96 protein-coding genes, 1 tRNA gene and 1 pseudogene are annotated in these 100715 nt (G+C 41.6%); 39 read left to right on the forward strand and 59 right to left on the reverse strand.

Annotated elements, in window-relative coordinates:
- The 3 genes and pseudogenes from Q0C29_RS01885 to Q0C29_RS01895 form a co-directional block, all read right to left on the reverse strand.
- A pseudogene (locus Q0C29_RS01885) lies at positions 1 to 575 on the reverse strand (AAA family ATPase); the annotation flags it as partial.
- A gap of 243 nt (positions 576 to 818) precedes the next feature.
- Positions 819 to 1862 carry an NAD(P)-dependent oxidoreductase gene (locus Q0C29_RS01890; RefSeq protein WP_291998967.1) on the reverse strand — a complete coding sequence of 348 codons (1044 nt, stop codon included), beginning with the start codon at positions 1860 to 1862 and terminating at the stop codon, positions 819 to 821.
- A 38-nt stretch (positions 1863 to 1900) separates the two neighbouring features.
- Positions 1901 to 2284 (reverse strand): hypothetical protein, encoded by a 384-nt coding sequence (locus Q0C29_RS01895; protein WP_291998968.1) that lies wholly within the window; start codon positions 2282 to 2284, stop codon positions 1901 to 1903.
- A gap of 269 nt (positions 2285 to 2553) precedes the next feature.
- On the opposite strand from Q0C29_RS01895, the gene Q0C29_RS01900 reads away from it, so the two are divergent.
- Entirely contained in the window at positions 2554 to 4251 is a 1698-nt protein-coding gene (locus tag Q0C29_RS01900) for an SLC13 family permease (RefSeq protein WP_291998969.1), read from the forward strand.
- Positions 4252 to 4394: 143 nt separating this feature from the next.
- On the opposite strand, the gene Q0C29_RS01905 is transcribed toward Q0C29_RS01900, so the two are convergent.
- A complete protein-coding gene (locus Q0C29_RS01905) occupies positions 4395 to 5084 on the reverse strand; it encodes an MBL fold metallo-hydrolase (protein ID WP_291998970.1) in 690 nt (229 codons plus the stop codon).
- A 289-nt stretch (positions 5085 to 5373) separates the two neighbouring features.
- Here Q0C29_RS01905 and Q0C29_RS01910 point away from each other — a divergent pair, with 289 nt between their 5' ends.
- Positions 5374 to 7287, forward strand: coding sequence for a beta-L-arabinofuranosidase domain-containing protein (locus Q0C29_RS01910; RefSeq protein ID WP_291998971.1), 1914 nt, complete (start codon positions 5374 to 5376; stop codon positions 7285 to 7287).
- Positions 7288 to 7415: 128 nt separating this feature from the next.
- Positions 7416 to 7943 (forward strand): 50S ribosomal protein L16, encoded by a 528-nt coding sequence (locus Q0C29_RS01915; RefSeq protein ID WP_291998972.1) that lies wholly within the window; start codon positions 7416 to 7418, stop codon positions 7941 to 7943.
- 134 nt (positions 7944 to 8077) lie between these two features.
- On the opposite strand, the gene Q0C29_RS01920 is transcribed toward Q0C29_RS01915, so the two are convergent.
- The 5 genes from Q0C29_RS01920 to Q0C29_RS01940 form a co-directional block, all read right to left on the reverse strand.
- Positions 8078 to 10090, reverse strand: coding sequence for a carboxypeptidase-like regulatory domain-containing protein (locus Q0C29_RS01920; protein ID WP_291998973.1), 2013 nt, complete (start codon positions 10088 to 10090; stop codon positions 8078 to 8080).
- A 72-nt stretch (positions 10091 to 10162) separates the two neighbouring features.
- Positions 10163 to 11167: a mevalonate kinase gene (gene mvk / locus Q0C29_RS01925; RefSeq protein WP_291998974.1), complete on the reverse strand. Its 1005-nt coding sequence runs from the start codon at positions 11165 to 11167 to the stop codon at positions 10163 to 10165.
- Complete coding sequence (locus Q0C29_RS01930) at positions 11124 to 11606, reverse strand: hypothetical protein (protein WP_291998975.1); 483 nt, start codon at positions 11604 to 11606, stop codon at positions 11124 to 11126. Before Q0C29_RS01930 ends, mvk begins: the two co-directional genes overlap by 44 nt.
- 59 nt (positions 11607 to 11665) lie before the next feature.
- Complete coding sequence (locus tag Q0C29_RS01935; protein WP_291998976.1) at positions 11666 to 13057, reverse strand: APC family permease; 1392 nt, start codon at positions 13055 to 13057, stop codon at positions 11666 to 11668.
- Between the two features lie 167 nt (positions 13058 to 13224).
- On the reverse strand, positions 13225 to 15150 hold the full coding sequence (locus Q0C29_RS01940) for a S16 family serine protease (protein ID WP_291998977.1): 1926 nt from the start codon (positions 15148 to 15150) through the stop codon (positions 13225 to 13227).
- Positions 15151 to 15486: 336 nt separating this feature from the next.
- On the opposite strand from Q0C29_RS01940, the gene Q0C29_RS01945 reads away from it, so the two are divergent.
- Both Q0C29_RS01945 and Q0C29_RS01950 read left to right on the forward strand, forming a co-directional pair.
- Positions 15487 to 15858 carry a hypothetical protein gene (locus Q0C29_RS01945; RefSeq protein ID WP_291998978.1) on the forward strand — a complete coding sequence of 124 codons (372 nt, stop codon included), beginning with the start codon at positions 15487 to 15489 and terminating at the stop codon, positions 15856 to 15858.
- Positions 15846 to 16799 (forward strand): ParA family protein, encoded by a 954-nt coding sequence (locus Q0C29_RS01950; protein WP_291998979.1) that lies wholly within the window; start codon positions 15846 to 15848, stop codon positions 16797 to 16799. Before Q0C29_RS01945 ends, Q0C29_RS01950 begins: the two co-directional genes overlap by 13 nt.
- A gap of 37 nt (positions 16800 to 16836) precedes the next feature.
- Here the strand turns inward: Q0C29_RS01950 and Q0C29_RS01955 are convergent, their stop codons facing one another.
- Positions 16837 to 17844 carry an AIR synthase family protein gene (locus Q0C29_RS01955; RefSeq protein WP_291998980.1) on the reverse strand — a complete coding sequence of 336 codons (1008 nt, stop codon included), beginning with the start codon at positions 17842 to 17844 and terminating at the stop codon, positions 16837 to 16839.
- A gap of 204 nt (positions 17845 to 18048) precedes the next feature.
- Here Q0C29_RS01955 and Q0C29_RS01960 point away from each other — a divergent pair, with 204 nt between their 5' ends.
- Positions 18049 to 18411: a DUF1641 domain-containing protein gene (locus Q0C29_RS01960; protein ID WP_291998981.1), complete on the forward strand. Its 363-nt coding sequence runs from the start codon at positions 18049 to 18051 to the stop codon at positions 18409 to 18411.
- Positions 18412 to 18480: 69 nt separating this feature from the next.
- On the opposite strand, the gene Q0C29_RS01965 is transcribed toward Q0C29_RS01960, so the two are convergent.
- Complete coding sequence (locus Q0C29_RS01965; RefSeq protein WP_291998982.1) at positions 18481 to 19362, reverse strand: UbiA family prenyltransferase; 882 nt, start codon at positions 19360 to 19362, stop codon at positions 18481 to 18483.
- Between the two features lie 350 nt (positions 19363 to 19712).
- Between Q0C29_RS01965 and Q0C29_RS01970 the strand changes: the two genes are divergently transcribed.
- On the forward strand, positions 19713 to 20051 hold the full coding sequence (locus Q0C29_RS01970) for a hypothetical protein (protein WP_291998983.1): 339 nt from the start codon (positions 19713 to 19715) through the stop codon (positions 20049 to 20051).
- Here Q0C29_RS01970 and Q0C29_RS01975 read toward each other — a convergent pair.
- Positions 20010 to 20921, reverse strand: a complete 912-nt coding sequence (locus Q0C29_RS01975) for a hypothetical protein (RefSeq protein ID WP_291998984.1) — start codon at positions 20919 to 20921, stop codon at positions 20010 to 20012. The genes Q0C29_RS01970 and Q0C29_RS01975 overlap by 42 nt on opposite strands.
- 70 nt (positions 20922 to 20991) lie before the next feature.
- Between Q0C29_RS01975 and Q0C29_RS01980 the strand changes: the two genes are divergently transcribed.
- Positions 20992 to 21741 (forward strand): RsmD family RNA methyltransferase, encoded by a 750-nt coding sequence (locus Q0C29_RS01980; RefSeq protein ID WP_291998985.1) that lies wholly within the window; start codon positions 20992 to 20994, stop codon positions 21739 to 21741.
- A 17-nt stretch (positions 21742 to 21758) separates the two neighbouring features.
- On the opposite strand, the gene Q0C29_RS01985 is transcribed toward Q0C29_RS01980, so the two are convergent.
- Positions 21759 to 22964 carry a tRNA pseudouridine(54/55) synthase Pus10 gene (locus Q0C29_RS01985; RefSeq protein WP_291998986.1) on the reverse strand — a complete coding sequence of 402 codons (1206 nt, stop codon included), beginning with the start codon at positions 22962 to 22964 and terminating at the stop codon, positions 21759 to 21761.
- A 508-nt stretch (positions 22965 to 23472) separates the two neighbouring features.
- Between Q0C29_RS01985 and Q0C29_RS01990 the strand changes: the two genes are divergently transcribed.
- On the forward strand, positions 23473 to 24207 hold the full coding sequence (locus tag Q0C29_RS01990; RefSeq protein WP_291998987.1) for an RIO1 family regulatory kinase/ATPase: 735 nt from the start codon (positions 23473 to 23475) through the stop codon (positions 24205 to 24207).
- Between the two features lie 143 nt (positions 24208 to 24350).
- Positions 24351 to 24821 (forward strand): transcription elongation factor Spt5, encoded by a 471-nt coding sequence (locus Q0C29_RS01995; protein WP_291998988.1) that lies wholly within the window; start codon positions 24351 to 24353, stop codon positions 24819 to 24821.
- A gap of 86 nt (positions 24822 to 24907) precedes the next feature.
- Here Q0C29_RS01995 and Q0C29_RS02000 read toward each other — a convergent pair whose 3' ends face one another.
- Positions 24908 to 25885, reverse strand: a complete 978-nt coding sequence (locus tag Q0C29_RS02000; RefSeq protein ID WP_291998989.1) for a dipeptidase — start codon at positions 25883 to 25885, stop codon at positions 24908 to 24910.
- A 32-nt stretch (positions 25886 to 25917) separates the two neighbouring features.
- Positions 25918 to 27036: a M42 family metallopeptidase gene (locus Q0C29_RS02005; protein WP_291998990.1), complete on the reverse strand. Its 1119-nt coding sequence runs from the start codon at positions 27034 to 27036 to the stop codon at positions 25918 to 25920.
- A gap of 386 nt (positions 27037 to 27422) precedes the next feature.
- Here Q0C29_RS02005 and Q0C29_RS02010 point away from each other — a divergent pair, with 386 nt between their 5' ends.
- From Q0C29_RS02010 to ilvA, 5 genes are all read left to right on the forward strand, one after another.
- The gene (locus tag Q0C29_RS02010; protein ID WP_291998991.1) at positions 27423 to 29720 is read left to right on the forward strand and encodes a sodium-translocating pyrophosphatase; all 2298 of its coding nucleotides are present in this window, start codon (positions 27423 to 27425) and stop codon (positions 29718 to 29720) included.
- A gap of 609 nt (positions 29721 to 30329) precedes the next feature.
- Positions 30330 to 31148, forward strand: coding sequence for a sugar phosphate isomerase/epimerase (locus Q0C29_RS02015; RefSeq protein WP_291998992.1), 819 nt, complete (start codon positions 30330 to 30332; stop codon positions 31146 to 31148).
- Between the two features lie 5 nt (positions 31149 to 31153).
- Positions 31154 to 32116, forward strand: a complete 963-nt coding sequence (locus Q0C29_RS02020; protein ID WP_291998993.1) for a Gfo/Idh/MocA family oxidoreductase — start codon at positions 31154 to 31156, stop codon at positions 32114 to 32116.
- An 80-nt stretch (positions 32117 to 32196) separates the two neighbouring features.
- Positions 32197 to 32535: a 50S ribosomal protein L29 gene (gene rpmC, locus Q0C29_RS10815; protein ID WP_367173599.1), complete on the forward strand. Its 339-nt coding sequence runs from the start codon at positions 32197 to 32199 to the stop codon at positions 32533 to 32535.
- A gap of 460 nt (positions 32536 to 32995) precedes the next feature.
- The gene (gene ilvA, locus Q0C29_RS02030) at positions 32996 to 34246 is read left to right on the forward strand and encodes a threonine ammonia-lyase (RefSeq protein WP_367173600.1); all 1251 of its coding nucleotides are present in this window, start codon (positions 32996 to 32998) and stop codon (positions 34244 to 34246) included.
- Positions 34247 to 34440: 194 nt separating this feature from the next.
- Here ilvA and Q0C29_RS02035 read toward each other — a convergent pair whose 3' ends face one another.
- The 8 genes from Q0C29_RS02035 to Q0C29_RS02070 form a co-directional block, all read right to left on the reverse strand.
- The gene (locus Q0C29_RS02035; RefSeq protein WP_291998994.1) at positions 34441 to 34833 is read right to left on the reverse strand and encodes a DUF1634 domain-containing protein; all 393 of its coding nucleotides are present in this window, start codon (positions 34831 to 34833) and stop codon (positions 34441 to 34443) included.
- Positions 34826 to 35824 carry a sulfite exporter TauE/SafE family protein gene (locus tag Q0C29_RS02040; protein ID WP_291998995.1) on the reverse strand — a complete coding sequence of 333 codons (999 nt, stop codon included), beginning with the start codon at positions 35822 to 35824 and terminating at the stop codon, positions 34826 to 34828. Before Q0C29_RS02040 ends, Q0C29_RS02035 begins: the two co-directional genes overlap by 8 nt.
- Positions 35825 to 36070: 246 nt before the next feature.
- On the reverse strand, positions 36071 to 36472 hold the full coding sequence (locus Q0C29_RS02045; protein WP_291998996.1) for a DUF1634 domain-containing protein: 402 nt from the start codon (positions 36470 to 36472) through the stop codon (positions 36071 to 36073).
- The gene (locus Q0C29_RS02050; RefSeq protein ID WP_291998997.1) at positions 36469 to 37407 is read right to left on the reverse strand and encodes a sulfite exporter TauE/SafE family protein; all 939 of its coding nucleotides are present in this window, start codon (positions 37405 to 37407) and stop codon (positions 36469 to 36471) included. Before Q0C29_RS02050 ends, Q0C29_RS02045 begins: the two co-directional genes overlap by 4 nt.
- Positions 37408 to 37564: 157 nt before the next feature.
- Positions 37565 to 38974 (reverse strand): TSUP family transporter, encoded by a 1410-nt coding sequence (locus Q0C29_RS02055; protein WP_291998998.1) that lies wholly within the window; start codon positions 38972 to 38974, stop codon positions 37565 to 37567.
- A gap of 116 nt (positions 38975 to 39090) precedes the next feature.
- Positions 39091 to 39390, reverse strand: a complete 300-nt coding sequence (locus Q0C29_RS02060; RefSeq protein ID WP_291998999.1) for a hypothetical protein — start codon at positions 39388 to 39390, stop codon at positions 39091 to 39093.
- 59 nt (positions 39391 to 39449) lie between these two features.
- On the reverse strand, positions 39450 to 41672 hold the full coding sequence (locus Q0C29_RS02065; protein WP_291999000.1) for an elongation factor EF-2: 2223 nt from the start codon (positions 41670 to 41672) through the stop codon (positions 39450 to 39452).
- A 75-nt stretch (positions 41673 to 41747) separates the two neighbouring features.
- Complete coding sequence (locus tag Q0C29_RS02070) at positions 41748 to 42356, reverse strand: rhomboid family intramembrane serine protease (protein ID WP_291999001.1); 609 nt, start codon at positions 42354 to 42356, stop codon at positions 41748 to 41750.
- Between the two features lie 61 nt (positions 42357 to 42417).
- On the opposite strand from Q0C29_RS02070, the gene Q0C29_RS02075 reads away from it, so the two are divergent.
- On the forward strand, positions 42418 to 44220 hold the full coding sequence (locus tag Q0C29_RS02075; RefSeq protein WP_291999002.1) for a cellulase family glycosylhydrolase: 1803 nt from the start codon (positions 42418 to 42420) through the stop codon (positions 44218 to 44220).
- Positions 44221 to 44378: 158 nt separating this feature from the next.
- Positions 44379 to 45260, forward strand: a complete 882-nt coding sequence (locus Q0C29_RS02080) for a dihydrodipicolinate synthase family protein (RefSeq protein WP_291999003.1) — start codon at positions 44379 to 44381, stop codon at positions 45258 to 45260.
- 2 nt (positions 45261 to 45262) lie between these two features.
- Here the strand turns inward: Q0C29_RS02080 and Q0C29_RS02085 are convergent, their stop codons facing one another.
- The 3 genes from Q0C29_RS02085 to Q0C29_RS02095 all read right to left on the reverse strand — a co-directional run bounded on the left by Q0C29_RS02085 (position 45263) and on the right by Q0C29_RS02095 (position 47545).
- Positions 45263 to 45808, reverse strand: a complete 546-nt coding sequence (locus tag Q0C29_RS02085; RefSeq protein ID WP_291999004.1) for a hypothetical protein — start codon at positions 45806 to 45808, stop codon at positions 45263 to 45265.
- Between the two features lie 63 nt (positions 45809 to 45871).
- Positions 45872 to 47113, reverse strand: coding sequence for a nicotinate phosphoribosyltransferase (locus Q0C29_RS02090; protein ID WP_291999005.1), 1242 nt, complete (start codon positions 47111 to 47113; stop codon positions 45872 to 45874).
- 147 nt (positions 47114 to 47260) lie between these two features.
- Positions 47261 to 47545, reverse strand: a complete 285-nt coding sequence (locus Q0C29_RS02095) for a UPF0147 family protein (RefSeq protein ID WP_291767938.1) — start codon at positions 47543 to 47545, stop codon at positions 47261 to 47263.
- A gap of 245 nt (positions 47546 to 47790) precedes the next feature.
- Here Q0C29_RS02095 and Q0C29_RS02100 point away from each other — a divergent pair, with 245 nt between their 5' ends.
- The 3 genes from Q0C29_RS02100 to Q0C29_RS02110 all read left to right on the forward strand — a co-directional run bounded on the left by Q0C29_RS02100 (position 47791) and on the right by Q0C29_RS02110 (position 51662).
- Positions 47791 to 50298, forward strand: a complete 2508-nt coding sequence (locus tag Q0C29_RS02100; RefSeq protein WP_291999060.1) for a M1 family aminopeptidase — start codon at positions 47791 to 47793, stop codon at positions 50296 to 50298.
- Between the two features lie 146 nt (positions 50299 to 50444).
- Positions 50445 to 50816 carry a hypothetical protein gene (locus tag Q0C29_RS02105; RefSeq protein ID WP_291999006.1) on the forward strand — a complete coding sequence of 124 codons (372 nt, stop codon included), beginning with the start codon at positions 50445 to 50447 and terminating at the stop codon, positions 50814 to 50816.
- A gap of 33 nt (positions 50817 to 50849) precedes the next feature.
- The gene (locus Q0C29_RS02110; protein WP_291999007.1) at positions 50850 to 51662 is read left to right on the forward strand and encodes a geranylgeranylglyceryl/heptaprenylglyceryl phosphate synthase; all 813 of its coding nucleotides are present in this window, start codon (positions 50850 to 50852) and stop codon (positions 51660 to 51662) included.
- A 26-nt stretch (positions 51663 to 51688) separates the two neighbouring features.
- Here Q0C29_RS02110 and Q0C29_RS02115 read toward each other — a convergent pair whose 3' ends face one another.
- The 8 genes from Q0C29_RS02115 to Q0C29_RS02150 form a co-directional block, all read right to left on the reverse strand.
- Positions 51689 to 52456 carry a tRNA (adenine-N1)-methyltransferase gene (locus tag Q0C29_RS02115; protein ID WP_291999008.1) on the reverse strand — a complete coding sequence of 256 codons (768 nt, stop codon included), beginning with the start codon at positions 52454 to 52456 and terminating at the stop codon, positions 51689 to 51691.
- Between the two features lie 32 nt (positions 52457 to 52488).
- Entirely contained in the window at positions 52489 to 54081 is a 1593-nt protein-coding gene (locus tag Q0C29_RS02120) for an APC family permease (RefSeq protein ID WP_291999009.1), read from the reverse strand.
- 297 nt (positions 54082 to 54378) lie between these two features.
- Complete coding sequence (locus Q0C29_RS02125; protein ID WP_291999010.1) at positions 54379 to 54660, reverse strand: winged helix-turn-helix domain-containing protein; 282 nt, start codon at positions 54658 to 54660, stop codon at positions 54379 to 54381.
- 5 nt (positions 54661 to 54665) lie between these two features.
- Positions 54666 to 55859, reverse strand: a complete 1194-nt coding sequence (locus tag Q0C29_RS02130; RefSeq protein ID WP_291999011.1) for an ORC1-type DNA replication protein — start codon at positions 55857 to 55859, stop codon at positions 54666 to 54668.
- A 118-nt stretch (positions 55860 to 55977) separates the two neighbouring features.
- Entirely contained in the window at positions 55978 to 56490 is a 513-nt protein-coding gene (locus Q0C29_RS02135; RefSeq protein WP_291999012.1) for a hypothetical protein, read from the reverse strand.
- Positions 56483 to 57187: a class I SAM-dependent methyltransferase gene (locus Q0C29_RS02140; protein ID WP_291999013.1), complete on the reverse strand. Its 705-nt coding sequence runs from the start codon at positions 57185 to 57187 to the stop codon at positions 56483 to 56485. Before Q0C29_RS02140 ends, Q0C29_RS02135 begins: the two co-directional genes overlap by 8 nt.
- A 3-nt stretch (positions 57188 to 57190) precedes the next feature.
- Entirely contained in the window at positions 57191 to 58447 is a 1257-nt protein-coding gene (locus Q0C29_RS02145) for a replication factor C large subunit (protein ID WP_291999014.1), read from the reverse strand.
- Positions 58444 to 59490: a replication factor C small subunit gene (locus Q0C29_RS02150; protein ID WP_291999015.1), complete on the reverse strand. Its 1047-nt coding sequence runs from the start codon at positions 59488 to 59490 to the stop codon at positions 58444 to 58446. Before Q0C29_RS02150 ends, Q0C29_RS02145 begins: the two co-directional genes overlap by 4 nt.
- Positions 59491 to 59871: 381 nt before the next feature.
- On the opposite strand from Q0C29_RS02150, the gene Q0C29_RS02155 reads away from it, so the two are divergent.
- Entirely contained in the window at positions 59872 to 60912 is a 1041-nt protein-coding gene (locus tag Q0C29_RS02155; protein WP_291999016.1) for a four-carbon acid sugar kinase family protein, read from the forward strand.
- A gap of 156 nt (positions 60913 to 61068) precedes the next feature.
- The gene (locus Q0C29_RS02160) at positions 61069 to 62106 is read left to right on the forward strand and encodes an NAD(P)-dependent alcohol dehydrogenase (protein WP_367173602.1); all 1038 of its coding nucleotides are present in this window, start codon (positions 61069 to 61071) and stop codon (positions 62104 to 62106) included.
- Here the strand turns inward: Q0C29_RS02160 and Q0C29_RS02165 are convergent.
- The 6 genes from Q0C29_RS02165 to Q0C29_RS02190 all read right to left on the reverse strand — a co-directional run bounded on the left by Q0C29_RS02165 (position 62103) and on the right by Q0C29_RS02190 (position 68301).
- Positions 62103 to 62780, reverse strand: a complete 678-nt coding sequence (locus Q0C29_RS02165) for a hypothetical protein (RefSeq protein ID WP_291999018.1) — start codon at positions 62778 to 62780, stop codon at positions 62103 to 62105. The two genes, Q0C29_RS02160 and Q0C29_RS02165, sit on opposite strands and share 4 nt — an antisense overlap.
- A 222-nt stretch (positions 62781 to 63002) precedes the next feature.
- Complete coding sequence (locus tag Q0C29_RS02170; RefSeq protein WP_291999019.1) at positions 63003 to 63584, reverse strand: hypothetical protein; 582 nt, start codon at positions 63582 to 63584, stop codon at positions 63003 to 63005.
- Positions 63581 to 64867 carry a DUF58 domain-containing protein gene (locus tag Q0C29_RS02175; RefSeq protein ID WP_291999020.1) on the reverse strand — a complete coding sequence of 429 codons (1287 nt, stop codon included), beginning with the start codon at positions 64865 to 64867 and terminating at the stop codon, positions 63581 to 63583. Before Q0C29_RS02175 ends, Q0C29_RS02170 begins: the two co-directional genes overlap by 4 nt.
- A 7-nt stretch (positions 64868 to 64874) precedes the next feature.
- Entirely contained in the window at positions 64875 to 65819 is a 945-nt protein-coding gene (locus tag Q0C29_RS02180) for a MoxR family ATPase (protein WP_291999021.1), read from the reverse strand.
- A gap of 264 nt (positions 65820 to 66083) precedes the next feature.
- Positions 66084 to 67187: a hypothetical protein gene (locus tag Q0C29_RS02185; RefSeq protein WP_291999022.1), complete on the reverse strand. Its 1104-nt coding sequence runs from the start codon at positions 67185 to 67187 to the stop codon at positions 66084 to 66086.
- Positions 67180 to 68301: a hypothetical protein gene (locus tag Q0C29_RS02190; RefSeq protein WP_291999023.1), complete on the reverse strand. Its 1122-nt coding sequence runs from the start codon at positions 68299 to 68301 to the stop codon at positions 67180 to 67182. The genes Q0C29_RS02185 and Q0C29_RS02190 overlap by 8 nt, the downstream gene beginning before the upstream one ends.
- Positions 68302 to 68513: 212 nt before the next feature.
- Between Q0C29_RS02190 and Q0C29_RS02195 the strand changes: the two genes are divergently transcribed.
- Entirely contained in the window at positions 68514 to 69221 is a 708-nt protein-coding gene (locus Q0C29_RS02195; protein WP_291999024.1) for a 30S ribosomal protein S3, read from the forward strand.
- A gap of 47 nt (positions 69222 to 69268) precedes the next feature.
- Positions 69269 to 70162 carry a Gfo/Idh/MocA family oxidoreductase gene (locus Q0C29_RS02200; RefSeq protein WP_291999025.1) on the forward strand — a complete coding sequence of 298 codons (894 nt, stop codon included), beginning with the start codon at positions 69269 to 69271 and terminating at the stop codon, positions 70160 to 70162.
- A gap of 47 nt (positions 70163 to 70209) precedes the next feature.
- On the opposite strand, the gene Q0C29_RS02205 is transcribed toward Q0C29_RS02200, so the two are convergent.
- A complete protein-coding gene (locus tag Q0C29_RS02205; RefSeq protein WP_291999026.1) occupies positions 70210 to 70431 on the reverse strand; it encodes a hypothetical protein in 222 nt (73 codons plus the stop codon).
- Between the two features lie 141 nt (positions 70432 to 70572).
- Between Q0C29_RS02205 and Q0C29_RS02210 the strand changes: the two genes are divergently transcribed.
- Complete coding sequence (locus tag Q0C29_RS02210; RefSeq protein WP_291999027.1) at positions 70573 to 70695, forward strand: hypothetical protein; 123 nt, start codon at positions 70573 to 70575, stop codon at positions 70693 to 70695.
- Positions 70692 to 70829, forward strand: a complete 138-nt coding sequence (locus Q0C29_RS02215; protein ID WP_291999028.1) for a hypothetical protein — start codon at positions 70692 to 70694, stop codon at positions 70827 to 70829. Before Q0C29_RS02210 ends, Q0C29_RS02215 begins: the two co-directional genes overlap by 4 nt.
- A 3-nt stretch (positions 70830 to 70832) precedes the next feature.
- On the opposite strand, the gene Q0C29_RS02220 is transcribed toward Q0C29_RS02215, so the two are convergent.
- Entirely contained in the window at positions 70833 to 72203 is a 1371-nt protein-coding gene (locus Q0C29_RS02220; RefSeq protein ID WP_291999029.1) for a RuvB-like helicase, read from the reverse strand.
- Between the two features lie 156 nt (positions 72204 to 72359).
- On the opposite strand from Q0C29_RS02220, the gene Q0C29_RS02225 reads away from it, so the two are divergent.
- The 5 genes from Q0C29_RS02225 to Q0C29_RS02245 all read left to right on the forward strand — a co-directional run bounded on the left by Q0C29_RS02225 (position 72360) and on the right by Q0C29_RS02245 (position 78144).
- A complete protein-coding gene (locus tag Q0C29_RS02225; RefSeq protein WP_291999030.1) occupies positions 72360 to 73121 on the forward strand; it encodes an amidohydrolase family protein in 762 nt (253 codons plus the stop codon).
- Entirely contained in the window at positions 73118 to 73900 is a 783-nt protein-coding gene (locus Q0C29_RS02230) for a hypothetical protein (protein ID WP_291999031.1), read from the forward strand. The genes Q0C29_RS02225 and Q0C29_RS02230 overlap by 4 nt, the downstream gene beginning before the upstream one ends.
- Positions 73901 to 73993: 93 nt before the next feature.
- The gene (locus Q0C29_RS02235) at positions 73994 to 75142 is read left to right on the forward strand and encodes a DegT/DnrJ/EryC1/StrS aminotransferase family protein (RefSeq protein WP_291999032.1); all 1149 of its coding nucleotides are present in this window, start codon (positions 73994 to 73996) and stop codon (positions 75140 to 75142) included.
- Positions 75143 to 75181: 39 nt separating this feature from the next.
- Entirely contained in the window at positions 75182 to 77860 is a 2679-nt protein-coding gene (locus Q0C29_RS02240) for a beta-galactosidase (RefSeq protein WP_291999033.1), read from the forward strand.
- Between the two features lie 158 nt (positions 77861 to 78018).
- Positions 78019 to 78144, forward strand: a tRNA-Pro gene (locus tag Q0C29_RS02245).
- Between the two features lie 140 nt (positions 78145 to 78284).
- On the opposite strand, the gene Q0C29_RS02250 is transcribed toward Q0C29_RS02245, so the two are convergent.
- From Q0C29_RS02250 to Q0C29_RS02275, 6 genes are all read right to left on the reverse strand, one after another.
- Positions 78285 to 78509 carry a hypothetical protein gene (locus Q0C29_RS02250; RefSeq protein ID WP_291999034.1) on the reverse strand — a complete coding sequence of 75 codons (225 nt, stop codon included), beginning with the start codon at positions 78507 to 78509 and terminating at the stop codon, positions 78285 to 78287.
- 355 nt (positions 78510 to 78864) lie between these two features.
- On the reverse strand, positions 78865 to 79410 hold the full coding sequence (gene cmk / locus Q0C29_RS02255) for a (d)CMP kinase (protein WP_291999035.1): 546 nt from the start codon (positions 79408 to 79410) through the stop codon (positions 78865 to 78867).
- 2 nt (positions 79411 to 79412) lie between these two features.
- A complete protein-coding gene (locus tag Q0C29_RS02260) occupies positions 79413 to 79553 on the reverse strand; it encodes a hypothetical protein (protein WP_291999036.1) in 141 nt (46 codons plus the stop codon).
- 130 nt (positions 79554 to 79683) lie between these two features.
- Positions 79684 to 81345, reverse strand: a complete 1662-nt coding sequence (locus Q0C29_RS02265) for an ABC transporter permease subunit (RefSeq protein ID WP_291999037.1) — start codon at positions 81343 to 81345, stop codon at positions 79684 to 79686.
- Entirely contained in the window at positions 81342 to 82058 is a 717-nt protein-coding gene (locus Q0C29_RS02270; RefSeq protein ID WP_367173603.1) for an ABC transporter ATP-binding protein, read from the reverse strand. Before Q0C29_RS02270 ends, Q0C29_RS02265 begins: the two co-directional genes overlap by 4 nt.
- Positions 82059 to 82333: 275 nt before the next feature.
- Positions 82334 to 82732 (reverse strand): translation initiation factor IF-5A, encoded by a 399-nt coding sequence (locus tag Q0C29_RS02275; protein ID WP_291999039.1) that lies wholly within the window; start codon positions 82730 to 82732, stop codon positions 82334 to 82336.
- A 269-nt stretch (positions 82733 to 83001) separates the two neighbouring features.
- Here Q0C29_RS02275 and Q0C29_RS02280 point away from each other — a divergent pair, with 269 nt between their 5' ends.
- Positions 83002 to 84123, forward strand: coding sequence for a tyrosine--tRNA ligase (locus Q0C29_RS02280; RefSeq protein WP_291999040.1), 1122 nt, complete (start codon positions 83002 to 83004; stop codon positions 84121 to 84123).
- Here the strand turns inward: Q0C29_RS02280 and Q0C29_RS02285 are convergent.
- Positions 84107 to 85264, reverse strand: coding sequence for an NAD(P)/FAD-dependent oxidoreductase (locus tag Q0C29_RS02285; RefSeq protein ID WP_291999041.1), 1158 nt, complete (start codon positions 85262 to 85264; stop codon positions 84107 to 84109). The two genes, Q0C29_RS02280 and Q0C29_RS02285, sit on opposite strands and share 17 nt — an antisense overlap.
- A 156-nt stretch (positions 85265 to 85420) precedes the next feature.
- On the opposite strand from Q0C29_RS02285, the gene Q0C29_RS02290 reads away from it, so the two are divergent.
- On the forward strand, positions 85421 to 86959 hold the full coding sequence (locus tag Q0C29_RS02290) for an HD domain-containing protein (RefSeq protein ID WP_291999042.1): 1539 nt from the start codon (positions 85421 to 85423) through the stop codon (positions 86957 to 86959).
- 63 nt (positions 86960 to 87022) lie between these two features.
- On the forward strand, positions 87023 to 87607 hold the full coding sequence (locus Q0C29_RS02295; RefSeq protein ID WP_291999043.1) for an alpha/beta fold hydrolase: 585 nt from the start codon (positions 87023 to 87025) through the stop codon (positions 87605 to 87607).
- On the opposite strand, the gene Q0C29_RS02300 is transcribed toward Q0C29_RS02295, so the two are convergent.
- Both Q0C29_RS02300 and Q0C29_RS02305 read right to left on the reverse strand, forming a co-directional pair.
- Positions 87600 to 88103 (reverse strand): hypothetical protein, encoded by a 504-nt coding sequence (locus Q0C29_RS02300; protein ID WP_291999044.1) that lies wholly within the window; start codon positions 88101 to 88103, stop codon positions 87600 to 87602. The two genes, Q0C29_RS02295 and Q0C29_RS02300, sit on opposite strands and share 8 nt — an antisense overlap.
- The gene (locus Q0C29_RS02305) at positions 88100 to 88285 is read right to left on the reverse strand and encodes a TFIIB-type zinc finger domain-containing protein (protein WP_291999045.1); all 186 of its coding nucleotides are present in this window, start codon (positions 88283 to 88285) and stop codon (positions 88100 to 88102) included. Before Q0C29_RS02305 ends, Q0C29_RS02300 begins: the two co-directional genes overlap by 4 nt.
- A 180-nt stretch (positions 88286 to 88465) precedes the next feature.
- Between Q0C29_RS02305 and Q0C29_RS02310 the strand changes: the two genes are divergently transcribed.
- Positions 88466 to 88663: a hypothetical protein gene (locus Q0C29_RS02310; protein WP_291999046.1), complete on the forward strand. Its 198-nt coding sequence runs from the start codon at positions 88466 to 88468 to the stop codon at positions 88661 to 88663.
- A 7-nt stretch (positions 88664 to 88670) separates the two neighbouring features.
- Here the strand turns inward: Q0C29_RS02310 and Q0C29_RS02315 are convergent, their stop codons facing one another.
- On the reverse strand, positions 88671 to 88952 hold the full coding sequence (locus Q0C29_RS02315; RefSeq protein ID WP_291999047.1) for a hypothetical protein: 282 nt from the start codon (positions 88950 to 88952) through the stop codon (positions 88671 to 88673).
- Between the two features lie 115 nt (positions 88953 to 89067).
- On the opposite strand from Q0C29_RS02315, the gene Q0C29_RS02320 reads away from it, so the two are divergent.
- Both Q0C29_RS02320 and serS read left to right on the forward strand, forming a co-directional pair.
- Positions 89068 to 90435, forward strand: a complete 1368-nt coding sequence (locus Q0C29_RS02320; protein WP_291999048.1) for an ATPase, T2SS/T4P/T4SS family — start codon at positions 89068 to 89070, stop codon at positions 90433 to 90435.
- Positions 90436 to 90485: 50 nt separating this feature from the next.
- Positions 90486 to 91889, forward strand: coding sequence for a serine--tRNA ligase (gene serS / locus Q0C29_RS02325; RefSeq protein ID WP_291999049.1), 1404 nt, complete (start codon positions 90486 to 90488; stop codon positions 91887 to 91889).
- Positions 91890 to 92248: 359 nt separating this feature from the next.
- Here the strand turns inward: serS and Q0C29_RS02330 are convergent, their stop codons facing one another.
- The 6 genes from Q0C29_RS02330 to Q0C29_RS02355 form a co-directional block, all read right to left on the reverse strand.
- Positions 92249 to 92860, reverse strand: a complete 612-nt coding sequence (locus tag Q0C29_RS02330; protein WP_291999050.1) for a tetratricopeptide repeat protein — start codon at positions 92858 to 92860, stop codon at positions 92249 to 92251.
- A 135-nt stretch (positions 92861 to 92995) separates the two neighbouring features.
- A complete protein-coding gene (locus Q0C29_RS02335) occupies positions 92996 to 94561 on the reverse strand; it encodes a hypothetical protein (protein WP_291999051.1) in 1566 nt (521 codons plus the stop codon).
- Positions 94562 to 95150: 589 nt separating this feature from the next.
- Positions 95151 to 95453, reverse strand: coding sequence for a hypothetical protein (locus tag Q0C29_RS02340; protein WP_291999052.1), 303 nt, complete (start codon positions 95451 to 95453; stop codon positions 95151 to 95153).
- A complete protein-coding gene (locus tag Q0C29_RS02345; protein ID WP_291999053.1) occupies positions 95443 to 95673 on the reverse strand; it encodes a type II toxin-antitoxin system CcdA family antitoxin in 231 nt (76 codons plus the stop codon). Before Q0C29_RS02345 ends, Q0C29_RS02340 begins: the two co-directional genes overlap by 11 nt.
- 285 nt (positions 95674 to 95958) lie before the next feature.
- Positions 95959 to 96081 carry a hypothetical protein gene (locus Q0C29_RS02350; RefSeq protein ID WP_291999054.1) on the reverse strand — a complete coding sequence of 41 codons (123 nt, stop codon included), beginning with the start codon at positions 96079 to 96081 and terminating at the stop codon, positions 95959 to 95961.
- A 200-nt stretch (positions 96082 to 96281) separates the two neighbouring features.
- Positions 96282 to 97889 (reverse strand): M48 family metalloprotease, encoded by a 1608-nt coding sequence (locus Q0C29_RS02355; RefSeq protein WP_291999055.1) that lies wholly within the window; start codon positions 97887 to 97889, stop codon positions 96282 to 96284.
- Between the two features lie 81 nt (positions 97890 to 97970).
- On the opposite strand from Q0C29_RS02355, the gene Q0C29_RS02360 reads away from it, so the two are divergent.
- Positions 97971 to 98387, forward strand: a complete 417-nt coding sequence (locus Q0C29_RS02360) for a hypothetical protein (protein ID WP_291999056.1) — start codon at positions 97971 to 97973, stop codon at positions 98385 to 98387.
- A gap of 64 nt (positions 98388 to 98451) precedes the next feature.
- Here the strand turns inward: Q0C29_RS02360 and Q0C29_RS02365 are convergent, their stop codons facing one another.
- Positions 98452 to 99594, reverse strand: coding sequence for a PLP-dependent aminotransferase family protein (locus Q0C29_RS02365; protein ID WP_291999057.1), 1143 nt, complete (start codon positions 99592 to 99594; stop codon positions 98452 to 98454).
- Positions 99595 to 99682: 88 nt separating this feature from the next.
- Between Q0C29_RS02365 and Q0C29_RS02370 the strand changes: the two genes are divergently transcribed.
- Positions 99683 to 100540, forward strand: a complete 858-nt coding sequence (locus Q0C29_RS02370; protein WP_291999058.1) for an NAD(P)-dependent oxidoreductase — start codon at positions 99683 to 99685, stop codon at positions 100538 to 100540.
- Positions 100541 to 100715: the final 175 nt, after the last annotated feature.

The raw sequence follows: 100715 nt of genomic DNA on the forward strand, positions 1-100715 counted from the left end.
ATCTTCTGCTTAGCCTCCTCCAAATCACCAATATCCTCCCAAGTAACACGAGGTAGGTTAGTTTCCTGAACTGGCTTATCCTGCATTGTAACCTCAGTCTCAGTACCAACGTAGGCTGCTGGAGCTGGGATTACTTGAGTTATCATGAATTTTAATGCGCCTGTATAGTATGGTAATTCGAAGACTGCGCCGCGCCAGACTGGTTTACCTACTAAGTATGATTTCTTTAAGTAGTCTGGGTCTATTTTAATTTCCTCACCAACGGGTGCTACTGTAACCCTCTGGGCCGGCCTTAAGTTAGCCTTCCTAACCCTGACTAAATCATCCAATGAAACATCAATATTCTGCCTAATGAAACCATCCATCCTTATTATATCCTTATCCTCATCATCACTATAAGCCGGCCAAACCTGAGCATAAGCCACACGCTTATTACCACTTATCTCAACGTAATCACCAGGCTCAATACCTATCCTCCTCATTAGTCTCATAGGCACCCTAACAATACCCCTACCAACATCACGGCTCCTAGCCTCTGCTACACGAAGTGTCAATGAATCTTCACTGTTAACCATACGTACCTATTTCCTGATAGGGTGTATAAAAACCTTAGTTAACTATGCCCCTACAGAATCATCTAAGGAGACGCATTGTAATACTATATAGCGAAATTACCTACTAACGACGATTGAGGTGATTTTCCTCGTGAATCAACAATACGATAACCTCTCCACTTAAGGCAGAAAGCCATTAGGAGCCTGTAGGTAACTACCACTGGCAATACGTTGGACATCCACGTGCCAATAACTTAGGGAAACCTAGTATTCCCCAGTCCTAACCTCATAGTGAGTGGGTAGGTTGTATATTGGCTTACCTTCAGTGACCCAGTACGCAATCCACTTAATCATGTGCCTTAAAGTAACCCTTGGGTAGCCAAATAATTCAAAGGCCCTTGAGGCATTACTAAGTAGGGCAGTATCGGATTCATTACCGGTAAGTATGGGTTCTTTACCAAGTAATTTACCGAATTCCTCAGCAATCCACCTAACTGGAACTGTTTCTGGTCCAGTGATGTTGAGTACTAATGGTGGGTTTTGAGCATACTTAAGGGATCTAAGCACCATATTGTTTACGTCACCTTGCCAAATAACATTAACATAGCCCATTGATAAATCAATAGGTTCACCTTTAGCAACCTTCAATGCTATATCAAGTAAAACACCATACCTAAGTTCATTCGCGTAGTTTAGCCTGATTATAACAGCCTTATTGCCATTAATTTTAAAGAAATAGTTGAAGATTCTCTCCCTTGCTAATGCTGCCCACGCATATTCACCAATCGGCCCAGTCTTAGTTGACTCACTAGCACCACCGGAATGCACTGGTACTAGGGGGTAAACGTTACCTGTTGAGAATACTATGAACCTAGACTTAGGGAACCTCTTAGCCACTAGTGCAGGTACGTAGGTGTTAGTTATCCAGGTTAATTCAGGTTCGCTACTTGTCCCAAACTTCCTACCGACCATGAATATTACATTCTCAGCGTCAGGTAACTTAGCAACATCATCTTCATTGGTTAAGTCAGCGCTTATAACATCAATACCCATTTCCTTAAGCCTACTGGGTAATTCACCCCTACTGAACCTGGAAACTGCAATTACCCTCCTCTTAAGGCCACTAGCCCTAATAGTTTTAGCCGCCATTATGCTTAATGATGGGCCTATCTTACCACCAGCGCCAAGTATCATTATGTCACCGTCAACTTCACTTAGGTCACTTATGGTTTCAGGGTATGGTGTCGACAGTAAATCCTCAAGTTCATCAATAGTACTCACCCTATCAGGTAACTTCAAGTACTGCACGCCGTTAATGCGTTAATAGGCTTAATTAACTTAACCGGTTAATCAGCAGTGACTACATCAAACTGATAACCACCAATAATCATTAAGCCCCTTCTAATTAAATTAACCCTAATAGGGTTGAGGTGAACATTTATTTCAGGGTCAACATAATATATTAATGTACCTTTAATGCATTGCCCATTGTCTAGACTTAAAACTGGGGTTGATTCATTACCTTCACCAACCATTATCCCATTATCAAATACAAGCCTGACACCCTTAACATACTTCTCAAGGCCAGTTTTAGTGAACGCACCCAGGTAAATCACCCTCACTTTAATCACTGAGCCACCTTGGTTGCAGAACCTAACTGCATCAATATACTTAGCTTCACCGCCCAAGTCCCTCGTTACATACACTATGAACCTCCTTAATACGCTCATACTGGGCCTAGTGACTGTAACTTAATTTAATTTTTAGTGAATTCATACTGTCGCCAGTTCATCATGCATCAGTAGTAAGTCTCAAATCACTGCATTAGTTCCCTAACCTAGTAACTTAAACATTACTCTCATTTAATCATTAAACCGAATCGCCAATACCCATAGTAAGGTGATAATTAAGTCGCCTAGCTTTTATCCCATTGAATTACCTGCATTATGCAATTAAGTTTAAGGGTAATGCTTTTAACTAAATTCACGCACTAATGATTATGCACATAACCTTTGGTTTAACATTTACGCAGTACTACGTTATCTCAATTCTCATATTATCCACAATACTTCTGCTACTTAGAGTCATTAGGCATGATATAGTGGGTTTATTAACCATTGTGCTCCTTACAATCGGTGGTGTAGTACCAGTTGATGATGCATTATCGTTCTTTGGTTCCACCGCTATTATAGTATTGGCCAGTATAATGGTAATTAGTAAGGTTCTTGAAGAGTCTGGGTTCATAGATAGGTTGGCTGATGATTCAACACGATACCTTAAGAACAGTATCATCCTTATTCTAGTAATACTTACCATAGTTTCATTCGCATCAGGTTTTATCAGTGATGTTGCGTTAACGGCAATATTCATACCTTACATGTATGTGGTTTCCAGGAACCTGAAGAAGAGGATCTCGAAGTTCATGATTCCATTATCTTACGCTGCTATAGTTGGTGGTAGGTACACTATCTTTGGAACCTCCACAAACCTCTTCATTGATCAATTATGGTTTGAGAAATTTAATGAGTACTTATCTGTTTTTCAATTCATTAAAGTAGGGATTGCGATAATTGCAGTATCAATACCCACGCTCCTATTCATATACTTAATAATGCCCAGTAGGGAAAACATTGTAACTAGCATAGAGGACCTTAAGGTCGGTGGATACATAATAGAGGCTGAGGTTGACAACCAATGTGAATGGGTCGGTAAGACCCGCTCATATATTGAGAAAAATTATAACGTTAAGATTAGGGCAATCCTACCTAGAAGAATGGCCAGGAGACGTGTAATAACTGGTGGCATGACCCTAGTGCTTGAGGTGCCTGTTGAGAAGATACCATCATTGACCTCAATAGGTGGATTAAAGATAACGCCAATCGAGGAGTCAAAGCAAGCTGGAGAGTTAACAGAGGTTTTAGTCCCAAATGGTTCAAGGTTAATCGGTTCCAATATATCAAGTGAATACGTCATGAGTAGATACGGTGTAAGCGTAATAGGTATTTCATCAAGTGGGAGGAGGATATACGGTAGGATAAGCCACATGACTATTAAACCTGGTGATGCATTACTATTAATGGGTAATGAGGATTCAGTTTCAAGATTCATGAGCGACTATGGTTTATTACCACTTGGCGCAAAGGGTGCTAGAATATTTAATGTGAGGAAGGGTATGGCAGCCCTAGTGGCTTTGATTGCTGCGACAGTTCTCTCCTTAATAGGATTCAACACTGCTTTGTCATTCATGTTAGCAACAGTGGCGTTAATAATCAGTGGCGCGGCTAATTATAGGAGGATATACCAGTACATAGAATGGCCTATACTAGTTTTCATGGTTGGATACTTATCGTTAGGTTACGCTATTGAATCATCAGGCTTATCCTCACTAATATTTAATCTGATAAGAGGTAACCTAGTTGCATTATTCCTATTAACATCACTCTTGGCTAACTTCATTAATAATATGGCTGCCGCAGCAATAATGGGGCCTGTTGCATTAAGCTTTAGGAATCCACTTGAAGCCTTAACAATAGTTGCAATGGCATCATCATCAACGTTCCTAACACCCTACAGTCACCCAGCCAACCTACTCGTGTACAATATTGGGAGTTACAAGGTTAAGGACTATTTAATAGCGGGCTCAATAATGCTTGTAGTAGTGATGATAGTATCACTTATAATTATTAAAGCTGCATAATAAGATCTACTTCCTCCAATTATGGTACAGTGGTAGTTTAGCGTAGGTAATAACAAATAAGCAAGTGCGCTAAAGATTAAGTCCCAGCTGTGCTGACGGCTCCCCACCCTAAAGGAGTGGGGCTTCTTAGAATTGGGCATGTGCTATAATGCAGGTAACTTAGTACTAATCCCTGTTTTAACATTGCAATACTTATTTGAATAATTGCTCTTCACATAGTTTCTTGCCTCATCACCAGAACAGTGGGCTGGACATATGTATCTTGAGTATTCTGCAACAACATCAAGTTGACGCCTTGATGGTTCATGGAATCCACCAATTACTAAGTATATGTTACCGAACATTTCATGTACTTTCCTAACAATATTATCAATACCAGGGTGGGAACAGCCTACAATCACCACTGAACCATAGTTACTTAATTTAACTACTAGAGAATGCTCATTAATACCCATGCCCCTCATAGTACCTGTAGTCACTGCGTCCTTCAGTATCTCCCTAGGCGAATTAACAGTAACTGGGGTAAGACCCCACTTAGTCAGCACCTTATCAGTCTCAGGTACATAAACAATGAGACCACTCCTAACCTTACCAATGTACTCAAAACCACCATAGTGATCCCGGTGGTAGTGGCTTAGGAATGCTGCATCTACTTTGCTGAGATTAATACCTAAGACATTAATGTTATTTTCCATAATTCTTGACTCAGTATCGGCATCATACAGTAAGGTCCATTGATCAGTCTCAACTAAAACACTCCATCCCCAATCATTCAGTAGTGGTGGATTAGGCTTATTATCGTTGATTACTGTAAGATTCACCCACTCAACCATATGCTTATACTAAACTTCAGCATTAAAAATTAACGCAATCCAACACATGCCAATGAATAACGTAATGACCGTACTCTTACTTATTAAGGTCCTTAATACATCATCATGATTCTAAGTTAACTCAATGGTAGCCACGGTACTTATTACATTTAACTCAATAATGAGATTAATTACTTCCACTATGATGCGATCTAACTAATTTTTAGTTAATATGCTTAATGATTACTGTAAGATTCTTAGTATTAATACCTCTGGTAATGCTTTAATAAATCCAGTTGCCTACACTACAATGGGAATCTTCATTGTTGATACATCAAGTAGTCCACACGCTAGGTTAAGACCTGTTTCAATGAGTAATGTTAAGCTTACTGATAGTTTTTGGTCGCCTAGGTTGGATATCCTAATTAACGTAACATTACCCACAATGTATTCTCTACTTGAGGAAACTGGAAGAATAGATAACTTCAGAAGAGTTTCGGGAAAGGTTAAGAACCCATTTAGGGGATTACTCTACAATGATTCTGACGTTTACAAGTGGATTGAGGCTACTGCATGGGCCTTAGTTAGTAGGCATAGTGAACAGTTAACTAAGGTACTTAATGATGTGGTTAATATTATTGCTGAAGCCCAATTGCCTGATGGGTACATTAACACCTACTTCTACGATAGGTTAGGGGAAAGGTATAGGTACCTTAGGCAATCACATGAATTATACTGTGCAGGCCACCTCATGCAGGCCGCCATCGCATGCAAGAGGAGTAATGCATGTCCAAGACTCTATAGTACAGCATTAAGGCTTGCCGATCACATAGCTGATGTATTTAATGATAATGGAATAGTGGCTGTTGATGGACATCCTGAGATTGAAATAGCACTAGTCGAATTGTATAGGGAGAGTAGGGATATAAGATACCTTAATGAGGCAATTTTTCAATTAGAGAATAGGGGTAAGGGTGTTTTAAGAAGATTCAGAATGCCAGGTGCATGGGATGCAAGTGATGAGTACTTCATAGATCATAAGCCAATTAAGGAATTGGAAAAGGTACCTATAGCTCATGCGGTAAGGTTCCTCTACCTTACATCAGGTGCCACTGACGTGTACATGGAAACTGGAGATAGGGCTCTGTGGAGTGCACTTGAGAGACTATGGATTGACCTAACCAGTACCAGAATGTACGTCACCGGTGGTGTTGGATCAAGATATGAGGGCGAGTCTATAGGTGAACCATATGAATTACCTAATGATAGGGCCTATTCGGAAACCTGCGCAGCAGTCGCTAATGTAATGTGGAATTACAGGATGCTGCTGGCTACTGGGGATGCTAAGTATGCGGATGTAATGGAGCTAACCCTCTATAATGCTGCATTGGCTGGAATATCCCTAGATGGTAAATCATACTTCTACGTTAACCCACTTGCAAGTAGGGGTGAACATAGGAGACAGCCTTGGTTTGAAACAGCATGTTGCCCACCAAATATTGCTAGGTTAATCGCATCATTACCTGGTTACCTATACTCAATGTCTAGTGACGGCCTATGGATCCACTTGTACGTGGCATCAAGGGTTAATGTTAACCTTAATGGTAATGCCATAGAGCTTATAGTTGACACTGATTATCCATGGAATGGGGAAATTAAGGTGATAGTTAACCCAAGTAAGGAGGATGAGTTTACACTATACATGAGAATACCTGGCTGGTGCCATGAAGGTAAATTACTTATTAATGGTGAGGAGCAAGGTCTTGAACTGAGACCATCAACTTACGTGGGGGTTAGGAGGGTTTGGAGGACTGGGGATGAATTGACTTTAAGATTACCCATGCGTATTGAATTTGCCGTTTCTCATCCGCATGTGTTAGCTAATACGTCTAGGGTTGCTATTAAGAGGGGTCCACTGGTTTATTGCCTTGAACAGACCGATAATCCAAATGTTGATGTATGGGATATTGCCCTTAAGAGTACATGCCACCTTGAAGCTAGGTACGTTAGGGACTTACTTAATGGTGTAGTTGTGATTGAGGGTGATGCCTATGAGGTGAGTAGTAGGCAGGCAGGGACATATATGTCACTTAACGATTTTAAACTCAGCTTAAGACCCATTAAGTTTAGGGCCATACCATACTATGCATGGGCTAATAGGGAGCCGGGACCCATGACTGTTTGGATACCATTAATTGATTATTATAATGCAGTAAAGGGATAAGCCTTGACCCTGGTGGTGTGAGTCCATAGGGCTTCCTTATGGCAATTGGGGGCCTTGTTTTTAGAGTGAGGAAGGTCAGTGGAATTATTGAGTATAGTTTTAAAGGGGTACTGGGGCAGTGGTTACTTATGCCATTAAGGCCCGCTAAATGCTATAAGAGGATTAAGAGACCGTACACTAGGTTGGAGTATATTCACGGTGCTCCCTACGTTCAGATACCTAGGTTTGAAATGGGGGCTACTAAGGCTAAGGATAGGGAGAGGTTCAGTTCAGTTGCCATACTTAGGGTTCTTGAAAGTGGGCAAATTAGGGTTAATGCCCTTGAGGCTGCTAGGCAAATGGCCTATAAGTACTTGTCCAAGGTTCTAACTGATCAGAACTTCTACCTAAAGATAGTTAAGTATCCTCATCACGTTATTAGGGAGAATAAAATGTTGGCCATGGCTGGGGCTGACCGTTTACAGGAGGGTATGAGGCTTGCCTTCGGTGTGCCTACTGGTAGGGCGATTCAGATTGAGCCAGGGGAAGTATTAATGATTGTTGAGGTGGAGGATAGGAATATTGCACATGCTAAGGAGGCTTTAAACAGAGCTAGGGCTAAGTTACCGTTACCGTGTAGAATTGAGCTGACTAGGAAGTCAGTAATCAAAGGCTAATTCACCAGTCATAATCGAGCTGCTTCATCATCAACCTTAGACTGCGCATAAGGCTTAAAAAAGATATCCCCACCCATTGGGTGAGGATTTAGATAATTGTGTGTTTAATTTTAAGTTGGATTTATTTTACTCACTTACGTTGTCTCAACATGATAAGGCTTCCTTCTCTCTACAAGACTCTTTATGGCGTAGGCAACCCCTGCAACGGCAGGTATTCCAACAGCCCCAATTATCGCGTCACCTGTAGTTACTGGGAAGCCGTTTATTATGGTCAGTATGTTAGTCTTAATTAATGCGACCTCATCTGAGTTTACAGTTAGGAACCTACTGTACTTAGCGTGCCCATAAGATGCCGTTAACTGGTAGACTCCAGCTAAGACGCCATTTAACTGTGAGGCACCGTTTGGTCCAGTTAACTGAGAGTAAACTGGACCAGTGCCAATCCTATACATTGTTACGTTAGCCTTACTTATCGCCTGGTTGAAGAAGCCCACCACAATGGCGGTTACATTATAGACTCCTAAGGTTACGTCTATCGGCTTCTTAATGAGCGTTGTAACTCCAATGTTGTATGTGTCGACTCCCTCATAGTATATTGATAGTGAAACAGGGTACGGGTTACTTACACTTACTAACGCTATACCGCTTGAGTTCGTGTTGAAGGTGCCATACACTTGTCCATTCTGTGATGCAGTTATTGTAGTGCTCACTGGTGAACCATAAGTATTGTGAACCCTAACCACTAATGGATCCCAATGCACGTTAACAGTGTATAGACCTGGCTGAGACACACCTAGTGTGCTTACTGCAATGTAGGCTTCATGACCATCCGGTGATATTGAGATTAGCCTGAACTCACTACCCCACGGTAACTCTGATGAAGTATACCCACTGTAGGTGGTACCACTTGGGGTAACTATACTGGTTATGGTTGCTGTCTCAGGTAACTGAACAACCAATGATGTCCACATGCCTTGGGCCACATCACTTTGGTAAACCTGAACCTGTAAGTTACCATTACTCCACTGCCCAACCGGCTTATAGATTATTGGCATGTACTCAACAACCAGAGGCACATTCAGTGGGTTAACTACCTTGAATTGAGTATCGTAAATCACGTAAATCCCAATGATTGGCATGAACCTTATGAAGGGCGGCAGTATGTAACTAACACCATGCACTACAATTAGTTGACTCAGTGTATAGACTGGTGAAATTCTATTAGCCTCAACAATGAAGGTACCGCCATTTTCACCAACTACTAGCGGCTGGACAGTGTAAACAGTAACAACGTAACCCATTATTGACCAGCCTGAGGGTATGCCGAAGTTGTTGGTGGTTATTATAACTTGGCTATGTGCATCAACAGTAGTATTGTAGAATTGAGTACCCTTGACTAGCATTGCAAATGGCATTTCATACTGTGAACCCTGAAGTAACTCAACACTATAGTTGCCGGATGGTAGATACGACATATCTAGCTTAACGTGCTTGTAATCCAATTGAATGGCAGTCACATTACCACTCCACTTCTCAACCAATTGGCTGAAGGCGCTACCGTTAGGTAACACTACATCCTGCACACTGAAGGGCGCATTATTGGGAATCGTTAACTCCACGTACTGGTCAGTAACGTACTGGTAAGTGTAGTCTGGTGCAGTTATGTTTATTGAAGCTTGGTTAGTTAGAGGTACGTAAATTGTCTTAACGAACACTGATGAAACCACTACGGTGCCATTAACGGTGTTCTGGCCTGAATTAACCAACACTATTGAACCAGACGGTGAGTAAGCTGACGTTACAAAACCATACTCATTAACGCTCTTCAGAATGTTACCAGAGATGCCGATTGACGGTAGAGGCGTGGGGAAGTAAACCTCAAGGTACTCTAAACTGTAGCCAGGACCTGGAGGCAGAGGGGCAGTTATAGTGTATGTGCCACCTGCGGGTATTGATAAGCTAACAGTCTGGTTAATTACATCAATATACTGAACCTCTGCATAGTAAGGTAAGTTAATTGATATAGCTTGGTTTTGAGTTGGGGTTACTTGCTGGGTTATGGTAGCAACATAAATAGCCGTACTGTACAGTATTAAACCCGCTATTACTATTGCTATTGCTCCAAGTAACTTCCCTCTAAATGACATATGAGTTATCAAATATCCATATTTATAAGATAATCAGATAAAATAACCATTTACTATAAAAATGCGTTTAAATTAACCATAATCCTCAATGCGTACACCCTCATAGTTAGCATCAATTAATATTACTTCACCGCCTGCTAACTTTACTGCAATCGCAACCTTATCCTCAACTCCTGGCGCTAATGCTATCACTGCACCACCCCCACCTCCACCGCTTAACTTAGCCCCGAGGGCACCTGCCCTCCTAGCCATGTACACTATGTTGGATAACCTATGGTTAGATACCCCTAATGCCTCAAGTAGGCCTTGATTAATATTCATTAATTCACCTAAGGCTACGTAATCGCTCTTGTTTAAGGCCGCCAATGCTTCATCAACAATGGCCCCTATTGAATCCATTACCTTCTCAATAACTGCAGGATACTTGCCGTAAAGTGCTTTAACTCTCTTAACTAGTTCACTTGTGGTTGATTCCCTCTCAACATAACCAACCACTAGTGGTATTTTAAGTGAAGTGCTTAGCCTTTTTAATTCAATTCCAGGTTTAATGTACATTACGCCACCAATACTTGATGTTGCAGTATCCATAGGGCTTGCTGCGCCTTGAACCGTTAACTCCACTGAATGACTAATCTTGGCAATATCCTCCTTACTTAATTTAACGTTAATTAACCTTGCATAGGCCGCCACTGCGGCTACTGATACCGCTGCTGATGTTGCTAAACCAGCCCCAATGGGTAACTGACTCTCAATAATTACCCTGATACCTCTTAAATCGCCGCCATACTTCTCTGAGACAAGCCTCAACGCTGTTAAAGCGTATGAGGCAAGCCTACTTAATTGACCATCATCAATTACATTACCCTCAATTAAACCCCCAGTAACTCTTATTGCAATACCTTTAACTGAAAGATCCTTTGCCAGAATCACAAGCGAATCATCATTTGTCTCCTCAACAGTAACCTTAATACCTTTGTTTATAGCCATAGCTATGGCTGGTTTACCGTAAACAACAGCGTGCTCCCCAAACAATTTAACAACTCCCGGCGCTGTGGCAGTTACCCTTAATACACTCATTGACGTCACCTGGCTCCCTCTTCGCAATATTAAGTAGTACTGAACCAAGTAAATTAAGGTTGCTTAAGACATTATCCAATACTTCCCTAATACCCTCATCAGTATTACTACTTAGTAATGGTTTAAGCAATTCCTTAACATCACTAGGCATGAATGGGTATATTGCCGCGAAATCCCTTGATTTAATAGTAATCATTGTTTCCAAGAAGCCTTCAAGGAGTCTTCTGATCCTCCCCTCACTAACGACATAGAGGTTATAAAGGCTCTTAGCCTCATTCTGAGGCAACATTACGCATGATTTAGTTAACTCATAGTACTCTACTAATGACTCTATATCCCTTACAGTACCCTTACCTACAGCCTTAATAAAGGTTCCACTGGAAGTCCTTTCCCTAAGTCTCTTAACTGACTCCTCAATGCTTCCCGAATTAACAGCCACAGTTCAGTAAGGTAAGTTCAGTTTATTAATGCTTTAGGCGTGAATCTTAGGAAACTAGCTTACTTACCCCTAGCTATTGATGATGCTTCAGCGTAGATGAAGCCTATTATTAACCATCCTAGGAATAATTCTACGAACATTGGCTTAGTTGAGACTAATGCTGATGTTATTGAGTATCCTGCAAGAATTAAAGCCGCCGTTGCTAAGATTACTTGACCCATGTACTTCTCAACCTTCCTAATGCTAAGTCTCATTAGTGATACATCAGATACAACATGAACTAATAAGCCAGCCATGGTTGATAAGCCTCCTAGAACTAGAAAAGCCATTAATGGTGATAATAGGCTTGATGAAATTAAACTAACAGCAATTATCCCAATGGATGATACTAAAGCAGCCAGCATTGGATTATTGGTGTTCACATTAATGTAGCTTAGAGGTTTAGGTACCCATCCATCAATAGACATTGCGAAGAGTACCCTTGATGATGCCAGATTATAGGCCAACACACCTAATACACCATCATTAACAAGCGCCACTAAGACTGGTATATCTATAAGTACACCAAAGTACTCGTGAAGGAGGTAGAGTATAGGTGAGTTGAAGGCGCTCATACTAATCATTGACTTAATAAGGGATTCAAAACGCCCATAGGATTCAAACAATGCTAATCCAGCTGAGTTGAAGGCGAAAAGATCAAACACAGCAAGTAATCCGCCCGTTAGTATTACCGCAATAATAGCCTTAGGCACAGTCTTGCTTGCCATCTTAGTTTCACCTGAAAGGGGAGTTATGGTACCATACCCAGTGGGTATTGCGGCAGCAAAGAGTGCGGCATACCCGAATTGCGCTAATGAGATACCTTGACCAGTGGTTAGGCTTAGGCTTATCTTGAAACCTGAAAGGTAAAGCAACACTATACCTATTACTACTAGTATTCCTAACTCAAGTGAACCGGCGAATACTGCATATTTGGCTGATGGTTTTATACCTAATATAGCTAATACTGCTTGAACAATAAGTACCGCTATTAGGGTGTATGTAAAGTTAATGTGAAATAGAAACCACATTATACCCGCTGAGCCTATTGCATACGCGCTTCCGTAGAGTATTGAGTAAAACAGGTATATGAACCCTGTCTCAATACCTACCCTATGGCTTATGAAGTGGTTAGCGTATGCATAATAGCCACCTGTCCTCGTTAATCGTCGTGATAACTGGTATACTACAAGCCCATTAACCAATACGATTAGTGTACCTACTAATGCGGCTAATGGGGCTAGTAAACCTGCGTAAAGTATTATAGCTGTACCGTAGGTTGTTATACTTAGGAATGGGGACTGACCACCCAATGATGCGAAGAACAGCTCTCTAAAGCTTAATACCCTCCTTAACCCATTACTACTACTGTATTGCTTATGCTCACTGCTTGAACTTCCCGTAGTAACCATCTTGGTTAATCCACGTAATGCGTGCTTTTATAAACCTTACCCATTAATTACTCCTGTAATTGTTGAATTATTTAAGTATCATGATTATTATATACTATATCTTTATATAATATATTATAGTTTAATTAATATATGAGCAGATGATTTTAGCTATAATTAAGTAATATTTATTTTCTACTTACTTTAACAACCTTAAGCATCAGAACCACTACGCTCATAGCCACTAACACCACTCCAATGGCTAGATATGTTAAGTTAACTCCAGCCAAGTTAACTATTGAAAGTGATGCACCTGGTAATTGACCTTGAACCACATGCTGTGCGCTTGATACCGGCACGTATTGAAGCATTGTATAGTTAACAGTGTAATAGGCTATTGGGCATGCACCTAACTCATAGTAAAGTTGCCTTAAGAATAATGAATACGCTATAGATTCCTCGTACAATGATAAAGCCTCCTCAAAGTAGCTTTGGCTTGATACTGATGAGGGGTTACCAGCAAGGCTACTATTGTACTGTCCAAACCAGTAGTCACCAAACTGCACATAGGCGCTGGATAAAACTGGTAAACCATTGCACTGGGACACTAAGGCTTCATTATAGGTTGCAACGTTCCTAACAATGTTAAGTAAGTATAATGACGCATTGCTTCCTCCAATCAAGAACATTGTGTGAATTATGGCACTTGCTGAGGCTATTGTATCAAGGCTTACTGCTAACGCCTCCAGGTAAAGACCATTTTGATAGTAGGCCTGCGCCTCGTTAGTTTGATTAATGAGCTGGTTAATCGTATTAATGACCCCTATGCTTGTGGTTAACCCCTCAGCACTAGCTAATGAATATAAGTATGTTACAGTCGTGTATGCGTATGATGCATATAGTCCACTTAATTTACTTAAGTATGAGACCGGTATTGGGTTGCCACCACTAATAGCGTTAAGCACATTAAACCAATACTTCAACGTAATCACCCTAACGTATAATTGAGCCAAATCACTGGGTAAACTGGCCGTATTGCCGGCTTGAATATCATTAACGGTGGTGTTTAACATTACCTGGGCAGTATATATCCTATCATAGATCCCTACCATTATGTCTAAGTTAGCGGTTGTGGGTTTAACACCATTAATCTCATTAATCATTTGATTCAATTGAGCAGACACATTAGCAACAAGAGCCTTAGCATAACTTAGTGTAGTATTCCTAAACATGTTAGTGTAGTAGCTTATTAGGGCATTGTAGAGTAAACTTGCTGCAGTATAGTAGTCACCATTATTGGCACTGCTTATGGCTGCCTCATAATCAGCCTGACTACCTAAGGCTGATTCATTACCATAATTAACGTAAAGCGTCCTGTAGAGGTAATTACTTATAACTGAAATATTATTACTCACTTGAGGGGTTACTTGTAGAGATAGGTTAAAGCTACGGCCCGTGAAGTACTGTATAGCCTGGTATACGGTAGCTACTGGAACCACATTAACGCCAAGCTGCTTGCCTAAGTTTACTAGGTTAATCACTTGGCCACTTGATGATACGTAGTTCTGTTGACCATAAGGTATTAACACCGTTGAGTAACCTAATTGGGCGGCAGCCCTAATCTTATCCGGTATCCCACCCACTGGGCCTATTGTCCCATCAGGCATAATCATTCCGGTCATTACTACGCTAGGGTTTAGGCTACTGTTGGTTATGAGCGAGTACATGCCCACGGTCATGTAGCCACTGGCTGATGGGCCACCTATCTCTATAGTGCTGGAGTTAACATTGATAAGGAAGTTATAGCTTGTTAATGATTGACCGGCAATAGTTGTAGCTACAAATGCCGCTATTTGACTTGAAGAAATAAATGTACCACCCTCCCCTATAGGTAGTGGCATTGCCGATACATACACATTACCACCCAAGTAACTTGGAAGACCCTTAACAGCAGTTATAGTTATGTTTATTACAGCACCCTGGCTTGGACCTGAAACCGCTAACGCATGAATAGTTACACTATTGGTAAATATTGACCCAGTGCTCCATGAATACGCTAACGCTGATGCAGCTATGGCTAGTGCTATTATTGGAAGTAGCCTATTAATCTTCATCAATCCATCAATGCGAATAGCCTATATAAATATTTTTCAGATCCAACTGATATTTAAACGATCCACATTTATCTCTAATGCCTCAGTATTAACCAGGAAAAGCATTAACTTCATTAACACAGTTAAGGAGCTTATGACATTTCCTAACCTCAACACCCTTTACATTTCTTACATTGATCTTCAGTAAGTGGCTCTTGGTAATTTGCAGTTCTCTTCATAACCTTGTTTAATCATATCATAAAGCAATAGTAAATATTAGTAGCATCATAATCTTTAGGTTTGCATTATTAGATTTTATACGTAGCGTTTATAAGTAAATTATAATGAAATTAAAAGGTGACTACACGCTCTTTAATCGACTACATTAAGCATTGCCATGATGAAGAGTGTGTCAAGGACCAACTAGCCATTCTTACTAAGGGTAGGAGGGAAGTACCCATTGAGATTGATGGGTTAAGGTTTCTGATTGATGTAGTTACTAGTGATGAAGCTTTCGAAGTTAAGTACGATGCGCAACCATATGATGGAATAGGCCAAGCATTAATATACGGTATTACAGGATATAGGGCATGGCTAATACATGTCCTAGATAATTATTCAAGGTTATTTAAAAATTACATTAAATTATTCAGAAGGCTTAATCTACCATTCTGTGTAGAGGTAATAGATAAGAGACTTGGCCTTAGTGAGGAAACATGCCCACAGTAATACCTGTAATATCAGCTTCTGGAGGTGTAGGTAAGACAACCCTAGCATTATTAATTGCACACTACTTAGTTGAACATGGGGAAGACCCAGGGAAAATACTTGCAGTTGACACTGACCCAACTGCTGGCTTATCGCTTAAGATATATGAGGATGATTATGATAAAATTAACCAGCTTAGGAGGACACTATACCATATGTTTAAAGATTACGATAAGGGTAAGAACATTAATATTGAAGATTACGTAAACTTACCTGGCGTAAGCATTAACGCAAGCACGTTACAGAATATAAGAATATTACCACCTGGTGAAGACGAAGAGGGTGATCTCAGTAACCTAGTAACGTTGTGGCTGGGTGAATATGGTAGGGGTGATGCATTATTCACAATCCTCGATAAATCAGGTGCCTTAAATCACTTTAATTACATAATTATAGATACCGCGCCATTTTTTGATAAGAGGTACACCTCAATAGCGTTGGCTAAGACTGACCTAGTTAAGGTTGATAAGGCAGTTGTGCCACTGAGGCCTACTTTAACCGATATTAAAAGGACTAATAGGATGATTCAAGCGATTTTAAGGAAGATTAACAATGAGATTAAACCCATATTCGTCTTTAACTTTGATAAGGACATGCTAAGGCATGAAGCCGCATCACTTAGGGAAGCTGGCGTAGAAGTCTTAGCTAAAGGAGGTGGTAGTTCTAAGAACCCAAGAGGTGTCACTTCCCTTGAAGAGGTGATAAGGGCTATTAATAGCCTTAAGTCGGTGGGTAAAGTAGTAAATGTAGCCTTAACTTACATGGCCTCGTTAACTCGTTTCCCAGAGCATGAGCTTAAAAACGAAGAAGCGTATACACCTAGGTGCGTAGTAACGTCCGTAATAAGTGAATTTAACCATAGTATTCAGCCTGACTGCTCAATACTGGTTGAAACAGAGTAATCCATGGCCCTTAAGCAAGATATTGTTTTTAACCATTTTAGGAGTCCCCCTTAATGTTACTACCCAGCCACATCTCCATTACACCATCTGGTATAGTTAAATCACCCTTGAAGTACCGCTCACCGCTACGACTCTTAACTACTACGCCTGGTTCACCATCAATTACCCTGCCGATGATTGATGCGTTTATTCTCATTTCCCTTAATTTCTCAATGAGTTTGCCTGCTTCATTTTCCTTAACACCTATTAATAATGATCCTGAGGAGAGCACTGTTAATGGGTTAAGATTAAAGGCATCAAGTACCTTTTTTGTTATTGGTAATACTGGAATATTGTCCTCATCAACGATTATTAGCTTCCCTGAAGAATACGCCATTTCAAGCAAACCTTGTAAGACTCCACCCTCGGTTGGATCATGCATTGACGTAGCGTACTCAGCTGCAGTGAGGGCATCATTAACCACAGACACCATTTTATAGAGGCCTTCAGCCTCCTTAAACTCCTCCTCACTTAAAACACTCATTAACTTATCCTTGAAGTCGCTGGCTAAGACCGCCGTGGCTTCTAAGGCAGCGTACTTAGTCATAACTACAACGTCACCTGCTCTTAAGCCCCCTGTCCTTATGAACCTATCACCAACACCAATGACTGTTGTTACTGCAATAGGCCTAGTCACAGTATCGGACTTTTCAGTGTGTCCACCTACTAGGGATGCATTAAGTTCAATTAATGCATCATTAACCTGTCTCATTATTCTAACGACATCATTCTCACTTGAATCAACAGGTAGTATTAATGCTAGTAAAAACCATCTAGGCCTAACACCCCTAGTTGCAATATCATTAGCAGCCACATGAACCGCTAACCAACCCAGTAAGTTACTTGAACCAGTAACTGGGTCAGTATGAACAGCCATATAGGAGCCATTAATTCTAATAACAGCTGCGTCTTCGCCAATGCCTGGACCTAAAACAACACTATTATCATGCGCACCCAGCATCGTTAAAATCTCCCTCTCAATGAAAGTGTTACTGAACTTAACCATGTGAAACTTAGGTTATTTTAAGCCTATTAAGTGTTTAATTTCATCAAAAACATCAATACTTCAAAGGGGACTAAGTATATTTATTTTACCCTAATGAGGCCAAGAAACCTAACTGAAGGAGGGGATAATTAAACCTCTTTGGGCATGTATTAAAAGAATCAGGATACAGATACCTTTATATTGGTTATATTTAATCCTCTAGTTATGAGTCAAGCCGACTTCAATGATTTAATTAACGCTGTGGCAGTTGCCTTATCTCAGATGAGTAAAGATGAGTTAAGCTCAACAGTACAAGAGGCTGTTCAATGTGTACTTTGTTCTCTTTATGGGGTATCATCAAATGTTAAACATGAGGTTAAACCCATTAATGGACTTGAGGACATATTAAGGGCATTGAATGATCCATATGTTAGGAAAGGCATAGGATTACTCATTGAATTACTTAGAAGTATGGGTAAGTGCCTTGATACTGCAGAGAAGGTTAAGAAAATGAACGAGAATGGTACATGCAACATTAATTTACCCTGCCACATAATAGCCCATGGTAATGGTGCAAACACTACCTAGTGATCGCGAAAATGAGTTAATTTAAGTGCAATTTAGCATTATCAATAATGTGGTGGCAAGGTACCTTACTTAAGCGCTGATGAATAGTAATAGTGAACTAAGCATTAAACCAGTTAAGGTTAATCCCATTGCCAGTAGGCTTAATTCCCTAAAACCCCTTAGGTTACCGTTAAGAACCCTAATGGAGAGATTTACCATTAGTGCATCAGTCAATACAACGAATGACGTAAATATTAAGCTGAATTTACCTAACACCACCATTGATACCGCAATAAGTGGTACTGATGATGCAACCGCAATCAACATAATTACTGAACCCACCCTATTAGCTACCTCAGGCCCATACTTAGTGGCTATTGTTGATATACCGGCCTTTAAGTCACCATCATGGTCTAGGGAACCCTTAACTATCTCTCTACCTAAGGTTGCAATGAATGATGTAAGAAAGAGCAACAGCATAAATTCCAGTACCTGATACTTAATCATAATTACTGACGCTAAGCCATATAAGTACGTTAATGAAGTCACTAAAGCGACTAAGATATTATTAATCACTGCAACACGCTTAAGCCTTGAATTATACAAATAACCAAGTATCAACGCTGAAAGCAATACAGCTAGAGAGAACAGGTTAGTTAACCCCATTAACACTGGTATTACTTGAATAAGTGATAATGCAAGTGAAATTAAGGCTACCCATGAAGCTTCCTTGAGGGAGATAACGCCTGTAATTAAGGGTGCATTAGGTCTATTTAACCTATCCTCATTAATGTTATGAATATCATTAGTTACGAATAAGAATACCTCTGCGAAAAATGAGGATAATAGTAGGGTTAAGGCTACGTAGCCATTACGGCCACCAGACACGTAGTATGAAGATACAACGGTTATGGCTGTTAATAATCCATGCTCCATCCTACCTAACCTAATAATGCCAGTAACCTTACTCATTGCTTAAGGCGCCTAAGTTCATTATTTAAGCATTGGTGAGCATTAAACCATAATCATAGTTTCCTCTTCATAAAAGCTAAAAGAAGCCTCACCATGAATGGTAGGGATGAGTTTATCAGCCCATATTGTATTTTAGGAGCCGATGCGTAATGAGCTTAATAGACAATTAGCCATACACCACGAGTTAATGAACTGCTACGAATAATTATGCTACCTCCATGAAGGGGTACGTAAACCATAAAAGATACCCTAGGGTATAACCCTTACTCTTCAGGACGAGGGAGCCACTGGCCTGAGGAAAGTGTCAAGTTGTAAAAGCTATAAGTCCCGCAGGCACCCACACCCTAGTAATGCAGCCTACTGACCCAATAGTGGTGGAGTATATTAATGAGTTAATGAGGAGGGGGCTTAGGCAATATGTTGACTTAATAATACCTAGTGATGATGTGTTTAAGATTGGTAGGGAGTATGCTGAATCTAGAAGGAGCTACGCTGAACTGCTTGATTCGCTCACACAGTACGTTAAGCCTAGGATTAATAGTGATGTTGCTGAACACGTGGTTAAGAACTACATCGGTAACGTTAACGTTGACTACGTTGACATAGTAGCTAGGAGCGTGGCTAAATGGTACATTAGCATACTTAGGTTATTCAACGTAGTCTCCTTCTCTGGATACCAGCCTCCTTAACCTACTCATCCTTAGGCCTGACTCATTAATCAGCTTCTCAAGGTAGTCAAAGCCCATTAAGATCACTGAGTCCTTTACCCTAACCCCATTACCGCCCGTTATTATTAACACAGTGTTGAATTTCCTATAGTATGGGTCCCACATAGTGGGCTTACCCTGAATCCTAATTAAGTACCTGCCGAAACCGTAAACCTCAAGGTCACTTACTCTCTTGCCTGGAACAACCAAGTAGCCCATTCTCCTTAATCCACTCCAAAGCATGTAAGTAACCTCCATGCTTCTAACTGGCCTCACAGACCTACTGCCAATTAGGCTTACTGACCCTAGTATTTTCTTTAAAGATTCCCCAGCAATCATGATCCTGTAGTACTTTGGTTCATTTAAGTAGTCAACCTTAAGTTTAACAGCATCCTTAAGGTTATTATCAAGGGACACAACCATTGGGTTAATGCCCATACTCCTAAGCCTACTAATCCTGTATAGGTCCTTTCTACTCGCCTTATACCCAATTATAATCACTGGCGCGTGGAAAGTACCCATACTTATTGTTAAGTCTACCGGCTGGCCGTAGAGCATTGGTGAAACATACCCAGATAAGCCCATTTCCTCAAGGGATTCCCTGAGTAGAAATGGCAAAACCTTCTCTATACTACCCCTCCCAGGCATGTGTTGATTTATATTACTCATAAGTCTACTCATTATTCTTTCCCTATAGGATAATACTAGGCGCTCTGCTAACTCATCAGAGTACCCACTCTTCACGTAGTAGCCTAACTCACTTACAACATCATCAACTACATCCTCAGGAATATCATCAACCATAACCATTTCCTCCACTAATTTCCTAACCTTCAACTTAAGCTCCCTCATTACTGGTGCTTAAGCTACCAATGCAACGTGAGCTTTAAAACCGTTTTTCTAAAATACCTAGGATCAAATATTGAGGATCATTAACTTTAAACCGAAATCAAGCAGCACGTACACTTACTGGGACATTAAAGAGGAATCAGTAATAGTGAAGTATATGCATGAGCAGTGTAAACCCCTCTTTATTAAGAATGGTGAATCACTTACTAGACTTTACATAGAGTCAGGTGGCCATAGTTACAAACTATGCTCCTCGAATAGGGGGTGGGCACCAACATTAGTGATTGATGGGATCGTAATGCACACCGTTATGAATGACCCATTAAAGTACAGTTACGTTAAGATAAGTGGGGTAAGGATACGTGGGGTTGTCCTAGACTGCTGCACTGGATTAGGGTACACTACCTTAGTAGCACTTAGGAAGGGCGCTAGGAGGGTTGTAACAGTGGAGGCTGATGATAATGTTATTGAATTAGCGAGCTACAATCCCTGGAGCATCCACTTGGCTGATCCAAGGGTTGACTTAATGCTTGGGGATATTTATGAAGTCTCCGGGTGGATTAGGGATTCCGCATTTGATGTTATAATCCATGACCCACCTAGACCCACTAAAAGATTCACTGCACTGTACTCTGAGGAGCTTTATAGGATTTACAGTAGGTTACTGAGGAAGGGTGGTTTACTGTACCACTATGTGCCAATGACTGGGGTTAAGTATAGGGGGCGTAATGTTAGGCGTGGGGTTATTGAAAGGTTAAGGAGCGTAGGCTTCATTATAATTGGTGAGAATGAGTATGGCTTATTAGCCAGGAAGGGTAGTTAACAATATTGAAAAGCATCCTAATACCAAATGCCAAGTATATCAACCTCAATGGGAATAACCTTAACACCCAATGTACCTGATATCGATGGTTCTGTCCCCTCACTCGTAATAAACCTTCTTATACTGAAGCCACCTTGCGTATCTATTATTAATTCAAGGACGCTGCCGGATACAGGGATCACCTTTAAACCGTAAATTAACTTAACCCTTTTACCTCTACCCATGCTTTGCCTAATCTGCCTATTACTGAAGTAATCCTCAAGGCTCTTTAACTGTTCATCATTGACATTACCGTATAATTTGACTAGGACCCTGTAAACCCTTCTTAATTCACCCGCCTTGGACTTAATTTCCCTAACCTGAACCTTACCTGCCGCCTTAAGGTTAAGTAGCTGAACTCCATTTTTGATAATAGTACCTTCACGTATATTTCTGCTTAGTGGCCTAATAGCCTCAATAACCATTGGCCTTCCTAACCCAAGCACCCTCACCTCAGGTCCCTCAACACCAGCGAAGTGAAGCACCACATCCAGTGGCTTTAACTCAATTACAGTTTCCTTAGCAACACTTGCCACTGAAGCATCCCCAACCTGTGGTATTCCTCTAATTAATTTCCTATACCTAGCCTCAATGTAGACTGGCATTACTTCAACACTTACTGAACCATCACCGGTATTTACCCTCACCACTACGTCAGGATTCAACCTACTATACCTTTTACCTAGGCTATCCGCCAATGCTTTACCAATCATCCTGTTTATCTCCCTCTTAATCGATTCACTGCTTGTTATGCCTAATTCCGTTGATACCTTAACCTCATTATCAATTATCATTCTACTAACCACCGAACCCACTTGAAAACTACCGAACTCAATACCCTGTTCATTAATTATCTCCTTAACCCTATTAACAATACTATTAATATTGATTTTATCAAATAGATTACCGCAGATGAAGCATGACTGTGGTTCAACAGCCTTACCTATTCTCCTCATGAATAATAAGCTCCCCCTATGTCCACTTCTAGCTAGTGCAGTGAGGACACCCTCATCATACGTACCGGCTGAGGAGTTTAAAGCCTCCATGAAAAGCACGTTCTTTATAGACCTACCACGCTCCTCATTACTAATCATGAAGCCCCTTGAAGCAAATAACCTACCTAAGCAGTGGTCACATAATGGGTACTTTAACAGCGCTTTCTTAGCCTCCTCAATTATACTCATATGTGTTAATCGTGAATTAGGCTAAGTTAATAACTATTCCCGAAACTTAGGTTCAAGCCTATTTCCGTTTGTCCCTACACTTTTATTTCAATCATGGTTGAGTGTGGGGGGCTTGGTCCTCGGCCACATGTTCATCACGTATGGGTCATGGGGTCCAGTTGAGGCCAATGGCATGGGCCTCCCATCTCCACCATCACCCCCACACCTTAGGGCAGTGCCCACATCGGTGCGGGAGATCAGTAAAACCAAACACGAACAAATATGAAAAGACTTCTATTAACGTAAAAGGATTCAGCCCATTCATCACTATACTTAATCCTACATTCCGCCATCTACTTATTCTAACTTTTCCCACTCTATAGTGCACTCTCAGAAATACGCAATATCTATGTAAGTGAATAAGAGCCTTAACCTAAATCTAAGGGAAAACACCTAAAAATAAAGATATTCATAGTAGCTAAGAAAAACATGTCGTGGCTTTAAAAACCACCAATTAAGAGTGTTACTAGTGTACGAATTGTTCATTAAATTATGCAGTAATATTGGCTGCCCAAGTAGTTATAGTGAGGAAGTACTTAAGCAATTAAGGAATCTAGGAGTTACTGAGTTGGTTAATGAGGGGCCTGTTGAATTCATAGGTGGCCTTAGACTACTTGGTAAGGGGCAGAATAGCTTCGTTTTTAAGTGCAAAATCAGGAACCTTGAAGGCTACTACGCATGTAAGGTAAGGAGGTTTGATTCATCAAGGCCTAGCCTACTTAATGAGGCGTACAGTGTTAAGTTAGCTAATGAGGTTAACGTGGGTCCTCTTTTAATTAACTACACCAGTGATGTCTTAGTTATGGAGTACGTTAACGGGGTACCACTAGGTGCATATCTTAAGCAGGCTGATTACGATTCAATTAAGGCAGTGGTTAAGGATTTATTAATGCAGGGTTTTAAACTTGATTCAATAGGGTTAATTCACGGTGAGTTAAGTAGGATTCGGGAACACGTAATTATTAGTAATAGGGTTTATATAATTGACTTCGAGAGTGCAAGTAGGCTTACTAAATCAACAACTAATGTTACTCAACTCACTAGTGCACTCATGCTTAGTAAAGGAACAATACAGGCTAAGGTTAAGGAGGCCCTTGGCCTGCGGGACGCCAATACGTTAATTAAACTACTTCAATTATATAAGGTTAAGCCAAGTCAAGATTCATTTAACCTAATTCTTAGATTCCTAGGCTTACTAAATTAAGGTGTAGGGAGTGCTTATTCACATGTAATTATGATAATGGGATGCGGACCTATAGTGAGTTATTCACTTAAAATGCACCCTAATGCGTACTAGTGATTAATGTTTAGAAAACCTTATTAACGATTATTAAATACTCCTAATGTATGCAGGAGGATAAATGCGTCTTCATTGGTGTAAGGGTCATTGCTGGTCAAGAGTATAATGTTGCAGCTATAATTAGGACCAGACTGGAGTTGATGGAGAAGGATAAGAAGAAGTACTATAATGTACCATCCATAGTTGTTCCACCTAATGTACAGGGGCAAGTGTACCTAGAGACACCGCACTCTTATGTGGCTATTGACTTATCAACAGGTATAAAGCAATACAGGGGGTTAATGATGGGTAAAGTTCCTTTAAGTGAATTAATGAAGATGATTAAGAGGGAGATTAAGGTTCAGATTAATGATGTTGTGGAGATAATAACGGAACCATTCAGGGGCTTTAAGGCTAAGGTAGTTGATGTTGATGAGAAGAGTAACACCGTTAAACTCCTACTATTCGATACTGCAACCAATATACCGGTAACATTACCCATTAAGTCAGTTAGAGTCATTGAGGAGAAGCAGCAATAATTGGTTAACTGCATGTGCCCTTAATTGATCTTTATTTCGTAAGCTTTCTTGGCTAGGCATAAGGCTATATTGTTAAGAAACAAGGCTTAGGCTAAGTTTGCCCTAATAACCCTTAACGCATTTTTATAAAGCAACCCATTCACCTCCTCCTCATTAAATCCAGCGTTCAATAGGCCATTAATTAGCTTATTAATGTCTTTAATGCTTTCAAGACCTTGAGGAGTACTTCCAATGCCTAGGTAATCTGTGCCTAACGCTAATATTTCTGCCCCAAACGCATCACGTATGTGCTTAGCATGCAGTATTAATGAGTCAACCGTTGGCTTAGCCCCAATGGTTTCAGGTATCATTGTTATGCCTATTACTCCACCATTGCTTTTAAGCAAGCCAAGAACCTCATCGTCGGTATTCCTTGGATGATTATTAACAGCCCTAGAGTTACTGTGACTTATCACGATAGGTTTCCTGGAGGTTGACAATGCATCAATCATCGTTCTTCTACTTGCGTGCGCTAGATCAACAATAACCCCAATCCTATTAGCTAACTTAATTAACTCTTCCCCATAGTTAGTTAACCCATAGTCCTTCTTAGTGAAGCATGATGCCCCATACTTATTATCGAAATTCCACGTTATGCCTATGGAATTAACCCCAAGCTTGTGAAACATCACTAAGTCGTATGGTTCCTCTAGGGCATCAGCACCCTCCATTGATATTAGGAGACCTATCTTATCCGTATTGAAAACATCATTAACGTCCTTAACATTATTAACAAGCATTAAATCATCACTAAACCTGTCAATAAGCCTATAATATGCTTTAACCATCTCAAGGGCGATACCCTTAGTTGAGTAGGGTGATGATGAGCGTACTGCCTCGCCTTGACTAGGGTTATACGTGGTTATTATGGGGAACACTGAAGCGAAGACTAATTTAACATTAGCCTGCTTAAGTTTAGGGATATCTGACTGCCTACCTTCAGCATCAATATTGAAGTCCTGAACCCTGGAACCAAACATTAAGTGATACGCTATGTCCTCATGTAGATCAATTACCGGATACATTAATTTAATTAACCTGGTAAGTTATTAAGTTTTCAGGTTACCTTAAGCCCAATTCCCTTAATTACCTTACTCCTAAGGTTATTTACTAGTTCCTCACCAGCACCCTGTACTACAAGGGTAAGTAGCCTCGATGCATTAAGCGCATCACTCACCTTAAGTACCTCAACAGGTGAGTGAACATACCTGGTGGGTATTGAGATTGTTGATGCAGGTATACCATCCTTCCTAAAGGCTATCCCAGCGGCATCAGTAGTACCGCCAATCAATACCTCCAATTGATATGGAATATTATTAGCCTTAGCAGTGTTAATAATGTAGTTGGTTAAACCTGGGTGCGCTATGAATAAGCCACCCCTTCCACCATCCATTATTTTTAATGCTGGACCTGCACCAAGCCTAGACACGTATTCACGTTCTGATACACCTGGCACATCAGCCGCTATGGTTGTGTCCAAGGCTATTGCGAAGTCTGGGTAAACTCTCTCAGCGGCCACCTGCGCACCCTTTAAACCAACTTCCTCCTGTACCGTGGCGACAGTATAAACGGTGACTTCATGACTCTTCAACTGCCTAAGGGCCCACAGCATTACAGCTAACCCAACCCTATCATCAAACGCCTTACCAGTCACAGTATCATTATTAAGGACCTCAAATGACCTATCTAAGACGGCTACTGAACCAATCCTTACTCCAAGCTTTTCAACGTCACTTAAGCTGTATGCTCCAATGTCAATAAATAATTCCTTCATTTCAGGAGCCTCCTTTTCTTTACCTTGCGGAGTTATGTGGGGTGGTCTTGAACCGACAACACCCTTAATCTTATTACCATCCTGCGTCTTAATCACTACTCTTTGGCCAACTAATGTAACCTCATTCCACCCTCCAATCCCCCTAAACCTTAAGAAGCCATTCCTGTCAATACTATCAATCATTAACCCTATCTCATCCATGTGTGCCGCAACCATTACTTTAAGATCCTTCCTACTACCATACTTAACGCCAACAACATTACCCCACTTATCCACCTCCAACTCATCAACATAGGGTTCCATTTCCCTAATAACTAATTCCCTAACCTCATCCTCAAAGCCGGAGGGGCCGAAGGCTTCGGATAGTTCCCTTAGTAGGGTTAAGAAACCCTCATAGTCCATAAGGACTAAGCCTAACTTAGTTTTTAATTGTTAACCTTCAATAACGGTTACTTCATTTTAATAAACTAAGATAAATATTTAAGTTACCTTATTTTAACTAATTTCATTAATTATGATTACCATTAATTATTTATAAACAATTAATTACAATTATATTATTAAAATAATAATATGATTGATTATGAGTGAAAGTGAAATAGTACTTACTACTTAAAATTAATAGTTAATAACACAATTCGCCTTTCTACATAAACTAAATATATATTGGTGAAGTCTAAATAATTATAATTATGGAATACAACTTAGTTTTATTCATTATGTTCACTTCCACTAATTACACCATGCTAAGATAAAAGGGAATAATTCTAAATAACACTTGACCACGCATGATTAACCCCCTAGTACTAGTAGGATTATCAGCCGGCTTAGTAGGGATACTTATCTCCATCTTCATTTACCTATGGATTCAGAGGCAGCCACTTGGCGACGAAAACATGGTTAATGTGTGGAGTGCAATAAGGGAAGGCGCCAATGCGTATATGAAGAGGCAAATAAGGACTATACTACTCTTCTCAGCGGTAATATCAGTTGTAGTAGCCTTGAGTGTTTATGCTGGTTACAGTATTAAGGTTTTACCTGCACACCCTGAACTGAAGAGTGAGGTTACCCTTGAGTCTATATTAATTGGTGTATCCGTTTTACTTGGCAGTGCAGCATCATTAACCGCAGCATTCCTAAGCATGGATGCGTCCACTAAGGCTAACGTGAGAACCACTGAAGCCGCTAAGAAAGGCGTGAAGTATGCCCTAAAGGTTGCTGTACTCGGTGGTAGTGTGCTTGGATTCTCAGTACCCTCAGTGAGCGTTTTCGCCTTGGCTTTACTCTTCATAGTTTACTCAATTATTGTTGGAGGAGCGGCAACGCCATTTAATTTAAGGGTTGTTTTAGATGGCTTAGCAGGTTTCGCATTTGGTGCTAGTTTATCAGCACTATTCGCCCAAATAGGTGGTGGAATATACACTAAGGCTGCAGATGTTGGAGCTGACCTAGTGGGTAAGGTTGAGGTAGGGATCCCTGAGGATGACCCAAGGAATCCAGCTGTAATAGCTGACCAGGTTGGTGATAATGTTGGTGACTGCGCTGGGAGAGGTGCTGATATATTTGAGTCCGTTACTGCAGAGTTGCTTGGAACAATGATAGTTGGTTGGACAGTCTACTTCTTCCTAGTTGAGGCTGGTTACCCAATTACCGAAGCCTTAAGTTTCGTATTCCTACCATTCCTAACAGGAGCAGTAAGAGTTATTGCAACTATTCCAGGGGTTCTGGTATCAGCCTATCAAGGTGACTTTAAGGATCCCATGGAGCCATTAAGGAATGGGGTAGTTGCATCAGCGGTAACTGCAGTAGTGGGATTCTTCCTAGTGTTCTACTTCCTAATGCCGAAGGTATGGGCTTACTTCTTCATGGCGTCATTAGCTGGGATAGTGGCCGCAATAATAATAGTCCTAGTCACTAACTACTATACGGGTAGGGAGGCTAAGCCGGTGGTTGAGATTGCTGAGGCATCTAGGGTAAGTCCAGCATTAACGATACTTCAAGGCTTAACAACAGGCATGAACGCAACCTTCATACCAATCATAGTTATTGCGCTAACCTTACTGGCGTCATTTGCCCTAGGCATGACTGCACCCCTACCGGTAATAATGAGCAATTACACCATAGGTAGTATTCCCATTGCAAGATTCATCTACGGCATATACGGCACTGCAGCAGCAACCCTGGGTATGTTATCCCTGGCTGGAATAATAATGACACTTGATGGGGCAGGCCCAATAACTGATAACGCCAGTGGTATTGCTGAGATGAGTGAATTAAGCCCGGAGGTTAGGGGTAGGCTTGATCCACTGGACTCAATAGGTAATGTGACTAAGGCTCTCACTAAGGGTTACGCCATGGGTTCAGCGGCATTAGCGGCGCTCCTACTATTCCAAGCCTTCATACAGGATTACGTGGCAAGGAACCCAGCTGTAATACAAGTTACAGGCACTGATGCGTCACTTAACCTGGGGAGTTTCATAAGCGTTATGGATTACCTCCTCAACCACTTAATGCTAATGAGGGCTGACATACTGGTAAGCGTCCTAGTAGGTGCAATGCTTCCCTTCCTCTTCAGTTCACTAGCCTTAAGGGCTGTGACCAAGGCTGCTTGGAATATGGTTGAGGAGGTTAGGAGGCAATTCAGGGAGAGACCTGGAATACTGAAGGGTATTGAGAAGCCTGATTACTATAGGGCAGTAGACATAAGTACCCAATTCGCGCTGAGAAACATGGTAACACCAACATTATCCGTAATACTAACACCCCTAATAATAGGGTTATTATTCGGCGGACCAGCAGTAGGTGCCTTAGTCATAGGTGCAACCACAAGTGGTATTGTATTGGCCATAACCATGATGTGGGGTGGTGCAGCCTGGGACAACGCTAAGAAGTACATTGAGGCAGGGCATCTTGGAGGAAAGGGATCAACAGCTCATGCTGCTGCAGTTATAGGTGATACCGTAGGTGATCCATTAAAGGATACTGCAGGCCCATCCCTGCACATAGTGATTAAGCTACTTAACACAATATCCCTAGTTTTCATACCACTTTACATGATATGGCTACTTCAAGGTGTATTCCCATAAAAATACAAACTACATGAAGGAACACATGTTAAAATCCTGCAAAATCCTTGCCCAAGACTTATGTGTTGAAGTAAAACGCAACAACCAAGGATTAACCCCCTGCACGCACCCACACCATTTACTTGCTGGGTTTCCCCAGCTTTCAATGGTATGAACGCGTGTAGGTTTGGGCTCCTTAACCAGCATTACTAAGTTTTACTTTAAATAACTTATTTTTATTTAAAATTAAAATACTAGTGAATTACTCAATAACACTATGCTATTATTCCCTAATAACCTTAAACTTAGTAAAATTAAAAGGGTGGAGACCCCATGGGGTCTCCACCCTGGTGCAGGTGCGTGCAGGGGTCACTACTATTAGCCTTGCTTATTAATTTAAAACTATCAGTTACCAACCTTGCCTTAATGTACTTAAAGTCTTGTCTTTTAAGGCAGGGCACTTGCTTAAAAACAATGAAATAATCAATGAGGCATCGGCTCATCACAATAATCGAGAAGAAACTGAACCCCGCAGTAACCTCCACTATCTTACTAGTCTATGTATTTATAATATTGGCTACATAATACAATGAGTTAGTACTTATTAACCCTTAAGAGCTTCAACTAAATATGGTGCACGTAAGGATAGGTATTAACGCCTGGAGTTATCCTTCAACCATCAATATGCATGATGCCATTAAGCATGCTAAGAGTGCTGGTTTTGAATTATTTGAGCCAGTTATTGATGAATCGGACCTAAATTCTTTCAATTCATCCGACTTCTCTAGAAAGTGGAGTAATGTTAAGGAGATTGCTGAAGGTGTTGGAATAGGTCTATACACGATTGCCACGGGCCTATACTGGAGGTTCAACATGATTCTTGAGGATCAGTTTGAGAAAGTTTCAAGGGTCCTGGAAACTCAGGCTAAGGCGGCAAGCATAATTGGGGCTAAGGTTCTCCTCGTAGTTCCAGGGGTTGCAGTACCTGAATTAAGCTATGAGAAGCATATTGAGAGGGCTAAGGCAACATTATCTAAGTTAGCCAAGATGGCGGAGAATTATGGTGTGGTTATTGGGGTTGAGAATGTTTGGAACAGGATGCTTGCTAGCCCATTGGACATGAGGATGCTGCTTAATGAACTAGACCCGAAGGTTGTTGGGGTATACTTAGATGTTGGCAATACTCTACCCCATAGTTTACCGGAGCATTGGATAATGACGCTTAAGGATAGGATAGTTGCTATGCATGCTAAGGATTTCCTAGCAGAACCCAATAGGTGCACATTTGGTATACCATTAACAGGCAGTGTTAATTGGAGTAATGTTAAGAAGTTGCTTAATGAGTTAGGGTATGGGGGACCCTTAACAGCCGAGATACCACCATACCCTGGTGACCCATTAAAGGCCGCTGAGGATACTGCATCATCCCTTAAGAGAATTTTTGGGTGATTAACTTGGTTAGCATAGGCTTAATAGGAGTTGGTGGAATGGGGAGTACACACTTTAAGATGATTAATGATCTTGGAGTTAAGGTTACCGCCGTCTCCGATATTGATGAAGTAAGATTAACGGAATACTCTAAGCTAGGTATTAGGACCTATAAGGATTACATTAAGATGCTTGATGATGGCGGATTCGACGGGGTTATAATAGCTACCCCACCGAGCCTGCATACTGAGCAGGCTATTTACGCGCTTAGGAAGGGTTACTACGTATTCCTTGAGAAGCCAATGGCTAGTGATCTTGAGGGGGCTAGGCAAATATACAATGAGGCTAAGGGTAAGGGTAGGTTAATGATTGGTTTTACGCTTAGATTCCATAAACTCTACATCATGGTTAAAGGCATGCTTGATTCTAAGTTAGGTAAACCGGTAGCAATGTGGCACATAGCCCTAGGTACAATGCCCACCACTGGCTGGCTTAAGGATAAGAAGGTAAGTGGAGGCATCCTTAATGAACATGGGGTTCATGTCCTCCACCAATACTACTGGTATGCAGGCAAGGTCAAGGAGGTTTACGCTGATGCAGTCACAATAACCAGTGGAATAACTGTTGAGGATAATGTTACCGTATTCATGAAGCATGAGGGTGGGGCTTCCTCAATATTCCACCTAAGCTGGAGTGGAGGACATAGTTGGAGAAAATGGGGATTAACCGCCGAGAAGGGTAGAGTTACGGTTGAGGGCTACGTTACAGGTAACTACGTAGTCTCTGACCTCAATGGTAACATTATTGAAAAAGGCGATTTCGAGGAATCAATAATGCATGCATATATTGATGAGGTTAAACACTTCATAAAATGCATTGAGAATCACGAGAGACCAATAGTTAATGAGGAGGATGGCTACCATATTCAGCAGATTGTTGATGCTGCGTATAAATCAGCATTAACCCATAGTAAAGTAATAATTAGTTAATAAGCACCATAGCGTTCATTAGAACTGAACTCTAGAAATCCTAGACTAAGCTTAAAAACACTTAACCCCGTAACCCCCTAATGCCGGAGAAGGTTAAGTTAAGGGACCTTAAGAACATGAGCAGGGAGGATAGGTTAAGGCTACTTAATGACCTTAGAAGCGAGTTAATTAGGCTAGAGACCCAGAGGGGTAGGGGCGTTGTTGATAATCCTGGGAGAATGAGATATGTTAAGAGACTAATAGCCAGAATACTCACCATTGAACATGAGGCTGAGTTAATGGAACTACGCAATAAGATTAATGAACTTGTTAAAAAGGGATTAACCTTAGATAAAATCTCAATGCAGTTGGGCATTGAGAAGACTATTATAAAGAAGCTTCTTAGAACTGCTAAGACGGCAGCAACACCAGCTAAGTAAATTAAGGTTCCCTGGTAACTCCGGGGTTCCTGATAAGGGTCTGATTAATAATGGTGTGAAGATTTAAATTTAGGAATGTAGGGAAATAATGTGGGAAACAGATGGTTTTTGAATCATGGTTACGTAAGGCTGATGTAGCTAAAGTATCAACTACTGCTTTATACTTCCTCTTCATTATTCACTTAACCTAAAGCTATAGGCGGTTGAATCATAATCCACAAGTACAGGGATTGCACCAATAATCATTCTATTGTTTAATGCCCTCTAGCATATGGCCTATGTTTAGTTAGATGATTAACGATATCTCTCACATACTTTACGGCTTTAGCACCATTGCAAAATAGTGCTTAGATACGATATTATTAAGAAAATTTTCTAAGCCATTCACACCGCTACCATAAATGGTGAATCCTAGCAATAGAGCAATAAATATAAATTATACCACTCTTTATTCTATCAGGTGAACTATATTTCAGGAATCATCGATAAAATATATGAGCTTAGCAAGGAAGCTTTAATACACATAAAGGATGCACAGTCCAGAGGTATGATACATAGGACACCATTGTATAGGTCCGATACATTAAGTTCCTTCACTAACGCTAACGTTTACCTTAAGCTTGAAGCCTTGCAAAAAACCGGGTCTTTTAAGGTTAGGGGAGCATTTAACGCAATAACCCACTATGTGAATAGTGAGAATACTAGGCATGTCATAACAGCATCTGCTGGAAACCATGCACAGGGTGTTGCCTATGTGGCTAAGATCTATGACTTAAAGGCAACAATAGTTATGCCTAAGTATACACCTTGGATTAAAGTAAGTAACACTAAGAAGTATGGCGCAGATGTTATTCTCGAGGGCCAATCGTACTATGAGGCTGAGAAGCATGCCGTGGAGTTGGCTAAGGAACTTAATGCTAAGATGATACATGCGTATAATGATCCATTCGTTATCGCTGGCCAGGGAACCATAGGTTGGGAAATCATTGAGGACCTTAAGGACGTTGATTACGTTATAGTACCAGTGGGTGGTGGAGGGTTAATATCTGGAATCGCCTCAGTAATTAAAGCCATTAAACCAAGTACTAAAATAATTGGTGTACAGACTGAGACAACGCCATCGGCTTACCTGTCTCTTAGGCAGGGTAAGGTTACTACCGTGGATAATACCGACACTATAGCTGATGGTATAGCAGTTAAGAGGATAGGGGACTTAACCTTCGAAATAATGAGGAATACCATTGATGATATAGTGCTTGTTAATGACCAGGAAATAGTTAACGCTATATTAATGCTGGCTGAGTCAGCTAAAGTAATAGCGGAAGGGGCAGGTGCAGTGGCTGCAGCGGCTTTGCTAAGTGGTAAAATTAACGTGAAAGGTAACGTGGCGGTGATTATTAGTGGAGGCAATATTGATGTTACTATGCTTGCTAAAGTCCTCTACAAGGGTCTTGTTCAAACAGGTAGATTAATAATGCTTAAGGGACTCATACCTGATAGGCCTGGTATGCTTGCCCAAGTCACTGGTGTTTTAGGTAAACTTGGGGTTAACATAGTTGAGATTAGGCATGAAAGGTATAATCCATTAATAAAACCCAGCTATACTGAAGTCAACATAGTGGTGGAAATGCCTCCTGAAGAGGGAGCTGTAGATAAGGTATTGAACGAGTTAAGTAAACTAGGCTTTAACTTCAAGGTTGAGGTACCTTAGCATTAACCTAAGGGGAGGAATCATCGCCTTCTTATGATCTGGATATTGTTTTAAACTCCTGGAATTATCTTGTGTACATTAATATATTAATCTATATGTTATATTAATGTTATATTATAGCTTTAACCCCATAGGGTAAGAAGCTTAACAAAACAAGAGAACCTAAGCTAACGCTTAATCTCTCGGCTCTTAAATCATAAGTGAAGTAACGCTGGTAGCACAAATATAGCTAACATTAGGTTAATGAACACTACTACTGTTATCACTACGTAAAGCCAATCCTTCTCCATGGCAAAGGACGCTATGCCTAAGGCAACCCTAAGCACCGGGGTGGCTATTAATACCATCAAACCAAGTACAATGAATGATAAGCCATCAGCCTGCGTTAATCCACTTAATGCGGTTAATGGCGGTATTACCGTTGTGTTAACATAAGATCTAACACTCATTATCTGAACATCATAGAAGCCTAATCCCTTACCTTCTATCACTAACAGTACTACACCAATAAGTATCAATATGACGCTTATTACTACTCCGATCCTTAACGTTAACCCTATTACGTAATCCATATCCCACTTAACCACGTACCTCACCTCTGCGTGCATTTACCTTGCTACTTAGTCCATATTTATAAAACAGCGTGACCATAACTATTGCAGTAAAGATTAGACTTAGAGTATACTGTAACGCTATTGGTACCACCAGCAGATGATTTAAGTATAATCCCCTAAGGAGCATTTCCATGCCTAGGAAGGCTAATATTGCTAAGAAAACCCACCTAACTTGCTTATTAGTTATTTTAACCAATATCTTTGTACCAGCCATGGCACCTAATAACACGCCAACAGCCGTTGCAGCAGCTATGAAGGGTTGTATATAGCCTAGGTACCAGTATATGCTGCTTCCTGTGGCTGCTGTTACTCCTATCATGAAGTTGCTTGTTGTTGTGCTTACCTTCATTGGTAGGTTCATTGCCCAATCCATGCCAAGAACCTTCAAAGCACCACTACCAATACCAAGCAAACCACTAATAAAACCAGCAAAAAACATAATCAACTCACCCAACCACCAACGAACACCCCAATACTTAACTTCTGTTTTTAAGGCATCATCATAATAACTACCATGCAATTTAAACACTTTAGTTGTCCAATCAGGTGGTTTAGGGTCAGGAATCTCATACTTACCTCTCTGCGCAGTTGGTATTATTGACATTAGTATAACGACGCCGAATACAACGTACACTATCCATTCTAGGTTATGAGAGTAAATGTAGGCGACAGTTAATGACCCAACTATTGAACCAGTGGTTGTGGCTATTTCAAGACCCATGCCAATCCTAATGTTAGTTATCTTATCCTTTATGTATGCACTAGCCGCACCACTGGATGTTGATATTGTTGAAATTAAGGCTGCACCAGCCGCGTAGGCTATTGGTATGCCTAGGAAGAGCGTGAGTACAGGAACCAGAACCGTACCACCCCCTAGTCCTGTTAATGATCCTAACAAACCAGCGAATATGCTTGCTATAAGTATTTCCATGAACGTCAATAGCCTTGCAGCTATACTTAACATATGAAGTAAACTGACTATCTACGGTTTAAAAATCAAACCTTATTATGCCTATTATTATAAGGTATGATATGCATTACACGTAATGCAATGGATTATTTCTTATTATCGCAAGTGCTATTTATACTATATTTCACAATTAACTTACTTGTAGTTCAAAAAATTAATCATGTAGCATTGATCATAAGCTCTATTGCTAATGATTATTCAATAATTTATCATTTAAAGTAGTACAAATGAGAATCTTAATTAACTTAGGTTAATATTAATGATGCCTAAGGCCGATATTAATAGTATAGCTACTAACGCTAATGAGATTATGGCATATATCGTATCCTTCCTTAACATTAATACTATGGTTGTTAATAACAACCCTATTATAACTGTTGAACCAAAGATAGTCATACCTATGTTCTCAAGTTCATTAAGCCCTGCCATAATTACACCCGTATAACATGATTTCAATTCATTAGGAGGATCACCACTAAGTAATCCACCTATTGTGCAGAAAGTGGCATTACTATGCCTTAACATAACTGTTACACAACCTATTATGAGCAATAATATGCTCACCAAGACGAGCACGTAAACTACATCACCATATATTCTTGATCCAGACTCCTCCCTAATGGCAGACTTCTCGATACTCACGGCAACCACCCCACCAATAATGGTAACGATTGCTGTATTAGCCTTAAACCAGCAATAATCATAACTATTATTACCAATATTCTTATCCAACTAACCTTCACCTTAGGCATTATTCTTGATCCAAGGCGAGCACCAATTATAATACCTAGTAGGCATGGTATTGCAAAGAGCGGAATGAATGCTCCACTGTTAATGTAGACCCACATTGCTGCAGTGTCACCAATACCTATTAGTACTATGCTTGATGCGCTGGCTACCTTTAAAGGAAGGTACATTAGCATGTTGTAGACGGGAACAATGGCCCAACCAGCCCCTAGCCCGAACATACCTGATACTAATCCAACACCCATTAGGCTCAATAAACCCCACTGAAGATTAACTACCCTATATTCAATAAGCATGTTAAGCGATCCCTCCCTATACGCTGAGTTAAGCCTAAGTGACTCAGCCAACTTATCCCTATTTCTGGGAGGTTTCGGTATATCAGTCTTATTACCCCTTACCATGAATAATGCAGCTATGGCTAAAACAAGTATACCAAGACTTAGCCTTATGATCGACTTACCCACTGAACCAAAGACGCTGGTTATGTGAAGCCCTATTATTGATCCAATTATTGCGAAGAGTGTATATGGAACTGACGACACTAGTACTAACCTGAAGTTAGCTAAGTTACCGTGTAAATATGGTCTTGCACTTACCAGGGAACTCATGGTAGCTATGGCTAATCCTGTGCTTCTAACAACATCAGGATTAATGGATGTGAACGCCATCATTATTGGTGTAAATAAGACACCACCACCTACGCCAGCCAATGATGCAATAAAACCTATGACAATACATAGGCACATTAATGATGTGAAGAAGAGCCATGGGTTAGCTAAGAGTGCTGTTGTTACCATCGTTGCATACATTAGTAGAGTTATTATTGTCATATTGTTTATACTCTTTTCAACATGACTTAGTAAATGTTACTTTTATTAAATTAACCATAAACTCTTTCATGCATGCCCCTTATAAATTCACGGTCATTTCAAGTGAATATTTCACATTTTATATAATGCTAAAACACATGAGAATGAAATTGAATAACTATGAAATAAATAACGGTAATACGAATACTGCAAGCGATAAGTTAATAATAACTACTATAGTGAACGCTAAATAGAGCATATCATGCTCAAGCATGAACCTAACCATATTAAGAACCACCATTAGTATTGGTATGGCTATTAATGCAAGCAATCCAGTTAACATTACACATAATCCATCAAGCTTGATTAAGCCGCCTATTATAGTGAAGACTCCTATCAATGACGTATTCAATTGACTCGATGGGTCAGTAATCATACTTATTGAGTAGTGGAGCCCACTTCCAGTTACCACCATTATTAATAAGCCTATCCCCATTAATGACACGCTTACTAGTACACCATATTTAAGTAGACTACTGGTTATGTTTATGAACCTCTCCTCCACTGGATTAGTACCATTGGGTTGCGTACGGTACATTATAACCGTCTCATCAGCCTCGCTACTATACCTATGTGTAATGATTAAGTATAGCGTGCTGATTACTATGATTGAGAAGACTATTGCAATAACGTTACGTTCAGGGGAGGTTAATGGTAATAAATGCTCCCTATTTAAGCCTCTAAGTACCATTCTTAATCCAAAGTAAGCCAATATGGTTACGAACACCCACCTTATTTGCCTGTTAGTGATATGTATTAGTAATCTTGTACCCATTGATGAACCTGCTAGCACTCCCACTGCTGCGGCTACGGCTACGAATGGTTGAATATAACCAAAGTGCCAGTATAATGAGCTACTTGTGGCTGCTGTTACTCCTATCATGAAGTTGCTTGTTGTTGTGCTTACCTTCATTGGTAGGTTCATTGCCCAATCCATGCCAAGAACCTTCAAAGCACCACTACCAATACCAAGCAAACCACTAATAAAACCAGCAAAAAACATAATCAACTCACCCAACCACCAACGAACACCCCAATACTTATACCAAATCTTAAGGGCTGGATCATAACAGACACCATATAGCCTAAGTAGTCTAGTGGACTTATCAGGGTTACGTAATGGTGGTAATTCACACGTGCTCCTCTGTATTGTTGGTATTATTGAAAACAGTAGTATTACCCCAAATATTGTGTATATTATCCATGTTAATCCATGTTGATACACATAATTAGCAGTTAATGAACCAACTATTGCTCCCCCAGTGGTTGCTGTAACTAGGCTTATTCCGATTCTATCGTTAGCCAACTTCCTCTTAATATAGACGCTGGCTGAGCCAGCTGATGTGGCTATTGTTGATATAAGCGCTGAACCTGATGCATACATCATCGGTATACCTATGAATAAGGTGAGGACTGGTGTGAGCACTACCCCACCACCTAAGCCGGCTAGTGAGCCAAGAATACCTGCGCATAAGCCTGCCAATAGTATCTCCATGAATTTAATCAATACTAATAGTCCCTCAATCATCCTTAACTTGCGATTTCACTAGCTTTAAAAGATATATTTCACAATATAAGATGAATATACTGAAATCAATATTAACATAAGTCTAAGATAAACTATTTCACATACTAACTAATAAGTTACCTCTCATACTCTATAAATAGGTATGTTGACTCTCTGCCGAAGTTCAATAGTTTACCACCTAATAATGGCACAGCTCTCTTAACCATGATAAAGCAAGTGTAGTCGTCTAGTAACACTCTATATCTCTTATTGGATTTACTCAACTGGTAATTAATTATGAATTTCTTAAGCGCATCACACCCAAGGCCCCTTAGATCAATAACCTCAGTTTGCTCATTCTGTTTGCTCCCTGAGGCTAATATTTCTCTAATCAACCTCTTTTTTAATTGATCTAACTCATCATTCTCATTTCTCATAACTAATTAATTTAAGTTAAGGAATATTTTAGTCATGTGGTTAATGCATTATATGCATTTTAGGCAAATGTTGAAATGTAATCCTCAATCTTAGGTAGCTCCTTAGGCAATCCCTTCTTCTCCCTTATAGACAGTATTAGGCTTTCACGGAGGCTTTCAGGCACTGGTGCCCAACGTGAGAACTGCAGACTCCAGAAAACTCTACCTGTCGTTGCGCTTCTAAGCTCATCACTTATGTTAAATGACTCTATTACAGGTATCTCACCCTTAATGACCACCTCCATGGTCTCAGTCTGAGTAACGTCAATAACCCTACCCCTATGCCTAGTTATCACGCTGGTTACAGGGCCCATGTTATCAACAGTGGTCTTAGCATCAATTAACAGGAGGGGCTCAAGTAGAGTTGGGTCGGCTGAAAGTAGGCTGGCGAATATTGCGTTCTTGGTTGCTGGCATTATTTGAGCTGGACCCCTATGGGCTGGATCCTCGTGAACAACCGCATCATGTAGTATTACCTTAACACCCCTTATTGGCTCCTGGGCTAATGGCCCGGCTGACATTGACCATCTGAAGCCTTGAACTATGTAATCCCTAATCTCCCTAAGGTGCTGAATACCGCTGGTCTTATCAATGAGTACATTAATGTATTGGTTATCTATTGCCCAAATTCCCCTAGCCTCATCAGTATCCCAGTTAGCCTTTTCCCTAAGTATCCTAGCCCTCTCCCTTGGATCCATATCCTCCGTTATTTCACTGTACTGTATTAGGCTAATGGACTCCTCATCAAGTGGCTCAACACTTATGTACAGCCTATTATGCTTATTAGGTGACTTACCCTCAAAGACCTGGGACTTAGCTCTAACGGTCTCCCTGAACCTAACTAATGGTTGTGAAACTACAAAGTCTAAGCCAGTCCTATCCTTTAATAGCCATGTGGCTATCTCAAGGTGCAATGTACCTACACCGCTTAGCAGTATTTGCCCAGTCTCCTCATCGATCTTCAGGCTTAACGTTGGATCCTCAATCACTAAGTCCCTAAGACCCTCAACGAGTTTAGCTAAGTCATTGGGATTCTTAGGCTCTATGGCTACCGTAACAACAGGCTCTGATACATACCTCATCTTCTCGAATGGTGGAATATCCTTAAGTGATGTTGCCACAAGCGTATCACCGGCTCTAGCCTCATCAACACCCATTAGTGCAACTATGTTACCAGCCATAACCTCAGGCACTATTATCCTATTTGGACCCATGTACAGGTAGGTTTGAAGAACTCTCTTAGTAATCTTCTGCCCAATTATGTAAACCTCATCACCCTCCCTAATTGTTCCACTGAAGACCCTACCGGTGGCTATTAGGCCGGCGTGGGGATCCTTATTTATCTTGCTTATAGCTATGACTAATGGACCATTTGGGTCAGCGTCAAGTAACGCCTTACCCACTGGACTATTCAAGTCACCCTTCCAGAGCTTAGGTACTCTGTACTTCTGGGCAACATCAGGTGGTGGAATGTGCTCTATAATCATGGTTAGCAACGTCTTGTAAAGCGGGAACTCTTGGGCAAGCTCATCAACCGCATTCCTCTCGTAGGCATCCATTATGTAACTGAACTTAATGCCCTTCTCCTGCATCATTGGAATTGTTAAACCCCATTTGCTTAAGGCAGAACCAAAGGCAACCTGCCCCTTATTAACACTAACTTTCCACTTCTCCTTGAACTCAGGTGGTGCGTAGGAATCGATGAGTGAGTTGAACTCCTTAGTAATGTAAATTATCCTATTACCAATATCCTGCGGAGATAGCCTAAGCTCCTTGATTAACCTATCTATTTTATTAATGAATAATACTGGTCTAACCATCTCCTCCATTGCCTGCTTAACCACGGTCTCTGTTTGGGTCATTACACCCTCAACTGCATCAACAACAACAAGGGCACCATCCATTACCCTAAGTGACCTAGTCACATGCCCAGTGAAGTCAACGTGCCCTGGCGTATCAACGAAGTTTATTAAGTAAGGCTTACCACCATACTCGAAGTATAGGCTTATGTTAGCTGCCTTAACCGTCATTTGCCTTATTTGCTCAATTTCAACATAATCCAACGCAAGCGCCTTACCGGCAACCTTAGGGCTAAGTAAACCAGCACCCATGAGTAGTGAGTCTGTTGTAGTCGTTTTCCCATGGTCAACGTGAGCCAGTGTACCAACATTCCTAATTTGCGATGGATTCCTCATTATCTCTAGAATATCCTCTATCCTCTTCTCAACAACTCTAACTGACATTTATGATCACGCGGACTTTCCTATAAGCTTATATAAAGTTTTCTCAGGCAAGACCAGGTTACATTAAGATCATGATTAGAAGTACCTATACCTAAGCCTAGTGCCATACCTAATCATCCTCCTGTACCAAATGTAGCCGTAAATTATCCCAACTATGAAACCTAGTAAATGACCTAAGTAAGCTATACCGAAGCTCGCCGCGAAGGGCGTTAGGAGGAATATTATTGCTATTATGTTCCATGGATTAGATAATATTACCCACCTATCCGGTAAGGCAAGTATGAAGCCTATCATGCCGAATAAGGCCCCTGAGGCACCTGCAATGAAAGTATTAGGCCCATATATGAAAACTGATAACGCAGAGAAGAACCCTGAAATTAAGTAAACCTTCCACATCATGCCTCTTCCATATCTGCGTTCGAAGAATGGACCAATGAAGAATAAGGTAAGCATATTAAACACGTAGTCAAGTATGGTTGGGTCAAAGAACATTGACGTAACTAATCCAAGAGGCCAAGGTAAATATGGTGCTATTAAGTAGTCTGATAGAAGAACACCCATTAACGCCGCAGCCCTCCCTAAGCCTAGGTAACTGAACACTAGGTATGGTATTGATAGGGCACTGTTTATTATTATTATCAGTGCCGTTGTCCTGGCATTAACGTGAAGTGGTTGACCAGCCATTAATACTCAATGAGCCTAATGAGGCATTACTTTAAAACTTTATTCCTAGAGAAGCAACTTAATGTTCCTAATAGGCTTAAACTACTGGAGTAAGAACGGTGGACCATTAATGTGGAGGTTCTTCAATGAGGAGATTGTTGATAAGGAATTAGCCCAGATCAGGGAGCTAGGTGTCGATGTGATTAGGGCCTTCGTCTATTGGCCTGACTTCCAGAGGGAGCCTGGGAAGGTTGATGAGGAGATGCTTAGGAGACTGGGGAGATTCCTTGACCTTGCCCATAAGCACGATGTTGGGGTTTACTTAACATTCATCGTCGGCCACATGTCAGGTGAGAACTGGGATCCTCAATGGAGGGGTAGTAGGGACTTCTTTGAGCTTAAAAGTGAGGTTAAGGTTCTTATTGATACTATAGTGTCAAGGTTCAGGGGTCACCCAGCCATTAGAGGCTGGATACTTAGCAATGAGTTACCGATATATGCAACATCAAGTGAAGATAAGGTTACCGATTGGATTAAGGAAATGTCAAGCCTAGTTAAGTCACTTGACGGTGGACATTGGGTTAGTACAGGGGATGGATGCTGGGGTATTATGGGTGCGTTCAATGGCTTTAACCCATATAGGTATAAGGATTACGTCGACTACATGGGGCCTCACTTCTACACGCCTGACACTGATGCAATTAGGCATACAATAATGCCTCAATTAATAATTAAGGCCTGCAGGGGATTAGGGAAGCCAACTATACTTGAGGAGTTTGGGGCATCATCAACGCTTAGTTCTGATGAACACATAGCAGGCTACTATAGGACTGTGTTAATGGGGTCATTAATCAGTGGAGCTGTGGGGGCATGGGGCTGGTGTTACAGTGACTTCCCATTAATTAACCAGAGGCCGTATTCCCATCATCCTCATGAGCTCAGGTATGGTGTAACTACAATTGATTGGGGAGTTAAGCCGCAGGGTGATGAATTAACCAGGTTCTCTAGGTTAATTTCAACGCTTGGTGACGTGGAGCCAGTGGAGGATCCCGTTGCCTTACTCATCCCATCATACGTCTACTGGAGTTACCCATTCACCTCAAGGGAGGAATCCCGTAAAATATCCACTGCGCTCCTCTCCTCATACGTTATGCTTATTCAAAACGGCTTAAACCCAAGGGTCATTATTGAGGAGCCTTTAACAGATGGAGTAATAATAGAGGAAGGTAAGACTAAGATTAGCAGTGACATTAAGGTACTCTTCCTACCATGTGCATTAAGGTATCTTGCCCAAACACAGGAGGAGGTTAGGAAATTTGTTGAAAGAGGTGGGGTTGCGGTGATTTCATACTGCTACGGCTTCTGGATGAACATTGATTGGGCCATTAAGCTAGACCTCTACTACAATTATCCTGTACTTTCTGATGGTTTAAGCACAACTATTGATAACGTTAATATCAATGTACCGGCAATGGGTTACACGTACGATAGGGCTATAGCTAAGGTAAGTGGAGGGGACGTATTGCTTAAGGATTCGGCAGGTAATCCAGTAATAGTCTACTCTAACGTTGGCTCAGGCAGGGTATACTTCATAACTTACCCATTGGAGTACTGGTTAGGCCTAAGTCCAAAACCCTTTGAGAATTATGATGCGCACCTGCTCTATAACATGATATTGAGAAGGGAGGGGGTTGGGGCATCAACACCTAATAAGTGGGTTCAAGTGGCTAGGCTTAAGTCAAGTAGGTACAACTACACAGCTTACATTAACCATGGGTGGAGTGATGCTAGGATAAATGTAAGTGGTGTTAATATTGAAACAGGTGAGAAAATAAGCGGTGAGTATGTTCTTAGAGGTAAAGACTACCTCATTGTAAGGGAGTAGTATTATTAATAATTCTCTACGGTATTTAAATTACTTATTTTTCCTAGATAACAAGCATTCATGTAGATTGGAACATGGCTGAGTTCGACTAGTGAAGCATGTTGAGAATACCGCCTCATTCCGGAAGTATTTTTAAGCAAACGAACTAGTAGGTTACTATGGAGGGCGTATTGGTTGCTTTAGCAATACCTTTTAAGAATGGGAAAGTTGATGCCAATGGCTTGATTACTCACGTCTCATCCCTTGTTAAAGATGGGGTTGATGGATTCTTCCCCCTTGGCACCACTGGTATAGGTGTTTTGCTTAATCTTGAGGAGAGGGAGACTGTTGTTAAGGCTGTAGCTGAGGCTTCAGGTGGTAAACCTATTGTTGTTCAGGTTGGTTCACTGGATTGGGATACCGTCTCCGGTACTGTCAAGCTTGCTGAGAGGTATGGTGCATCAGCTATTGCTTCAATAGTGCCAATTTACTATAGGCCGGATTACGAAACCATAAGAAGGTACTTCATGAAGCTGAACCAGTTGACTGAACTCCCAACCTTCATATATAATATTCCAGGCAACACTGGGTTTAACGTAACTCCAGATATTGTCGCCAGGTTGATTAAGGATGGCGTTAGGATTACGGGAGTAAAGGATAGTAGTGGTGACTTAGGTCAAGTGATGCAGTTCATTGAGATGGGCCTAGAGGTGTTTAATGGTTCAGACCACATGATAGCGCCATCAATAATAGTGGGGGCTAAGGGATGCATTTCAGCGTTATCTAACTCAATAACCAATTTAATCATTGATACTTATAGGAAGGCAAGGAATGGCAATGTTAATGATGCATTGAAGACGCAGGCCTTAGTCACTAAGGTAAGGGATACTGCCAACAAGTACCCAAGACCAGCGGTGCATTATAGTTTAGTGAAACTACTTAAGTATGACTTTGGAAGTGTTAAGGAGCCATTAGTGAGGGGGTTAACGAGTGAAGAAGAGGAGTCCCTTGCTTCAGAGTTAAGTAAGCTGGGCTTAAGGGTAAGGTATTCGAGGTCTTGATACTAAACGTAGACATTATACTTAACAATAGCCATTGGTTCAATGCTCCTCATTATGTAAACCTCCTTATAGAAGCCCTTGTTTAAAACCCCCATGAATAGGAAATCCTTAATATCATTTATTCTTATTGAGTAGGAGAACATGAATCTATTAAGCCCGTAGGCTGATGAAACCAGTTCATTAAGTCCCTCATCAGGCTTCACCTCGTATACTGGATTGGGTTCAGCATTGTTTTGTATTAAACTTGGCAATAAGGCTGGCTCCACAGGCCAGGGTTCAGGACCAGCATTACCCTGCTTAAGCCTGTATGCAAACACCTTCTCTATCGTCTTCCTACCGAGCTTGCTCTCGTCAATCCTCTTAATTAACTCATCAGTATTTTTGAAATCCAATACAGCCTCAAGGTAAACTAACTCATCCTCAGCGAAGTACCTTATGTAAGGTACCTCAAAGCTCGTGACTTCAACACCATTAATGTTCTCAACATGGTACTTAGTCCTCCTCACATACTCCAATTCACCAGCCTTTCTCTCACCCTCACTCAACATGAATCACCCATTGCGCCAGTAACACGTTTGTGAGCTTTAAACTATACGTTACTCTTTAAAAACTTAGCCCCCTGATGGGATAAGGTACGTGTACACTGAACCATTACCCTTCTTTAATTCGCTCAACTGCGCAAGTACACGATCCCTGACGTCACTTGGCTTAGTGTTAACTAATACACCCTCTGACTCATCATAAACCTTCCTAATTAATGCCTCAGGCTCTGAACCATCAGGGCATTTAACTGTAGAGTAGAATGGGGTAACGTAGTCCTTGAAGCCACTGCACCTGTAGACCTGCTTAAAACCAGGTATCTTACCCCTCTTAGTGAGTGGTACCCATTTACCTGACTCCTCATCATAGTACTCCACAATGTCCATACTTATGTCGACACTGGGTGGAAACGCTATTGATGTTCCAACCCCGAAGGAATCCACTAAATCACTTAACTCACCTATAGTCTCCTCATCAAGTCCACCGCTCACTATTATTTTGACATTCCTATACCCAGCTAGTTCAAGGGTCCACTTAACCTCCTCAACTATGGCTCTCATGTTCCCCCTCCTACTGCTTGGTGTATCTAACCTTACGCCACTTAACCTATCACCCAGTAGCTTAGCGGCCATTAAGGCCTCTTCCCTCTCATCAAGGAAAGTATCGACCAACACTATTCTAGGTATATTCCCTGAAACCACCTTATCAAACCAAACCCACGCTAAAGTGTGGTCCTTCTTAATAGCCTTGAAGACTATCATTAATGCATGCGGCATAGTGCCTGACGCCGGTATACCAAGGAACCTTGCTCCAACGACATTAGCGACGCCATCGCATCCACCCATGTAAGCCGCCTTATCAGCCATCGGCTGTATTACTGGGTGAAGCGCCCTTGCCCCAAAGAATAGGCACTGCTTGTTCATCGCCCTATACTTTACTCTAGCTGCCTTTGAAGATATTGAGGAGTAATGCCTAAGTATACCTAATATTGGTGTTTCATAGACTGCGAAGTCAATGTAGTTACCCTCAATAACCATTAGTGGTTCCTTAGCCTGAAACACCGTCCCCTCCGGCATTGAGTATACGTTCACCTTAAGTCCAGCCCTCTTCACTAACTCAAGAACCTCACTTAACCCGGTGTAGACTGCCCACTCATAATCCTTCGGTAGATTCATTACGTGGAACTCAGCCCTAACCTTAACTTTATCTAATCCAGCTGCCTTAAGTACATCAACAGTCCTAACGAAGTAAACGTCAGTTACCTCACCTCTAATTACCTCATCCTCATTAGCGACGGCGAAGGCCCTCTCCATAAGTAAGGGTACTTAATCAGAGCAGTTATAAGTAGTAATGTGCAATTTTAGATTATTAACACTAGGCCCGTTAAGTAGACCTGATTCTGAAATCCTCTGATTCAAGCAAGTTAGGTTACTAAAGGGTTAAATAGTGAGGATTCCACATTAACCAACAATATCCTTTACTTGTTCTAGAACAGCAATAATCTGCAGTATTAGAACCCTACTGTAGGTAGGCATATTTGGGTCGGATAATGCATCATCAAGCAGGCTAACGACTGTTGATGCCCTTAAACCTGGGCTCATTTGATTATTCCTAAGAATCCTAGCAGCCTCACTGGCAGCCCTCCTTATGTTCCTCGGTATACCCATATCGTGAATTATCCTCTCCAGGTAGTAGAGCGCTTGGGCTATCTTCTCATTAGCCTCATCACTAGCCAGTGATGACATAACCTATAGGGTACTCCTATAGCTTAATAAGCTTTTTACCTCATGCATTAATCCTTCAACATCAACCATTACATATAACCCAACTACCAACACCAGTAAGGCTAAGATCCATAGCCTACTGAAAAAGTAGATTCAAGAAAACTTACCTTACTCATAAAGAATAGGGGACTCCTCTTTAAAGTGATGGCGATCCACATGTTTAAGACTATTTATTACTTAAATACACTAACTCAGGGGTTTTAGTGATGTTCGTTAATGGGAAGTACCTTATTGGCAGGGACTTCGCATTCCCAGACTATAAACCAAGGTTCCCTGAATCATACCCATACACGATTAGGCGTTTAATAGCCCAGTTAGAGGTCTTCATTAGTGAAGGTAAGCTTAGGGGTAGGGTTATTTACGAGATTATACCAAGGAGACGACTCAGCTACATTGAGTTAAACGCAGAGGAAATGAATATACTATCCACAAGCCACCAGAGGGATTACGACGGCTCCATATTAAGGCTATACTTCAACCCACCCCTGGAGGCTTCCCAAAACACAATTATTGAGGTTTCTTACGAAACTAAGCCTAGGAAGGGCGCCTACTTCATAAGGCCTGATAAGGAAAAAGGAAACACTGCGCTCATGGTTTGGACTCAGGGTGAAAGTGAAGATAATAGGTATTGGTTACCGCTACCAGATAATCCTAACATAAAATTCCCAACTGAACTAGAGATAACGGTTCCAAGGGGCATGATCGCCATCTCCAATGGTGTGTTAATGGATGTTAGGGATCTCAACGATAAATCTACGTGGCGTTGGGTCTTTGATTACCCGCATTCCCCATACTTAATAGCCTTCGCTGCCGGTGAATTTGAGAAGCTTGAATCAGACTGCAATGGGGTTAAGCTAGAGTATTATTGGCCCAAGGGTAGGTACGGGGACCCACAGGTAACCTTTGCCGCTACCTGTGATGCCGTGAAATTCTTCAGTGAGTACACTGGGGTTAAGTACCCGTATCCTGTTTATAAACAGGTAGCTGTTCATGAATTCATTTACGGTGGTATGGAGAACACTACTGTGACAATACTAACTGATACGACTCTACATACGAGGAGGGAGGAGTGCCCCTATGATGAGTGGCCGTGTAGGGGTAGGGAGGATTTTTCTTCTGATGGTTTGGTTGCTCATGAGTTGGCTCATCAGTGGTTTGGGGATTTGGTTACTACTAGGGATTGGGGTAATATTTGGCTTAATGAGGCTTTCGCAACCTACTTTGATGCATTATACACGCTTCACAGTAGGGGTTTCGATGAATTTGTGTATAGGCTTTACGGTAACCTTAAGTCCTACCTAGATGAGTATAGGCGATACTCAAGGCCAATAGTCACTAACCTATACTCAATACCTGAGGAGATGTTTGATAGGCACACCTACGAGAAGGGATCACTAGTACTACACACGTTAAAGAACATAATAGGAGAAGAAAACTTCAGGAAGGGTATTGAGGATTACTTGAATAAGCATAGGTTCAGTAATGCTGATACTGAGGATTTAAGGAAGGCCATGGAGGAGGCTTACGGTGAAGACTTAACCTGGTTCTTTAAACAATTCGTCTACTCAGCTGGTCATCCAGTTCTTAAGGTTTCCTGGAGTTGGCTCCCTGATGAATCTGCAATTAGGTTAAGTATAAGTCAGGCTCAGGGTGATGACTCATACCCTATCTATAAAATACCACTGGAGGTTAAGATAGTTTACGAGGGTAATAGTGAAGTTAGGTTACTAAACATTGAGGAGAAGGAGCATGTGCTTCACTTGAATGCGCCCAGTAAGCCAAAGTACATTTGCATCGACCCCAAGTTCAAGGTGCTTAAAGTAACACAGTTCGATAAACCACTTGAGGAGGCAATAGGGGAATTAAATGATGAGGACGTAATGTGTAGGATTGAGGCCATTAATGCACTAGCCAAGAACGCAAGCCCAAGGGCTGTTGAAGCCTTGGCTTTAACAGTAGAGAGGGATCCATTCTGGGGTGTTGCAGTTGAGGCTGCTAATGCATTAGGTAGAATAGGTGGTGAATCAGCTAAAGTGGAACTACTTAGGTTACTTAAAAGGGTCACGCATCCGAGGGTTAGGAGAAGCATAATTGATGCCTTAGGTAACTTCAGGGGTGATGCGGAAGTGGCTAAGGTTCTCCTCAACATTGCTAACGATGGTAAGGAATCAGACTACGTTAGGTACGCTGCCCTAGTGAGCCTAGGTAAACTGAGGATTAGGGATTTTGAAAATGAGTTAATTAAAGCCCTTAACTATGGGGGCTTTAACTACGTTATAACGCAGGGTGCATTAAGGGGATTGAGCGAACTAGGTACTGATAATGCATTCAAGGTAGTACTCAGCCACACTGAGCCTAATAAACCAACACTAGTTAGGGCTACTGCGGTAATGGCCCTCGGTAAGTTTATTGATAGAAGGGAGGCAATCGACAGGTTAATTGAACTGGCCAAGGATGAGCAATTCAGGGTTAGGTTCGCTGTTGTTGCGACAGCCGATGAGGTTAAGCACCCGGCATTATTACCTACACTTGATGAATTAGCATCAAGGGATCCTGATGGGAGGATTAGGAGACTTGCTAGGGAAACAGCAAAGAGGATTAGGGACCAACTTGAGAAGGGTGTTGAGTATCAGAGACTTAGGGAGGAGATTGAGCAGATTAGGGAGGAGCATAGGCGCATCATGGAGGAGATTGGTAAATTGGAGAGGAGGTAAGCTACTAAGCCTTAACACGGTTCCTTTTTAAACGATTAATTACCGGCAGTGGATAATTACGGCTGAAGGCCTCGTTCTTTAGGGTAAGGAGCCGGATCGAATTACTTGAGGGAAAGTATTTTAAACTGCTTTATGCTCTTTGAATCATGGGTAAGAGGAGGAAGACCCGTAAATTGCTAGTAAGGCCTAAGAAGAGGCTACCGACCGTGTTTCAATGCCCCTACTGTGGGTCAGTTGCAGTTAACGTTTCCGTGATTAAGAAGGAGAATAAGGTTAAGGTTACATGTGGCGTATGTGGGCTTGAGGCAATATTCGACAGAGTTAATGGCTTATTACCCGTGGATTACTATAATAAGTTCGTTGATAAGTACTTTGCGGGTGAATTAAAGCCTGCTAGGCAGGTGGAGGTTAAAGTTAACACCACTAACACTAACCAACAGAATCAGGGCATAATAGATAGTGATGAAGGCATAGAATACTTAGATGCCCCTGAACCCGACGCAGACATTGAGGAGTAATAACTTAAAACTCCACTGGCTGAAAAATGATTAATGACAGTGTTTGAATCCTTAATGGACAAACTTGCAGAGAAAGGCACCTTACACTTCTCATTACTGGATCCTGATAAAGTAACGGTGGATAAATTCATTGAACTCGCTAAGGGTGCTGAGAAGGCTGGATCCGATGCATTAATGATTGGTGGTAGTTACGGTGTTAATGAGAGTACGCTGGATAATTATATTGACGCCGTTAAGCAGGAGGTTAAATTACCTGTAATACTGTTTCCAGGTAGTGTAGCTGGGTTAAGTAAAAGGGCAGATGCGGTTCTCTTCCTATCAGTATTAAACTCAACCGACCCATACTATATTATTGGGGCCCAAGTACAGGCAGCGGTACTTATGGCTAAACGCTTCAGTAACCTTGAATCAATACCAATGGCATACATAATAGTTGGGGAAGGGGGAGCTGTGGGTTTCGCTAGTTACGCTAAGCCGATACCATTCCACATGGAGGATGTTATAGTGGCATACGCGCTAGCCGCATACTACATGGGCTTCTCAATAGTTTACCTTGAGGCTGGGTCAGGGGCTAGGGAACCGGTGCCATCTAGCGTGGTGGCTAAGGTCAAGAGAGCTGTGAGGAATAAGGTACTTATGGTTGGGGGAGGTATAAGGAGCCCTGAGGCGGCTTACTCAATAGCCTTAGCGGGGGCTGACGTGGTAATAACTGGGACTGTTATTGAGGAATCACCAGCCATAGTGCTCAAGGACATTGTTGATGCTGTCCATAGGGGTGGTCAAAGGAAACTAAACAATAGTGGTGAAAACACTAATAGGCAAGTCAACGTTAAGAGGAATAACTAGTACAACTGTTTAAGCGTAAACGTGTGTTAGGGCTTCTTGGCAACTATTATGAAGCCTGTGTGCGATAGATTCCATGTCTTAGGCCTAACCTCATTAATGGTTGTCTTCCACTCCCTCCAATTAACCTCAATCATCTTAATGTCTATGAAGTTTGAATCAACCATACTCCTAATAACCTTCTCCACCTGGCTAATGGTGGGTACGTAAACTGCTAAATTACCACCATGCTTTAAAGCCTTTATAACAATGGGTATTGCCCTCCATGGATCACCCAGGTCCAGTAAAGCTGAGTCAAAGTATTCCTCAGGTAAGGCTAATTCAACTATATCCCCATTAATGATATCAACAGCATCATTAACCCCCATGGTTCTCAACGTCTTCTTAGCCGCTGCAATATACCTACTATTCCTCTCAATAGATATTAATTGACCTAATGGCTTCAAATGCATAGCCAATAATGATGCTGCATAGCCACTGCCAAGGCCAGCTTCAAGGATTCTACTGCCTGGCCTAACATTAAGCATTATTATTAAGGCTGACGTATCCTTAGGATAGATTGGTTGAGTCACCCTAGGCATCTTAAGCAGTATGTCTGTAATGTCTGGTTTAGTAATATAAAATGTGTGGCCAAGGTTCGTAACTATCCTTGAACCATAAGGCTTACCGAGAATATCATCAAATCTTAAAATACCCCTAACCGTACCAATCACTAGCCCCCTTTTAGCAACAGCAATAACCTTAATCTCATTACTATGCCACAGTAGGACATAGTCACCTTCCTTAACAACATCCATTGTTAACCCATGTTAATCAAACTTTATTAAGTTTAAACACCGCCAAGATCCTTAATGTGGATTTCGAAATTCCTCTGCCTAAGACCAAGCTTAATGCCCAATGGGTAAAACACCGCTAACGCAACAACCACCGTTATAACCGTTGCCCAAGTGTATGGTATTAAGTTTAATGCACCATCCGAGCCGATATAGGTCATTAAGGTTAAGAAGGCTATGAAGCCTATGTACCAAGTAGCCTCAAGCCAACCCTCCTTAACCCTGTACAGTAACCCAAATAGTAACGTGGCTACCGTAATCAACGCAACAGAGTATGGTACGGCAGGCCATCCACTCCAAAACACTATTAACGATGAAACCGCAAAGGCTATGATTGATATCGCCCAACCTCCAGGTACATTAAACTTTGACGCTCCCTGCTTCTTAAGAACCATCATTGCTATGGGATTAGTGGCAAACCCTATGTACCCTGCAACAGTTGTGTAGCTCACTAATGCATATAGTCCTGGAATTGGAGCGAATAGAAATGATATTAAGGCGCCAATTAGACCAAAGGCTATTAAGGCCCAATAGGGAACGTAGTACCTTGGGTGTATTTCACCCATCTTCTGGCTAACCAGCCTTGACCTAGCAACGGCAAGCATTACCCTGGTCCCAGCACCCATGTACACGAAGCCAACCATGAATAATGCAACCACTAGGTATACCATTGGTAGAGCATACATTATGGGGAGGTGATACGCTGATGCCAATATGTAGTAGGGGTTCTTGGCTATGTTAAGTAATGCACCCCAGTCACCCTCCGGTAACCCTAGGGCCCTCCAGTCAGTGCTTAGGACAAATAATGCAGCAAAGGTAATGTAGATTGCAGCCTCCCCAATTACAGTGAATATTAAGCCCCAAATTAGGTTTCGCCTATTCTTAACCTCCTCAGCGAAGTCAGGTATAGTCCTTGACCCACCGAAGGAGAACATGGCTATAGGCATGGCTGCAAAAAGCCCCGTTACACCATAGGGCATGAAACCACCGTAATGCGTCAGGTTCTTTAAGGCATATGGATTAAACTTCAAGGCAACAATGATGAAGATGATCGCCATGGATATGTATAAAACGTACTTAATCCACCCCATGACTCTGCTGGAGGCGGTGAATACCTCTATACCGTAGTAGTTTAAGGGAACCATAAGCAGTATTACTGCAACCGCAATAATTCCCCCCATGAGGGTTAAGTTACCTGTGACTGGGTTAAGAACCTGTGGAAAGAATTCATGAACCACTAGGGCTACGAACACGTATGACTCCAGTGGTGGTATGAAGAGGTACCATATTAAATCCGCCATACCATTTATAAGACTTGTAGCTTGGCCATGACTGTATATTGCGAATCTCGAAGGACCACCAGCCTCAGGAAAGTCCATTGCTATATCAAGGTATGTTAATGCCACGAATATGTAAAGTATTGGTGCAAGTACATAAGCCAATATGCCAGCTGGACCAGCATTAGCAGCGACCTTTTGTGCACCGTAGAATATTGCACCGCCTATTGATCCAGCTATACCGATGAATAATAGGTCGCTTAAACCAAGGTGTTTCTTTAACCTTACTGGGTTTCGATTTTGAGAAGCCATATGAGGGTATTTACATGGGGTTTATAAATGTTTTGATACATTTTTATATTCTTTATTAATACTTTTGGCATTTTTAATAAATAATAATTAACCTATGGGATAGGATGATTATTCCCTACATTATTTATTATTATTTACTTATATGGTAATATTTCTTTACTTAGTATATTTTATATTATTTGGCATAGTTTAATTAAATTGAACAATTAATGGTACAGCCTCTCACGATATGAATAAATGCTACTGTACGCAATACGTAAGGCCAATTATGATGCCTCTTAAAATGAGCGAACTATCCTACTGTTGAATATTCATTAGGTCTTTAAGTGTGTTGGCTAAATTCCTAATGTGCTTATATGCGGGTGTATCTTTGTTTAGTTTAATTATTCTCATTCTACCTATTGTAACTTCTTTAACTATTCCAACCTTCTCAAGGGCCTTAACGTGCTTTAATGTTAATGTGTAGTTTGAGCCTATTATTTTAGCTAACTGAGTTATGTTTAGTTCACCTAACTCATAAAGTGCTAGAATTACCTTAATCCTTACTTTAGATTCCATTATTTCATCAACTAGGTTCATGGCCATCACCTAACAGCCAACTCGTAATCAAGCATCCTTGTTAATTCTTGAGCCAGCACATTGAGGGATTCATAGGGTATTGATATTAGCGTCGTCCTGCCTCTCATACCCTTACCCGATAACCTAGTTTCAATAATCCTCCATGTGCTCTCCATATCCTTTAAGTAATGCCATAATTGACCATGACTGCGCTTAGTCCTTAAGCCATACCTCTCACAGAGCATTATGTACTCTTCCTCAGCTTCACCAAAGGTTATGTATGGTACATCCCTCTTCTTACGTAACGCCTCAACTATGGCTAGTAGGAATAACTTCTCATGAAGATCCATACCCTTTAATTCACCTATGTGTACAGGCAGCGTGTTCTTAATTGCAACCCTAACATGCTCCGGCAATATCCTCCTAGAGCCTTGCTGTTGCGCAGTTAATGCAGCCTTCCACAGTATTTCAATAGCCTGCTTAGCGTTACCCCTACCTCCATCATTATCCCTGGCTCCAGCAACATCACTAATCATCTCGAGGATCTCATCATTGTACGCGTTTTGATGAAGAGCCTCCTGCGCCCTATCCCTAAGGATCTCGTAAATCTGGTCCTTAGTGTATGGTGGGAACTTAATAATGTTCCTACCTAGGGTGCTCCTAGCCCCAGCGTCAAGCTTATCTAACAGAGACTCATCCCTATCAATTAGTATTAATGAGAAGTGGTAATCATGTTCCCCTATGTGCTCATCGTAGAACCTTATTAATATCCCAAGTGAATCAGCGCCACTATTATTAACTATGTGAAATACATCATCAAGCACTATGACTACGTACATGTCATTATCCTTCAAGTAATCGTAAATTATCTCGAGTAGTTCATCTGATGAGAAGCCACGCCTAGGTATACTCATTTTTAATGATTCACCAATATGCCTAACCGCAGAGTGCAGTGTCCTATGGGTCCAGCATGGTACGTAAATGAATCTAACAGTGGATGAGAATGAGGCATACTCCTTAAACTTAAGGCTAGTTATAGTCTTACCGGTACCAGTGCTACCTACAAGTAGGGCTCTAGCGTAGAATGAGCCAGGGGACTTAATGTAATCATTGAAAATCATCTTAAGTGCATTCATCTGCTCCTCTCTATCAACTAGCCTAGGTGGTATGAAATCTGGCGTTAAGGCCGCTGGGTTCCTAATTATGCTTGATTCCCCCACGCGTATATGTGTTCTTTCTGCTTTAAAACTTTAATGCTTATGAAGTAGTAAACTTCTCTAGTACCCTGAAACTTTTAATTTCTTAACACATACCTATATAATAAACGGTTAATTTAATTCATTGCTTTATATTTATAAGCGCATACTCTTTAATTGAGTCAATCTTATCCATAAGAACACCGCATCCCTGCTCCCAACACTCAATTAATAGTAGGCAACCAGGTGACCTAACACCAACATTAATACCCCTTTCCTTAAGCATCCTAGCCAACTTAAGCTCACAGTCCGAGTCACTGACCCCACGACCCCTGGCCCTGCACCTAACCAGTAGTTTTTGGCCACTGCATTGGTTAACTCTACGCAATACCCAGTCCACTAAGTCCCCTAGGTTTAGTTCATTAATGCGTTCAATAAGTGGGATAACCCTAAACAATGCCGTACCTGCGAATGGGCTCTTTAATATAACCCTAGATACTACTATGGGATCAGTTTCAGTCTCTATTATGAGCAAGCCGCTGAATCGTGACCTAGTAACCTTAACATTACCTAACTTAACGGTAAGGTAGTCCTCAAGGTCCTTGGCGATTCTACTATTCCTAGGTCTAGTTGTAGCTAGGATTACATTAATCATGGTTCCACTTCCTCATTACAATTATATTAACTAATCCAAGGGCTTCATCCCTATACTGAACAAGCCTTAAACAACCCTCAGCGGTATTCCTGAACTCATCATTTGGTGGTAATCGTCCATATATGTTATGTATAGTGTAGAAGTATGAAACATACCTTGGCCCAGCAAACACAAGGGCTATTAATGGTACTGCAATAACCGTGTATAACCAGCCTAAGGCACGGTAAACCTTGTTAGTGGGCTTACCAATACTGATACTGGCTAACACTCCCCCATTATTAAGTACCCTGGATATTTCACAGTAAGTCCCCCTCAGGTCATGGACAGCGTGGAGTGAGAAGCCCATTATAACCATGTCGAACACAGAACTTCTAAATGGCATGAGCTCGAAGGAGCCGCACACTTTATCAATGTAGTTAAGGTTCGGCGCTGAATTCAGCATTGGTACTGATTGATCAAGCAACACGACACGCCTCGGCTTAACTCCACTTCTAATCAGTTCAATAGTCATATTGCCTGGGCCTGAACCAGCATCAAGGACGCTAGGCGTATTCCCTAAGTCATTGAGTACTCTAAGGCCTAGGTTAAGGGTCTTCCTTCTCCATTCGTTTAGGAATCCAAGGGTTATTGCCTTACTAGTCCTCTCATATACTGGTATTATCGCGTTGTACGTTTCATACAGTGAATCCTTAACCATAGTTTACTCCTGCCCCTCACTGGCCTCAGGGCTTATAACAAGTTTAATGGATCTCTCAGATACCCCCAGTGATTTGGCGAGCACCTCAATAACTCTGCCATTACTCTCCACTAGTGTCCTGATTAACGGTAGGTAATCCCTTATTATGGTTGCTGTTGATTCATGGAGCTGAACCCTAAGCACATGCATAACATGGTCCCTAGTATCCCTAATCTCCCTAGTCCTAGCCAGTAGCCTAATCTTCTCAGGGAATCTCATACCTCTTATGAAGAATGGTAGTTTAGGCTTATCCCTAACTAAGGCAACTCCCGTTGTCATTAACTCAAGCACATATGGCATTAGTTCCCATTCCTGCCTACTACTCATTATGCCCTTAAGTACGTCAGCCTTAGATAAATTATCGTACGCATCACTCATAGCCACTGGTGATGATGAGTAGGCCACGGCAGCATTCTCAACAAGCCAAAGTAGGAAGCTCTCCCAATCAAAGCTAGGTAACCTAGTTACCCCAGTAGCTGATGCCACAGTATTAGCCTTAAGCACCATGTCAACCATCCTAAACATATCGTATTGATGAGCCCTACTACTCAATAATGAAACCCTATCCCTAGTTACTGGACCCGTTTCAGCAACAGTCTGAAGATCATTTATAGCTGACCTCATATCACCCATTGATGATTCTGCAATAAGCCTTAAGGCATCCTCCTCACACTTAACCTTCTCTGCACTGCATATGCGTTTAAGCATTTCAATGATGTCCCTATTCTTAAGTGGCTTAACTTGAACAACAATGCAAATGTCCCTAAGGGGCCTAAGCTTAGGGTCCCATGGATCATTAGCAGTCATGGCTATTGGAACCTTAGCCTCCTTAACAATGTCAACTATTTCATATATTCCACCCTGGTCAGCCTTCACGTTAATACCGTCAACCTCATCGAAGAGCACTAGCTTACCCCTAAAGCCGAATAATGAACCCTGTGTTAAAGCCTTACCAATAGTCTCCCTAATCCTAGAGGCAGTCCTAACATCACTGGCGTTCATCTCGTATAACTCTAGTCCATAATCATGAGCCAAGGCATGAACCATTGTTGTCTTCCCAGTGCCCGGTGGACCTGAGAGCAGTATTGCCCTCTTCTCCTTTCCGCTTAACCACCTGCTTACCCAATCCTCCATAGTCTTCTTAACCTCCTCCTGGTCAACAACATCCTTAAGGCTCCTTGGCCTATACTTCTCAAACCAAGGTAACCTGCGCGTGCTCATTTACGCGTCCCTTTCCTAGCAGGCTTCTCACTTGGTTTTGCCTCAGGCTCCTTTACAGTCCTTAAGCCATACTTAGAGCCTATGAAAGCCAACTTAGCTATTAATGCCGTTAACTGAATCTCCTCATCACTACCTGTCACAAGTCTATTATCAATATCAGCCACCAGTTCACTAACCTCAACCTTAGCGTCAACAGGCAACTTAAACCTATCATTGATGAGTAACTCATCCTCAATGTACTTAAGTAACTCAACACCGGATACACCGTACGTGTACATTATGTTCCTCAACAATTTACGTGAATCCTCAAACCTACCACTTAACGCGTTCTCAATAAACTCATCAATAACCTTAAACTCAACCCTACCCACAACCCTATACACTGTTTCCCTATCTACTTTTTTGTTTGTTGTGGTTGTTGTTTGTAGTGTGTTTATTGCTTTTCTCATGTCTCCTTGGCTTACTTCCCATATTGCCTCTAGTCCATCCTCAGTTACCTCTACTCCTGCTTCCTTGGCTATTTGCCTTAGCCTCTCTATTACTGCTTCCTTTGGTAGTGGGTTGAATCTGAATATTGCGCATCTTGACTGTATTGGTTCTATTATTCCGCTTATGTAGTTTGCCAGTAGTATGAATCTTGTTGTTGATGCGTACATTTCCATAATCCTCCTTAATGCTTGCTGCGCGTCACTAGTCATGTTATCAGCCTCATCAAGTATAACGAGCTTGAATGGTACTGGGCCGCTTGGCATTGTCCTAGCGAACTCCTTAACCTTCTCCCTAATAACATCAATACCCCTCTCATCACTAGCATTAAGCTCAAGAACACTACCACGCCAAGCCTCACCGTAAAGCTCCCTAGCCAAAGCCAAGGCAGCAGTAGTCTTACCAACACCAGGAGGACCATAGAAGAGTAGGTGAGGCAAATCACCACGCCTAACAAACTCAAGCAAACCAGCCTTAACACCCTCCTGATCAACCAAATCAACAAGCCTAACAGGCCTAAAACGCTCCACCCAAAGCAATTCCTTAAGCTCAGACATTTCACTAATTTCAGTTCCCCTGTATTTAAAACCTTAATCCTTGCACTTTTGATTGTTGTGAATTAAACAAGCCAAGAACCCAACCTCAAGTTAAGGAATATGGGTTTAATAATGCACCCTATGGCTTTCCTTAAGTTAAAATCATCCACTAGCCCCAGTTACTATAATCGTAATTTATTATCTTGTATCCGGTACTTAAGACACGAATTGCCTGTTTAGGACCTTAACTGAAATAAAGCATGAACATTCGTTAACTTACGTAACGCTAATTGATTAAACTGAGCGAGAATGATAATGTGGGAAACGCTACATGAGTATTGTGAGTGATTCATGGAGCTTAATGGTAATAAAGGTTTAAACCTTAACATAAATGCACTAGTGATGGTTAAGTTCCTGGTTATTTCAGATGACTTAACGGGTGCCAATGGAGTTGCCGGTATGATGACTGGTCACTGTAACACCGTAGTGATTAGCTACAAGTCAATTGAGTTAATTCCAAGTGATGCGGATTGCGTCGTTGTTAATACTGAGAGTAGGCTTATTGAGGCAAGTGCTGCTGAGAGCAGGGTTAAGTTAGTTGCTGATTACGCTGAGGCTAAGGGTTTCATTATTGGGAAGAGGATTGATAGTGCATTGAGGGGTAATATTGAAGCTGAGTTAAGGCCATTACTTAAGCGAACTATTGTTGTTACGGATACAATACCTGAGTACGGTAGGTTCACTGAGGGGGGTTACACGATCTTAGGTGATTCCCGGGTAAGCATTATTGAGAAACTTGGCGGCATTAAGGCTAGGGTGATGAGTATTAATGAATTTAGAGTGAGTGCCGGTAACTTAAACGGTGCAGTCATTGTTGATTCAAGAACAGTAGGTGACATTATTGAAATAGCGCAGGTAATACATAATAATGGCTTTACTTCAGTGGATCCAGGGCCATTAAACGCCCAGGTTTCTAGACTCTACGTTAAGGGGAAATTAAGGAAACCTAGTATTAATGAGGTTAAGAGAATATGCTTCATAGTAGGTAGCACGCATGAAAACACTATTAGGCAGATTGAGAAAGCCAGGAGAAGCGGCATTAAGGTCATTAATATTAAGGATTCCAACAGTCTACAAAGCTATGATGAGGTAATTGTAAGCTTCGATTTGATGAAAGATAGGGACTACTTAAATGAGGATTTCGTAAGACAAGTAGCCCAATTTGACGCATTAGTTGTTAGTGGCGGTGAGACCGCGAATTCACTAATTAACACGTCTAAGGCTAATTACCTAGAGTCGATAGGTGAAGTAATGCCTCTTGTTGGCGTAAGCCTGATTAAGGGAGGCTTACTTGATGGTAAGGTTATTATAACTAAGGGAGGCATAATTGGAGGGGAGGACGCTTACTTAAGGATAAGGGACTACTTAAGAACCCTGACTTAAGCATCATTAATATTAATGAACCCTTAACTAGAGTATAATGAACTAACTTAAATCATTAATGAGAATCCCTATAGGTGCTGAATACTACTGAATTACTCACTGGCTATGGTGTAATGCTTTTAAATTTCATTAATAATAGTTAGTATGCCTGATTTTATGCGTGCAATGAGGCTTGTGGAGTTTGGTAAACCTCTTCAACTTCAGGAGGTTCCAATACCTAAGCCTAAGGGTACTGAGGTTTTAATTAAGGTTGAGGGTGCGGGGGTTTGTCATAGTGTTGTCCACTTCGTTGATGGTAGGTTCGGTAAGATTGATGTTAAGGCCCTTGGCTTAAGAATACCAGTAACCCCTGGCCATGAGATTGCTGGTACTGTAACGGCTATTGGGGATAAGGTAGAGGGGGTGAGAGAGGGGGATAAGGTTACTGTTGATCCATGGATAGGGGACGGAACCTGCTACTACTGTAAACTAGGTGAGGAGCAATTATGTGAGCATCCTATTAAAATTGGTGAAAACGTTGATGGTGGCTTCGCTGAGTATGTTTTAATTCCACACTACAAGTACCTTTATAGGTTAAGGAACCTTGATACTGTTAACGCGTCTCCATTACCCTGTGCAGGCTTAACCCCCTACAGGGCCTTAGTTAAGAAGGCTCAGGTTAAGCCGTCTGAGTACGTTGCTGTAATAGGTGCTGGGGGTGGTTTAGGAACTATGGCTGTTCAAATCGCTAAGGCCATGGGCGCCATCGTTATTGGTATTGATGTTAGGGAGGAGGCGCTTAAGGAGATTGAGAAAGCCGGGGCTGATTTCATAATTAACGGTAGAGGCGGCGTCATTGATGATATTAAGAAAATTACAGACGGCAGGGGGGTTAATGTCATAGTTGATACTGTGGGTTCAGGTGAAACCTTAGGTACGTATATTGATGCATTAGATAAGTTAGGTAGGTACATCATCCTTGGTCTATATGGTGGTGACTTAATTTACCATGCACCTTACATTACTCAAAGGGAAATACAAATAATGGGTAGCTTAACAGGTAACCTAAGTGACTTCATGAGTGTTATGAGGCTTGCTGATAGTGGTAAAATTAAGCCTCTTGTTACCAAAGTAATGAAGCTTGAGGAGGCTAATGACGCTCTTGATAATCTTAGGTACGCGAGGGTAACTGCCCGGCAGGTTCTAGTGCCTTAAATCATTACCTTAAGTCCACGTAACATTAAAGATAATCCTATTAATAATAGTACAATGCCTACTATTGGTATTATCCCAAGGGCAATACTGATTGCTATAATTATTGAAGCGTTCCTCACTGTTTTAGCACTGCCAATTAACTTACCCACCTTAATTAATGAGAACGAACACATTAGTATTCCTACGACACCAGCCACCATGGCCATAGCCATTATTATAGACACGTAGACCGGCATAATGACAATGAATGAACCCGTTGGTATACGGTTAATAAGTGATGAAATCGACACTATAGGTTGAAAGATAGGCTGCGTTGCCGTAACCAGAATTGAGTTCAGTACCCATAGTATGTAGGCGGCCACGAGAATGAGAGACCCAATCCTCCCCCACTTCAGATTAATTGCAGCATCCAGTTCACTAAATCCCCTGTAAATAAGAAGTATTACAGGAGTGTACGTTAAGGCTATTATTAATGAAGGCCACATACTTGTGGCAAGTAGAAAAGCAGCATATATCACCATTGTTATGAAGTCTACTGAACCAGCCTTAGCGTATATGCCGGTTAATAATCCTAGCACCACTGAGGCTGATATTATGGCAAGCAAGTCAGGTATAGTTAACGTTATAGCAACTCTAATTGAGTAAAGCATCTTATCTAATTCTGAGTATTGCATTGGGCTTTAGTTTAAAGACTTTTAAAACACTTACGTTAACTAGCTAACTTTACGATTCCAGCAACATGAAGCCAGCACCACTATTTGGCCCCACTGGCTGTATTGAGGAGACTAGAACCCATAATCCATTAAGCTTACTCTACATTGATGGCCTAAGGCATCCAAGATATGAAGCTCAGATCCACTTTAAGGCATTAATCCTCCTTATCAATAGCTTATTGATTAACCCTGCGTTACCCTTACAACGTACCTAAGTAATACGACGTAAATTATAAGAAATATTACAAGGGCCGTCACCGGGTCAATAACGGTAACTGCTACTGAACTAACCAGTAGGTAGACTAGTATTGAGATTGCTAATACAATTAACGACATGCTCATTACGTTCTTAGTGAATTCACTTAACTCACTTTTAACCTCATCCTCACTATAGCCCTTGCCTGTTAATTCACCATACATTCTATTATACATCCTAAGCATCATGGATGCTACTATTGCTAATTCAACAAGTCCAATGGAGTAACCAAGCATTGTTAATCCAATTGGGTTAATGTAAAGTATGTATGTACTGGTTGAGTAAACTAGGTAACCGGATGATAATACTGAAGCTAGTGAGATGAATATCACTGCTATTAATGACTCAGCAAGGGGATTACCCCTCATTACACCCACTACACCAATGACTAGTGATAAGCCCATGAAGATTAGTGAAATAACCCTAGCTACTGAGTCACCGTAAAGGAACACTATCAAATAGGGGATTAGGGGTAGTATTATTGACATGAGGCTTAGTTGAGTCCTCACACGCTCCACCCTATGTTGGATAATACCTTCACTGTAATTGGGCCAATTCCATCGCAAACAGGGTCCCAGGCAAGTATCCTGAATCTACTTGGCATTAACCCATACAGCCTCACCCTATCTAGTGCTAATGCCTTAGCGCACTTAATATCAGGTAAGCTCATCTTCATGATTATGCTATGGGGTATTATATCAAGAAGAATACCGTACGTAGGTAATGACCTTAGGAAACCGCTTAACCAGTTCACATTATCATTATTGACGCTGGTCACCATTATTACTAGGGGCCTTGTCTCATTAACCATAACCCTTAAGGCTGGGTCATTTATGTATGCGGCTGGCTTAGCCTCAATACCCATTAATGCCCTTTGAATCTTATAATAATGCCCCATGCCTGAACTTGGGTAAACCCTACCCATGGTAGTCCATAATCCCACATTATAATTATACCTAAGCAGTAGCCTGGATAAAGATAATATGAGCAGTATACCATACTCAAGTGGATTCTCCTCCCAAGTACCGTAACGCATCCATCTTCCTGAATCGAGAATGAACAGTATTGTCCTTAAACCTTCCCTTTCATACTCATTAACCATTAAGTTACCGTTAGGGGACCTGGCTGTTGCCTTCCAATTAATGAACCTATAGGGGTCGCCTAATACGTATTCCCTAACCGACCTGAATTCAGTGGAGTATGGTCCAAGTCTCGACAATGGGGTCCTGGGGAAGGCCTCCCGTGGCTTAATTATCCCAGTTGCCTTTGTTATTAACTTAACCCTGGGCATTACCTCTACGGATGCTGAGACATCAACATGACCCTCAATGGGTGTTGTTAAACCAAGTAAATCATGGTAAGTGTAATCAAGCACACTTAACTCGTAACGACCCCTCCTAACTGCCCTAAGCCTATACTTAAAGGTCTTCTCCACGTCTCTAAATCCCTTAAAAACTATGTGAACGTTCTTGCCGTCAACTAGCTCGAAGCCCTCAGCCTCAGTACTACCTGGCCTAGGGGGAGCCCTGATCGTAATTATACCGTAGCCTCCAGTTACCTTAACCCTCACGCTTACTTCAACATCCTCATTAACGTAGATTCTCCCTGGACTAACCTCAATTACCGCATTGACCCGTGGCTTATTCTCAATCATTAATGCTAATGCCGCTAACATTAGGGGGAAAGCCACCCCAATTACCATTGGTTTAACTGTTGATAGTAATGCCACTGCGGCAGTGGCCATTGATAAGGTGCTTAGTATTATTATTGTCTTTGAGGATTCCTTAACCATCCCTAGCTCACTTCGGTACAGGTAACTTACTTAAGTACTCCGCTACTATGGATTCTCCCCTCACCCCCTCAAGGGTTACTTCAGGCTTAAGCACAATCCTATGCCCAAGAACATCAACCGCAACCCTCTTGACGTCGTCCGGTATTACGTAATCCCTACCCTCAAGCAACGCCATTGCCTTACTCATCCTCATTAACGATATGATACCCCTTGGACTTGGACCCGCTAAAACCCTTGGATCCTTCCTAATAGTCCTGAAGCTTGAAATGTAGCCTAAAACCTCGTCACTAACCGTCACTGAGGACTCTAAGTACTGCCTAATCTCAAGCAACTCACCTGCATTAGTGATGGGTTTAACATACACTGTTGGGTCATCAGTGCGCCAACTAATCCTCCTCTTAAGTAGTTCAATCTCATCACTAGGATACCCTAGGCTTATCCTAATCATGAACCTGTCCAGTTGAGCCTCAGGAAGTGGATAGGTTCCCTCAAGTTCAATCGGGTTCTGGGTTGCTATAACTATGAAGGGTTGAGGAAGCTTAATGGTATCACCCTCAATGGTAACCTGCCCCTCCTCCATGGCCTCAAGTAAACCGGCCTGAGTCTTAGGTGGAGCCCTATTAATCTCATCAGCAAGTATTAGATTAGCGAAGATAGGGCCCCTTATGGTTTCAAAATAACCCTTATCCTGCCTCCAAACCTTAGTACCAACTATATCACTTGGGAGTAGGTCGGGGGTGAATTGAATCCTATTGAAGTCAATACCAAGTAACCTAGCCACTAACTTAGCTAGGAACGTCTTACCTATGCCTGGGTAATCCTCAATAAGTATGTGACCACCAGCTAAGGCTGCGGCTATTATTTTAGATATTACCTCACTATCACCAACATAAAACTTCAACACCTCATCAATTATGCTCCCCGCCTTCTCAAACGCGGTCTTTAAATCCACGCGCCTAGGACTTAAAACGTCCTAATAAAGGTATTCTCACGCAGCCATCATTAATACTTTAATGGTGTGCAATTAACTATGGTTAATACATGATTAATCCAGCGCTTAGTCTCTGTAAATCCAGGGTACTGTAACTAGGTTAACTAGAGATTGCTAGGTTATTGCCCGTAATGATAAATAAGGGGCTGCATTAAGGGTTAATGCGATACACGTAAAGATAGCCATAAATTGGGAACATGATGCATGATTCACTGGATAGTAAGCTTACTGCGCTGATGCTTGGCCGTAAATTTGGTAAGTACTCTTGGTTTGCTCATACTGAGTCATACTGCTTAATACTTCGTTTAAGGTATTAATCCTCCTAGTAACCTCCTCCTCAACACTGAACCTATCGTAGAGTTTATCCGGTGAGTATTGGTAATTGAATAAGCTTGATAATACATCAATAACCTCATTGTACTCAAAGCCACCGCTAGCCATCATGTATGATAGGTACACGAGCAACTTATCCTTACGGCCATACTTCACAAAATCCTCAACAGCATCATTAAAGTACTTAAGCTCAGGTACTTGAATAACCTTAACCTCACGTTTATGAGCCTCATAAACCTCCTCAACTATCTTCTCAATATCTCTTGAAGCGGCCACATACGCCCTGTAGCTTATGTACGCCACAAGAGCTAGTGTTAATAATATTGATACGGCGAACACGTAAACATTAAGCATTGGGGACTTAGGAATGGCTAACACCATGTAGAATATGCCTAAGCCGAAGAAGGCAGCTACGATACTACCGTAGGAATTCCTGAGGTAAAGTACTGCATTACCAACGCCTCTACCTGGTTGAGCATTAATCAATGCCGTTGATGATAATACTAAGGCGGCTAGTGATGAGGTTAAGAATGGGTACATGAGGGGCCTGTAGCCTAACCCCACTAGCGCTGATAGTGAGAATAAGGCCACTGAAGTTGAAAGCTTCTTCAGGAAGTCACCAGCATTAACGCTTGTAAGTGAGATGCTGGTACCAAGCCTATTAATCATGACTGCTGCAGCCAATAGTACTAATGAACTTAACGCAACCTTAGCCTCATAACTAGGTATTACTAGGAAGGATCCTAGGGACATTAGTAATGTTAATGTAACGTAAGCGGCATCATTAGCCTGTCTCCCCTTGAACCAGGGCTTACCCCTCATGGTCTTTAAGTCATTAACCAGCATTAACGCTAATGAACCAGCTATCGGTATTAAGAAAATGAATAATAAATATACGCCTACTGGCGTAAACAATACTAACATTACCGTGACCACAATTAATATTACGTAATAAACCACGTATTTGGTTAATGACTGTGCTGAACTATTAGCCACAGGTAATCACCTTGGGGTCACTATGTGACCTATATAAGAGCCTTAGGTAATTCTCATATTCCCCTCTACTAATGATTCTTTTACCATAATACACACTCTCAAATATCCTAGTCATTTTTAATGCCTCCGCCTTATTCCTAATTACACCATCCTCACTTAACTTAGCCACAGCCTCCCTGGGGGTTAGGTTACTGGGATTCTTTAGGTTAGCTAGAACGTTAAGCTTGAATAAATTCTCAACATCCCTAGAGTAATCAGTAAACCTAACCATTAAGCGCTCAGTCTCCCCACCTGACTCACCAATAATCTCATAGCATCCCTCAGAGGATGCGGTGATCTGGGAACCATTGATTACTAATCCTGAACCAGGCTTCACATTAATATTACCCACTGGTTCATAAGTAAGGGGTTCATTAATACCCCAGATTAAGGGTAAGTCAGGTGGTATATTAAACTTAAGTAAACGACCACCACCCCAGCCTTTAAATGGTTCTACCTTCTCATTAGGTAGAAGTCTCACCTCAGTTGCCGCGTATACTTCATTACTTGCCTTAACTACAGTAGACTGGGGGGCAGTAAGCTTAACAGATTCCTCACCCTCACCCTCCTCAACGTTAACCCTGGTGCCCTTGCCCCTTATTGATAATGCTGCGAAAACTGAGGACGCAACCATCACCACTATCAATATGGCTAGTATTACTGCAGTGGGTATTTGAGGCATACTAACCCTCTGCGACTGCTGAGTAGACTCACCACTACCTGACCCTGATCCTTTCCCTGTACCTGTACCATTAAAGTGGTTTAACGGGGTTTGAGGATGCAGTGAAATGTTGATGTAGGGCGCTTTACTAGTCATGTTAGGTAGAGGCAATTCAATTATAATCATAGGTATGGGTACTGATGGTAAAGCTAGGCTAGGTAATTTAATGCTTGGCGACTTACCATGAGGAACCGTAATATTGATTACCGGTATACTTATACCAGGAGCCTTTAACCCACCTCCACCACCCTGGGAACTTGAAGACACTGGTAGGGTCATAACCCTTATTGATGATGTAAGAAGCCATAGGGCAATTAATCCAATTATAAGAGTTGCAACTGCGTCTCTTCTCATGTGTTTAGAGAACCGAAATCGGTATATTAATCTTTCCCAGATCGTTGACTTAACTTGAATCAAAAAGCAACCGAAGATGAACACATTGTTAACTTAACTTAAGCCACATCTTACCACTAATACGAAGAAGGATTCACCCCACTACTACGCTAGGTGTGGGAATGAACTGTTAATTCACAAAGTTTAAAAAAGCTTAGTTACTTATGGGGGTAATGGCCACTGCTCAGCAAAGGAGGCTACCGATGTATAAGAGGATTATTGATGATAATAAGAAGAAATGGATGATTAAGGAGTACCTTAACATAGCCTTAACCAGGAATAGGTACGTTGATTCAATAATCCAGAGAACCACACTGGGTACTAGGATTGTGATTATTGCTGAGAAGAAGAATAGGATAATAGGTAGGAAGGGGCAGCAGGTTAAGGCGCTTGCAGACATACTTAAGTCTAAGTTCAACCTAGATAACGTTGTGATAGATGTAATACAGGAACCACACCCTGAGTATAATGCTAGGTTAGTCGCCCTCAGGATAGCTGACGCAATGGCCAAGGGGATTAGGTTCAGGAGGGCTGCCATAATAGCCTTAAGGCAACTTCAGGAGGCTAATGTGCAGGGTGCTGAAGTAATAATAAGCGGTAAATTAACAACCGAGCGCTCAAGGTTTGAGAAGTACAGTACAGGCATAATGATTAAGGCGGGCCAGGATTCACTTGAGAAGGTTCAGGAGGCCGTAATACCAGTACTACTTAAGCCTGGAATCTACTCAGTGAGGGTTAGGGTACTGCCCCCTGAGGCGAAGCTTAGCGATAGGTTTGAGATTAAGTCGCCTGAGGAGGTTCAGGTTAAGCAAATTGAGAGTAAGACTGAGGAGGGTAATGAGGGTAAGGGGGATAATGAGCCGGCTGGTCAAGCCCAGTGATAATGCTTAATAATTACTCATAGTTAATCCCTCAACGGTGCTGTTAAGTGGGTGTTAAGACTGCATTAATTGGAATGGGTAGGATGGGTTCAATTCACCTTAAGGAGTTAGTTAGATTAAGAAGTGAGGGACTTATTGACAATATCATGGTTGTTGATATTGATGATTCAAGGCTCAATACCGCTAAATCAATGGGGGCTGATGAGACTTTTAAAAACATTGACGAAGCACTAATTAAGCACCCTGAGGCAATAATAATAGCAACACCAACAACCACCCACTATGATTTATCGATTAAACTAGTGAACAAGGCCCACTTAATGGTTGAGAAGCCAGTCACCGTGAAGTTAAGTGAAGCCCTTAACCTACTTAGTGAATCAAGGAAAACCGGCAACATGGTGGTTCCAGCAATGGTTGAGAGGTTTAATAAAACCGCTGAAGAGGCTTTTAGCATTGTAAGGGAGCCTATTGCATTATCAATGGTTAGGGTTGGTGTTATACCGCAGAACCCTGACTCCTACATTGGGGTCATATATGATTTAACAATCCATGACTTAGACTTAGCATTATTTAGGTTAAGGCCCATGAGGGCAATAATAGCTAAGTCAATGCTTAATAGGGATAACGTAAGCCTACTACTTAACCTAGATGGAGTCTCAGTGAACATTGAGTCTAAGTGGGTTAATTCAGGTAAACTACGTATACACACGTACGTTGGGTTAAGTACCTTTACTGTAGCTGATTTAATTCATGGATTAATCTACAGTAATGGCGCGGTTAAGAACGTAAACCAAGGTGAGGAACCAGTTTACTTAGAGGATAAGAACTTCCTTGAGGCGATTATGGGAAAAACTAAACCCTTCGCTACCTTAACTGATTACATATCATGCTTAAGGATAATTGAGGCTGTTCAACAGAACTATAATGTAGTCCCGCTATAGAAGCAATTCATGGACATTAAAGAAGCATTAGATTCACTTGACTTAGATTAATCAAATTCATTAATGTTGCTTGCACTTACATCAGCCTGATTAACCTTAATATACTGCTTAGTGTATGGATCATAGTAACCCATTACCCTATGCATAGTATTCATCCTGCATCTGGGGCAGTAAAGATACACATTATACCTTAACCCAGATAAGTCAAAACCAACATCCAACTCCCTCTCCATACCACATTGAGCACACTTAATAACCCACCTAGTCACCCTAACTCACCAACTAAGCATCTACTGAGGGGCTAGTTTAATAAACCAATTGCCTCATGTATAATTCCTACACCTTAAAGTCTACTGAAAAGTTTTCACCCTATTCGAAAAATATTAAAGTAACCCTAGTCACATTCAACTATGGTTGATGCTGTTGTTTTTGTTGGATTGTCTGTTACTGTGATTGGTATGCTTGGTGGTGTCTTGTATTGGCTTGGTGGTAAGTTTAGGGGGATTGACTTAAGATTCCAACAAATGAGTTGAGGGACTTAGCTAGGAAGATAATTAAGGAGTACGGTGAATACCCTGAGACTTGGAAACTACACATATACGCATCAATAATGGTTGGTAGAGCATTAAGGAAGATGAGTGAGGAGGGTAGTAAAGGTAATAAGTGAATTTTACTTTAGGAATAATTCCTCATGCTGCTTAACGTACTCAACACTCTCCCTTAGGCTTAGGAAGAGTTTCCTAACGTACTCGATATCATCCTTAGTTACATTATCCCTATTCTGCTCCTTAGCCCTAATCTGGGCTGGGGTTAGTAATTGTATCGCATATCTCAGGCTATTCTCAACACCTATTTTAGTTAAGTAATCCAACGCATCATTACTCAACTTAACCCCCTCCTCCCTAGCTCTAATTGAAACTATTTCCTTAACCTCATCCTCATTATACGGCCTAGTCCTTATTATAATTAACCTATCCAGTAAATCCAGTGGTATACCGTGGGGTGCCTCAATGTCAGTTCCCCTTATCTTTGTTATACCTCTGTTAGTGGCAAATATCATTATTGGACTCATCTCCATCTCCATGGCCTTTGTGAAGAAGGCCCAAGTTTCAATATCAAGCATGTGCGCATCATCCACGAAGAGTACGCCTGGAATTAACTCTCCATTACCCTTATCCACCGTTTCCTTAACGAAATTATCCACTGCATTCCTAACTTCACTGGGTATCTCCTTCTCCTCTGTGAATACTCCAAAGAGCATTGCGGATACTAAACCCTGTTGCCTAGCCTGATACAGGTCTAGGTCATGAAGCGTGAAGAACCTTGTTATCTCCTTCTCCTTATGAACAGGCCCCTTAGGTACCTCAAGCTTATGTTTAACGTATATGTCATACTGCTCCTCGCCTTCACCCTGAGCCTGCCCTTCAACCACTACTCTACCCGTTTCCTCATCAATCATTATAACATCACCAGTGCTGATTCCTAGTTCAATCAACTGTGCGGCAATCTCCTGAGGCACCTTCAGTATCTTTTCCTCATCAGTGGTCTTCAACTTAACCGTAGCCCCAATTGGTACTTGAATGTAGGGATTATAGGGATGCTTACCATACTTGAATTCAATGGACTTAACCACGCCTTCATAAACCCTCCTCCATTCCCTTATCCTAAGCCCAATGGCCTTTCTAAGGGCCCTCATTAGGAACTCCGTCTTCTTAATCTCCACGCTGTATATTTCAGCAGCATTAAGGTGAACGAAAGGTGTATCAGCCCCAAGCTCCCTGGCAATCCCAATAGCCAACGCAGTCTTCCCAGTGCCAGGTGGACCAACTATTAGTACGCCTTTACCGCTGAACTTACCTGCCTTGATGATTTTAACAACCATTGCAGCGGCCTCTCTGGCTTCAACCTGACCCACGAAACCCCCCGCAATCTTCTCCACCTTACCGTTAACTACGCCAAGTCCCCTAATGTGACTATGTACACTTATTCTCCTTCTTTCTTCCTCACCACCCTTTACTTCCTCAATTCTTATGGACGACATAGGTCGTTCTTAACACGCACTGATTTAAACCTAACCTCATGGGTAATTATAAGGTAAGACTACTGGTTAACATTCACTTAACACTACGCCTTACCGGAATTCATAACCACAGTTAACATTATAAGTGCCGTGGTTAGTTTAAGCGGGGTGAAGTGAATGATTAACCTGGGTGGCGCGGTGGATGTTCATACGCACTGTTACCCAGACATGAACATTAATGAGGAGATGATTAGGCTCTCAAGGATGCTTGGTATTGAGCAATTATGGGTTAGTTATCATCCATATGCCATGTCTGGTTTTAAACCATCCTCTGAAGAGGTCTGGAGGGTAAATGAGTTCGTTTATGGATTATCAAGAAGGTTTAAGGAAGTCAGAGGCTTTGTTCACGTTAACCCACTTAACCAAGACGCTGTTAAGATGACTGAATTCTTCATTAGGGAGAGGGGGTTTATAGGTGTTAAACTGTATAGGGCTGTTAGGGTTAGTAAGCGTATTGTTGACCCTGTAATTGAGGTTGCGGTTGAGAACAACATACCCATACTGGTTCACACTGCCCACAGGCTTTACCCAACCTCTAGACCTAATGAGAGTGAACCAGATGACATAAGGTCACTTGCCTTAAGATTCCCTAGAGCTAAAATAATTATGGCGCACATAACCGGTGGTGGTGATTGGGAATACGCCATAAGTAGAATTAGGGATTTACCCAATGTTTACGTTGATATAGGTGGAAGCGTTACTGATTATGGTTCAGTGGAGGAGGCGGTTAAAGTTCTTAGTGACGATAGGGTGCTCTTCGCCACTGATACATTAATATCAGCTGCCGTGGCTAGGATAATGAACGCGGAGATTAGTGAGGAGTCTAGGGTTAAGATACTTAGGTTGAACGCCATGAGACTTCTAGGTGAGCAAGCATGATTGATGCATTATGCATGAGTGGGGCATACCCGTTTAGGCACCTTTCAATGAGTACCAATACTGTTGCCTCAAAGCTGGCTTCAGAGGGCTTTAGGCATTGCGTAATGTTCAATTTAACAGCCCTATTCCACAGGGACCCATGGTGGGCTAACGTGGAGTTCGCTGAAGAGGACCCTAATGTTAGTTGCAGTATACATAAGTTAGCGGTCTTTAATCCTGATTATGAAGATAAGTTGAGGATTAGGGAATACAGTAGAATGGGGTACATAGGCTTCGTCACTAGCCCAATATACCATGGTTATAGGTTAATGAAGAGGAACGTAATCAGCAACCTAACCGAAGCCCTAAACCATGGGACAGTCGTAATCCTTAACCTACTGGAGGACCTGAGGCAAATGCATAGGGCCTACGCCTTCAGGTATAGGATTATGCTGGGTGAATTAAGTGACGCCCTTAGAGACCTTGCCAATAAAGGAAATGGGGAATTTAGGGTACTTTTATCGCACTTCTCATACAATGACCTGGTTAGCCTCAGGTCACTGTATAATGGTGATGTTTACGTAGACTTTGCATCCTCCCAAGTATTAGGTGCACCTTATAATCATATTGAGGAGTTAGTTAAACTGTATGGTGCATCAAGACTTGTTTTATCCACGGGATTTATGATGAAGTATCCTAAGTCCTCAATACTAAAGCTCCAGTTATCTAAGGTGCAGGATAAGGATAAGGAGGCAATATCATTAATTAACGCAAGTAGGCTTTATGGAGTAAAACCCTAAGAAGATGAATCACACGTCATTTTTAATTTCACCAGGAGATGAATAATGCACTGTAGATAAACTTTATTAAATTAAGCTAAGTTAGGTTAAGTAATGGTTAAGTGGCCTCCAGTTAATCCAGATGATGAGAAGTCTTTATTAGAAGCATTTAAGAGTGGCCGATGGGGTAGGGTTCCTGGCGGTGTTGTAGAGGAGTTTGAGAGAGAGTTCTCAAGGTACCATGAAGCTAAGTACGCGGTGGCGGTTACAAGTGGTACGGTAGGCTTATTCCTAAGTTACCTTGCTGTTGGATTAAATGAGGGAGATTACTTCGCATTACCTGCATACACCTTCATAGCCACTGCAACTGCCGGTGTATTACTTAGGGCTGTACCCGTTTTTGTCGATATTGATGCTGAAACCCTAAACATTAGTGTAGAGTCCCTTAAGGCAGTTCTTGAGCAGGATAAGGATGGTAAAATTAAGCTGGTGGTTCCAGTCCACTTCTCCGGCATACCCGCTGAACTTGATGAAGTTATTAATGAGGCTAGGAAGCATGGAGCTAAGGTAATTGAAGACGCGGCGCAGGCCCATGGAGCCGCGTATAAGGGCCGTAAGGTTGGGGCTATAGGTGAAGCAGGTGTCTTCAGCTTCCAGAGCAGTAAGAACATGACCGCTGGGGAGGGTGGGGTGATTGTAACTAATGACTACGAGATCTACATTAAGGCTTGGTCTTACCATAATGCCGGTAGGGAGATAAACGGTGAATGGTATATGCATGCGCTTATTGGGTGGAACTTCAGGATGACTGAACTTCAGGCAGCAATACTATTATCGCAGCTTAAACGCTATGATGATGAGTTTAAGGTCAGGGAGAGAAACGCTAGGTTACTTTATGAATTACTTGAAGGTAATGAGGACTTTAAGCCTGTTAAGCCGCCTACGTATGTTTCAAGTTCAAACCACCTCCTCCCAATATGGATTAGCAGTAGGTTAATTAAGCAGTACGGTAAGGCCAGGATAGTTAGCGAGGTTAATAATAGGGGAGGAGTTGTTGTCGAGGGTTACCCAATGCCGCTTTACAGGCAACCAGCCTTTAGGGAATCCTACTGGAAATTACCAGACTACTCTAGGTTAAACCTACCTGTCACTGAGGACGCATGTAGGAGGGTTATATGGGTACCTCAACACGTGTTGCTTAGCGAGGATGAGACACGTAGGACCGCTGAAGCGTTAGTTAGGGTGTCAAGGGAATTGAGGTGAATGCGGTAATACTTTAATATTGTTTTTTGCTGGTTTAGTATGCTTCTGTGTGGTGAAGTACATTACTTCAGGGTCCCTAGGGGTCTTTGGGAAGATAGGTTGCTTAAGCTTAGGCGGGCTGGGTTGAATTGCTTAAACACTTACTTTGCCTGGAATTATCATGAGGTTGAGCCTGGTTTATTCGACTTCTCCGGTGAGAAGAATGTGGATGAGTATTTAAGTAAGGCTGAGGAACTTGGCCTTAAAATAGTGGCTAGGGTTGGACCGTACATATGCTCCGAGTGGGATAATGGTGGGCACCCTGACTGGTTACTGAGTAGGGATTTAGTGCCGAGGAGCCTTGACTCATCATACTGGCCTTACGCTGAGAGGTGGCTTAGGGTTATATTACCGATTATTGTTAAGCATCAGGAGCCTAATGGTGGAGTCACCATAGTGCAGTTGGAGAATGAGTACTTTTGGGGTGATGCACCACTCCACATGAGGCTTGCCGAGTTGGCTAGGCAGATTGGAGTAACAGCTAAACTGTACACGAATGTTAATAGGTACGTTAGGAACACTATATACACTGACGCCCTAGACCTATACCCAAGCCCATGGGATCTAAACTCGGTTTTATGGAGTATTAAGGACCTTTTAGAGACCCAGGGTGGTAGACCTAAGATACTTGAGTATGAGGGTGGATGGTTCTCAACGATAAACAGACCATTACCAACATCTAGGGGTAGTTTCCCATCTGACTGGACTAGGATCCTCCTAGCAACTGCATTAGCCTATGGGTCAGATGTAGTGAGCTTCTACATGTTTCACGGAGGCACAAACTTCGGTTACTGGACTGGTAGGTGGATAACCACAACTTACGATTACGAAGCATCAATTAGGGAGTGGGGTGAGTTAAGTGATAGGTATTATAAGGTTAAATTGCTTACACCTCTAGCTGAACTCATTGATGGTAGTGAAACAGAGGGTGAATCGTATGATAATGGTAGGTTACTGGTTATTAGGCGTAAGGGTGATTTAAGGCTAAAATTCTACATTAACAATACTGAGGCTGAGTGGGTTGATGGCAATGTAAGGATTAAGGCTAGGGGAGTTAAGGTTATTCCAAGTAATTTAAGCATCAAAGGTATTACGGTCAGTGAAACTAACCTAAGCCTACTAACCGTTAGGGATAGTGATGTGTTACTTTACGGTGATGCCGGTGAGGAATTTACCATTAGGCTTAAGGGTGGTTTAATTAAGTCATGCTTAAGTGTTGAACATCATACTGAAGGTGACTCAGTGGTACTAAGTGGTAGGGTACCTGATGAATTAGGCGGCTGCTTAATTGAGGGTAAGGGTAATGTTAGGGTATTGATTTTAAGCGAATTATTCGCATCAAGAACCTGGATAATGAACGACTACTACGTTCCATCAAACATATACTTAATTAGGGGTGGTGATTACAATTCATTGTTAATTGAGGGTAAGGAGGGAGTTAACACGCTTTACTTACCGTTTAAGTCAAGTAGGGGTAGGTATGTGCCTGAATTGGATATGACTAGGATTGAGCTTAACGTTAATGTAAGTCAGCCTAATGTAACCATTACTCAAGTGACCAAGGGCTCAGTGGGCCTTAGGCGTATTCTTAAAATAAATGGCGTTAAGCCGCTTGAGGAGTTAGGATTATTTAAGCATGGGCTATACGTCTATGATTCTAGGCTTAACGTGAATGGTTTAATAGGCGTGGTGGCCCACGATTACGTTACGGTTATTAACAATGGTAGAGTTACCGCAAGCGGCTTCATATACGTTAAGGCTAATGCAAATGCCGGTGACTTAAGAATAATCGTTGAGTCAACGGGGCATCCTAACGATGGCGCCATACCCTTCTTCACCGGTTTACAGTCACCAGTGTTGGTTAATCAAGTTGGCAGTATTAAGGTTGATTCATGGGAATACGGTGCACTTGACTTATCCAGTAGGCTTAAGCCGGGTATTGCAACCAATTACAGTCATACCACCGTAATTAATAGGGAGATTAGGGAGTACTTACCTAGGGTTAAGTGGGTTAAGGATACTGGTGATTTAGGTAAGCCTAATAATGCAGTCATATACTATAGGGGTAGGGTTCACTTGAATGAGGCGAGGCATATTGTTCTCAGGATTAGTAAGAATGACCAGTGGGCAGCAATGGTTGTTTTCATTAATGGTGAGGAGGTCTATAGGGGACATGGTGATGACCCCTTCGAAACCACGGTATACGGTGGATTAAGGGTAGGTGATGTTGAGATTGTGATAGCGTTACTAAGGTATGGTATTAGGGAGGTTAACCCAACCCCAGGAAGCGTTGAAATTGACCTGTGGAGTAGCATCATTAGTGATTATGATTTAGGCCTAATGGAGTTAGGTGAAGTGAGAGAAGGGGCTCAATTACCATTAACTGTGAGTGAACCATCAACAATTAAACTCAGGTTCACTGTTGATAAGCCAAGTGATACTAATGCCCCATTATACACCGGGTTAAGTGGGAAAGTTCACGCATTAATATTCCTCAACGGTAAGTTAATTGGCCGGTATTACCCAGGTGGTTCACAGAGCATGTTCTACCTACCTGAACCATACTTAAGTAGGGAGAATGAATTAACCATACTAGCCACACCAGCCGAAGAAAACGCAACAGTAAACATAACGTTTAAGCCATACGCAGTAACGAAGATCATAAACCTAACACTATAAACCCCCACTCAACAATACTAAAACCATACCTATAATCAAGACAACCATGTTTAGCTAGTAGTTTAAACCCAAAGGACTTAGTTATTACCCACATTTCACGCAAGATGATGCAGGTACGTGGTAAAGTTAATAAACCGACGCGTAATGAATCAAGGAAAGGGGCCGTAGTCTAGCCTGGTTAGGACGCACGGCTTGGACGCCGCCACTGGGTACAGTTATTGCAAGCCCAGTGGGGTTGGAGTATGCCCGTGTGATCCCGGGTTCAAATCCCGGCGGCCCCACCATTATAAAGGTAAAGATCCCTCACTCTTCACGTTAACCAACCGCAACATAGTAAGGTCTCATTATTCATTGCTAGGATTATTTAAGAACTAATGAATTAATACGCATTAAAGAAGCGTAATGAGTTTCAAATGAGTGGGGCTTATTCAAGCTTATCATTACCCTTAGACGCTTGAGGCTCGATACATAGCATTACCAGTACTCTAAGCGCTTCCGCCCTTCCAAGTGGATCATCATTTAGCCTTCTCTCAGCCACTGTAACAACATCATTATCGTTTAGGCATTGAAGTGCAATTAGAAGTAGGTGACCACTTAATCTCTTCCTAGCTATTACCCTGGCTTCCTTAACTATGTCACTAATATCCACTTAATCAAGCTTAAGCATGTGGTTAATTAATCTTACACTCACTAACAATACAATATACTCAACTTAACCCTACTTAGTGAACCCTTATGAATTAACAGTAGGTGCATAATCTAATGACCCTCCACCTTAGATAGCAATGTTTCCGGCTGCACCGAAGGTTCTCTCACGGTTAGGTATCCTTAATAGGATTACTATTACTATTCATCATATGTAGCTCACTGCCCATTAGACCTATTGATATGAATAATGTAAAAATAAGCTAGTGCAAAGTTAAAATTTACCCGCATTCAAGTTGGTACCTCGTTTTCTCCTTAAAGAGCAAGAAAGTACTAGGATATCATTTAGATTGAGTGTCTCATAATTTGCCTTTAGCGTTTAATACCTTTATGACGTAACTGCCAACTACATCTAATGTATCATTTATGTTTATTAACGATGTATCAACCACTAGGTCGAATATTGATAAGTCGTTCACGTTTATTGAGTATATGGCCATGTACCTCCTCCTATTTGATTCCTCCCTTGTCTTAATTTCATTAATCGCATCATTAATGCTAATGCCCTCCCTACGTGCTAATCTACCTGCCCTGGACATCATGTCGGCCTTTAAATAAACCCTAACATCCGCATAATCCTTTATTATCCATGCGGCTAAATGCCCCTCAATAACTACTCTACCCTTCTTGGCTTCCTCAATTGATACTTGATCCACATGGAGGTCAATACTATGGTCCCTTTCAGCAAGCTCATGAAGCTGCATTAACGTTAACCCCCTCTCGGCCGCTGCCTTCCTAAATAATTCACCTATGGATATGAACCTGTAGCTTAACTTATCGGCAAGGAGTCTTGCTACTGTAGTCTTACCACTAGCCACTTGTCCACTTATTGCAATAACACCCATCTTCAAGCACCCATTAGCCTAACGGATAACTTCAAACCCATTGATAAACACTTGTGGCAAACGTAACCACCATATGGCCTACTAACTCTCCCACTAATAACCGAACCGCACACTGAACACCTAACGACTGATTTCTTAGCCATACTTAACGCAATCCTGGTTAAGCCGGTTTTTAAGCTTTAAATAACCAATACATCAAGTAACTTTCCTCATTCACAAACACATTTAGAGATTAACACTAGCGTATTCAATTCGATGGGTTTTTCACGAGGGCTACATTGATATAGCACCCTCCATACGGTACCTTTGCCTAGCCATGGCAAATAGGCTTCTCCATAGGAATACGCTTAGTAGTATAACGTTGATTGCAAGTATTAGGCTCATCGCCTCTAGCCCAATTATGTTACCTGTGGCTGTGTAGTAATCCATTAAGGCTGTGTATCCATTAACCATGTAAACCTTACCGTTAATGCCTTGAAAGTACTCGGCTATCTCAAGGCCACCCCAAGTTGAACCCACTGTGCTGGCTAACCCTGTTATTGTAGCTGGCATTGCGCCTGGTATCGCTAGCTTAGTTAACTTATACCATGTTGATAAGTTTAAGTTATTAGCCACATCCCATAGACTCCTCGGTATAGTCTTCATCCCTACATACATGTTGTATATTACGTACCAGGCAGTACTAAGGAAAGCAACTATGAAAACCAGGATCTCCAGTGAAATCCTTAAACCAAGCCTAATTGCTAGGTAAGTTACGAAGGGTATCGCCACTAGGGGTAAGTACGCTGAGACTGGGATTGAGGCTAAGACTTCCAGTATCGGCAGTATCATAGCCTCTAATTTAGGCCTAGTCACCATTAGGTAGTTTACTGGGATTGCAACAAGCATTGCAGTTACTGTTACCAGTAATATTCTAAACCAGTCTAATCCAAGGTAATATAGGTACGTTACCCAATTATCATATATATTAATCATTATTGGCAGCCACGTGGTACTCCATGATGAGTAAATGCCATATACTATAAAGGCAAACAGTAATGAACCAATGCCTACTGCAATGTACTTATCAAACCTGGTTAAAACATTCACTGGCCTTGGCCTCACAGTTAACCTATGGTATATTGAATAACTTGTAGCCCTAACGAAAGTTGGTATTAATGCTCTCTCTGCAGCCGTTATCCTCCTAATATACCTCATGTTCCTAGCCAATGAAGCCCTAATTCTACTGGGTGTTTGCCTCCTTACCCCAGTCCTCATAGCCTCAGCGTAAGGGTCGTAACTGTATTTAACAGCCCAATTAACGAAGGGCCTAAGTACCCCGAAGACAGCGACAATAACCATAATCACTAGTACCATTAATGCCACTATGGCGTCAAACCACATACCCATGTTAACCCAACTGAATATTAATGAGCCTATACCAAACACGTGGTAGCTCTTGGTGCCTAGCGCAATGACCTCACTGACCGTTATGTAGAATAATCCATCAGCGAAGCTTACCAGGACATTCCCAGCCACTCGAGGTATTGTGGCTGGTATGTATAGTTTACTGAATTTAGCTATGAACGATAACTTATACATGTTGGCCACATCCTCAAGGGACTGGGAGATCGTCTTAATTGACTCATATTCCCCAACCCAAATGTTCCAAACTACGGCAGTGAAGACGAGGAAGTCCACGGCTAATTCAACACCAAAATAACCCCTTATACTACTTATGAAGAAAACCAGGACTATTGGGAAGAATGTTATTACCGGAACAGCCTCCAGTGTCTGGGTTACTGATAGGAACACCCTCTCCACTAAGCCATTCTTAGCTGCGGCGTATCCAAGGAACCAGCCAGTGATTATGGAGGCGATGATTGTCACGGCAACCCTAGTGAACGTTGCAAGGGTTGCTAATAACGAAATGGCGACTACGCCTAAGGAGCTCATTTACTGTTCACCTTAACCACACTGGTAAGCTCCATGGATTTAGATATCTCACTGTAAAGCATGTCTAAGTATTCTTGGAACTCCTTATCCCTAGGTGACCTAGGTCTAGGTAAGTCAATACTTATATCGGCGATGACTGTTGCGGGTCTACCGCCAAGCACAATGACCCTGTCACTGAGCTCAACCACCTCCCCGAGGTTATGGCTAACCATCAATATTGCCTTAACTGTTGATTCCTCATTAAAAACCATATTATATATTTCACTTTTAAGACCCTCGGCGGTTATCGCATCAAGGTTAGCGAAGGGCTCATCCATGAGCAGTAAAATAGGTTGAGCAGCTAGGGCCCTCGCAATCGCGACCCTCTGCTTCATTCCCCCACTCAACTCCCTTGGGTAATAATTCTCAAATCCACCTAACCCAACTAACTCTAGGTATCTCCTAGCCAACTTAACTCTATCATCCTTACTAAGCTTCTTATGAAGTAGGGCTATTTCCACGTTCTCCAATGCCGTTAACCATGGAAATAGGGCGAAGTCTTGAAATATCATTGAGATTTTAGGAGTTGGACCCTTAACTTCATCACCCATTAGTATTACCTTACCTGTATCTGGTTTCCTTAATCCAGCTATAATCCTTAATAGGGTTGTCTTCCCAGTCCCCGTGGGCGCTACTATGGATACGTACTGCTTCTCGTAGACTGTGAAGGACACGCCCCTAAGAACCTGAAGAGGACCCCTCTCAGTCCTATAGCTGAATGAAATATCCACAAGCTCCAAGACGGGGGATACTGGGATGATCCCACCATGCCAAGGTAACTATAGAGTTTATAAATCTAACCTCATGTTTTCATCACAGTAGACCATTAATAACACTAATGATGATTTCAAGCAACTGCATCTGGTGTTTACGTTATTAACTATGAGAAGGCGCATTAAAGGAAAACCTTAATAGAAAACACAATGCGACTTACCTTTAAGACAAGTGTTTACCTAGTCCTCATTATTTTCCTATACCCTGCCACATCCCAAACCTCAACCTGAACACCCGGCTCAAGCTTCCCCTTGGCCTCATCCTCAATGTAACTACTCGGTATTTCAAAGGTTTGATAATTCCTAAGATCCATTAACTGAACACTATCACCAGTAATGGATATGACCTGCGCAGTGAACTTCTCAATTACAGGAACCTCCACGGCAGCATCAGTTGGGACAACTATGGTTCTCTTAACACCATCAATAACGCCAATACCTACTATTCTAGCCTTAGCGCTACCATGCTTCCCTGTCTTACTCTTCTCAACCTCAACAACCCTGCAAGGCATGTTATCTATCATAATGTATGAACCCTCCTTAATGTCTCCTGCAGAAGCAGTTCTAGTAGACACTTGGCTTCACCAACATACCCCCTTTTCCAAGTATTTAAATAGTTAGCTTTAATGAACCATTATTACGCTAGTTAAAAACCATAACCTAGTACCTTAGAGTTAGGCGGCTTGAATTTTAATTAAAAGAAAGCGTAAATTACCATGAGGACAAATGCATAATGGGGAATAGTGCTAAGAAGTGGCTTTTACTGTAACTGCCTTAAGGGAATTAGGGTTGGCGTTATGCTTACGACTAAAATCCTTATTAAGCTTAGGTTGGTTAGTTTGCGATGGATGTTGAGGACAGGGTTAACTTAGCCTTAAAGTACCCAACTGAGGAGTTACTAACAGTGGAGGAATTACGAAATTACTTTGAGACTGGGGAAACCCTTAGGCATTACATAGGCTTTGAGATATCCGGTTACATTCACATAGGCACTGGGGTAGTAAGCATGTATAAGTTAGTTGATTTGCAGAAGGCTGGAGTCAAGGTATCCATACTACTGGCTGATTTACACTCCTGGCTGAATCATAAACTAGGCGGTGACCTAGAGGTGATAAGGAAGGTGGCTGTAACCTACTTTAAGGAGACTTTAAGGAAATCCATAGGTATACTTGGTGGTGACCCAGACTCTGTGGACTTCATACTGGCCTCTAACCTTGTTGAGGAGAGGCGAGAATACTGGGTTCAGGTCCTTGACTTAGCTAGGCAAGTATCGTTATCTGACGTTAGGCATAGCTTAACCATAATGGGCAGAACATTCACCAATACTGCCAAGATGTCTTGGTTAATATACCCGTTAATGCAGGTTATTGACGTGTATGCCTTGGGAACGCACATTGCGCATGGTGGTGTTGATCAAAGGAAGGTCTATGTTTTAGCTAGGGATGTTTACGACAAGATCAGGCTAATGCCATTAACCCTTGGGGGAAGGGCTGTGAAGCCGATAATTCTACTACACCACCTCTTACCATCATTAACCATGACTGGTAAGGAAAGTAGACTTGACTTATCTGAGACTAAAATGAGTAAGTCAAGGCCTGAAACCGCAATATTCCTGCATGATTCGCCTGATGATGTTGCAAAGAAGATTAGGAACGCCTATTGTCCACCTAAGGTAACCGAAAATAACCCAGTAATTGAGCTAGCTAAGTTATTCTCATTTAGGGAATCCAGGAGGAATCCCTTTATTGTCAAGAGGCCTAGTGAGCATGGTGGTATGGTGGAGTATTGGACATTCGATGAGTTAACTAGGGATTACTCTGAGGGGAAAATTCACCCACTGGATCTTAAGAATGCCGTAATTGAGGAGGCTGTTAAATTCATGGAGCCTTACTGGAAATGGTTCAGTAATGGTGATGGAGCCAGGTTATTAAATGAAATGAGCAGTATGGTTAAAATAACGCGTTGACTACATTACGTAGATTAACATTACCCATATTAATTAATGGCGTGTACTTAATAACCTTTAATCCGATTTTCGGATTAGTTATGAGGAGCCTAATTAACGCATCAATGTGATTGTCGTAGTCAGGTACCTTAACCTCCACGTGGCTTTCACTAATCTCCCTTAATGCTCTTTCAATCAACTCAACATTATTGTAGAGTATGCTGGATAATGTTGAGTACACCTTAGCTAGTTTACCCAATGTACCACTAAGCATACTACTGTAACGTTCAGCAGCACCATAACCGGATTCATGAATAATCCTAGCTAAGATTAGGGAAGTCAACATACCTGTTACAATCCCCCCACCGGTTAGCGCCTTAGTCACACCGGTTGAATCCCCCACTGTTGCTATTCGCCCATAACCGTAGTTAACATTAGATGAACCTAACACAATCTTCCCTCCGAAAACCCTCCTGGGTGTTACGTTAAACTGATTAATTACCTTCCTAAACCTTAAACCAACGATACTAGTATCGTCAACAACACCTACTCTGAATTCCCCATTACCCTTTGGGACTATCCATGTGAAGAACCTGCTACTATACTTACCATTAAAGAACACAATAATGTGATGGTCATCATTAACCATATTCCTTAAGTAGGGTGAGTAACCATCAACCTGTATCCCACTAACCGTGATTAGCCTAGTGCCAAGTAACCGTCTACTCAATACGTTTCTAGCCCCCTCACCAATAACCACTAGGTCGAATGAATCCTCAAATCCACCATTACCCTTAACCACGCCTCTACTGCTAACATCAATTACCCTTACCCCCATGTGCTCCATCCTTAATGATGCCTCACCATGCAAATACTCCTCAAGCCCCGGCCTATTCAGCATGGTAACCCTACTGTTAGTGAACCTTAGTAAAACCCCGGTTGAATGCAAGTCAGTGGTTACTGTTAACTTATCGTAGTAATTATCAAACACCCTTCTACTTATCCCCAGCGTAATGGCCATTTTCTCACTGACCAACCCAGTGCAGTGAAGCGGTAGTCCAAGCTTACTATCCTCCTCAATCAAGTGAACATCCGCCTCACTCCTAAGTAGCCAAGCTAGGAAAAGGTTACTTGGACCAGCGCCAATTAAACCAATCTTCACGGTACACCCATGCGTTACACTCATTTAAAGGTTACATACACCCTCAGGAAACTTCACTGGGTTAGGATTATGAAGTAGAGACTCAAAGTTAAGCATCATGGAATTAAAAATAACTTTAAGTACGGTTTATAAATTTGAATATTGAGCATTAAACCAGTGTCCTGGAAGGAGCTTAGGGATCCAATACATGGCTGGATTAGGCTAAGCACTGATGAGGCTAGGTTACTTGATGATGATGTGTTTGTGCAGAGGCTTAGGAGAGTGACTCAAGATGGTATGGCTCATTATGTTTACCCATCAGCCAGGGGAAGTAGGTTTGAGCATAGTTTAGGCACAATGCACTTGGCTACATTAATAGCGGAAAGAGTACTGAATGAGACTGATGGGCACAACATTAGGTCCTTAATGGATGCTATTGGGCTTCATGATGAAGGAACCAATGCGATAAAGCAGTACGTTAGGTTAAGTGGGCTGCATCACGATATTGGCCACCCACCATTATCGCATGTCCTTGATGGCTATGTAGCACCATTAGTTAAACCTGAGCAGCCGCTTTACACTGCGGGATTAGGAAAGGAGCATGAGGTGGCTGGCTTAGTGATAATGGGTTCAAGTAGGTTCAGAAGCATAATCAGTGGCCTGGGTATTGATGCAAGCGTGCTCAGGTTAATAACATTCTATAAGTTGATTAAGCGTGCAAGGCTAGCTACTCAATATGGCCTAGTTAAACTAGAGGTAAGTATCCCTGAAGTTAAGCTACTGGGTAATATGGGGGATGAGGAGGTGATGCTTCTAGAATCTCTGGCATCAATAATCTCAGGAGGTATTGATGCTGATAGGCTTGATTACACGCTCAGGGATCTTTACTTCACTGGTGTTGGATCTGGAAGTGGGGCTATTGATATTGCTAGACTTGTTAATTACCTGCATTTGGGTAAAGGCATGTTAATATTCGATGATAAGGCTAAGGCATTCCTGGAGGGTTACGCAATAGCCAGGTATAATCTTTATAAGTGGGTTTACATGCATCATAAGGTTCTTCAATATGATGAAATGTTCAGGGAAGCCTTCAGAAACGTAATAATGCTTGAGCAGGCTAAGGACTTTAAGAACGCTGCGCTTAGCTTCCTTAATGGGAACCCCAGCGAATACGACTTGGATACATACACTGATGAATACTTAGGTGCAATATTGAGTGAAACTTACCATAAAGGATTACTCAGTGGTTACGTTAGGGATTACGTGAACTCCATATTGCATAGAAAAACCAGCATGAGGGCCTTATGGAAGAGGGATGAAGATTACATTATGGCTTTTGGACTAGGCAATGCAGTAATGCTTAATAAGTATATTGATGAGCACTTAGAGTTAAATGGATTAAACTGGGTTAATGAGTTTAAGACCCAGGTAGCCAGTGAAATGAGAAGAGCCCTTAACTGTAACTGCAGGGTACTGGTTTCCACGGCATCCTTTAGTAATGACATAAACACCTTTGTTAAGAACAATGATGGATCATTAATAACCATTACTGAGGCATCTCCCTTAATAAAGGCCATTGATAATGCATGGGAGCAGACCCCACATGTATTCCTATTCATGGATCCAAGTGAACTAAGCAGTAACAGTGTAGAGTTAAGTAAGGCAAGGAGTACTGCCGTAAGGATTTTAATGAATATGGTGACTACTGGCTCCTAAGATAATTACTATCTAGACGAGTTATTTGAATAATGGTTAAAAACACAGCCTACAATGGCTCAAGTGATCACTGAGAGTTACATAAACGTGGGTAACTTCAGGGTAAGGTACTTGGAGAGCGGGGATGGTGAAACAACACTCATAATAGTACCCCCACCTAACACGTCAGCTAATAGGTTCATGAACACTATTAGGGAGACGACCGCCGCTGGATTCAAGGTGATCCATGTTGACCTCTCCTCAGCACCAGCAAACATGAGTAAGGTAAACAAGGTTGCGGCATTATCGTTAATTGCAAGCACTATTAATAGCAAGAGAACCATATTAGCTGGGATTGGGCAAGGTGGTGGAATTGCCCTTGATTACGTTATTCAAAGTAGGCATAATGCGCTTTCCGGTATAGTACTTATTTCAACACCTAGGGTGATTAACTACATTGATAAGTTACCTAAACTCAACATGCCTATGTTACTGATTTACAGTATTAATGATCCTAATGCACCTGTTGAGGAAGCTAATGCGGTTAAGTCGGTTATTAAGAACGCTAGGTTAACGTTAATTAATGGTGATTGGTTAAGTGAAATAAATAAGGTTACTCAACTAATGGTCTCCTGGGCGCTTGAAATAACTAAGCCTAAAACTACTTAAAAAGGCTTCTGATGGCGAAGTAGGATACTGAAGCTACTGCAATACCCACTAGTAAGGCTAATATTAAGCCGTAATTCATTAACGAGTCCTCATTAATGAGTGAACAGTAAGCTGTAATAGAACCCCCTCCTGACGTTAACTTAATTGAATTACCCCTGATTACTGCTGGGTTAAGGGTAAGGCACATTAGCGTGTGCTTACCTATGCTTGAGTTAAAGGCAACGTAGTCGCTACTGTTAGATGACGCATGAACATATATTAGTGAGGACATGCCTGGCAGCGAGTACTTAAATACTATGTAGTGGAAGATGCAGACAGTATGGTTAGTAACACCCATGACCCCCCATGCACGTATATCTACTGATTGGGCATTAGTGGTTATGTTAACGTATCCTAGAGTCGTATTTAAGGTTAATGAACACTGCTGGGCATGGGCCATAACTGCTAATCCAAGTACCATCAACAGTATTAGCGGGATGACTGTAATTAGTCTCATGGCTTAGGGATCTCCACACTTGGGTCTATTAAATTTTCCTGCTTAAGCCTATTGAGAAACTTATACATGTGCAGCCTAATGACCTTTGAACCGCATTTACTGCAGTATAGCTTACCCTCAATTATTAACCCAACATCCCTACTACCACAGACTGCGCAAGCCCACTTACCCTCACTACTCATAAATTATGTTAATGCTAATTATGAGTTTAAATACTTTACAGATCTATTAAAGTTAATAAGGACGCATTCACTAGTACGCTTTAGAACCTAAATAATCAAGTGCCTGAAACATGAATGATCTTAGCTCCAATGAGGACTCTTCAGCAAAACACTTAATTACCTTGATTTAACTGGGCTTTTATGAGGAGGTCTTTAGACCTTGCAGTGTGGGTAATAGCATTCATAATGCTGCTGGTGGTATTTGGATTCACTTACCTGGGTTATAAGGGTGGTTACCCGCATAGGTATGCGTATGAAGCCTTTGGTGTTGATTTAATACTTTTATTTGCGCTAATATATGGTCTTTACGTAACTATAAAGCCCAGTAAAGTTAAGTGAGCATTAATTAACCAGGGCTTCCTAAGGCTGGATACACTAGGTACCTTGTTCCATTAATCATAACTATCATGCAGTGTTCACTTAGGCTAACCTCAATATTGCTTACGTTAACCTTAATTGCACCTGTATCATTAAGGCAATTAAGCGCGCTTAAACCAGTACTTAATATTTCTGATGAGGAGTAGTTATATGACTTGAAAAGACCCATTAGGATCACTGTAATTGAAACTACTATGGTGAATGTAGTCAATAGCACCAGTGCCGCGACTATACTTGAGAGACCACGCATAATCCATAATGCGTAAACTGAGCCTTAAGGCCAGTGAATATAGGGTAATGGTTAATTCTTCATGCCCCTACTTAAACTATACGCTAATACTAGCTAAGTTTATTTGGCACCAATAATGCATGTGTCACTAGCTAAACCCACCGGCAATATACTGGCCAGTAAGGTAATGGTAAACTTAGGCATTAAGACTCTTATTGAGTATAGGGGCATTGGCGGCATCATTCAAGTTTTCCTAATTGATCAAGTCCCAGAGTACTTGGCGTTAATTGACCCATCATACTTTGAGGAGTGGATTAAGCTCGGTAAGAACCCTGCTAAGTTGACTAAGGTTTACCGTAGGGTTTTAGGTAAATTAGGGCATAAGCCTGATGATGAACACTTCAGTGGTCTTGTAAAAGCCATTATTGATAGGTGGCTTAATGCCTACGGTTCAGTGACTCCATTACTCATGGATGATGATATAACGGACATCTACATTGATACCAATGGTGTTAGGGTTAACCATAGGGATTATGGGCTATGCTTTGTTAGGTTAAGTGAAGTTAAGGTAATTAGGCCCATTAGGCTAATCCCAATGAGGCTTACTGAATCAACATTAACAGTAAGGGATTTGGTTAATCGAGTGGCTGTTAATGCGGCTAAAAGAACCAGGACACCTATAACAGCCTATATGCCGTTAGTATCAGTAACCGACCCTGAATACAAGGTTAGGTTCACGGTGTCTACAATGCCTGTGTCTCAAACAAGCGTGCATGTTAGGATACTGCCGAGTAAACCCTGGACATTACCTATACTTGTTAAACTGGGTATGCTTACTGTTAATCAAGCTGCATTACTGTGGAAACTGGCTGACGAGAAAGTACCCATACTTATTGGTGGATCCATGGGTTCAGGTAAAACTAGCCTTGCTAATGCAATAGCCATAATGCTTAAGCCTAATATGCTGAAAGTGCTGGTAATGGATGTTGATGAAATGAACTTACCAGGTCATTTATCCGTTAAATTATTTGAAAGAAAATCCTTCGGCTTGGGTGTTAAACCTATAACTAAAGATGAGTTAATAGCCCACGCATTAAGAATGGGTGCTGACTATGTCATTGTTAATGAGGTTAGGGAACCAGAAGAGGTTAAGGCATGGTTAAACGCAGTGACTACTGGGCATGGAGGGATTACAACATTCCACGCTGATAATTATCAACAGATGGCTAGGAGACTTTCAGTTCTAGCTCCTGGCTCTGAGGAGGTGTTGAAGAACATGGTAGTAGTGATAGTGGGTTCTGAGCTCATACCGACGAGCATTGAGGGTAATTTAAAGGTTATGAGGAGGCTTAGGTACGTTAAGGACATTATAGTACCCAGTGAGGTTAATGAGGAGTACTTAGGCTTTAAGGATGACTTACACCTGAGGAGGAACGTTATAGGGAACTTAATGGATGCGTCAATTGACCAACTCCTATCAACGATAGGTAAACTCTACTCTTAGGTATTCCCACTAAGGATAAGCGTTATTAAGGTATACTTGAAGTAGTTAACGTGAGTTGGAGCCTACTCACTGCCCTTAGGGAGAGGCCTGAGGAGGTTAAGAGGATGCTTAAGTGGAGAGGGTATGATGAATCAATGGTTGATCAATTCAATTCCCTTGATAACAAGTGGAAGAGCATTAAAGCTAAGACTGATGAACTTAGGCATAAGAGAAATAGCTTAAGCAGTCAAATATCTAAGGCTCCTCCGGAGGCAAGGGGCCTAATGATAGAGGAGGCTAATAGGGTTCTTAAGGAGCTTGAGGGCCTTAACGCTGAACTTAAGAACATTGAGGATGAAAGGGATAAGCTACTTAGGAGATTCCCAAATTTACTTCATGAGTCAGTCTACTTAACGTGTCCAAATGAATCAGCCGAATCAATAACCCTGAAGTACTTTGGGGAGCCAAAGGCCTGGAGGGGATACTTAGGTGAATTAAGCGGCTTCAGCGGCCTTGAATTTAAGATTATTGACTGGCAACCTGTTGGGCATGCAGATATGCTTGAGCGTGTTCTCGGCCTTGGTGACACAACTAAGGCTGGTGAGGTGGCTGGGAGTAGGTTCTTTTACCTCTTCGATGATGTTGCTTGGCTTAACCTAGCCCTATCCCTATATGCGGTGGATTTCCTAACACAAAGAGGATTTAGGTTAGTTATGCCGCCTCACATGCTTAATTACGATGTTATAAGCTCAGTAATAGACTTCGAGGCCTTTAAGGATGCAATATATAGTGTGGATAATGAGCAACTTTACCTAATAGGTACGGCTGAGCATCCATTAGCCGCACTATACCGTGGTAGTGAACTACTTGAGAAGGACTTACCAATACTCCTAGCTGGCTTCTCACCATCGTACAGGAAGGAGGCTGGGGCGGGTAATAGGGACTTGAAGGGCATATTCAGGGTTCATCAATTCTACAAGGTTGAGCAATTTGTCTTCACATTACCTGAGGAGAGCTGGAATTGGCATGAGAAGCTTCTGAATAACCTAGTGGACATATGGAGTAGCCTCGAATTACCCTTCAGGATTGTCTTAGTGTGCCCAAGGGAAATGTCTAGGACAGCCGCTAAGCAGTATGACTTAGAGGCTTGGATGCCTGCTCAAGGCATGTTTAGGGAAATGGCATCATGCAGTAATGTAACTGACTGGCAGTCATATAGGCTTGGGATTAGGGTAATTAGGAAGGGTATGAGGAGGGAGTATGTTCATACCCTAAACAGTACAGCCATAGCCGTGGAGAGAACCATAACCGCAATACTTGAGAATAACCAGGAGGAGGATGGTACAGTAAGAATACCTAAGGTACTCAACAAGTACCTAGAAGCCTTCCCCAAGGCTCCAAGAGACTACATACACCCTAAGGCTAAGATAGTGAGAGATAGTAGCGGTAAAATAGTGGATATTGTTAAAACTTAGCCTATAAGCAAATTAAGTTAACTAATAGTTGCCGCAGGGGCATTTTCATTGCTTAAAATTAAGCCTACGCTATCCTCTCGATATTAGGAAAACAACATACCCATTACCCTCTTAGCCATACCCAAGGTATCCCAACATAATCATACCATCGTTGCTTCCCAAGTCGATAGCACCGTAGCCTACTTATCCTTACCTAAATTGATGCGAGCTACCCTGCCTTTCAAGGCGGGTCTTTACCTTACCCTTAGCCCATGCTAGGGGTGATGACTTACAGGTAGTCGAGTCGGCTCCTAGACCCGTAAACCAGTTAAAGCTCTATAGCTCCATGTTTAAATACCCCCACCATGAACGGTGAAGTTTCAAGAACGGTTATAATTATTCATAATTAATTGCGCGCATTTCCCCTTATGCTTAGTAATGGCCTTAGTTAATAAGTCTTCAGCAACCTCAATGATGCCTTGGTCAATATTCCTCATGTTCTTTAATGATTTAAGTGAATCCATGAGCATGCTAATACCCTCACATTCCCTCCTTTCATATGGCTTCTCCTTAACTAAAGCCCTATACTTAGCCATAGCTACTTGTCCCTCTTCACGTTTACCAATCTTAAACGCTGCCACGGCTAGGCTATGCCAACTGTAGGCGTAGTTAGGTTCCTTTTCAATTGACTCCTTAAATAACCTATAGGCCAACTCATACTTACCCAGCTTAAAGGCGCACCACCCACCCCAGAGTAGGCTTGATGCATCGCCTTGTCTTAGGTTTAATTCAAGAGCCCTCTCGTAAGCCTTCAATGCCTCACTCTTGTTGCCAGTTGCCTCAAGGCATATGGCTAAACCATGCCATGCCCCTGGTATTTCAGGGCACCTAGATAAATACCCCCTGTAGAGCTCTAACCCATGAGAATACTCCATTAGGCATATTGAAGCTTCAGCAGCTTTATAGAGCGCCTTACAGAAGTCTACACTCATAGGCTAGGAGAAGTATCCTACTTATAAATATTACCCCGAAAAGCAAACCACCACAAAATAACACATATAATCAATACCATGGCTTAGAGATTAGTGCAGAGGCTTGAATCATTTACTTGGATTAAGTACTAAGGTTTAGGATGAACATGGCGTCTCCACGGGTAGTGGATATACGCCTATTGGCCCCTGCGTATAGTAATTTATGCTTTGTTCACTTACCTGAGGGTTACCTGTTGGGTTGAATTGAAGTATGAAGTAGATTGAACTTTGGAAGGCTTCCCATAAACCACCATTACTAGTACTGTAGCACACTAGGCCACTTGACCAATACACTGGTGAAGCAGCGGTATTAACAGTACTTGGATTAATCTGCCAACTACCCTGGAAATCAGTAACACCAAAACCAACAGGGTAGTAGGCGTTTGCCTCCGTGGATGCGGAGGTGCAGAACCAGTTAGGATTCTCAACACCAATAAACCATGCTAAGTTAGCCGTCATTTCAGGTCCTCCAACGATGGTTAACGTTGAGGTTAATGAAGCAATTGGATCACCAGCCACCTCAGCTTCATATAGGAACTCAAGAGATTCACTAGCGAGATCCAGAATTAACTCAAGCTCAGAGTAGCTAAACCATGAGCAACCAGTATTACTGGGTTGGGCAGCGCTGGTAGCGCCAGTCCACGTCATGTATGAATTGTAGCCGTTTAAAACATCAATGGTGTAACCCGTAGTCATATTGATGCCGACATTGTAGTACTGAAATGATCCACTATTAGCATAAGGATTACTACCACTAACATAATAGTTACTGAACCCCAGGTAATTAACTGAGATAGTATTGCCCTCACCCTGATAGTAATTCGCACCTAATATGCAGTAATCAAATGCGTATTGGTTATTGGTTTCTGAATCAGTATAAGATTGCTGACCAGTTGCAATAAGCCAATTATTACTACTAAGATATCCTCTGGCTACTGAGCATGGATCTTGGTTCACGTAAGTTGGATCACTAGGTGATCCTTGGGTTAATGGTGTGGTTGAATTAGCCTTAACCCATTCCTCAATTAGCCCATTAATAGTTAATACATATCCCATACGCACTTGTATAGGACTAACCACCAGATAGTTACGTCCACCAAAGGCAATAATATATGCTGGCCCATTCACATGCATAACTGGGTATCCAATTATATGACTCCTGAAGTGCTTGCCCCAGGCAACTGAGGCAACATCCTCAAGAAGTGGGACTATTCTGGGATGGTTAGTGTAGAGGATCACCAGGTCACCATGCCCAATGGGTGTCTCAAGTAACTCCGCAAGTTGACTGGGAGTTAACTGCGTGACTCCACTGACGTAGTCCCAGTCAATGATAATAATTGATTCGTTAGGTAAGGATGATAATTGACTAATATTAATAGCCTTAACTAAAGCTGGTGAAGAACTAATGTTAATTATTGAACGAATGAACCAGCCAGGGCCTATGATATAAGTGACTGTAGGTAGGGCTAATGATTGACCCTTAACCGACTCATTAATGCTATACCTATATGAACTGAAGCCGTATTTAATGTTTTGGATAGCTTCCCTAACAGTGTTAGGAATCTTACTTACAGTAGTAATGTAATTAACTGCGTTTAAGGTTATGATTAATGCCGCTAACGCCAGCATTACGCTAGCAATAATTAACCTAGCGCTGGGCATAGGAGCTATACTGGTAAGGGGTATATATAACTCTATGAAGGGACATTAGCATTCGAGCTACTAATCGCACTAAGTAAAGACACTAATATTAATTGCTGTTACTAAAAACCCTAGGTCTGTGTCTTTAATGTACATCGCACCAGGTCAATGAATTCCTCCTTGGTTAAGTAGTGAAGAATGATGAAAGACTACAAAGGTCACTGAACTCTAAAATTTAAATCGTATTTATACTGTATTCATATATAACCTGTTAGTTACCGTGGCTACCATTGAAGATTTAATGAAATTAGCTAATACCTCCTATTTGTGTATTAGTATCAAGAACCCAATTTTCCTATCATGAATCCTCAGCTATGGTAGTCATCTTCACATGGGAGTGTTTAAGCAAGGCTCCTTATTAATTCATAGCTACGCTACTCTTATCATTGCTTCTATGAGTAAGGAAATATTGCTATATATGGTTTTCTTAACCTATAATTGAAGTTACGCATAGTTATTAGTTGCATGAAGTCTGTGTAACTTATGGCGTTTCTTGAGGACTTAAGTACCTTTTTATCATTGGTCACCAACTTCATGCCGATGCTCTCCGCTACATATACGTAACTAGTGTCGTAGACGTCAAACCTCTATCTGTCACGACCTTAAATACCTCAGTTAACGGTAGATCACCAAGAACATTAATATGCCTAAGGAGCCTCTGCATATCATTAATAACCCTATCTGGATCACTGATTTTCCTAAGCAGGTATGTCTCCTTCCATAAAGCGTTTCCAACCTCATAAATAATTAGGTGTAGTATGCGGATTCTGCTGAGAAGTATCTTATCAATAACCTCACTATGCTGAATCAACGAGAATATGGCTGACGCGTCAAACAAATAATCATCTTGCATCCCTATTTCCCCTAATTAACCTAGTCCATTCTTCATCATCAATACCACAGAGTAACTCCCTTAACTCACTAGCAATGCTCCTCATCTCCTCCCTCTCCTTCTCCCTAATTGCATTCTCGAGCACCTTCTCAACAATATCCCTAATATTTATGCCAAGTTGTTCAGCCCTTTCCTTCAGCTCCCTCCTAACCCTAACACTAAGAATTACAGTAGAGCCCATACACGTAATACTGAATATTGTAATATAAATTCTTCGTATACTATGAAGTATCTACAGCCATAATAACCAAGTATCATCATCCATATTCTTCAATAGGTAACATAAAATCTCACCCTTTTGGGTTTGGGGTTACGCATTAGTTAATTTAGCTAGCATAAATGGTGGCCCAATCTTCGGTAATAGTGGCATATACCCATTACCTACATCCTCCCACCTAGTTAAGACCTATAATGAGACTAAGGGATTCTGGAGTTCAGTTTCATTGTGGCTAATAGTCATTGACTATTAGTAACTTGGCTTCATTACTCCTTCCTCGCCTTCCCGTGTCGTCTGTGGGTTTGGCTTCCTTTGAGAGTATGGAGGGGTTTCATTGGGTGCCTTCCTTAAGGCTTCAGCGGCATCCTCCAATTAAACATCACCATAAAGATTTCATAAATTTCCTGCCATAATACTCTAGCCCACTTGATCACATTAAGGAGATTAAAAGCAATCAAAAACAACGAATAGCCACGTAAAAAGCGTTACAGACTATTAAAGCTGAAAATATGAGCTTCTACATTGAGGCATTATGGGCATAAGATATACCAGTTATGATATTAACACTGCAATTAATGGTTTTCGTCAATTGAATACGCATCTGCAAATATTCTCAGTGCCTCATCCTCAGGGATCCCGTACTTCTTAGCAATCTTAAGAATTCTATTCACGGGAGCTGGGTGAGTTAAGTAGACATTCTCAATAGGGCCGAATCTAAGGGGCATCATGGTGGCCTTTGTTAGTTTGCCTAAGGCGGAAATATATGCCCTTGGGTTGAAACCAGCCTTGGCCGCATCCGCGTCAGCCTGGGATTCAAGTCTCCTCTGAACAAACCTAATGATGGGTATAAAACCACTAAGGAACACTACTATGATTACCGGAGCTGACCAAATGGGAAAGGATTTGGATGCTGCGTACGATAATGCTAGGCTAAAGGAGGCTAATATTGTAATTATTAAAATGGTTAATGCATTAATGTGCCTATGCCTAATGTGGCTAACCTCATGAACCAGAACTGAGTAAAGTTCCTCTGTCGTTAACATATTCATTAGGGATTCAGCCACTATAATCCTGTTTCCACTTATGGCTACGGCGTTATACCTAGATCCCATTATGTGCTCTGAGACGTAAGCCTTAGGTGGATTACCTAAACGCCCCATCTTAACCCAAATATCATTAACCATATCCTGAACTCTTGGGTCACTTGTTAATTTACCGTAAAGTAGCCTAGGGCCTAGGTTAGCTATGATTGCATTAAGGGCCAGTGTCATTGACGCAAAGACTACAGCAAGTATCGCGCCTCTAAAGAACCATGGGCTATTACTTAACTTAATGAATGTGAACCATGATGCGAAACCATAGACCCCTCCAGTTAGAAAGATTGAAATTAGTATGATAGCGCTGAACTTCCTCAAAGCCTTCTCATCAACAATATTACTCCATTTATCCTTAATAAGCCTCTTTAGCGCATTCACGTAATGACGCTGAATAAGCGATGTAGACACTATAGCTAAAACTACTGGGGTAACAATGCTTAAGCCAAGATTCCACTGGTAGTCACCTATGATTGGCCTCAGTACGTACAATAGGGGCTCAAAGTACAGTAAGCCGGCGCTAAGACCTATGAGGAAGAGTATTAGCCATATTATCTGTAGTGGGAACGACGTAATTATGGAAAATGAGTATATTTGTGCGGTTTTAGTTGAGGTTATCTGTTTCTTCAATGCCATCCTTCCAAACACCGCGATTGTGGGTATTTGCCACGTTAAGAGTAGTATGGATAGGGCGAATAAAAACCAGTCAATACCCATGTAGGCTACGGTTAAGTTACCTTGACTAAGGCTAACACTAATTAGGATTATTTTACTAGTGTTAACAAGAATCAACTTCGGTTCAGTTCTAAGTGCACCCAGAAGTAGTGTTAAATTGCAAATAAGTAATCGCCCATTCCAAGGCACCTTAAGTAATATATTGACTAAACTGCGGTTAACTACACTATACTCTAACACGCCACATTTAATATCATTAGTAATGCTCGTTAAGTTAATGGGCCTTACTAAGGGGCCCTCAATATGAATGTAGGCAGTATACGGGGATACTGCGGAGACTTGAATATACGATTGGGAGTTAACCATACTTTGCATTAAGGCTAATATTACGGCTACCAATACGGTAATCATTGATTATCCCGTTAATGTTGGTTTTTAAACCTTAATATATGGTTACTTATTTATAATTTAATAATATATAGGCATTAACATATGGTTAACTTCAATGATGATTTTAACCTAGTAAATCTTAACGAAGTTGCTGATTACCTAGGCAATGCTTTTAACCTCATGGTTAGTGGAAGCATAATGAGCCTACTCTATAAGTCTTACCTATACGTATCTGTGGAGTGTGATATGAATTATGATAAGTATGACGATGGTGGACGTAGGTATGTGCCATGCATCTTCAAGCTCACTAGGCCTATTGCTCGAAAAGTATCATTAACGCTAGGTGATTACACCAATAGACTACTTGGTGAGGGCAACAAGATTGTAAATGTGAGGGTTATTAATGATGCTGAACTAGACGTGAGGATTTACGCTGATGCAATGAAGAAGGGCTACACAACTGGGGAATTAGTGGATAGGTTAATGGGCGTGGTAGAGGGCTACATGTACTGCGCCTAGATCATTGCCTCAATGAACAGTACCTTCAATTGCAGGATACAGTAATAGTCTCATGGCTTAAGGATTAATTCATACCCTTAATTAAGCTTGCAAGGAGCCTAATACCCTCCTCAATCTTCTCAGCCTTAATAGCACCAATGCTTAACCTTGCTACGTCTGAGGGGTTGTAGTTAATGAAGAATTTCCTGGCCGGTACATAGGTTAACCCAGCCTTAGATGTAGCCCTAAGTAACTTCTCAGCATTCACACTTAGCCTAACTAATGCGTAGAACCCGCATGTTGGCGTAAACTGTAGGGAATTAGGCATGTACCTATCCAGGGCGTTGATAAGGATTTTAAGCTTCTCATCATAGACCTTCCTTGCTTTATCCAAGACTTTACCCACTACGTTGTTTTTGAGAAGTGTATAGACGATTAATTGAGTTAGGGTTGATGTAGCGAAGTCGTGCTGTTCAAGCCTCTCCAAATGCCCCCTAAGCCAATTAGGAGCAACAATGAAGCCTACCCTAAGCCCTGGGCCAATTACCTTAGAGAACGTACCCACGTAAATAACGCTACTATGCATTGCCCTAAGCGGCCTTGGTGCTTTTAATGAGAGTACAGTGTATGGATCATCCTCAATTATTAAGAAGTCCCTCTCCTCAATCGCCTTAATTAATTCCCTTCTACCATCCTCACTCATGCAGACGCCGGTTGGGTTATGGCAATTGGGTATTGTGTATACGACATCCCCCTCCTTAATCATTTTAACTAATTCACCAGTTAACATCCCCTCATTACTAATGGGTACACCAGTAACTTTAGCCCCCTGGAACCTAAATGGTGCAAGAGTCTCGTAGAAAGTTGGATCCTCCACGTAAACTCTAACACCCCTCCTAATCAGTAATTGAGTTAGTAGCTTAATGGCGTGCTGAGCACCACTAGTTATTACTATACTCCTCCAGTCAGCATCAATACCTAGGTACTCCCTAAGGTACCTAGATGTCTCAATCCTAAGTTCCCTTAACCCACCAGCCCCAGGGTAGGATAAGGCGCTTGAACCATACTCAGTCAACACATTTTCAGCAGCCTCCTTAACCTCAGTAATTGGTATTAGGCTTGGGTCAGGTGAACCACTGGCGAAATTGTAGACAACACCCCGTTTACTTAACCTACTGGCTAGCTCAACAGGCGACCAATCAACCCTAGGTAACTTAATTTTAACCATTGAAACCACGCCAGCGCCAGCTTTAATTGCATTAATGGTCAGGGAATTGACTTGAAAAACTATTAAATAAAAAGCCTAATTAAGACTCATGCGGGTCTGCGTCATAGGGTTAGGGAGAATGGGTAGGGGTATTGCAGTGAACTTATCGAGAAAAGGACATGAGGTCCTAGGTTTCGATATTGATCCTAACGCTGCAAGTAAGCTCAGCGGTAGTAACGTAATAGTGACTAGTGACATGCTTAAGTGCCCTGAGGGCGCTGATTACGTAATTATTGCAGTGCCGACAGGTAAGGAGTCAATAAGCGTAATTAATAGTATTGCTGGGGTTGTTAAGGGAACAATACTGGATACCACAACAATGAGCCTTAGTGAACTGAAGGATGCACTTAAGGTTGTAGAGGAAAGGGGATTAAGGTACTTATCAGTCAGGCTTGAGAAAGGGCCTAGAGAGGCTGAGAGAGGGGAACTTATCCTATATGTGGGTGGTGATGAGGAATTATTTAAGGAATCAAGCAGTATCCTAAGCCAAATAGGTACACCAGTGTACGTTGGTAACCATGAGCAAGCCACAGCACTTAAACTAATAAGCAACGTAATATTAACAGCAAATGCAGTAATACTGGCCGAAGTATCAGCAGTCATCCGTAAACTCGGAATGGATCCAGACACCGTAGTTAAGGCATTATCAATGGGCGGCTCTGATTCAGCTCAATTAAGGGCTAGACTACCATGGATGCTTAAGGGTAATTACGGCGAATCCTTCTCACTGAGACTTGCCAGGGATGTTATTGATAAGGCCCTTGAATACGCACAATCCATGGGCATTCAACTACCCATAACAACCCTCATAGATGAATTACTCAGGATTGCTGAAGCGGCTGGATACGGTTCAAAAGACTTCTCTGAAATAGCAGAAATGCTTAAGGTTAATGAAAGAAAACTTTAAGGCAAGAAATATTGGAATCTAAAATATCTACAACACCGCACTAAGAGAGAAATAAATATTTATTTTTTGATTTAGGGTTGTTTTGTTTATCTTCTTCTTAGTGCTATTATTGCTGCTGTGGCTGCTACTATAATCACTATGATTACTATGCCTATTACTAGTGTTGTGCTTACTA

This window comes from Caldivirga sp., assembly GCF_023256255.1.
Classification (GTDB): Archaea; Thermoproteota; Thermoprotei; order Thermoproteales; family Thermocladiaceae; genus Caldivirga.

Coding starts and splice junctions, on each gene's coding strand:
- Q0C29_RS01960 (WP_291998981.1), top strand. CDS start 18,049: ATGAGTCAAGCCGACTTCAATGATTTAATTAACGCTGTGGCAGTTGCC.
- Q0C29_RS02085 (WP_291999004.1), bottom strand. CDS start 45,808: ATGTTGAGTGAGGGTGAGAGAAAGGCTGGTGAATTGGAGTATGTGAGG.
- Q0C29_RS02155 (WP_291999016.1), top strand. CDS start 59,872: ATGGTTAAGTTCCTGGTTATTTCAGATGACTTAACGGGTGCCAATGGA.
- Q0C29_RS01985 (WP_291998986.1), bottom strand. CDS start 22,964: ATGAGTATAATTGAGGAGGCTAAGAAAGCGCTGTTAAAGTACCCATTA.
- Q0C29_RS02315 (WP_291999047.1), bottom strand. CDS start 88,952: ATGCGTGGTCTCTCAAGTATAGTCGCGGCACTGGTGCTATTGACTACA.
- Q0C29_RS01900 (WP_291998969.1), top strand. CDS start 2,554: ATGCACATAACCTTTGGTTTAACATTTACGCAGTACTACGTTATCTCA.
- Q0C29_RS01955 (WP_291998980.1), bottom strand. CDS start 17,844: ATGGTTAAGTTCAGTAACACTTTCATTGAGAGGGAGATTTTAACGATG.
- Q0C29_RS02150 (WP_291999015.1), bottom strand. CDS start 59,490: ATGTCTGAGCTTAAGGAATTGCTTTGGGTGGAGCGTTTTAGGCCTGTT.
- Q0C29_RS02075 (WP_291999002.1), top strand. CDS start 42,418: ATGTTCCTAATAGGCTTAAACTACTGGAGTAAGAACGGTGGACCATTA.
- Q0C29_RS02100 (WP_291999060.1), top strand. CDS start 47,791: ATGTTCGTTAATGGGAAGTACCTTATTGGCAGGGACTTCGCATTCCCA.
- Q0C29_RS02225 (WP_291999030.1), top strand. CDS start 72,360: ATGATTAACCTGGGTGGCGCGGTGGATGTTCATACGCACTGTTACCCA.
- Q0C29_RS02305 (WP_291999045.1), bottom strand. CDS start 88,285: ATGAGTAGTGAGGGTAAGTGGGCTTGCGCAGTCTGTGGTAGTAGGGAT.
- Q0C29_RS01935 (WP_291998976.1), bottom strand. CDS start 13,057: ATGGTTACTACGGGAAGTTCAAGCAGTGAGCATAAGCAATACAGTAGT.
- Q0C29_RS01905 (WP_291998970.1), bottom strand. CDS start 5,084: ATGGTTGAGTGGGTGAATCTTACAGTAATCAACGATAATAAGCCTAAT.
- Q0C29_RS02265 (WP_291999037.1), bottom strand. CDS start 81,345: ATGAGCTCCTTAGGCGTAGTCGCCATTTCGTTATTAGCAACCCTTGCA.
- Q0C29_RS02040 (WP_291998995.1), bottom strand. CDS start 35,824: ATGTTAAGTATAGCTGCAAGGCTATTGACGTTCATGGAAATACTTATA.
- Q0C29_RS02115 (WP_291999008.1), bottom strand. CDS start 52,456: ATGGATGTTGTTAAGGAAGGTGACTATGTCCTACTGTGGCATAGTAAT.
- rpmC (WP_367173599.1), top strand. CDS start 32,197: ATGCCGGAGAAGGTTAAGTTAAGGGACCTTAAGAACATGAGCAGGGAG.
- Q0C29_RS02175 (WP_291999020.1), bottom strand. CDS start 64,867: ATGGTTAAGGAATCCTCAAAGACAATAATAATACTAAGCACCTTATCA.
- Q0C29_RS02235 (WP_291999032.1), top strand. CDS start 73,994: ATGGTTAAGTGGCCTCCAGTTAATCCAGATGATGAGAAGTCTTTATTA.
- Q0C29_RS02060 (WP_291998999.1), bottom strand. CDS start 39,390: ATGAGAAATGAGAATGATGAGTTAGATCAATTAAAAAAGAGGTTGATT.
- Q0C29_RS02050 (WP_291998997.1), bottom strand. CDS start 37,407: ATGACAATAATAACTCTACTAATGTATGCAACGATGGTAACAACAGCA.
- Q0C29_RS02005 (WP_291998990.1), bottom strand. CDS start 27,036: ATGGACTATGAGGGTTTCTTAACCCTACTAAGGGAACTATCCGAAGCC.
- Q0C29_RS02110 (WP_291999007.1), top strand. CDS start 50,850: ATGACAGTGTTTGAATCCTTAATGGACAAACTTGCAGAGAAAGGCACC.
- Q0C29_RS02260 (WP_291999036.1), bottom strand. CDS start 79,553: ATGGCTAAGAAATCAGTCGTTAGGTGTTCAGTGTGCGGTTCGGTTATT.
- Q0C29_RS02230 (WP_291999031.1), top strand. CDS start 73,118: ATGATTGATGCATTATGCATGAGTGGGGCATACCCGTTTAGGCACCTT.
- Q0C29_RS01995 (WP_291998988.1), top strand. CDS start 24,351: ATGCAGGAGGATAAATGCGTCTTCATTGGTGTAAGGGTCATTGCTGGT.
- Q0C29_RS02140 (WP_291999013.1), bottom strand. CDS start 57,187: ATGGTTAAGGATTCACTGTATGAAACGTACAACGCGATAATACCAGTA.
- Q0C29_RS02080 (WP_291999003.1), top strand. CDS start 44,379: ATGGAGGGCGTATTGGTTGCTTTAGCAATACCTTTTAAGAATGGGAAA.
- Q0C29_RS02370 (WP_291999058.1), top strand. CDS start 99,683: ATGCGGGTCTGCGTCATAGGGTTAGGGAGAATGGGTAGGGGTATTGCA.
- Q0C29_RS02010 (WP_291998991.1), top strand. CDS start 27,423: ATGATTAACCCCCTAGTACTAGTAGGATTATCAGCCGGCTTAGTAGGG.
- Q0C29_RS02120 (WP_291999009.1), bottom strand. CDS start 54,081: ATGGCTTCTCAAAATCGAAACCCAGTAAGGTTAAAGAAACACCTTGGT.
- Q0C29_RS01970 (WP_291998983.1), top strand. CDS start 19,713: ATGCAGCCTACTGACCCAATAGTGGTGGAGTATATTAATGAGTTAATG.
- Q0C29_RS02015 (WP_291998992.1), top strand. CDS start 30,330: ATGGTGCACGTAAGGATAGGTATTAACGCCTGGAGTTATCCTTCAACC.
- mvk (WP_291998974.1), bottom strand. CDS start 11,167: ATGAGTGTATTAAGGGTAACTGCCACAGCGCCGGGAGTTGTTAAATTG.
- Q0C29_RS02160 (WP_367173602.1), top strand. CDS start 61,069: ATGCGTGCAATGAGGCTTGTGGAGTTTGGTAAACCTCTTCAACTTCAG.
- Q0C29_RS01895 (WP_291998968.1), bottom strand. CDS start 2,284: ATGAGCGTATTAAGGAGGTTCATAGTGTATGTAACGAGGGACTTGGGC.
- Q0C29_RS02240 (WP_291999033.1), top strand. CDS start 75,182: ATGCTTCTGTGTGGTGAAGTACATTACTTCAGGGTCCCTAGGGGTCTT.
- Q0C29_RS02125 (WP_291999010.1), bottom strand. CDS start 54,660: ATGAACCTAGTTGATGAAATAATGGAATCTAAAGTAAGGATTAAGGTA.
- Q0C29_RS01915 (WP_291998972.1), top strand. CDS start 7,416: ATGCCATTAAGGCCCGCTAAATGCTATAAGAGGATTAAGAGACCGTAC.
- Q0C29_RS02355 (WP_291999055.1), bottom strand. CDS start 97,889: ATGATTACCGTATTGGTAGCCGTAATATTAGCCTTAATGCAAAGTATG.
- Q0C29_RS02090 (WP_291999005.1), bottom strand. CDS start 47,113: ATGGAGAGGGCCTTCGCCGTCGCTAATGAGGATGAGGTAATTAGAGGT.
- Q0C29_RS01965 (WP_291998982.1), bottom strand. CDS start 19,362: ATGAGTAAGGTTACTGGCATTATTAGGTTAGGTAGGATGGAGCATGGA.
- Q0C29_RS02065 (WP_291999000.1), bottom strand. CDS start 41,672: ATGTCAGTTAGAGTTGTTGAGAAGAGGATAGAGGATATTCTAGAGATA.
- Q0C29_RS01975 (WP_291998984.1), bottom strand. CDS start 20,921: ATGAGGGAGCTTAAGTTGAAGGTTAGGAAATTAGTGGAGGAAATGGTT.
- Q0C29_RS02310 (WP_291999046.1), top strand. CDS start 88,466: ATGAGGAGGTCTTTAGACCTTGCAGTGTGGGTAATAGCATTCATAATG.
- Q0C29_RS02320 (WP_291999048.1), top strand. CDS start 89,068: ATGCATGTGTCACTAGCTAAACCCACCGGCAATATACTGGCCAGTAAG.
- Q0C29_RS02365 (WP_291999057.1), bottom strand. CDS start 99,594: ATGGTTAAAATTAAGTTACCTAGGGTTGATTGGTCGCCTGTTGAGCTA.
- Q0C29_RS01940 (WP_291998977.1), bottom strand. CDS start 15,150: ATGAAGATTAATAGGCTACTTCCAATAATAGCACTAGCCATAGCTGCA.
- Q0C29_RS02330 (WP_291999050.1), bottom strand. CDS start 92,860: ATGAGTGTAGACTTCTGTAAGGCGCTCTATAAAGCTGCTGAAGCTTCA.
- cmk (WP_291999035.1), bottom strand. CDS start 79,410: ATGGGTGTTATTGCAATAAGTGGACAAGTGGCTAGTGGTAAGACTACA.
- Q0C29_RS02340 (WP_291999052.1), bottom strand. CDS start 95,453: ATGCAAGATGATTATTTGTTTGACGCGTCAGCCATATTCTCGTTGATT.
- Q0C29_RS01920 (WP_291998973.1), bottom strand. CDS start 10,090: ATGTCATTTAGAGGGAAGTTACTTGGAGCAATAGCAATAGTAATAGCG.
- Q0C29_RS02070 (WP_291999001.1), bottom strand. CDS start 42,356: ATGGCTGGTCAACCACTTCACGTTAATGCCAGGACAACGGCACTGATA.
- Q0C29_RS02280 (WP_291999040.1), top strand. CDS start 83,002: ATGGATGTTGAGGACAGGGTTAACTTAGCCTTAAAGTACCCAACTGAG.
- Q0C29_RS02300 (WP_291999044.1), bottom strand. CDS start 88,103: ATGAGACTAATTACAGTCATCCCGCTAATACTGTTGATGGTACTTGGA.
- Q0C29_RS02360 (WP_291999056.1), top strand. CDS start 97,971: ATGGTTAACTTCAATGATGATTTTAACCTAGTAAATCTTAACGAAGTT.
- Q0C29_RS02210 (WP_291999027.1), top strand. CDS start 70,573: ATGGTTGATGCTGTTGTTTTTGTTGGATTGTCTGTTACTGTGATTGGT.
- Q0C29_RS02190 (WP_291999023.1), bottom strand. CDS start 68,301: ATGAGAAGAGACGCAGTTGCAACTCTTATAATTGGATTAATTGCCCTA.
- Q0C29_RS02165 (WP_291999018.1), bottom strand. CDS start 62,780: ATGCAATACTCAGAATTAGATAAGATGCTTTACTCAATTAGAGTTGCT.
- Q0C29_RS02335 (WP_291999051.1), bottom strand. CDS start 94,561: ATGCCCAGCGCTAGGTTAATTATTGCTAGCGTAATGCTGGCGTTAGCG.
- Q0C29_RS02345 (WP_291999053.1), bottom strand. CDS start 95,673: ATGGGCTCTACTGTAATTCTTAGTGTTAGGGTTAGGAGGGAGCTGAAG.
- Q0C29_RS01950 (WP_291998979.1), top strand. CDS start 15,846: ATGCCCACAGTAATACCTGTAATATCAGCTTCTGGAGGTGTAGGTAAG.
- Q0C29_RS02135 (WP_291999012.1), bottom strand. CDS start 56,490: ATGATTAATGTAATCCTAGCTACAACTAGACCTAGGAATAGTAGAATC.
- Q0C29_RS02095 (WP_291767938.1), bottom strand. CDS start 47,545: ATGTCATCACTGGCTAGTGATGAGGCTAATGAGAAGATAGCCCAAGCG.
- Q0C29_RS02220 (WP_291999029.1), bottom strand. CDS start 72,203: ATGTCGTCCATAAGAATTGAGGAAGTAAAGGGTGGTGAGGAAGAAAGA.
- Q0C29_RS02145 (WP_291999014.1), bottom strand. CDS start 58,447: ATGAGCACGCGCAGGTTACCTTGGTTTGAGAAGTATAGGCCAAGGAGC.
- Q0C29_RS01910 (WP_291998971.1), top strand. CDS start 5,374: ATGGGAATCTTCATTGTTGATACATCAAGTAGTCCACACGCTAGGTTA.
- Q0C29_RS02055 (WP_291998998.1), bottom strand. CDS start 38,974: ATGATTGAGGGACTATTAGTATTGATTAAATTCATGGAGATACTATTG.
- Q0C29_RS02105 (WP_291999006.1), top strand. CDS start 50,445: ATGGGTAAGAGGAGGAAGACCCGTAAATTGCTAGTAAGGCCTAAGAAG.
- Q0C29_RS02195 (WP_291999024.1), top strand. CDS start 68,514: ATGGCCACTGCTCAGCAAAGGAGGCTACCGATGTATAAGAGGATTATT.
- Q0C29_RS02000 (WP_291998989.1), bottom strand. CDS start 25,885: ATGTATCCGGTAATTGATCTACATGAGGACATAGCGTATCACTTAATG.